The organism is Pirellulales bacterium (assembly GCA_036490175.1).
GTDB lineage: Bacteria > Planctomycetota > Planctomycetia > Pirellulales > JACPPG01 > JACPPG01.
Window position 1 is genome coordinate 1 of the sequence record DASXEJ010000008.1, and the last position, 115343, is coordinate 115343.

89 protein-coding genes (1 of these 89 running past the window's edge) are annotated in these 115343 nt (G+C 60.2%); 24 read left to right on the plus strand and 65 right to left on the minus strand.

Annotated elements, in window-relative coordinates; genetic code table 11:
• The 3 genes from VGG64_00385 to VGG64_00395 form a co-directional block, all read left to right on the plus strand.
• Positions 1-781, plus strand: a 781-nt coding sequence (locus VGG64_00385) for a hypothetical protein (GenBank protein HEY1598025.1), incomplete at its 5' end; no start/stop codon positions are given.
• Positions 782-950: 169 nt separating this feature from the next.
• The gene (gene fhcD, locus VGG64_00390; protein HEY1598026.1) at positions 951-1865 is read left to right on the plus strand and encodes a formylmethanofuran--tetrahydromethanopterin N-formyltransferase; all 915 of its coding nucleotides are present in this window, start codon (positions 951-953) and stop codon (positions 1863-1865) included.
• Positions 1866-2009: 144 nt separating this feature from the next.
• The gene (locus tag VGG64_00395; GenBank protein HEY1598027.1) at positions 2010-3302 is read left to right on the plus strand and encodes an amidohydrolase family protein; all 1293 of its coding nucleotides are present in this window, start codon (positions 2010-2012) and stop codon (positions 3300-3302) included.
• Between the two features lie 35 nt (positions 3303-3337).
• On the opposite strand, the gene VGG64_00400 is transcribed toward VGG64_00395, so the two are convergent.
• From VGG64_00400 to VGG64_00410, 3 genes are all read right to left on the minus strand, one after another.
• Positions 3338-5161: a M12 family metallo-peptidase gene (locus VGG64_00400; protein HEY1598028.1), complete on the minus strand. Its 1824-nt coding sequence runs from the start codon at positions 5159-5161 to the stop codon at positions 3338-3340.
• Positions 5162-5831: 670 nt separating this feature from the next.
• Entirely contained in the window at positions 5832-6071 is a 240-nt protein-coding gene (locus VGG64_00405; GenBank protein ID HEY1598029.1) for a BON domain-containing protein, read from the minus strand.
• Between the two features lie 369 nt (positions 6072-6440).
• A complete protein-coding gene (locus VGG64_00410) occupies positions 6441-7793 on the minus strand; it encodes a mandelate racemase/muconate lactonizing enzyme family protein (protein ID HEY1598030.1) in 1353 nt (450 codons plus the stop codon).
• Between the two features lie 198 nt (positions 7794-7991).
• On the opposite strand from VGG64_00410, the gene VGG64_00415 reads away from it, so the two are divergent.
• The gene (locus VGG64_00415) at positions 7992-9386 is read left to right on the plus strand and encodes a DUF1501 domain-containing protein (GenBank protein ID HEY1598031.1); all 1395 of its coding nucleotides are present in this window, start codon (positions 7992-7994) and stop codon (positions 9384-9386) included.
• A 43-nt stretch (positions 9387-9429) separates the two neighbouring features.
• Here VGG64_00415 and VGG64_00420 read toward each other — a convergent pair whose 3' ends face one another.
• The 3 genes from VGG64_00420 to VGG64_00430 form a co-directional block, all read right to left on the minus strand.
• Positions 9430-10260: an AAA family ATPase gene (locus VGG64_00420; GenBank protein HEY1598032.1), complete on the minus strand. Its 831-nt coding sequence runs from the start codon at positions 10258-10260 to the stop codon at positions 9430-9432.
• Between the two features lie 160 nt (positions 10261-10420).
• The gene (locus tag VGG64_00425) at positions 10421-11812 is read right to left on the minus strand and encodes a cellulose synthase operon protein YhjQ/BcsQ (GenBank protein HEY1598033.1); all 1392 of its coding nucleotides are present in this window, start codon (positions 11810-11812) and stop codon (positions 10421-10423) included.
• A gap of 6 nt (positions 11813-11818) precedes the next feature.
• Positions 11819-12427 (minus strand): hypothetical protein, encoded by a 609-nt coding sequence (locus VGG64_00430; protein HEY1598034.1) that lies wholly within the window; start codon positions 12425-12427, stop codon positions 11819-11821.
• Positions 12428-12900: 473 nt separating this feature from the next.
• Here VGG64_00430 and metH point away from each other — a divergent pair, with 473 nt between their 5' ends.
• Positions 12901-16605, plus strand: a complete 3705-nt coding sequence (gene metH, locus VGG64_00435) for a methionine synthase (protein ID HEY1598035.1) — start codon at positions 12901-12903, stop codon at positions 16603-16605.
• Between the two features lie 57 nt (positions 16606-16662).
• Here the strand turns inward: metH and VGG64_00440 are convergent, their stop codons facing one another.
• Positions 16663-17829, minus strand: a complete 1167-nt coding sequence (locus VGG64_00440; protein ID HEY1598036.1) for a DUF1207 domain-containing protein — start codon at positions 17827-17829, stop codon at positions 16663-16665.
• A gap of 711 nt (positions 17830-18540) precedes the next feature.
• On the opposite strand from VGG64_00440, the gene VGG64_00445 reads away from it, so the two are divergent.
• Together VGG64_00445 and VGG64_00450 are read left to right on the plus strand one after the other, a co-directional pair.
• On the plus strand, positions 18541-18753 hold the full coding sequence (locus VGG64_00445) for a cold shock domain-containing protein (GenBank protein HEY1598037.1): 213 nt from the start codon (positions 18541-18543) through the stop codon (positions 18751-18753).
• Between the two features lie 254 nt (positions 18754-19007).
• Positions 19008-20621, plus strand: a complete 1614-nt coding sequence (locus VGG64_00450; protein ID HEY1598038.1) for an NAD(P)-binding protein — start codon at positions 19008-19010, stop codon at positions 20619-20621.
• Between the two features lie 58 nt (positions 20622-20679).
• Here VGG64_00450 and VGG64_00455 read toward each other — a convergent pair whose 3' ends face one another.
• Positions 20680-21075 (minus strand): hypothetical protein, encoded by a 396-nt coding sequence (locus VGG64_00455; protein HEY1598039.1) that lies wholly within the window; start codon positions 21073-21075, stop codon positions 20680-20682.
• A 294-nt stretch (positions 21076-21369) separates the two neighbouring features.
• Positions 21370-22587: a sialidase family protein gene (locus VGG64_00460; GenBank protein HEY1598040.1), complete on the minus strand. Its 1218-nt coding sequence runs from the start codon at positions 22585-22587 to the stop codon at positions 21370-21372.
• A 212-nt stretch (positions 22588-22799) separates the two neighbouring features.
• Between VGG64_00460 and VGG64_00465 the strand changes: the two genes are divergently transcribed.
• From VGG64_00465 to VGG64_00475, 3 genes are all read left to right on the plus strand, one after another.
• Complete coding sequence (locus VGG64_00465; GenBank protein ID HEY1598041.1) at positions 22800-23225, plus strand: DoxX family protein; 426 nt, start codon at positions 22800-22802, stop codon at positions 23223-23225.
• Between the two features lie 124 nt (positions 23226-23349).
• A complete protein-coding gene (locus VGG64_00470) occupies positions 23350-24048 on the plus strand; it encodes a pirin family protein (GenBank protein ID HEY1598042.1) in 699 nt (232 codons plus the stop codon).
• A 174-nt stretch (positions 24049-24222) separates the two neighbouring features.
• Positions 24223-24771 (plus strand): NUDIX hydrolase, encoded by a 549-nt coding sequence (locus VGG64_00475; GenBank protein ID HEY1598043.1) that lies wholly within the window; start codon positions 24223-24225, stop codon positions 24769-24771.
• Positions 24772-24818: 47 nt separating this feature from the next.
• Here VGG64_00475 and VGG64_00480 read toward each other — a convergent pair whose 3' ends face one another.
• The 5 genes from VGG64_00480 to VGG64_00500 form a co-directional block, all read right to left on the minus strand.
• Positions 24819-25310, minus strand: a complete 492-nt coding sequence (locus VGG64_00480; GenBank protein ID HEY1598044.1) for a GNAT family N-acetyltransferase — start codon at positions 25308-25310, stop codon at positions 24819-24821.
• A 46-nt stretch (positions 25311-25356) separates the two neighbouring features.
• On the minus strand, positions 25357-26736 hold the full coding sequence (locus VGG64_00485) for a protein kinase (protein ID HEY1598045.1): 1380 nt from the start codon (positions 26734-26736) through the stop codon (positions 25357-25359).
• A 93-nt stretch (positions 26737-26829) separates the two neighbouring features.
• Entirely contained in the window at positions 26830-27585 is a 756-nt protein-coding gene (locus tag VGG64_00490) for a methyltransferase domain-containing protein (protein HEY1598046.1), read from the minus strand.
• 64 nt (positions 27586-27649) lie between these two features.
• Positions 27650-28057, minus strand: a complete 408-nt coding sequence (locus tag VGG64_00495; protein ID HEY1598047.1) for a metallopeptidase family protein — start codon at positions 28055-28057, stop codon at positions 27650-27652.
• Between the two features lie 49 nt (positions 28058-28106).
• Entirely contained in the window at positions 28107-28787 is a 681-nt protein-coding gene (locus tag VGG64_00500; protein HEY1598048.1) for a DedA family protein, read from the minus strand.
• 242 nt (positions 28788-29029) lie between these two features.
• On the opposite strand from VGG64_00500, the gene VGG64_00505 reads away from it, so the two are divergent.
• Positions 29030-30403 (plus strand): dicarboxylate/amino acid:cation symporter, encoded by a 1374-nt coding sequence (locus VGG64_00505; protein ID HEY1598049.1) that lies wholly within the window; start codon positions 29030-29032, stop codon positions 30401-30403.
• A 30-nt stretch (positions 30404-30433) separates the two neighbouring features.
• On the opposite strand, the gene VGG64_00510 is transcribed toward VGG64_00505, so the two are convergent.
• The 3 genes from VGG64_00510 to VGG64_00520 form a co-directional block, all read right to left on the minus strand.
• Positions 30434-32569: a glycoside hydrolase family 32 protein gene (locus VGG64_00510; protein HEY1598050.1), complete on the minus strand. Its 2136-nt coding sequence runs from the start codon at positions 32567-32569 to the stop codon at positions 30434-30436.
• A 259-nt stretch (positions 32570-32828) separates the two neighbouring features.
• On the minus strand, positions 32829-33944 hold the full coding sequence (locus tag VGG64_00515; GenBank protein HEY1598051.1) for a DUF1559 domain-containing protein: 1116 nt from the start codon (positions 33942-33944) through the stop codon (positions 32829-32831).
• A gap of 270 nt (positions 33945-34214) precedes the next feature.
• Complete coding sequence (locus VGG64_00520; GenBank protein HEY1598052.1) at positions 34215-35678, minus strand: DUF1501 domain-containing protein; 1464 nt, start codon at positions 35676-35678, stop codon at positions 34215-34217.
• Positions 35679-36507: 829 nt separating this feature from the next.
• Here VGG64_00520 and VGG64_00525 point away from each other — a divergent pair.
• Positions 36508-37494: a PEP-CTERM sorting domain-containing protein gene (locus tag VGG64_00525; protein ID HEY1598053.1), complete on the plus strand. Its 987-nt coding sequence runs from the start codon at positions 36508-36510 to the stop codon at positions 37492-37494.
• 120 nt (positions 37495-37614) lie between these two features.
• On the opposite strand, the gene VGG64_00530 is transcribed toward VGG64_00525, so the two are convergent.
• Positions 37615-39675: a hypothetical protein gene (locus tag VGG64_00530; GenBank protein HEY1598054.1), complete on the minus strand. Its 2061-nt coding sequence runs from the start codon at positions 39673-39675 to the stop codon at positions 37615-37617.
• A gap of 8 nt (positions 39676-39683) precedes the next feature.
• Complete coding sequence (locus tag VGG64_00535) at positions 39684-42803, minus strand: hypothetical protein (protein ID HEY1598055.1); 3120 nt, start codon at positions 42801-42803, stop codon at positions 39684-39686.
• A gap of 290 nt (positions 42804-43093) precedes the next feature.
• On the opposite strand from VGG64_00535, the gene VGG64_00540 reads away from it, so the two are divergent.
• Positions 43094-44524, plus strand: a complete 1431-nt coding sequence (locus tag VGG64_00540; protein ID HEY1598056.1) for a DUF1501 domain-containing protein — start codon at positions 43094-43096, stop codon at positions 44522-44524.
• Positions 44525-44654: 130 nt separating this feature from the next.
• Here VGG64_00540 and VGG64_00545 read toward each other — a convergent pair whose 3' ends face one another.
• The 10 genes from VGG64_00545 to VGG64_00590 form a co-directional block, all read right to left on the minus strand.
• A complete protein-coding gene (locus tag VGG64_00545) occupies positions 44655-44885 on the minus strand; it encodes a hypothetical protein (GenBank protein HEY1598057.1) in 231 nt (76 codons plus the stop codon).
• A gap of 521 nt (positions 44886-45406) precedes the next feature.
• Positions 45407-45706: a hypothetical protein gene (locus VGG64_00550; protein HEY1598058.1), complete on the minus strand. Its 300-nt coding sequence runs from the start codon at positions 45704-45706 to the stop codon at positions 45407-45409.
• A 277-nt stretch (positions 45707-45983) separates the two neighbouring features.
• Positions 45984-47081: a DUF1559 domain-containing protein gene (locus tag VGG64_00555; GenBank protein HEY1598059.1), complete on the minus strand. Its 1098-nt coding sequence runs from the start codon at positions 47079-47081 to the stop codon at positions 45984-45986.
• A 94-nt stretch (positions 47082-47175) separates the two neighbouring features.
• Complete coding sequence (locus VGG64_00560) at positions 47176-47697, minus strand: hypothetical protein (GenBank protein ID HEY1598060.1); 522 nt, start codon at positions 47695-47697, stop codon at positions 47176-47178.
• Positions 47684-48103: a BON domain-containing protein gene (locus VGG64_00565; GenBank protein HEY1598061.1), complete on the minus strand. Its 420-nt coding sequence runs from the start codon at positions 48101-48103 to the stop codon at positions 47684-47686. The genes VGG64_00560 and VGG64_00565 overlap by 14 nt, the downstream gene beginning before the upstream one ends.
• Positions 48104-48348: 245 nt before the next feature.
• Entirely contained in the window at positions 48349-48561 is a 213-nt protein-coding gene (locus tag VGG64_00570; GenBank protein ID HEY1598062.1) for a YezD family protein, read from the minus strand.
• Positions 48562-48706: 145 nt separating this feature from the next.
• Entirely contained in the window at positions 48707-49783 is a 1077-nt protein-coding gene (locus VGG64_00575) for a sulfate/molybdate ABC transporter ATP-binding protein (protein HEY1598063.1), read from the minus strand.
• Complete coding sequence (cysW, locus tag VGG64_00580) at positions 49780-50862, minus strand: sulfate ABC transporter permease subunit CysW (GenBank protein HEY1598064.1); 1083 nt, start codon at positions 50860-50862, stop codon at positions 49780-49782. Before cysW ends, VGG64_00575 begins: the two co-directional genes overlap by 4 nt.
• Positions 50855-51679 carry a sulfate ABC transporter permease subunit CysT gene (gene cysT / locus VGG64_00585; protein ID HEY1598065.1) on the minus strand — a complete coding sequence of 275 codons (825 nt, stop codon included), beginning with the start codon at positions 51677-51679 and terminating at the stop codon, positions 50855-50857. The genes cysW and cysT overlap by 8 nt, the downstream gene beginning before the upstream one ends.
• Positions 51680-51773: 94 nt before the next feature.
• Positions 51774-52808, minus strand: coding sequence for a sulfate ABC transporter substrate-binding protein (locus tag VGG64_00590; GenBank protein ID HEY1598066.1), 1035 nt, complete (start codon positions 52806-52808; stop codon positions 51774-51776).
• A 533-nt stretch (positions 52809-53341) separates the two neighbouring features.
• Here VGG64_00590 and VGG64_00595 point away from each other — a divergent pair.
• Together VGG64_00595 and VGG64_00600 are read left to right on the plus strand one after the other, a co-directional pair.
• Complete coding sequence (locus VGG64_00595; protein ID HEY1598067.1) at positions 53342-54466, plus strand: hypothetical protein; 1125 nt, start codon at positions 53342-53344, stop codon at positions 54464-54466.
• A gap of 198 nt (positions 54467-54664) precedes the next feature.
• A complete protein-coding gene (locus VGG64_00600) occupies positions 54665-55618 on the plus strand; it encodes a TIM barrel protein (protein HEY1598068.1) in 954 nt (317 codons plus the stop codon).
• Between the two features lie 36 nt (positions 55619-55654).
• Here the strand turns inward: VGG64_00600 and VGG64_00605 are convergent, their stop codons facing one another.
• From VGG64_00605 to VGG64_00615, 3 genes are all read right to left on the minus strand, one after another.
• Positions 55655-56254, minus strand: coding sequence for a LemA family protein (locus tag VGG64_00605; protein ID HEY1598069.1), 600 nt, complete (start codon positions 56252-56254; stop codon positions 55655-55657).
• Between the two features lie 182 nt (positions 56255-56436).
• Positions 56437-57930, minus strand: a complete 1494-nt coding sequence (locus VGG64_00610; GenBank protein HEY1598070.1) for a PAS domain S-box protein — start codon at positions 57928-57930, stop codon at positions 56437-56439.
• A complete protein-coding gene (locus VGG64_00615) occupies positions 57927-61238 on the minus strand; it encodes a serine/threonine-protein kinase (protein HEY1598071.1) in 3312 nt (1103 codons plus the stop codon). Before VGG64_00615 ends, VGG64_00610 begins: the two co-directional genes overlap by 4 nt.
• 715 nt (positions 61239-61953) lie before the next feature.
• Here VGG64_00615 and VGG64_00620 point away from each other — a divergent pair.
• From VGG64_00620 to VGG64_00630, 3 genes are all read left to right on the plus strand, one after another.
• On the plus strand, positions 61954-63879 hold the full coding sequence (locus VGG64_00620; GenBank protein ID HEY1598072.1) for an ABC transporter ATP-binding protein: 1926 nt from the start codon (positions 61954-61956) through the stop codon (positions 63877-63879).
• A gap of 82 nt (positions 63880-63961) precedes the next feature.
• Complete coding sequence (locus VGG64_00625; protein HEY1598073.1) at positions 63962-64795, plus strand: sulfite exporter TauE/SafE family protein; 834 nt, start codon at positions 63962-63964, stop codon at positions 64793-64795.
• Position 64796: 1 nt separating this feature from the next.
• Positions 64797-65195: a DUF1634 domain-containing protein gene (locus VGG64_00630; GenBank protein HEY1598074.1), complete on the plus strand. Its 399-nt coding sequence runs from the start codon at positions 64797-64799 to the stop codon at positions 65193-65195.
• A gap of 51 nt (positions 65196-65246) precedes the next feature.
• On the opposite strand, the gene VGG64_00635 is transcribed toward VGG64_00630, so the two are convergent.
• From VGG64_00635 to VGG64_00655, 5 genes are all read right to left on the minus strand, one after another.
• Positions 65247-65867, minus strand: coding sequence for an RluA family pseudouridine synthase (locus VGG64_00635; GenBank protein HEY1598075.1), 621 nt, complete (start codon positions 65865-65867; stop codon positions 65247-65249).
• 50 nt (positions 65868-65917) lie between these two features.
• Positions 65918-67789: a LamG-like jellyroll fold domain-containing protein gene (locus tag VGG64_00640; GenBank protein HEY1598076.1), complete on the minus strand. Its 1872-nt coding sequence runs from the start codon at positions 67787-67789 to the stop codon at positions 65918-65920.
• A 209-nt stretch (positions 67790-67998) separates the two neighbouring features.
• Entirely contained in the window at positions 67999-70101 is a 2103-nt protein-coding gene (locus VGG64_00645; GenBank protein HEY1598077.1) for a mechanosensitive ion channel domain-containing protein, read from the minus strand.
• A 478-nt stretch (positions 70102-70579) separates the two neighbouring features.
• Positions 70580-71671 (minus strand): beta-ketoacyl-ACP synthase III, encoded by a 1092-nt coding sequence (locus VGG64_00650; protein HEY1598078.1) that lies wholly within the window; start codon positions 71669-71671, stop codon positions 70580-70582.
• A gap of 415 nt (positions 71672-72086) precedes the next feature.
• On the minus strand, positions 72087-72728 hold the full coding sequence (locus VGG64_00655; protein ID HEY1598079.1) for a class I SAM-dependent methyltransferase: 642 nt from the start codon (positions 72726-72728) through the stop codon (positions 72087-72089).
• Positions 72729-73249: 521 nt separating this feature from the next.
• Between VGG64_00655 and VGG64_00660 the strand changes: the two genes are divergently transcribed.
• Positions 73250-74848, plus strand: coding sequence for a polysaccharide biosynthesis/export family protein (locus VGG64_00660; GenBank protein HEY1598080.1), 1599 nt, complete (start codon positions 73250-73252; stop codon positions 74846-74848).
• A 38-nt stretch (positions 74849-74886) separates the two neighbouring features.
• On the opposite strand, the gene VGG64_00665 is transcribed toward VGG64_00660, so the two are convergent.
• The 15 genes from VGG64_00665 to VGG64_00735 form a co-directional block, all read right to left on the minus strand.
• Positions 74887-75879, minus strand: a complete 993-nt coding sequence (locus VGG64_00665) for a GGDEF domain-containing protein (GenBank protein ID HEY1598081.1) — start codon at positions 75877-75879, stop codon at positions 74887-74889.
• An 86-nt stretch (positions 75880-75965) separates the two neighbouring features.
• Entirely contained in the window at positions 75966-76742 is a 777-nt protein-coding gene (locus tag VGG64_00670) for a WecB/TagA/CpsF family glycosyltransferase (protein HEY1598082.1), read from the minus strand.
• Positions 76743-76796: 54 nt separating this feature from the next.
• Entirely contained in the window at positions 76797-78080 is a 1284-nt protein-coding gene (locus tag VGG64_00675) for a glycosyltransferase family 4 protein (GenBank protein HEY1598083.1), read from the minus strand.
• A gap of 62 nt (positions 78081-78142) precedes the next feature.
• Positions 78143-79156, minus strand: a complete 1014-nt coding sequence (locus VGG64_00680; protein ID HEY1598084.1) for a glycosyltransferase — start codon at positions 79154-79156, stop codon at positions 78143-78145.
• Between the two features lie 4 nt (positions 79157-79160).
• Positions 79161-80561 (minus strand): O-antigen ligase family protein, encoded by a 1401-nt coding sequence (locus VGG64_00685; GenBank protein ID HEY1598085.1) that lies wholly within the window; start codon positions 80559-80561, stop codon positions 79161-79163.
• A 119-nt stretch (positions 80562-80680) separates the two neighbouring features.
• On the minus strand, positions 80681-82036 hold the full coding sequence (locus tag VGG64_00690; protein ID HEY1598086.1) for a lipopolysaccharide biosynthesis protein: 1356 nt from the start codon (positions 82034-82036) through the stop codon (positions 80681-80683).
• 53 nt (positions 82037-82089) lie between these two features.
• Entirely contained in the window at positions 82090-83031 is a 942-nt protein-coding gene (locus tag VGG64_00695; protein HEY1598087.1) for a polysaccharide deacetylase family protein, read from the minus strand.
• Positions 83032-83070: 39 nt separating this feature from the next.
• The gene (locus VGG64_00700; protein HEY1598088.1) at positions 83071-84165 is read right to left on the minus strand and encodes a sugar transferase; all 1095 of its coding nucleotides are present in this window, start codon (positions 84163-84165) and stop codon (positions 83071-83073) included.
• A 12-nt stretch (positions 84166-84177) separates the two neighbouring features.
• Positions 84178-84867, minus strand: a complete 690-nt coding sequence (locus tag VGG64_00705; protein ID HEY1598089.1) for a CpsD/CapB family tyrosine-protein kinase — start codon at positions 84865-84867, stop codon at positions 84178-84180.
• Positions 84868-84875: 8 nt separating this feature from the next.
• Positions 84876-86345, minus strand: coding sequence for a GumC family protein (locus VGG64_00710; GenBank protein ID HEY1598090.1), 1470 nt, complete (start codon positions 86343-86345; stop codon positions 84876-84878).
• Between the two features lie 222 nt (positions 86346-86567).
• Positions 86568-87425 (minus strand): C1 family peptidase, encoded by an 858-nt coding sequence (locus VGG64_00715; GenBank protein HEY1598091.1) that lies wholly within the window; start codon positions 87423-87425, stop codon positions 86568-86570.
• 165 nt (positions 87426-87590) lie between these two features.
• Positions 87591-88451 (minus strand): hypothetical protein, encoded by an 861-nt coding sequence (locus tag VGG64_00720; GenBank protein ID HEY1598092.1) that lies wholly within the window; start codon positions 88449-88451, stop codon positions 87591-87593.
• Positions 88452-88816: 365 nt separating this feature from the next.
• Positions 88817-89593: a hypothetical protein gene (locus VGG64_00725; GenBank protein ID HEY1598093.1), complete on the minus strand. Its 777-nt coding sequence runs from the start codon at positions 89591-89593 to the stop codon at positions 88817-88819.
• A 1343-nt stretch (positions 89594-90936) separates the two neighbouring features.
• Positions 90937-91584 (minus strand): hypothetical protein, encoded by a 648-nt coding sequence (locus VGG64_00730; GenBank protein ID HEY1598094.1) that lies wholly within the window; start codon positions 91582-91584, stop codon positions 90937-90939.
• 508 nt (positions 91585-92092) lie between these two features.
• Positions 92093-92932: a hypothetical protein gene (locus tag VGG64_00735; GenBank protein HEY1598095.1), complete on the minus strand. Its 840-nt coding sequence runs from the start codon at positions 92930-92932 to the stop codon at positions 92093-92095.
• Positions 92933-93126: 194 nt separating this feature from the next.
• On the opposite strand from VGG64_00735, the gene VGG64_00740 reads away from it, so the two are divergent.
• Positions 93127-93315 carry a hypothetical protein gene (locus VGG64_00740; GenBank protein ID HEY1598096.1) on the plus strand — a complete coding sequence of 63 codons (189 nt, stop codon included), beginning with the start codon at positions 93127-93129 and terminating at the stop codon, positions 93313-93315.
• A 102-nt stretch (positions 93316-93417) separates the two neighbouring features.
• Here VGG64_00740 and VGG64_00745 read toward each other — a convergent pair whose 3' ends face one another.
• The 8 genes from VGG64_00745 to VGG64_00780 all read right to left on the minus strand — a co-directional run bounded on the left by VGG64_00745 (position 93418) and on the right by VGG64_00780 (position 101934).
• Positions 93418-93639 (minus strand): DUF1653 domain-containing protein, encoded by a 222-nt coding sequence (locus VGG64_00745; protein ID HEY1598097.1) that lies wholly within the window; start codon positions 93637-93639, stop codon positions 93418-93420.
• Between the two features lie 49 nt (positions 93640-93688).
• A complete protein-coding gene (locus VGG64_00750) occupies positions 93689-94048 on the minus strand; it encodes a cupin domain-containing protein (GenBank protein ID HEY1598098.1) in 360 nt (119 codons plus the stop codon).
• A 2-nt stretch (positions 94049-94050) separates the two neighbouring features.
• Complete coding sequence (locus VGG64_00755) at positions 94051-94989, minus strand: RluA family pseudouridine synthase (GenBank protein ID HEY1598099.1); 939 nt, start codon at positions 94987-94989, stop codon at positions 94051-94053.
• Between the two features lie 58 nt (positions 94990-95047).
• Positions 95048-96223 (minus strand): DNA polymerase IV, encoded by a 1176-nt coding sequence (gene dinB / locus VGG64_00760; protein HEY1598100.1) that lies wholly within the window; start codon positions 96221-96223, stop codon positions 95048-95050.
• Between the two features lie 160 nt (positions 96224-96383).
• Positions 96384-97463 (minus strand): DUF6687 family protein, encoded by a 1080-nt coding sequence (locus tag VGG64_00765; protein ID HEY1598101.1) that lies wholly within the window; start codon positions 97461-97463, stop codon positions 96384-96386.
• 631 nt (positions 97464-98094) lie between these two features.
• On the minus strand, positions 98095-99414 hold the full coding sequence (locus VGG64_00770) for a hypothetical protein (protein HEY1598102.1): 1320 nt from the start codon (positions 99412-99414) through the stop codon (positions 98095-98097).
• Positions 99415-99425: 11 nt separating this feature from the next.
• The gene (locus VGG64_00775) at positions 99426-100562 is read right to left on the minus strand and encodes a hypothetical protein (GenBank protein HEY1598103.1); all 1137 of its coding nucleotides are present in this window, start codon (positions 100560-100562) and stop codon (positions 99426-99428) included.
• A 361-nt stretch (positions 100563-100923) separates the two neighbouring features.
• Positions 100924-101934, minus strand: a complete 1011-nt coding sequence (locus tag VGG64_00780; GenBank protein HEY1598104.1) for a hypothetical protein — start codon at positions 101932-101934, stop codon at positions 100924-100926.
• A gap of 1186 nt (positions 101935-103120) precedes the next feature.
• Here VGG64_00780 and VGG64_00785 point away from each other — a divergent pair.
• The gene (locus VGG64_00785) at positions 103121-106042 is read left to right on the plus strand and encodes a hypothetical protein (GenBank protein ID HEY1598105.1); all 2922 of its coding nucleotides are present in this window, start codon (positions 103121-103123) and stop codon (positions 106040-106042) included.
• Between the two features lie 125 nt (positions 106043-106167).
• On the opposite strand, the gene VGG64_00790 is transcribed toward VGG64_00785, so the two are convergent.
• Positions 106168-106497, minus strand: a complete 330-nt coding sequence (locus VGG64_00790; GenBank protein HEY1598106.1) for a hypothetical protein — start codon at positions 106495-106497, stop codon at positions 106168-106170.
• A gap of 310 nt (positions 106498-106807) precedes the next feature.
• A complete protein-coding gene (locus tag VGG64_00795; GenBank protein ID HEY1598107.1) occupies positions 106808-108253 on the minus strand; it encodes a DUF1501 domain-containing protein in 1446 nt (481 codons plus the stop codon).
• 386 nt (positions 108254-108639) lie between these two features.
• Between VGG64_00795 and VGG64_00800 the strand changes: the two genes are divergently transcribed.
• The gene (locus VGG64_00800) at positions 108640-109836 is read left to right on the plus strand and encodes a GAF domain-containing sensor histidine kinase (protein HEY1598108.1); all 1197 of its coding nucleotides are present in this window, start codon (positions 108640-108642) and stop codon (positions 109834-109836) included.
• A gap of 112 nt (positions 109837-109948) precedes the next feature.
• Complete coding sequence (locus VGG64_00805) at positions 109949-111328, plus strand: neutral/alkaline non-lysosomal ceramidase N-terminal domain-containing protein (GenBank protein HEY1598109.1); 1380 nt, start codon at positions 109949-109951, stop codon at positions 111326-111328.
• Positions 111329-111338: 10 nt separating this feature from the next.
• On the opposite strand, the gene VGG64_00810 is transcribed toward VGG64_00805, so the two are convergent.
• The 3 genes from VGG64_00810 to VGG64_00820 form a co-directional block, all read right to left on the minus strand.
• The gene (locus VGG64_00810) at positions 111339-111734 is read right to left on the minus strand and encodes a YciI family protein (GenBank protein HEY1598110.1); all 396 of its coding nucleotides are present in this window, start codon (positions 111732-111734) and stop codon (positions 111339-111341) included.
• A 141-nt stretch (positions 111735-111875) separates the two neighbouring features.
• Positions 111876-112292, minus strand: a complete 417-nt coding sequence (locus tag VGG64_00815) for a YciI family protein (protein ID HEY1598111.1) — start codon at positions 112290-112292, stop codon at positions 111876-111878.
• 160 nt (positions 112293-112452) lie between these two features.
• Positions 112453-113700 carry an RNA polymerase sigma factor gene (locus VGG64_00820; protein ID HEY1598112.1) on the minus strand — a complete coding sequence of 416 codons (1248 nt, stop codon included), beginning with the start codon at positions 113698-113700 and terminating at the stop codon, positions 112453-112455.
• A 563-nt stretch (positions 113701-114263) separates the two neighbouring features.
• Here VGG64_00820 and VGG64_00825 point away from each other — a divergent pair.
• Positions 114264-115343 carry the 5' portion of a PSD1 and planctomycete cytochrome C domain-containing protein gene (locus tag VGG64_00825; GenBank protein HEY1598113.1) on the plus strand. 1947 nt of this gene lie beyond the right edge of the window, so only the first 1080 of its 3027 coding nucleotides appear in the window; its start codon is at positions 114264-114266; its stop codon lies beyond the right edge, outside the window.

A 115343-nucleotide genomic window follows, 5' to 3' on the forward strand; every position in this document is an offset into this window, starting at 1 on the left:
GACCAACATCCTCCATCAATGGAACGTCGATCCGGTGGTCGAGGCCGATGATCTCGAGGTTCTGCAACTCGCCTATCGCAAGGCCATCGATCCGTTCGATGGCGATGGCTCGATCAAACGTACGGCCTATGACAAGATCTGCGAGCTTAGCTCGGGCTATCACATCGCGCTGACGCGGGGTGTGGCCACAGACATGATCGATACGATGAAGCAGGGCGCCAGTGAACATAGGCTGGAACGCCTGGACCGGATCAAGGGCGATCTCGAAGGGCTCTACAACGAGATCGACGAGATCTCTGAAAGGCCACAAAAGTACGAACCGGGCTCGTTTGCCGGCGGTGGCGCTGGCGGCCCCCCTTCAAAGCTCGAGTTCCTCAAGGAAGAGGTTATTCGCCTTACCGGCGAAGTAGGGGACGACGCCGTCGAGCCGGTGGGCGCGTATTACCGTCCGGGCCGCAATGTGGGGCTTATTGAGCAGGCCCAGGACAAGATTGAGGCATTGCTCAAGCTGGTGGAAGTACACGAAGATGGCCAGGTCAATCCGTACTCGATGCCCTGGTTGGCCAGTTGTTGCGATAAAAAGGCCGTACCGCGGTGCGCCTGTCTGGTGGGACGCTATCAGGGCTGCGGACAGGAGTGCTACTTGTGGGTCGAGCCGGGCAACGCGAAGACTTTCCGTGATTTCGTGCTGATCGTTCTCAGCCTGGCGCCGCCCGATGCGCAAGAAATGGCGCTGCCGACGCCCTCGGGAGTGGGCGCGGCCAATAGCCCGAATTTCTGACGCCGTCCGTTTGCCTTTGTCGTCACCACGGGCGACATCGCCTGACGGGCGGACTACCCGCGCAGAGGCGGCCTTGCCAGCCTACCGCCGCCGAGCCGCAGACGATAATCTGCTCTCTGAGCCGCTGCCCCAAACATCGTTCATCGTCGTAGCGGCGAATGGACCACGAATCGCCGCGAGTTCGACATTGCAAATCGACGGCACCGAGATCGAGGATACCTTCGCCGAGGCGTTTCGCATGCGCTACGCGCGGCTGCTGGTTACCGCGCACGACGAGCATTGGTTGCAGGCCGCGGTGGGTGAATTCACAGGTTACGCGGCCTCGGTGATCGCCTGCGATGCGGAAGCCGGCATCGAGCACAAGCTTGGCGAGAGCGACACTCCCGACGGTCGCCCTGGGGTGGCTGTGCTGGTATTCGGGTTTTCGATCGAGGCGCTGGCCAAGGCGGTGCCTAATCGCGCAGGCCAATGCCTGATGACCTGCCCGACGTCAGCCGTTTACGACGGCCTTCCCGGCGGCGAAGAGCGCATTGCGCTCGGAAGCCACCTCCGCTTCTTTGGCGATGGCTATCAGAAGAGCAAACTGCTGCTGGGACGCCGCTATTGGCGGGTCCCGGTCATGGATGGTGAGTTCCTGGTCGAGGATACGCTGGGTATTGGAAAGGGGGTCGCCGGGGGCAATCTGATCATTCAAGGGGAAGACTTGCCGGCTGCATTGTCTGCCGCGCGCCGCGCCGTCGAGGCATTGCGTGATATGCCGGGCATCATCACCCCGTTCCCCGGCGGCATCGCGCGGAGCGGTAGCAAAGTGGGATCGCGTTACAAAAAACTGCGGGCCTCGACGGCCGATGCCTTCTGTCCAACACTGCGTGGCCGCGTCGCGACGCAGTTGCATCCCGGTGCCAACTGCGCCTACGAAATGGTGATCGACGGGACCGACGAGCCGACGATCGCCACGGCCATGGCGGCCGGGGTTCGCGCCGCCGCGGGGCCACGCATTGTCGCCATCAGCGCCGGTAACTACGGCGGCAAGCTAGGCAAGTTTCATTTTCATTTGCACAAGGTCCTGTCGGGGGCCGAGTGAGAACGTCGGTCGCGCGCGTCTCAGCCGATATGGGTGGCTGGATGACAGCGCCTGTGCGTCCACCAAATGGCGTCCGCGGCGCGCGCGGTGTAAGGTAGAATCGGTCACGCATACGTTGCCCGCCCTTTTTTCTGCTCACTTATCATGCCCGAGAATCGCTGGGATTTGCTCGCGCGCCGCTACGATACCGGCGAGATCGTGCGCGTAGCGATGGCCGGCACGCGGATTGAAAGCGTCCAGAGTCCAGGCGTGCCGTTGTCGGGATCAACGTCGGCATCAACATTGTCCCAGGCCGTAGACAATGCTGAAGAATCGTCTCTTCCGTGGGTTTCACCGGGATTTGTCGACATCCAAATCAATGGCTACGGTGGGCAGGAATTCAGCTCGCTCGACCTGACACCGCAGCGTGTTGCCGACATCGTACGACAGCATTTTGCTTTTGGCGTGACGCGCGTTTGCCCCACACTAACGACGCAAAGCCTCGCAGTGCTCTCGCATGGCGTGACCACGATTCGTGCTGCCTGTGAAAAATACCCTGATGTGAATCAGGCAGTTGCCGGCGTTCACTTGGAAGGGCCGTATTTTTCAACCGAGGACGGACCTCGTGGCGCCCACCCGGCCGAGCACTGTCGCCGGCCGAGTTGGCCGGAGTTTGTGGCGCTGCAAGAGGCCTCCGGTGGTCGCGTGCGTCTGCTTACAATGTCTCCCGAGTTTGACGAGGCGCCCGCGTTCATCGCGCGGGTTGTCTCCTCGGGCGTGACCGTGGCGATCGGTCATACCGGGGCGAGCGGTAGGCAGATTCGCGCCGCCGTCGATGCCGGCGCCCGGCTGAGCACGCATTTGGGCAATGGTGCCCATCGCATGCTGCGGCGGCATCCGAATTATCTTTGGGATCAACTGGCCGAGGATCGACTGTGGGCCAGCTTGATTGTGGACGGGCATCATTTGCCCCCCGAGGTCGTGAAGACGTTCTTGCGCGCAAAGACAACGGCCCGGTGTTTGCTGGTTAGCGACGTTTCCGGCCTGGCTGGTTTGTCGCCCGGCCGCTACACGAGTAGCGGCTGCGAGCTCGAGATTTTGGCCGACGGCCGCCTGGTGATTGCCGGACAGGACCAACTATTGGCCGGCGCCAGCGCGCCTATTGGCGTTGGCATCGCAAACGTGATGCGTTTCGCCGGTTTGGACGTGACCGAGGCTGTCGGCATGGCCACGCACGCGCCAGCAACGCTGCTGAGCATTGCGGCAAGTCGCCTGGAAGCGGGATCTGCCGCCGATTTGGTGCTGTTCGATCTACCTGCGGATTTGAACAACGTGCGCGATTGCGCTGAAACCGGGCAGGCAGCGCCTGACCCTGCGCGGGCCGAGGCGCCAAATACGAACGAAGGCCTGACTATTCGCACCACGATTCTGGCCGGACAGATCGTCTATCAGAAGTGAAGCCTGGCGACTGAAATTCGCGTTGTGACGCTGCCCTAGCGCCTGCCACCTTGCTTACGGGCGCCATCGGCGGCAGCCGCTTTGGCGTACACCGGCAGTTGTTTCACTCGCTCGCGTATTTGGTTGACCTCTTTGAGAAACCGCGGATCGGAGCTGGTGCCGTAGGCTTCGTGGAACGCGGCGAAGCTCAGCCCTTCGCGCAGGTCCTGCAAGCTGGGCATGAACTCGGCAATGGTAAACGAATCTGCCATCTCGCGCAGGTGGGCATCCGACCCACGGATGTAATCGGCTAGCGCGATACCGGCCAGGTCGGCCGCCAGGTCTGTGAAACTGAAGCCGCTTTTCCCTTGGGAGTCTTGCATCTCTTTCAGCAGACCGGCCGATTCGGATATGGCAGAGCTGGAGAGCGTGGCGATCGCCGCCGAGAAAAAGAAATGTCGCGCCAGGTCGTTGCGTTCCAATAGCGTCGGCGCGCCAATGACGTCCAGGCGGCGTGCCCGCTCGGAGGCGTTCTCGACGCGTCCGATCAGGTCACGCGTCAGGCTGTTGGACATGAACGAATCCGTATCCACGATCGCCACGGCCAAGCCGAGCGTGAACGCCCTGTAACGATGCACTTCGGGCAACTCGAGCGCTGCCAGGGCCGCCGCGCGCACGTAACGCTCGGTCAGTGCGTCCCCCGCCAGGCGGACCTGCCCTGCATCGGCCGGTGCGATGCGCGGCAGACGGCGATTGCGATCTGCCGCGTCGACCACCGCGTCGCGTACCAGACGTGCCGCGTCCGCCAGCGATGCAATTCGGCTTTGGGCCGGGCGCGATGTGGCGGGGGGAGATTCGCCAAGCAACGCTAAATAGATCGAAGCCGCCGGGTCCTCGGGAAAGGCTTTGCCGAGTGTCAGGTAGATTGCCACCAATGTATCGCGGGTACGCGGGCTGACCTGGTAGAAGTGTTGGATGTCGTGGTCGCGGATTTCCTCAGCCACCAGGTTCATCGCCAGAGCATTGACCGGATCGAACACGATCAGAAATCCGCGCGCGACGGACTTCCGATCAGCCAGTACCGCGCGCATGACTGACATCGGCTCGGGGCTGTGCGTGGCGCCAAAGCGATGTCCCAATTCGTGGACCAACAGCTCCAACCGTTCGGGTTCCGAGGCGTGGCGCGACCATTCGCGCAACATGATGTGTTTGGCAAAAGGACCGCGCGTGCCCCCCAGGTGCGTTCGGCCGGTGACGACCGAGTATTGGCTGGCGAAGCCGATCGCCAGATCCGCGGGAGCGGCGTTGACCGTGTGTTCGAATTCGCGCAATTGACCGTCAAAGTCCTGAATCGTGTCAGTCGTCTCCCACGTTTCGCAGGCCACGACCTCGAGGGTAATGCCGGCGTATTTCTCCAAGATTTTCGAGGCGTCGGCGATCCGCTTGCGGAGCCGCTGCTCCCACAAGGATCGGACGGCCTTCTCGTCGTCGTCAACCAGGATTTTTACCGTCACCTTGGTAAGCGCGGGCCGCATGGCCGGCTCGGGTTCCGCCGACTTCGCGGACTGTTTTTCAGTCGTCTGTGTGGTCGGCTGCGCTTTGCGCGAGGGCTCGATAATAGCGATCTGTTCAATGTCCAGTCGGTTGCCTTCTTGAGGGCGATGGAAAAAGTAGATCGAATTTCCATCCAGCGTGTAATCCCGGCGGGCGCCCGCCGACATGAACGCGATGCGAAGTTTACCTCCCGTGGGACAGGTCAACGGGATCAGGTCGCCGCTGGCCAATTCGTAGGCGTGCCCTTTGGTCGCGGTGCCTGCGGCCGAGAATTTCACACTGGTCGGCGAGCGATTCGAGAGGATCACCAGGTCGGCTCGCGCCACAGACCCCCAAATCGATATGCCACAGCCGATGGCCAGCAACGATGCCGCCCAACCGCCTCCCGGATGTGACAAAGTTCTAGCGGGGACTTGCACGAGGCACCTTCACAGCCGTCACGGCGTGATCGCTGGGGGCAGCCAGGCGTGCAAGGCGTTTTGGTGCGACTCACCAACAGAGCGCGTCGCTAGCCCCCTTCCAATGTTCAAGTCTAGCCGTGGCGGCAGTTGGTGCGGAAGAGGCCGACAAACGCCTACACATTGGAATCGAGGTTACCGAGATGCCCAGAGACAGATTCAGGGCCAAGAAAAAAAGACGCCCGAAGCCGCTATGAGGGGGGGGCGAAGGGGGACTCAGGGTCTGAATCCAGCGGCTTCGGGCGCCTAGCTTTTTGTCTTCGATCGTCGGTGGTCTGCCGAATTCCTGCGGAACTCGATCAGTCATCCGAAGGACCGGCGAACTTCTTTAGCCGGCGACGAACAGGTTGTCGGTTGGCACTTAGAACATGATGGCTACTGCGAGTACCACCAATAGTCCGGCCAAGATATATGCGGGTGACACGATATTGAGTCTCTTGCGAGCGGAACTCGATTTATCCCCCCGGATAGTTGGCCCGTCGAGTTCCAGACGGACCAGCCGGCTACGAACGGCAAACATTTGCCGCTCGCGATTGCGTTACGCCACTACCACGGCGTCGACGAACTGCACCACACCTTTGACTTGCCGACAAACGTTTTGGCACAGCTGCTTTTCGTAAAAGCTTCGTACCCGGCCCCGCAGGGTTACCGTTCCCTGACTGGCGGCGACGTGCAATTGGCGTAGCGCGGGGACATGACGATCGGCGAGAAACGATGTGATTCTTCGCTCCAGGTCTCGATCGTCCTCGTCACTAAATGGCTTGACCCCAGACACCATTGCTAGACTCCCTCTCCTACAGGCGGGTAACGACTAATGGCCTTTTCCTTGACACTGCCCGGCCAGACCGCCTGTGGATCAACCATTCCCGGTGATCCGATTTGGATGGGCGACACCGCTGTACAGCAATGGGCGTGCCGATTCGTGAACGATTCTAGGCCATCAGCACGTAAACCATTACAGCATTGGATGCTAAGAGAATTTGGTCGCACCGGTTCTGTCGATCGAGGGCGTGCAATCCTAACGGCTTGCACAGCGAGCAGGCAGATGCCTGCAACGGGTGTGGGCAAAAGTCTCTACTTTTGAGACGCAGATGTTGCCATACTGCGACAGGCGGTCCGGGGAGCCTGCGCTGGGGTGGCCAAATGCCTAGAACCCGAGGCCCGGGCCGGTCAGGACAGCCGTTTCCAGTGTGCCGTCGCTCAGGCGGAACATGCCTGGGAAACGATCGGCCCATCCCTGGTTGCCTGCCGGGCAGTATTGGCGTGCATTCCCCTCGATCGCGGCGATGGTGGGGATCCGTGCCGAGAGTGTTGCCGAGTGCAGGAACGAGGCGCCCGGGCAGGTCAGATCTTGCACGCACAGGAACATGCCGAACTTCTGTGCCGCGGCCCCCATCAATAGCGCCTCGCTATGCCCCTTGCACGCCTTGAGAGCTACGCCCGAGTAACCGAGCTCTCGACACAAAAGCAAACTCTCCAGGTCGACCAGCGATTCATCGATCACCACCGGTTTGATTTTGGCCGCGGCGTGCATGCGATTATGGGGATGAGCCTTCAGGTCGCGATGCGTTGGTTGCTCGATGTATTGAGCCCGATCCAACGCCGCCGGCGAACGTTCTTGGACCTTCGCCAAAAAATCGAGCACATATTGGACGCTTGCGCAGCGCTCGTTGAAATCGAGCGAATAGTGCCATGACCGGCAGCCACGTGCCGCCTGGGCCTCGGCCGCGACACGTTCGATCGCCACGACGCGCTCGACATCCCAGGCCAAGTCGTCGCCATTGAGCTTGAGCTTTAAATGGGTCAATCCATCGGCCAAGATCCATTCCGACAAGGTTTCGGGCAGTCCATCAGCGATACGGCGGGCAATTTCGGCATCTGTCAACGGGTCGAGCGCGCCGACCAGGTGATACAGCGGCATCCGCGGTTTCGGCGTTCGTAGCGTGTAGCGATCCAGATACTCGCCGCGAAAGTCTGACGTTAGATACGCGGAAAGATCTCGGTTGGCGAAATCCGGGCCAAGTAGGTTGTACGAGTTCGTACCCAATACTTTGCCATAGGCATCGTGGATGGCCGCTTCCAGCGGGCTGGCCGATACCAATTGCGCGAGGCGTGGCATCGGCTCGCCCATCTGCAATTCGTGCTGCACACTGTCGGCCAAGGATTGCAGATCGCCAGACAGATCGTGCGTGATCTCGAGAGGATGGCCGGCGCCGCGATAGTCGCGTGCTGCCTCGACCGTGCGGTCGACCAGGCGCAGCATGGCCCGTAGCGTGTCATCGCCGCCGGTTGCTTTTGAGGGCCAAGACCAGGCGTTACCCATCGACATGGAGCCCAGGCCCGTGGCACGGCGGCCATCACGGGTCTCGACGGTCGCTTGCACGTCGTAGATCACGGCATCGGTCACCACCCGGCCGCCGAACTTGATTGGGGTGCGGTAGGCATATCGTTCGGTCTGGGTGGATAGTTCGACGAGACGAATATCGGTAGGCTTGGGCATGACGGCCGTCAAAGAGGGTACGCTGAATGATAAAAAGCGACATTCGCACGGTGCGAAGAGGCAGGCACTCCGCCATTCTAACGACTCGACCTCGGGAACGCGCTTGACGGTGCCGCAGCGAACCATCAGCATGCCGCTAGGGATCAACCACTTTTTCTGCTTCGCAGACCGCAAAACTCGCGAGCGAGGTTGCCGCAGATGGATCGTTTGCCGCGCGCGAGCACGTCGACATTTTGCAACCGTCGCCAGGCTATTGCAGCAGGTGGCCTCTCGCTCGTCGGGTTATCGTTGGCCGATTTGCTGCGCGGTCGTGCCCTGGCAACGATCGCCCCTCCGTCGCGCCCTGCATCGTTTGGGCGTGCGAAGAGCTGCATCGTGATCTGGCTCAAGGGAGGGCCATCGCACCTCGACACGTTCGACATGAAGCCCGATGCGCCGGCCGTGATTCGCGGCGAGTTCCGCCCCATCGCGACCGGGGTGCCCGGCATGTTTATCTCGGAACATTTGCCACTGCTGGCACGCCAAGCCGACAAGTTATTCGTAATCCGGTCGCTCGCACACAAGGACACGGGACATCCCAGCGGCGCGTATCAAATGACGACCGGTCGCGCGTATCCGCGCGCGTCGAATCTGGCCGACATTGGCACGCGAGACGATCATCCCCACCTGGGTTCGTCGATCGCCGCCGTGGCGGCGCGCGGTTGTCCGATGCCGCCGTTCGTGATGCTGCCGCAATATTTGGTTGTCAACGGCCAGTTCCGCTCGGGGCAAAACGCCGGCTTCCTGGGGAATCGGTTCGATCCTTTGGTGCCCGGCGGCGATCCCAATCGTGACGATTACAAGCCGGTCGACCTGGGGCTAGGGCAGGCGTTCGATGCGGCCCAGTTCTACGGTCGTCGCACGTTGCTCGAGAGTCTCAACTCTGCGCGCGTCGATTTGCAACGCGACCCCACGATTCATGACTTCGACGGTTATCACGCGAAGGCGTTCGACATGCTATCGGCGGGGCATGCGCGACAGGCGTTTGACCTGGATGCCGAATCTGCCGCGGTGCGCGATCGCTACGGCCGCACGCAGCTCGGACAATCGGCCCTCTTGGCCCGGCGCCTGATCGAGGCAGGCGTTCGCCTGGTCCACGTCAATTGCCTGTCGAGTCTCTTGGAACCGGCGAGCAATTGGGACAGCCACAAAGACAATTTTGCAATCCTCAAGAACCATCGCCTGCCGCCGGCCGACGCAGCCGTGGCCGGCTTGCTCGAAGACTTGCACGAGCGCGGGCTCCTGGACGAAACACTGGTCGTCGTGACTGGCGAATTTGGCCGCACGCCAAAGATCAACGCCGGGGCCGGGCGGGATCACTGGCCCGACGCGTTTTCTGTCCTGTTGGCCGGCGCCGGATTGCCCGGCGGCACCTACTATGGTGCGACCGATAAGCAGGGGGCCTACCCGATCGATCGGCCGATTTCACCCGCGCGACTGGCGGCGACGATATTTCACGCGCTCGGCATCGATCCGCAACGCGAGCTGTCCACCGCGGTCGGCCGCCCCTGGATGCTGGCCGACGAACCACCGGCCACAGACTTTTGGGCGTGATGCCGCGCGGCGCGAGGCGTGCTACGTGCGCGTCGGCGGCCTGCTATTCGGTGGCCACGCTGACCAGTTCCTGGCTCACGGCCTCGATCTGTTCGGCGCCGATCGACGATTGCTCTTCGGCAAAGCCAATCAAAAGTGCCAGGTCGCACAGACGATTGATTTGCCGCGGAATTCCGCACGAGAGATGGTGCAAGGCCTCGGTCGCCGACGGTTCGAAAATCGTGCGATCGCTGCCGGCCACGGCCAGCCGATGCTGCACATAGGCCATGGTTTCTTCGACAGCCAGCGGTCGCAGCATGCATTTCACGGCCAGTCGTTCTTCTAACTGCGGCATCCGCGCGAACATCGGCACGAGCGCGGTCTGGCCGACCAGCAATAACGTTAGCGCCGGGCCGGCCGCGGTCTCGAAGTTCAATAGCAGACGAATGGCCTCGAAGGCCCGGCTGCCATCCAACAGGTGGGCCTCGTCGATCGCAACGACCGCGTGCTTTCCTTGCTGGGCGTTTTCGGTCAGACGGTGTTGAATGCGGCGCACGCTGGTTTCGACCGACGCGACTCGGCCTTCGCTATGTTCCGCGGATCCGGCGCCCAGCTCGGCCGCGAGAAACGCCAGCAGATCGGCCGCCGGCATTTGAGGAAACACCAGGTGTGCCAGCGGCCGAAACTCGTCGCCAAGTTGGTCGGCAAGAAGTCGTACGAGCAGTGTCTTGCCCGAGCCGGAGGGGCCGACCAACAACGCGGCACCGCGCCGGTTTTCGACCGCATAGCGCAACTTCAGCAGCGCGCCCTGATGCGTTTCCGACGGGTAATAAGCACGCGTGTCGACGCCGGCCGTGAATGGTTTGCTCTGAAATCGCCAATAGGATTCGTACATCGTTCGTGCCTGTTGTCAGGAATGGCGGGTGGCCAGGTGTTGGCGTGGCGTCACTGTCCCATACGAGGCGTCATGGCGCCGCGCGCCGCGGCAATGCTGTAAAGCGGACATACAAGGCCCGCGAGCATGGCACCCAGGGGCAATCTGCTCCGGAATACTTTTACGCGGCGGCAAAATTCTCGACGAAGTTCCATTGTGCGATACCGCAGCCGTGTAGGCGTCGCTCGATCTCGGCCGTCTCGTCGTCGCCGGTCGTGCGCAGGTCGCGTACCACCAAGGCGCGATCGACGCGACACGGGCCGGCCCAAGAGACCAAATTCCTGCGGTCGCCATCGGCGCCAAACGGTCCGGCGTCGACCAGCACCACATCGGCGTGGCGTCGCAATTCGTCGAAGGCCGCTTTGAGCCGCGCCACGCTCAATCGCCATTCAGGATTTGCCGCTTGCTTCAGTGGCAGCACGGTTAGGCGATCTTCCAGTGATTCGACCATCGCTTCGGTCAGAGACTTTTCGCCTGTGAGCGTCTCTTCCCAGCCCACTTGGGTTGCTACGCCGAGGCTATCGGCCAGACCCGGTGCCTCGAAATGGGCGTCGACCAGGATGACACGTTGATCCAACTCGGCCAGAGCTTTGGCCAGGGCCAAAGTCACGACGGTACATCCTTCGCCACGATGGCCGGCGGTAACGGCAACCAGCTTGCGATGTCGCCGGCACGCTTCGGCCAGGTCGCCGGCGGCAGTACGGAACTGCGCGGCGGCCGCTTCGAGCAACACCTCGGTGAGTTCCGGCCAGGTGAAGCTCGTCACCTCGAAAACAGGACGCCAGATGGGAGATGGCCCAGAGATGGGCAAAATGACTGGGCGTGGATTAATCGGTGCGCTGGCGATGGAGGCGGGGCTGGACGGAATTGCCCCAGCGGCCGCTGCTACGTTCGGCGCGGCGCCACTACTCGCGCTCTCAATCGATCCGGTTTGTGTCGGCGCCGTCTCGGATGCCGCTGTCTCGTGTGGACCCACAGGGGCCTGGCTTTTTGCAGCCGGTGCAGGAGCGGCGTGCAAGGGTGGCGCGGCCGTCGGCCGGGTAGTGACGGGCTGCGGTGGATCGACGAAGTTGGCATATGGAGCGCGGACACCCGCATGCGCCGAGTCGACGATCGTAATGGGTACTGGGGGCGGAACGGGAGTCCGGCCCGCAGTCGACTTCGGCGTCGAATCTGGCGGCGCGCCTGACGCTGTCGTGCTGCGCGGGGCCGAGATCGTCGAGGCGGCTTCAGTAGCCGGCACAACGGGTGGCGCCGGTGCCACCGGGGGGGCGCGTCCGGGCAGGGTGGCCGTCAGCAGTGCGCTGCCGGCCAGCGCGCGGTGCGCCGCGTGGGGTGGCCGCGTTACGTTCGCTTCGACCACGCTCGCTGGCGGCGCGTTCGTGTCGCTGCGGGCTGTCGTCGGCTTGGCAGGCGTCGGACGAAAATGCGGGCCGCGCCCCTGCGGCTGTTGCGCAGCCGCCGCGGTGCTTTTGTCGAATGCCTTGATAAACGCTTTGTTGAGGCTACTCATCGAAACCTAATACTGGGTAGGAACCCGTTCGATTCTATGTTCGAGATGTGCCGTGGCCGACTTGCGCGGGTTGCCGACGGCTGCCGAGGTGCTTGTTGCACGCGTCTCCGGCGATTTACCGATCGCACCCGGCTGATTCGGACGGCCCTGATTCGCGTCGGCTCCTGCAAATGGCGGCGCCTCGTCGACCACATGCGCCGAAGAGTTTGCACCGGAAGAACTTTGGCGCCCCTCCACCACCGTTTCCCATTCTGGCGCCGCGTCGGCGGCGTCGTGCCGGTCGCCTTCGGCATGATCAATGCCATGTTGCCGCGTGGCCGCGAATAGGGCGACCGCGAATAGCACAAAACCGATGCTGGCAATGGCTGTAACCACGTTGCGCGGGCGCCGCCAGGGCGTGGCGATTCCTCGCAGCAGGGCGACCAACTTGCGCAGGCCCATGGCTATGGCCAACGACTCGGCGTGGACGTCTTCGGGCGCCGCGGCCAAGCGCGTTGAGCAATCAGGAATCCGTAGCAACACGTACTGATCGCGGCCGACGGCCGCCCCCAGACCCTGCCCACCATTGAGGGGGACGTAAAGACTGGGTGTCCGAGACGCAAGCGCGTTTTCCATGGCCCACCGAATCGCGCGGGAAACTGTGTGACTCTTGCCGCCTCGGGCGTCACGCGCGACGTGAGCCCGGACCCTGGCACTTGCCGCCCGTTATGGGGAGCAGGGACGCTAGTATCCCGAAGTTTCTATCGGTCCTGGATATACCGATCTTGAGCCCTGTCGCGATGTTAAGCTTTGGGTAAGCTGGGGCACGTCCCCCAGAGTGCTGGCTCACCCTGGACGGCCTTCCGCGGCCCATGCCAGCAACGGCGGAATGCCGATCGGCCGCTCTAAACATCACCGTCATGCGGGTGCCAGCGATTACAATCGGATGGGTTGCCCGAGACCTGGCGACATGGGAGATTTGAATCTAAGCGACGCGGTCTCGCGCGCCGCTTTATGATCCCTCGGGCGCTGATCGCCGAGCGCGCGTCGCCCGCTCTGACACGTCATCGCATCCCCGTTCCAGAACCCCACATTACGAAGCAGTTAGCATGGCCATTGCGAATCAGCCGCACACACGGGAAATCCTCGAACGGCTTCTGGACGAGCGGATCCTGGTGCTCGACGGCGCGATGGGAACCATCATTCAGACGCTCAAGCTGAGCGAGCAGGACTTCCGCGGCGAGCAGTTCGCAGAGCATTCGTTTCCGTCCCTGAAAGGGTGCAACGATCTGCTATCAATCACACAGCCCGAGGCCATCGAGCGGATTCACTTACAGTACCTCGAGGCGGGCTCGGATATCATCGAGACCAATACGTTCAACGCCAATTCGATCTCGATGGCCGATTACGGTCTCGAGGCCTATGTGCGTGACATCAATCTGGCCGCCGTGGCTTGCGCCCGCCGAGCCGTCGACGAAATGAACAGCCGCACGCCTGGGCGGCCTCGATTCGTGGCTGGCTCGATGGGGCCAACCAAGGCTCAGCTTTCGGTGGCAGGCAATGTCGACGACGCCGCGTATCGTCCGGCCACGTACGAGCAGATGGTCGAGATGTATTACGAGCAGGTGGGGGCGCTCGTCGAAGGGGGCGTCGATATTTTGCTGCCGGAGACGGCCTTTGACACGCTGGTCTTGAAGGCCTGCCTGTTTGCCATCGATAAGTATTTTGTCGACCACGATGTGCGGCTGCCAGTGATGGCGTCGATCACGATTTTTCAAGGTGGGCGCACGCTCTCGGCGCAAACGATCGAGGCGGCCTGGACGTCGATTTCGCACGCCGACTTGCTTTCGGTCGGAATCAACTGCGCGCTGGGCCCCGAGCACATGCGCCCTTATCTGGAAGAGCTATCGCAAATCGTGCCCGTCTACGTCAGTTGCTATCCCAATGCCGGTCTGCCGAATGCCTTTGGCGGCTTCGATGAAACACCGGAACAAATGGCGCGGACGTTGGCCGATTACGCTTCGAACGGTTGGCTGAACCTGGTGGGCGGCTGCTGTGGTTCTACGCCGGCACACATCCGCGCGATTGCCGCGGCGGTTAGCGACAAGCCTTCGCGGAAGCGACCCAAATTGCCGGCGCTGACGCGCTTGAGCGGCCTGGAGCCGCTGACGCTGCGGCCGGACAGCAATTTTACGATGATCGGCGAACGGACCAATGTAACCGGCTCCAAAAAATTCGCCCGCATGATCCTGGCGGGACAGTTCGAGGATGCTGTCGCGGTCGCGCGAGGTCAGGTCGAAGGGGGGGCCAATGTTCTGGACGTGAACATGGACGAGGCCATGCTCGACGGCGAGGCGGCGATGACGCGATTCCTGAACCTGGTGGCTGCCGATCACGACGTTTCGCGCGTGCCGATCATGGTCGATAGCTCGAAGTGGTCGGTGATCGAAGCCGGATTGCGCTGCGTGCAAGGGAAAGCCATCGTCAACTCGATCAGCCTCAAGGAGGGAGAAGAGCAGTTCCTGCATCACGCCCGGCTGGCGCATCGTTACGGTGCCGCGGTGGTCGTGATGGCCTTCGACGAGCAAGGGCAGGCCACCAGCAAGGAAGAAAAGGTTCGCATCAGCCAGCGCGCGTACAAGCTGCTGATCGACAAGGTAGGCATGTCGCCGACGGACATTATCTTCGACCCGAACATTCTTACGGTTGCCACCGGCATCGAGGAGCACAATCGCTACGCGATCAATTTCATCGAGGCTGTGAGCGAAATCAAACGAGTCTGCCCTGGCGCGAAAGTCTCGGGCGGCGTGAGCAATATCTCCTTCTCCTTCCGCGGCAACGATCCCGTGCGCGAAGCAATGCACGCGGCGTTTCTCTATCATGCCATCCGCGCTGGGTTGGACATGGGCATCGTCAACGCCGGGCAACTTGCCGTCTATGAGGATATTCCGCGTGATTTGCTGGAACGTGTCGAAGACGTCCTCTTCGACCGTCGACCGGACGCCACCGAACGATTGGTCGAGTTTGCCGAGACGGTGAAGCAGGGAGGAACGAAGCGGGCTACCGCGGATCTCTCTTGGCGCGAAGGGGATGTGAACGAACGACTGTCACACGCGCTGGTGCGTGGCATCGCGGACTATGTCGAGAAGGACGTCGAAGAGGCCCGCCAGCTGTATGCCACCTGCCTGGAAATCATCGAGGGCCCGTTGATGGCCGGCATGCAGATCGTGGGCGACCTGTTCGGCCAGGGGAAGATGTTTTTGCCACAGGTGGTGAAGAGCGCCCGCGTGATGAAGCGCGCCGTGGCGTACTTGATGCCGTTCATGGAAGAGGAAAAAGCACGCGGCGGCAAAGCCGGCCAGGCTCGCGGCAAGATTCTCATGGCCACGGTCAAGGGAGACGTCCACGATATCGGCAAGAACATCGTCGGCGTGGTTTTGGGCTGTAACAATTACGAAGTGATCGATCTGGGCGTGATGGTCCCTTGCGAGAAGATTCTGGAAACGGCCGTCAAGGAGGCGGTCGACTTGATCGGGCTCAGCGGCCTGATCACACCCAGCCTCGACGAGATGGTGCATGTCGCCCGCGAGATGCAGCGGCAAGGCTTCCAGACGCCACTATTGATCGGCGGAGCGACGACCAGTGCCAAGCACACTGCCGTGAAGATCGCTCCCAGTTATAGCCAGGCCACGGTACACGTGCTGGACGCCTCGCGCAGTGTGGGAGTTGTCGAAAAGTTATTGAATCCCAAGGCACGCGAGCAATTCGCGGAGCGAAATAAAACCGAGCAAGCGCGACTCGTTCAGTCGCACCAGGAGCGGCAACAGGTCAACCTGGTATCGTACGACGAGGCACGTCGGCTTCGCTTTGCCACCGATTGGCGGGACGTACGAATCGACGTACCGTCGTTCCAGGGCATTCGCCTGCTGGAAGATGTTTCACTGGAAGAACTGGTTCCCTTTATCGATTGGTCCCCTTTCTTTCAGGCCTGGGAGCTGCGCGGCAAGTATCCCAAGATCTTCGACGATCCTACAGTGGGCATGGCGGCGCGGGAGCTGTTTTCCGACGCCCAGCAATTGTTGAAGCGGATCATCGCCGAGAAACTGCTTACGGTGCGCGGGGTATATGGCTTCTGGCCGGCCGTGTCGTTGGGAGACGACATCGCGGTGTACTCCGACGAGCGGCGCGATCGCGAAATCGCCCGCTTCCATACGCTGCGTCAGCAATGGGAGCGCAAGGGGCAAAAGGCCTACTACGCTTTGGCGGATTTCGTGGCGCCGGTCGAAAGCCAGCGGCACGACTACATCGGCGCGTTCGCCGTCACGGCTGGCTTGGGCACTGACGAACTGGTGCGCCGCTTCGAGGCCGAGCACGATGATCACGGGGCGATCCTGGTGAAATCGTTGGCCGATCGATTTGCCGAGGCCTTTGCCGAAATGCTACATCACCGCGCCCGCCGCGACTGGGGCTACGGGCTCGAGGAAAAGCTGTCGGCCGAGGACCTGATCGACGAGCGCTATCGCGGTATTCGCCCGGCGCCAGGTTATCCGGCCTGCCCGGACCACACCGAAAAGCGAACCTTGTTCGACCTGCTATCGGCCGAGCGCAACGCACATATAACGCTCACCGAGAATTTTGCCATGTACCCGGCGGCCAGCGTGAGCGGCCTGTACTTTGCCCATCCCGAGGCGCGCTATTTTGCGGTCGATCGTCTGACGCGTGATCAGGTCGAAGATTACGCCCGTCGCAAAGGCATGACGATCACCGAGGTCGAGCGCTGGTTGGCGCCGAACTTGGGATACGACCCGGGCTGAAGCACAGATGGCGGGCAAGGCGTTTTGACAGGCAGGAGTGCCTCGCGCTAGCCAGTTCTAAAAGTCGTACCAGATGCCCCAGCCGATGCGCTGCTCGAACTGGTTGTAGAACTCGAACTGCGAGCTTTTGCCGTTGATGTATTGCAGGCCGATGCGGAACGTGCTGAGAGCCAAGCCGCCGCGCCATTGCCAGCCGGCCTGCACGACGATAAACCCGCCGTACTTCAGTTCCTGGCGCTGATCACCGTAGAGGGCAAAGAACGGAGCGCCTCCGGCTCGGGCGGGGCTGTAGTCGAGCCCCCACTGCAACTCAACCGGCTGGGCGCCGTCTTCGTGTCCGAAGGCGTAATCGAACTCGCCGAACAGCCGCAAATTATCTGTCACAAAGCAGCCTATACCCAGCATGGCTGAGTCGCGCACGTAGTTAATTCGCTGTGCCGCGAACGCCGGGTTGTTAATCATCAACTCGTCACCCATGTGTGAGCTGAGATGCGTGTAGCCGGTTTTGTATTGCCAACGTCCTTGGGCGTACGTGACCGGAATGCCGACAGTGTAATCGCACGACAACAGCGGCGTGCTCGCCCCAAAAGGATTCAGCCGTGGCTGAGCCGAGCCGGTAAGGTCGACCTGAAAGCCTTCGGGCCGATAGGCGTTGGGCGTGCCGTAGCGCAGGATGCCCACGCGTGCACCTAACGTAGAATCCCATGCCGTTCCCACGAAGGGCGTATCCAAGCGCGTATCGTGATAAGGTCCAAGTTGCGTGTCAGTCCCCCAGGTCGTGCCGAGGCGCGGTTCCTTGACGCCGGCCAGATACGAACGGTACATCAGGCCGGTGGGCATCACGTGCCACGACCACGGCAAGTCGCTGCTCGGGCCGTAGGCCAGCGCCGTCTCACCTTGACTGGGCGGTCGGACAGGAGGTTGCGCGCCAAGCGGCACGCTCGAGCCGAGCACGGTAGGCTCGTCGAGCGAGCTGGCCATGCCCGAGCCCGACAGAGGATTGATCCCTGACGAACCGTTGGCTGGTGGCGGCGGACTCGTGGGGGGCGGATATCCACTTGGTGCTGCGGCGCCTGGCAGGATTGGCTCGGGCTGCCAACCCGTCGGGCTGACAGATGGCAAGCGGAGGGCCTCCTGCGCGGCGACACTACTGGCCAACATTGCCAACAGGGTCGCCGCGAGGAGCGCAGCGGGGCGCAGACGATGTGCTTGAGATTGGGGCATGCTTCTTGAGGCGCACCGTGCCGGCGGGAATCGGCTTGGTGGCTGTGGGCGGGGTGGGTCGTAGAACAAGATCAAACGTTGCCACACGCATCATCGGCATCTACGCCACACTGACCGCACGTGCGATAACGCGATTCTTTGGCAAAGTCGTGGCCAAAAGTCACTCTGCACAAAGCGGGTCACGGTTGCGGCTGCTAACACCCTGTGGATGCTGTCCGGACCTGGGAAAATGGTCCGCGGACTCGTTTTGGAAGGGTTGGCGCGCGTGGCGTTTGGGTTGTGCTAACCGGCAAATTTTGACTAGCCGGAAACGACGTCCCACGTGGCACAGGGGGCGCCACCGGCAGGGGGCAAAGATGACCGGCGGCGAGTCGACTTTGACGAGGTTTCCGGACGTGTACCCGAGGCGGGGCCTCCCCTCACCTGGGTGCAAAGCAAAAAGTAGTATAAAAGGGTTGCGGGCACGTTTCGTTTCCCTTAGGCTACGAACTTACGCTTTCCTAATCTAAATGCACCTTGACCCGTTTTGAGACTGCATCGCCGCTGCGGTTCGCATGGGACAATTCTGCGTAGATGAGGCGTGCTTGAAAGTTTGCGTTCAACGTGGGTTACGGTCACTGTCATCATGGCCGGGGCTCACTTGTGTCGCGTCGGGGTCAAGTGTGTTCTCCGTCGCAAAGTTTTGTCGTTTTGTGTGAAGGAGTGGCGAGTATGGCGTCGGGTACGATCAAGAAATTAGTGCATGACAAAGGGTTCGGGTTCATTCAGGGCTCGGATGGCGCAGACGTGTTCTTTCATCACTCGAGCGTGGCGGATCGCCAGTTCGACAATCTGTCCGAAGGGCAGAGCGTGGAGTACACCGTCGACCAGGGCGGCGGACCGAAGGGCAAGGGCCCCCGTGCAGCCTCGGTTACACCTGTCTAATTCGACAGGTAAGTAAACGTGGCGGCCGATGGCCGTTCGGGTTTACCAGGCCAAACAAGACCTAACGGGCGGCCTCGCAACTGCGGGGCCGCCTGTTTTTTGCGCTCACGCGGCGCGGCCGTCACGACCGCTGATGGCAGAATGTGGGATAATACTCGAGCGCGCCGATTGTCCCCCGCGACGTCGGCCGCGCAGCCCCCGGAAGTTTCTCCCGGCGTTCATCATTTAGCCAATAACGTTCATCGTTTCTGTCTATGCCGATTCGCGTTTCGAATATTCGTTTGGGCATCGACGAAAGCGAGCAGGCGATCACAGAGCATGCCGCTCGGGCACTCGGCATCAAGGCCAGCGACATTCGCCGCTGGCGCATTTTGCGCAAGAGTCTCGATGCGCGCAGCAAGGCAGATCTACGATTCGTATACGCCGCGGAAGTTGTATTAGGGGCCGACGAAGATCGCCTGGTCGCTCAAGCGTCGAGTCGCGCGCGCGGCATCACTGCCGAATTGTATCGCGAGACCGCGTTTGAGCTGCCGGCGACCGGCAGCGAGCCGCTTGCCGAACGGCCGATCATCGTCGGCAGTGGCCCAGCAGGACTGGCGGCCGCCTGTTTTTTGGCCGAAACGGGCTACCGGCCGCTGGTGCTCGAACGGGGCTTTCCCGTCGCCCGAAGGGTGCGCGACGTGCAGGCGTTCGACGCGGGTGGCACGCTCGATCCGGAAAGCAACTATCTCTTCGGTGAAGGAGGAGCCGGCACGTTCAGCGACGGCAAGCTTACCTGCCGCGCGAGCGGGCCCGACGTGCAGCGCATTCTGCAACTTTTCGCCGACTGCAAAGGGAAACCGTCGATCCTCTACGAACATCGTCCGCACCTGGGGAGCAATCGACTGCCGGCGGTGGTCAAGGCCCTGCGGCAACGCATTGAGGGCGCCGGTGGCGAGTTTCAATTTGCCTGTCGCTTAGAAGATCTGGATATTGCCGACGGCCGTTTGCGCGGCGTGACGACCTCGTCGGGCTACGTGCGCTGCGCGGTACTGGTTCTGGCGATTGGCCATAGCGCTCGCGATACCTACGACATGCTGCACGCCCGCGGTGTGCCGATGGAGCAAAAGCCGTTTCAGATCGGCGTCCGCATCGAGCAGCCGCAGGAACAGGTCAATCGCGTGCAATATGGCGACTCGCGGCTGGAAGACCGTTTGGGCGCCGCCGACTATAGCCTGGTGGCGCGGGGCCGCATCAATCTCTTCAGCTTTTGCATGTGCGCCGGTGGGCAGGTGATACCCAGCGTGTCGGAGCCGGGCTTTTTTTGCACCAACGGCATGAGCCTTTCTCGCCGTTCGTCCCCCTTCGCCAACAGCGGCATGATGGTCACGCTGGAGCCTCGCGATTTCGGATCGGACCATGTTTTGGCGGGTGTTGCGTTGCAGCGGCAGTTCGAACGTCGCGCGTTCGAGTTGTCGCGCGGCGAGTACGCCTGCCCAATCCAATGGGCTGGCGATTTTCTGGCGGGCCGCACGAGCCAGGGCGCGATTCCCTCGAGCTATCCGCGGCAGACGATTTCCAGCGAGCTAGCCGCACTGATGCCCAAGAGTGCTTTAGAATCGCTGCAGGCCGGTTTGCCGCTGCTCGATCGACGCTGGCGCGGCAGGTTCCTCGCCAATGCGACACTCGTCGCGCCTGAATCCCGCGGCAGTTCGCCAGTGCGCTTTCCGCGCCACCCGGCAGGGCTCGAGAGCGTGGGCGTGGCGGGATTGTACCCCGTGGGCGAAGGGGCAGGCTATGCCGGCGGCATCATCAGCGCGGCCTTGGACGGATTGCGGGCCGCCAAGGCGATCATCGCGCGTTTTGCACCACTCGAGATGCGCGCCTGATCAGAGCGCGCCGTTTCGTGGTCCGGCGTGACCAGTTGCTCTTATGAGCCGAACGTCGCTATTGCCGCTCTGGGTCGAGCTGCGGGTTGATCGGCGGGCGATTTCCTCGCGGGGCTTGGTCCCCTTTTCCGGCTGACCAGTCGTAGATGAACTCACGGGGGTACTGCGTGTAGCCACCGTAATAGTTCGACGAGCCGTAGTACCAGGACGACGGCGGGTAGAGGCAAGGTCGGTAGCGGTAGCCCGACGTGGGAGCACAACGATAAGCCGGGTAGTACGAATAGCCGTGGTGGGGGCTCCAACCCCCGAGACCACCCCACCAGGGGCGCCAATGATCGTAATAGGGATGGTAGCCGGGCCCGAATCCGCCGTAGGCGTAGTCGGCCTGGGCCGCGGTGGTCAGGCTGGCCGAGAGCGCGGTCGTCAGCAGGACCAAGATGATGGCTCGCTTCACGGTTTGCTCTCCCTGCGAATCGAAGTGCGCAAGATTGCCGAGACCTCAAAATCCACATCGGACGTTTGGCCTATGAGAAAGCAGGAAAAAAGTATCCCACACGCGGGTCCCCGAGAGGCGCATGTGCTAGCAACCGCTTGCAATCACACGGTAGCAAAAAGCAGGCAGAACTTGCCAGGTGGTAGCACAGCGCATGACAAACGGTCGTTGCGCATCGATAAGCATTATCGCGATTTAACGCGCTGTGCGCCGTGGGGCGCATGTTCTACGACATCCGCGTTCATCGATCAGCATTCACTTCGCCGCGTCACCGGCGCGAATCCACGCTTCGTTCGTGGCGACGTGCTTCATGCTCTTGCCCCCTTTGACGAAGTAGCTGTAGATGAAGTGGATCGTACCGTCGGCCCCCTGGATAACGGCCGGGTAGTGGTACGAACCATCCTCGTGCTTTTCCAGATGTCGCGTGATGGGCCAGGTGCGTCCTTCGTCTTCCGAGATCGACGCGGCCAGGCTATTGCGCCCTTTGACCGTGTCGTTATAGACAAGCAGCCAGTGACCGTTGGCCAATCGTACACCGTCGATGCCGGCGCCTGGGTTCGGCAAGTCCATGGTGCCGACCGGGCCCCAAGTTTCGCCGCTGTCCTGAGATTCGCTGGTACGGATCTTGTTCAGCGGACCATTCTCGCGCATGTAGGCGACCAGCGTGCCGTCGTTTTTGCGGAGAACGGTCGGTTGGATATTGCCAAAGCCGCAGATGGGCTCGCTGGCGTACCACGTGCGGCCATCATCGTCTGAGATCGCCATCAACGAGACCGAATACGCGTCTGTGTACAGCGGCAACAAGATTCGCCCGCTGGGGAGCACCGTTGGCTTGCAACGCGGCTGCCAACCCAACCGGTGCGAAATCTTTTCCTTGAGGGTTTTGCGTACATGGGCATCGAAGGCCTTCTCGCGAACCAATTCGCCCTCTCGTTTCGAGCCAAGCTCGTCGAGGGTCCTGGTCATCTTCTCTTCGAATCGCGGAGGGTTGAGCGGAATGACTCCCTGCCACTCCCACTGGGGCGGGCCGTCCTTTTCGTAGTCGCTCGACACAAGATATTCGGTCAAACACGATTCCCAACTATTGGCCAGGATCAGCGGCCAGAATAGCCATAGCCGTCCCCGGGCGTCGATCATCATCGTGGTGTTGCAATCGGGGAAGCCCGGCGTGTCGACCAGCAGAAAAGTTTCGCTCCAGTCGTTCTTTCCCTTGCGTTGCCGGGCACCGAAGACTGCCACGTCGTCGGCCGTGCGCTCGCCCGAGCCCCGATACCAACTGACAAACAAGTCGCCGTTCGGGCATTCGACGATGCCAGGGGCGTGGTTATGTTGCGGATTCAAGGGAAAGACCAGCGACTCACGGTAGCTGGGCTCCTCGGCCCGAGCCGATGATGGCAAGAATGCCAAGTTGAGTAGCAAAAGAGCCCAAGGCAGGGCGTTGGTCCGAGTGTCCAGCAGGGAACAAAATCTCATGGGGTGCGATTCCGGCGGGGCTAGAAGGGCAGGGGCGGGGGTAACGACCGTAGTGTGGTTGGCACAGTCGTGACTGTCAACTTTGAACGTGCCGGTTGCCAAGCGAGGCGTATAATTCCCGCCGGAGCTGGCTGAGAGCCGCTCCGGCACTTCGCTTTCGATCGACTTTTGCTCGCATCACGAGTACGGTTTTCTCACTCGGGAGACATCCCATGAACGCTGCGCTCGAGGGACCGCTGAATCTCGCGGGTCGCATGCTGCTGGCGCTCATTTTCGTGGCCAGTGGTTTTGGCAAGATTGCCGATTGGGAGGGGACTCAAGGGTACATGGCATCGGCCGGAATGGTGGCCATTCCGGTCTTCCTTGTGGGTGCGATCGTGTTCGAGATCGTGGGGGGATTGTCGGTGGCAAGCGGCTTCAAGGCCCGTTGGGGTGCCTTGGCACTGATCGTATTCCTCATTCCAACAACGCTGATATTTCATGGCTTTTGGCGCGAAACCGAACCCGGTCCGAGCCGCGTGCAAATGATCAACTTCATGAAGAATGTGGCGATCGCGGGAGCCATGCTCACCATTGTCGCCCGCGGCGCCGGGGCGTGGAGCCTCGACGCGCTGCTGGCCGATCGACAAAAGCAGTGACACGACCTGCCGTGATGTATCGGGGATACTCATGCGGTCGGGATCATCGCAAGCCCAGCGGCCTCGTCGAAGTATTTATCCGCCAGCCGCATGTTTTTGACCTTAAGACGAAGGGAACAGAATCATGATCATGCTGCGACGCTCGGCCGAGCGCGGCCACTTCGACCACGGTTGGCTCGACACCTATCACACGTTCTCGTTTGGCGACTATTACGACCCGCGGCATATGGGCTTTCGCACTCTGCGTGTGATCAATGAAGACCGCGTGAAACCGGGCGGCGGTTTTGGCATGCACGGCCACCGAGATATGGAAATCGTGACGCTCGTGCTGGCGGGACAATTGGAGCACAAGGACAGCCTGGGGACCGGTTCGGTGATTCGTCCCGGCGATTTGCAGCGCATGTCGGCCGGTACCGATATCCGGCATAGCGAGTTCAATCCTTCGGCAACCGATTCGGTTCACCTGCTGCAAATCTGGATTACGCCCCGCAAGCCAGGGTTGACCCCTCAGTACGAGCAGCGGCAGTTTCCTGCCGACGCCCGTAGCGGACGGTGGCAGCTAGTGGCCTCGCCCGACGGGCACGACGGCAGCTTGACCATTCACCAGGACGCGCGGATTTCGTGGGCCACTCTGGGGCCGGGGCAATCGCTCGACTATACGTTCGCGGAGGGCCGCTACGGTTGGCTCCAGGTAATCTACGGTGAGATTAGCGTCGGCAACGACGCGCTTTCCGCCGGTGACGGCGCCGGACTGATCGACGAGGCGCATCTAAAAATCACGGCGCGCGAGTCGGCCGAGCTGTTGCTGTTCGATCTGGGTTGAACGCCATGAGCGCCAGTACCCTGTCGCGACATCCGGATGCGCGCAGCAGCAGATACAACGGCTGCATGGTAGCAATTCACATCCGACATTCTGTCGGCTTTTTGCTCGGCAGGAGTGTTCGCGTGTCGTACAATCACGCGCATTCAGGGGTGCACTTCGTCGAACGAGGCCCTCATGGCTGAGCAGGAAGCTGCCCATTCGCTGGTCGTTGGTGAATTCTTAGAGTTGATTCGCGAGGGGCATTGGGAATACGCGAAGCGAACCAACTCGCCAGGCGCCGTCGTGATCGTGCCGGTGACCGATGACGGCCAACTCGTGCTGATCGAACAATATCGCATTCCGGTGGCGCATCGCGTGATCGAGCTTCCCGCTGGACTGGTGGGAGATTCCAGCGACGACCAGGGAGAAACAGTAGAGACGGCCGCGCGCCGCGAACTGCTGGAAGAGACCGGCTACGAAGCGTGGGAGTTGCGCGAGTTGACCTGCGGTCCGCCGTCGGCCGGCATGAGCTCCGAGGTCGTCACCTTTCTGCTCGCTACACATCTCAAGCGCGCCGGCTCCGGCGGCGGCGTTCACACCGAGCAAATCGAGGTCCACAGCATTCCGCTGGCCGACGTGCCGCGCTGGCTCGACAAGCGTCGCGACAAAGGGGTCATGGTGGACCCCAAGGTTTACGCCGGGCTGTACTTTGCCGAGCGGGCCGTGCGCAACGGCGGCCACTAACGATTCAAGAGCAAATGCGCTTGCGAAGAGTCCCGGCGGCCCGCGCGTTATTCTTGCGGCTTGATAGCGCCGGACCAATCGCACTCATACAAATGATGTCCCGACGGCGCGAGGCCTAAGCGCCGGTACGTGGATATCGCCGCGTGGTTGTGCTCGTCGACGTACAGCCGCAATCCGCAGACGTTGGGTTCGGCGCGCGCCAAAGTGCTGATAAAGTCGTGCAGGGCGCGAAACACGCCGCTGCCGCGGTAACTTGGATGCACGTAGACGCTTTGGATCCACCAGAAGATGCCGTTGCGCCAGTCGCTCCACTCGTACGTGAGCATCGTCTGGCCCACGACTTCGGTATCCAAGGTGGCGATGAAGTAGCGACACAACTCCGGTTGCGCGAGCGCCCGTTCGACGCCCAGCGTCAGGACTGCCGGATCGAGCACTTTGCTTTCGGTCTCGATTGCCAGCTGGCGGTTGAATTCGACGATCGTCCGCACATCGTCGATCGTTGCTTCGCGGACGAGCACTTTGTGATGCGTGGCTGGCATGGGTTCCTCGTCGGTATGTAAACTCCCGAAGCAACCTCGTGGGGTATTATGTCGCCAGTGGCCCCGTCGCGCAGTTCGCCAATTCGTCGGCTATGTCTTGCATAGTGGCGTCGCGCTCGCGTGGGTCGTGCACCAGGGCCTTGCGTACGATCGCGGCGAACGGCTCTGGCAACTGGCTGGCCAGCGCTGCGGCGTCCGCGTGGCGAATGCGATTGAGGACCTGTAATACATTATCACCGTCGAAGGCCCGTTGGCCACTGAACATCTCGTATAACATTGTGCCCAACGAAAAGACGTCGCTGGCTATCGTCGCCCGCTCGCCGTTGGCTTGCTCTGGGGACATATAGCACGGAGTTCCGGCGAGACTCCCTGAGCTGATGCCCAATAGGTCGGTGGTATCGTCCGGGGTTGCGGATCGCACCTCGCGACGCGAAAGTCCGAAATCCAGCAACTTCACTACGCCGCTGTCCGTCACAAAGATGTTGGCCGGTTTCAAATCGCCGTGTACGATGCCGCGAGCATGGGCCGCGGCCATGCCGGCGGCGATTTGCTGTGCCAAGTTGGCGCACGACTCGGCGGACAGCGGGCCGTCTTCGATAACCCGGCTGAGCGGCCTGCCGGCCAGATACTCCATGGCGATCACCGGCACGCCTTCGCTGTCGTCGACGCTGTATACCGTACAGACGTTGACGTGATTCAGCGCGGCTGCGGCGCGGGCTTCCGCCAGCACGGCGCCGGCGTTGGCCGGGCTGCCGACCTTCAAGACTTTCAGCGCCACCGAACGGTGCAATGTTGTGTCCTGCGCGCGAAATACCGAGGCAAACGCGCCGCTACCGATCTGCTCTTCGATGCGGTAGTGCGACAACACGCTGCCGGGCCCCAATGATCGTGGTTTATCGAGCGTGGACTCGCCGGGGCTCCAATTCTCGGCGCACAGCCCGCCGGTCTGCAGAGCGGCCAGCACACGCAGTATTTCATCGGTCCGGCGTCCGACGCTGAGATTGTGAACCACTTGGTATTGTAAGACGCTGTTGGGGTCGATGATGAACAGCCCGCGCAGCGCCACGTGCTGCGTTTCCAGAAACACTCCGTAGTCGCGGCAGGCGGCTCCCGACACGTCGCTGGCCAGCGGATAGCCGAGCCCGCTGAGCCCTCCCTGCGCGCGGGGAGTGCCAATCCAGCGCTGGTGCGATTCCAGGGTGTCGGCACTGATGCCCAAGGCATCGCAGCCACGGCGCGTGAATTCTTCGATGCGGGCCCCGATCGCCGTCAATTCGGTGGGGCACACCAGCGAAAAATCGCGAGGGTAGAAGATCAGCACCAACCAGCGACCCCGGAAGTCGGCCAGCCGGCTGCGGCCCGCGGCGGCGGTCGAAGGGAGGTCGAAATCAGGTGCCAGGCTGCCGACCGCGGCATTTGTCGTCATAGGTACACGCCTCGAACGCTTGCGCTCCGTCGCAGTTGTCCCCACAGCGCGAACTTACCGCAACGTGCCGCGAATGGCAAGGAGGCCGAAGATCTATAGCTTTACGGCGACCACGCGGATGCGACGATAGTCAACCACCCAGTGATCTTCTTGCCAGAGCGGATCGCGCAATTGTCGTTCGACGGCTGTGAATACGGATTCCTGTCGCTCGGCGCTAAGCGGCGCCAAAAATGAACCGGCGAACATACGCAGCCAGTTGCGCAATCCTTGCTCGCCATCTTCGAGCGGCGTGGGTCGATCGAAGAGCGTGGCGAAGCGCACTTCAAACCCCTGCTGTTCCAGAAGGGGCGCGTACTGTCCCACGCTGGGAAAGAACCACTGCTGCGACAGATCGGTGTCGCCGAGCGCCTGGTTCATCGCCGTGATCACGCTGGCGACGCACCCCTTGCCGCCGAACTCGGCCACGAATCGTCCGCCGGGTCGCAGGGCACCGGCAATCGCACGCACGGCCGCTTCGGGAGGGCGGACCCAATGTAGCACGGCGTTGCTAAAGACCGCATCTTGCGGCGCTTCCACTGTAAAGTTAGTGCCATCCGCGACGCGAAAATCGAGCTGCGGAAAATTGCGCTGGGCTTGTTTGACCATCTCGGGCGAGAGATCGGCGCCAATCACTTGAGCGCCGCGGGCCGCGATTTCGGCCGTCAGCGGACCGGTGCCGCAACCCAGGTCGAAAATTCGCTCGCCCGGCTGCGGATCGAGCAAATCTAACAACCCAGCCGCTGCTTTATAGACGAACGAGTGCCGCGAATCGTACAGCGCCGGATCCCAAGTCTGCGTGGGTGTGGTCATGGTGTATCTGTAGGCGGTAGGGATGATTAATTAACCGGGGTGACACGTCGTAGCGCGTCCGGGTTCACTCGCCGTGACGATCAAAGGGGCTCTCGCGAGATTCGTACTCCTCGAGATCTTCCTCCGAGTAGCCAAAATGGTGGGCCAGCTCGTGGATCAGCGTGCGCCGTATTTCGTAGGCCAGCTCGGCGCGGCTGCGGCAGGCTTCTTCGAGCGGGCGCTTGAAGAGCAGGATCTGGTTGGGCGCGTGCTCGCCGTACGCCTGCTCGGTGACAGCGTTACCCACGAATAGCCCCAGCAGTGTTTCCTGACTGGGATCGAGCCCGGCCTCGACGAGCATCTTGCGTGTGGGTGCGAGCTCGACGTCGACCACGACGTTTTCAAGCCACGCCTTGAATGGCTCGTCCAGCTCGGCGATCACTTGCTGAGCGATGGCGACGAACTCGGGCATCGAGAGATGAGCCGATTTCATGTTCTGCAAGAATTGCCAGGAAGGGCTCGTCGGTCACGCGTTGCCGAACCTATGACTTGTCTTGGACCGCATCGGTTGATGGCGCCACGGCCAACGCATGTCGCCGTGCGCGCCAGGCTTCTACGATGGCGGGCAATATCGAAATAACGATGATCGCCAGCAACACGACTTCGAAGTTCTTTTTTACCCAGGGAATATTGCCGAAGAAATAGCCGCTGAACAGACACAGTGAAATCCACAATACGGCGCCTACGACGTTGTAGCTGGCGAACCGCCAGTAGGACATGCTCCCCACGCCAGCCAGAAACGGGGCGAAGGTGCGCACGATCGGGACGAAGCGGGCCAGTATGATCGTCTTGCCCCCGTATCGCTCGTAGAACTGATGCGTGCGGTCGAGATATTTCTTTTTCAGGAAGCGTCCGTCGTGGTTGAGCACTTTCGGACCCAGGAAATTGCCAATCGCATAGTTCACGGCATCGCCGGCGATGGCGGCCACGCCCAGTAGCAAAAAAAGCAACGCCAAGTTAAGCGAATCGGGAATCGCCGCAAAAGCCCCCGCGGCGAACAATAGCGAGTCACCCGGCAGAATCGGTGTGATGACCAGCCCCGTCTCGCAAAAAATAATCACGAAAAGGATCAGATACGTCCCGGGACCATACTCCTTGATGAATTCTTGCAAATGCACATGGAAGTGTAGCACCAGATCGATAAGGTCTTTCAACCATTCCATGTGTAGTCGTGCGCCGTGGGTGGAGGTTGCCGTTGGCAAGAGAAAACGAGAATTGTTTCCACCGTGACCATGCCGATCGGGCCATGGGCCGCCCGTGGATGCCCGTAGGTCTCAAAGTCTACTGCGCGATTCCCATTCTCGGTAGTGCGGCCGCTTGCTACGACCGCTACAATGTCGCCCGTCGCCACCCCAGCACATGAAATGCGCTTGCCACTTCTGCCCCTGGATTTTCGGATTCATTGATGACAGCAGAGGAATCTCGGTCTGGCGTCGGCTCGGCAGGCGCGACGGCCCGCAAACGGTTGCCGCTTCACACCCGGGTATTGATTGGGCTGATAATCGGCGCCGTGGCCGGCGCGGTGGCCAACTACTTCCTCGAACGCGCACGGTTGGACAGTCTCCTCACGGTGACCGACACCATCGGCCGCATTTTTCTACGGCTGGTTTTCATGGTGGTTTTGCCGCTGGTGATATCGGCCCTGGCGCTGGGTGTGCTCGAGCTGGGGGACCTGCGGCGGCTTGGCCGGGTCGGCGCGCGAACGTTGTTCTTCACGCTCATCTTATCGGCCTCATCGGTAGCCATCGGGCTGGGGCTGGTGAACCTAATTCGTCCCGGCGCGCGGCTTTCCGAAGAGCAGCGTACGGCGCTCATGCAGCAGTACGCTCCGAACGTGGCGACGGCCAAGGCCAAAGCCGAGCAGGCCAAATCGCTGAGCGATACGCTCCTGGACATCATTCCCGAAAACCCCTTGCAGGAGATGGCCGGCGCCGTCGACGGCAGTTCCAAGGGGAACGGCATGTTAGCCGTGATGTTCTTTGCGCTGATGCTGGGCGTGGCGCTGGCCATGTCACCGGAGCGCACCGGAGCGCTAGTGCGCGTGCTGGAGGGAACGTTCGACGTCAGCATGGTAATTATCGGCCTGGCGATGCGGCTGGCACCCTACTGTGTGGCGTGCCTGGTCTTTGGTATCACCGCGCGGCAAGGGCCCGATGTGCTGGTGACGTTGTTCTGGTTCGTGGCTACGGTGCTGTTGGGATTGTCGATCCAGATGTTTGTGGTTTACTCGCTGGCCGTTGCCGGGATTGCGCGACGGAGCCCGCTTCAGTTTTTTCGCGACGTGTCCGACGCGGCGCTGACGGCTTTCGGCACATCCAGCTCTAACGCCACCTTGCCCGTATCCTTGCGCGTGGCGCGCGAGAATCTGAAACTACCCCCCGAAATCTCGCGCTTTGTACTGACCGTGGGGGCGACGGGCAATCAGAACGGTACGGCGCTATACGAAGGCGTGGTGGTGCTGTTCCTCGCCCAGGTATTTGGCGTCGAGCTGACGTTTGTTCAGCAGATCCAGGTGGTGCTGATGTCGATCCTGGCTGGCGTGGGAACCGCGGGTGTCCCTGGCGGATCGATTCCGCTAATCATGATCGTGCTGACGAACGTGGGCGTACCCGCCGAGGGTATTGCGGTGATCCTGGGGGTCGATCGACTGTGCGACATGTGCCGCACCGTATTGAACGTCACTGGCGACTTGGTGCTGGCCACGTGTGTGGCTGGAGATGAAGTGGCCGATGATCCGGCCCTTTTCCAGGGCGAAGGCCTGGCCCCACCGGCCGGTTAGCGCCATAAGCGCAGCCAAAGCCTGTTTTCGTTACCAGGCTGACCGCAATTCGAAAACCGTGAGCGATCGCAGCCGTACCGGTCCGCCGCGCGTGAAGAATTCCAGCGATTTATTGTCCGCCGCCGGCGTCATGCCGGCGGAAACCGCCACGGCCCCTTGGTTTCCGAAAATCTCTAGCGACCCGCGATCGACCAGCATCCGCACGCGGATCACACCGTCGACTGCTGCTAGCGGAACCTTGTACTTGCCGCAGCTAATCTCGTGACGGCGAACATCGTAGGTCACGGGCACGCCGCGCACGACAAAGCCACATTCCTGCGCCTCGGCCAGGTCGATTTCCGCTTCGATGTCGAACAGCTCACCCGCAATATCCTCTAGTGGATTCTCGCCGGGCCTTACCCGCGCGTCTCCCCAGGTGTGTAACGTCGTGCGGAGCGACTCGACTTCTTCGACGGGCCAGGCATGCATTCGCGGCCCATCCTTCGTTGTGTGCAACGACAAGTCGACCGGCACCGTCATTTGCTGATTGAACGGCATGCCCGGGAACTCGATCCCTTGTGCCCAACCGATTTGTACGCGTCGACCGTCCGGCGCATCGTTATAGGTTTGCGAGGCGTAGAAGTTCCCATGCCATAGCTGATGTTTACCCGGCTCTCCGGTGCTCGCATCCGGAGTAAACTTCCGGCCGTCGAACTGGCCGAGCGTATATTTACCGTCGGCCGCGTACAGCACCCAGCGCGTGTTCGTGTCGTTGTTGTCGATCGGCAACTCGAAAAGATCAGGGCACTCGAAATAGCCTTCGATGCGGCTGGCCAATTGCCAGATTTTCAGATCGGGCGAAGTATAAAACGCGATCCAGCGTTTGTTATCCGTTTCGTCGTAGACCGCCATCACCCAGCGTTTGGTCGGCGCGTGCCAGAGCAGCTTGGGGTCGCGCCCCTGATGACGCACGACGGGGTTGCCCGAGTACTCGGTCCAGGTGGTCCCCTGATCGTTACTGTAGGCGATGCATTCGCCACGTCCGGTGCTGGTATAGGCCAGCACCAGCGGCGTGTCGTCTCCACGCTGAAAACCGGCCGTATTGTCCCGGTCGACAACGGCGCTACCGGAAAAGCACCAATCTCCGTAGCGGTGCGGAACGAGCGCGATCGGCAGCTCGTGCCACTCGATCAAATCTTCGCTCACCGCATGCCCCCAGTGCATGTTGCCCCAATTCCAGCCGTAGGGATTGTGTTGATAGAACAAGTGCCACCGCTGGCCGTCGTAAACCAGCCCGTTAGGATCGTTGAGCCAGCCACGTTGCGACGTGAAGTGAAACTGCGGCCGCAACCGCTCGTGATAAACAGGAACGGCCACGCGCGGCTGATCGTCGAGCGTAACGGCAGCCAGGGCCTGCGAGCCCGCGGGAAGCGCTTCGACTTCGAGCCGTAACTTGCGGCCGCGGAACTCGGCGACGTCGACCGGCACCCAAAACGAGGGGCGGCCACTTGCCACCCGCGCCTTGTCGTCGAGGCGTTGACTGCTCGCCTCTCGGTCGCTGCCTGTAGAGTCGGCCAACTCAATGTCGAACTCGCGCACGCTATTTTCATCTACGACCAGTCGCATATGCCGCTGCGGGTTGCCTGTCGTCACGGGCAGATTCAAATAGCGGGCTGTGACCGTGATCTCGCGCTGAGCCGATTCGGCGGCGAGGCGCCGATCGCTTTGCACAATCTGATCGACGTTGACATGCCCCCAGCCGCCGGAACTGCGATCGACGATTTGTAACACGGCCTCGCGACCGGCCAGATCTTGCACATCCCAGGTTTGCCAATCGAGTCGCTCGTTTCCACCGCCGGCTGCCGGACCGGTTGCGGTGCGTACGACCTTGCCGCCGACGAGCAGGTTGACGCACGTTTCGAGCGGATGATGGCCGCCGCCGATCAAGAAGTTGATATAGCGGCGATCGATCTTGATTGGCGGGGATGCGAGTGTGCCGGTGGTCCTATCTCCGCCGACATAGGAGTTGACCAGGCCATGTCCCTCGAACCCGCTGACGGCCATCTGATTGGCAAGCGTGCCGCGCGCCGGCCTTTGGCCGAACGCTTCACCTGCGACCTGCCAATTGCCGTAATCGCTCCCCTCGAAATCCGCGATGACGAGATCCGGTCGGTCGGCGGCCGTCATTACCGTTGCTCGGAATGTCAGTGCCGCTGCGCACAACATCGCGCAACGGACAAATGTCGCCAGGTTATTTCTGCGCACGTCTTCCCCGAAGAAACCGGGCCCTTGCAAATCGCCACTGGTAGCCAGTTTCCTCAGATATTGGTCCGCCCGCAAGCGGGGCGTGGCATGACTTCGCGAGCGCCTGACCCACGGGGCCGGGTCGAGAATGCCGACCGCTGGGGGGCGGTCGGTGAGAGACGGGGTTACGCGGCAGGCAGAATCAATAGTCGCCTGCGATATCGGCTCCGCTGCGGGTTCCCAGGGCGTGCCACGTCTGCGGTTGGATGGTTGAAGCGACCCCGCGCACCGAACCATCCATGAGCAAACAATTAACCACGCCCGGATGATAACTTCGCGACGTGACGGCGGCGAACGTGTATCCGCTGGTCATCGCCTTTTCTGCTAACGAGACATAGTCGACGTCGTACGTGCCCGACACGTTCGGCACCTGATTACCCCCCTGGCTCACGGGCGTACCCGTGCCCACATTCTGATTCGTGACGGTGACATACATGGGTGCATTCGGAGTAAACGCAGTCGTAAAGCCCGTCTGAGTGACAGTCGGGTTGTTGTAGTCCAAGTGCAAGTTGCTGTTGAGGGTGCTGCCATCACCGCTGAAACTGCTCGCCTGCGGATTCACTCCGAGCAACGTGAGCAGAGCAGCCGGGCTCGCCGGCAGCGTCGTGTTCGTCGGGTCCGCCATGTTGGGGAGCTTAAGGCTGCGGATATAGCCGATGCCCATCTTGATACCGCCCGATTGAAGTTGGGCTTTCACCTCTGCCGCACCCAATGTGTTGCTGAGCCCATCGGTGATTGCTTGAGGCCCCAGCGCGCTATTGATGACGAAGGGCCCGTCGCTGGCGACATTGCGCGCCCAGTCGTATAGGAACCAGGTGCCGTAGTTGAATCCGTAGTTGATGGGCCAGCGGTAGGTGAACGTGTCGGGTGATGGTCCGCCGCCGTCGACTACCGCATCTACGCTAGAATCGCTGGGGCAGTTATAGGTGGGGATCTGCTGCTGAATCGCCATGCTTTGCGACGAGACGTACGCGCTCGCCAGGTTGCCCTGTTCGATAAAGGGGAGCAGCCCGAGATGCACGGACGTCGTACCCGTCGAGGGAGCGGGATACATCTCGGCCGGGGGAAAGACGAGGTAGGTCGTCTGGTAATTGTGTAGCGCGAGTCCCACCTGCTTGAGATTATTCGAACACTGGGCCTTGCGCGCCGCTTCGCGCGCCATTTGCACGGCCGGCAACAACAGGCCGATCAAGATGCCAATGATGGCAATAACGACCAGCAATTCGACCAGAGTGAAACCACGACGCTGTTTCGGCATCGCTGCCCCTTTTGCAATTCCGGGATGGCTTTGGACATTGGGTCCCGCTAGACAGCAAAGGGAATGCCCCGGACAGGTCCTAACAGATTCGTAAGACGCGCCTTGGGCCCATGTCCAATACGCGCAGAAAAGTGCCGCAAACGGCGGCTTAAGGGGCTAGATTTCCCAATCGCGGCATTGCGTCGCGACGATGTTTTCACCAGGCGTGGCGAAAACTTCGCCGTGACATGACCGCCCTGGCGGGGACGCTCGCCTTTAGGCGAAGACCGCTTAGGTCAATCCGGGAATCGGCTCGCCGTGATAGATCTGATGCGGTCGATCTTCCTGATCGTGCCACACGGCCATGTCAGGAATACCAAGCGATTGGTAGATCGAGGCGGCCATGTTCTCGGGCTTTACGGGGGTGTTGGCCGGGTGACCGCCGTTGCGATCCGATGAGCCAATGACCGTTCCTCCGCGCACGCCGCCTCCCGCGAAGAAAACGCTTTGCACCGCGCCCCAGTGATCACGCCCTGGCAACTTCATTCCGGCCAGTGTCGAGATCCTCGGAGTGCGCCCGAACTCGCCTGCCATTACGATCAACGTGCTATCGAGGAGTCCTTCCATCTCCAAGTCGTCCAACAATGCCGATAGGGCGCGATCCGTGGGGGGAAACAATTGGTCCTTCAGTACGGGGAAGATGCTCTGGTGCGTATCCCAGGTTTCGTTGTTTCCCAGATTCACCTGCACCAAACTAACGCCGGCCTGCACCAGACGCTTGGCCATCAATAGCGACCAGCCAAACACGTTGCGGCCATACCGTTCTTGCACGGCCGGCTCGGCATGCGCGACATCGAATGCTTGATGGACGCGCGGATCAGCCAACAGAGAGATCGCATCCTGCCGGTAGCGGTCAAAGCGCTCGTCGCTGGCTAATCGCTCCAGACCCGCGCGTTGTCGGCCTACTTCGTCTAGTAGCGCCAATCGCTTTTGAAATCGATCGCCGGCCAACCCCTCGGGCAGGGACAAATTCGGTGCCTGAAAGGCAAAGCCCGCGGGATTCTCGGCACCGCGCTCGAAATGAAATCCGTACTCCGGCCAGGCGCCGTAAGAGGTGGCGTTGAACGGCGAGGCGTCGACAAACCAAGGATCACGCTGCATCCCCATCTGGCCGCCAAATTGGCCAGGAATGACACGCCCAGAGCGGTGAATGAGCCGCTCGGGCAGTACCACGGCCGGCGGGAGATTGTTTTGCCGTGGTTGCGCGACGCCAGCGATCGCAGCGATCGAAGGCCAATCGGTCGATTTCGGCCCGAGGGGATCGAACGCCGGCGGCACGGACGACACGCCCGAGAGCATAAACATGTGGCCTGCGGAATGATCGTTCGTGCCATGTGTCAGTGAACGGACCAGCGACCACAGGTGGCTTCGCTTGGCCAACTCCGGCAAATGTTCGCAGATCTCGATGCCTGGTGTCCGGGTCGAGATTGGCCGAAATTCTCCGCGGATCCCGTCCGGGGCAGCGGGTTTCAGGTCAAAACTCTCGTGCTGCGACATTCCGCCGGAGAGAAAGATGTAGATTACAGCGCGAGCGCGCCCCGTCGTGGACGCGGCACGTGCCGACGGAGCGGCGGCGCTCCGCAGCGCGGCCAGGTGATTCATACCAAGCCCCAGCAGGCTCACGGTGCCGGCTTCTAGCGCAGCCCGGCGCGTTAAGCGCGGGTGGGTCGCGGTCGACGGGCGAAAGGTGGGCATGGCGTGCCGTCGCGATCAAGGTGGGGTCCAATGAACATAACGCTAACAGACACCAGAAGATGATTCAAGCAAAGCTGGATCGTAAGCGGCGTCGTCGCTCCCGACGGCAGATCGCCTTGTCGAACTCTCAACGGCAATCCCGTTGAGGAACGATCGCATGCCGACGACGATTCCTGATCGCTGAGGGTTCGAGTTTCGACTCAGCAGCAATGGAATTTTATTGACAGTCGCGTTACAGAGATGTAATGTGACGGCGCAGTTCGGGAATCTAAAGAGTCGCACCAACATTTCTCTGCTCGTGCCACTGGGAATTCCTACGATTCTTTCCTGGCCATCGTAGGAAAACGTGTCGCACTGTTAGGGCTCGTCGGCGGTTGAGTGTGTGTAGGTGCTACGCGGCAAGAGGGCTCGCGCGATGTGGCTCAAGCGTGCGTCGCGAATGACCTGTCGCATTGTGCTTGCATTCTTAAGCGAAGATCGCTTGGCGCTGCGCATTGATTGCGCTCGTGGCATCGGGGCAGGGCTGGTTTCTCGGGTCGTTCTTAGCCCCGCGTTATGCAGTAGAGACGCCAATGAACTCGACAGTTCCGACAATCTGTCGATATCTCGCGACGAGGTAGCTTGCGCCTCACGTCTGAGCGCTCGGCGACACGCACGTCCGAATTAATGCGCGGACGTGTCTGGGCGATGCAACTGTTCTTGCACGCCCATTTTGTTGCGCGGCAGCGTCAAGAAATGGCCGCCTGCTCTCGCCGCGGCGCGCGGCGGTCTTGTCCGTTGCGCTTTTGCAGGGCCAACAAGATAAACCAATCCACCTAGGAGTAGAACCATGTCACGTCGCATGAATCGCATCGTGTCGGTCGTTGTCGTCCTGATGGCGGTCCTGGCTGCACAGGCTGCTGCGGATCCACTGCCTGGTGAAGTTCTAAAGTTCGAGCAATTCCCGTTAGTGGCGGGTCCCAATGGCGGCTATCCAGGCCACGACGAAATCAGCACCATCGCACCCGCGAATGTCGCCCCAGGTTACACGGGACAGTACATGGCCGATGATTTTGCTGACAAGTTCTCAACGCCAGTGGTCGATGTCGGTTGGTGGGGTTCGTACTTGCAAGGGAGCGGCGCCACGCAGTTTCTGATCTCTTTCGAGTCTGATGTGCCGGCCGATCCTGCTGGTGAATTCAGTCATCCCGGCCAGGTGCTCTCGGCACAGATCGTAACCCTGGGCGCGCTCACTGCGGGATCGGGCACCTTCACCGAGACTGCCGTACCGAATCCAGGCAGTCCGGACGGCAACCTGTTTCAATACAACGCTGAGTTGAGCGTGCCGTTTGCCGAGCAGCCGAACACCGTCTACTGGTTGAAGATCGTGGCCATACAACAACCAGGGCAGGGATTTGTGTGGGGCTGGCATGATCGCGATTGGTCGATTCAAAATCCGTTGGCGTCGACCGCGCCGGCGGTGTCTCCCGGCGAGCACGTGCTGGGGATAGTCGCTCCGGGCATTCCTGTGTACCACTTTCAAGACGATGCGGTATCGGGAACGATGACGCTCGACCCGACGACGCTGCCGCTGCCTGGCCCAATCTCGCCGGGTTCGGTTCACCAGGCCCTTGGCACCCCGCAGAACTACATTCTGCCGTGGGACGGACCGGCGGCCGTTCCGGGGACGACGTTTCCGGGCATCGACTCGTTCTCGAAGGACCTGGCATTTTCGCTGTACACCAGGACGCCGGAGCCCTCGACGTTTGTCCTCTTAGGACTGGGTTCCCTGGCGTGCGGGCTGAGCCAATGGCGCAAAGCACGCCGCGGCTTGTGAGATGCCCAGCGATTCTGCCCCTCTCCGCAGTGCGGAGAGGGGCAGGCGCTGGGTGCGATGTCGCACGATGAACGCTACGGGCCGCGGCTGGCTCGCTTTGGCATGCGGCCCATTATTTTCCTACGGCAATTCGTTGAGCGTGTAATAGGCGTCGGGGTGCAACAGCTTCTCCCCTTCGTCCGTAGGAACGTCTTTCAGTCGCAGGTGGTAGACACGCCGTTTGTCGCGCTCCGGCACTGTAATATGAGCGGTCAGACCGTCGCTTGCTACGCGGATCTCGGTAATTTTATTTTCGCGTCGTTCGATCTCGGGCGAGCCGTACGTATCCCAATAGTGATAGGTGTACGATTCCAGAAACCAGCGCTCTGCCTCGGCTGCCTTGGCGACGTCGATCGGCTTGGTGAATTTCAGGTCCCAACCATCGGCCGTGATATTCATGGAATGAATTTCCGGCGGGACGTTGCCTGTGTACACCACCCGCTGCACGCCGTGCGTCTGTCCTCCGAGCGAACCCCAACCGCGATTGGTTTCGCCAACGAACATGCTGCCGTCCGGCGCGAACGCAAGTCGGTTCACGCCCGACTGAAATCCAGTGCGGAAGCCGAAGCACGCACCCTGCATGCGTCCCTGAACTTCTTCCAGCGAACAGCGCATGACGAGCGAATTGGTCAGCTCGGCCACAAAGCATTGTCCGGCAAAGGGACCGAACCGCCCTGCGGTCGTATCCCACACCGGTTCGGCCGCCGAGCGCGCTACGGCAAAGGGAAACCAAATGGCCGGCTGCACGACCTCGGGCGTCTCACCCTCGGCCACGCCCGGCATCCAGGGAAGAGCCGCTTTGTGGCCGTAGAACTCACCGCGGCGGATCTCCTGCAGTTTGCAGACCGGGATGTATTCTCCTTGATTGTCGGTATAGAACAGCCGACCCGCCGGATCGAAGGCCACGCCATTGGGGCTGCGCAATCCGAATGCCCAGGGAGTGAACGTGCCGTCACGGCCGATCTTGGCACAGCAGCCGCGATACGCGACTTCAGGACGCTCTTTGCTGAATGCCAGGTTCAATGTTACGAACAAGTCGCCCAGCGCGTCACGCACGGGGCCGTAGGCGAACTCATGGTAGTCGCCCGAGATGCCAAAGCGATCGCACATGGTGTCGTATTCGTCGGCCACGTCGTCGCCGTTGGTGTCGCGCAATAACGTTAGTTCCGGCCGTTGCATGGCCCACAGCGAGTGGTTGCCATCGGCCAGCAGTCCTAAGGGCTCGTGCAGACCGATGGCGAATCGTTGCCAGTGGATCTGGTCGACATCCTCGGCCAAGGGATTCGTCACCAGCCACACATCACCGCGGCGCGTGGCCACGAACAACTTGCCGTCGGGGCGAAACGCTAGTCCGCCCACTTCGACCAACGTGTCCGGCGGCAGCGGGAGGCTCTCGATGCGGTAATGCTGCCCTTCGCCGGTAGGAGGAAAGTCGCGATCCAACAATCGATCGAGCTTCACCTGGAAACGGACGGCCACGGTCGGATTGAAATAGAAATTCCAACGCCCCTTGCGATGCGCCACTTTGATGAGCAGATCGTTCATCCCCTCGTGCAAGTCGAGAGCGACCGTATCTTGTTCAAGCGCCTGACGCGTGCCGGCCCCGGTGAACACGAGCGGTTTGCCATTGAGCCAAGCCACCACTTGATCTTCGCTGCCGATCGATACAGGCACTTGCATCGCCCGCGGGCTTTCCACCCGCCGGTACAAATAACAGGCGCAGTCATCGGAGGTCTTGAATCTGGCCAGGCTGACGCGCAGGCCGTCGCGCAGATTCACGCCGCGCCAACGAGCCGTCTCCCCTTTGCCTTCGTAGGTGGCGTTGAGTTTGATCTCTTGCTCGGGCGGGTAAGAAGTGCTGAGGCCGCGGCCGTCTGTGTTGTCGAATGGCCCAATCAAGTGCCAGGTGGCAGGCCAGCGTACGGCGCCGCTCGCCTCGAGCGATGCTATGCGTGTTGCTTCGCGTGTTTCTTTTTTTACGTAGGTCAGGTCGTCTTGCGCTAGCGTAATCGTTGCGAGCGCGAGGACGACGCACAGCGCGAGACTCGTGTGCAGCGCGTTCACCGTATGCCCACGTGCCGTGGGCATGGCACCGGCTTGCGCGGCTTGCTTTGTAAACGTCGTTTGGCGATCGGCGGACATGAGCTTTGTCACTTCAGTTCCTCTGCCAGCAACTGGCGCCATGTTTCGGGTTGCGCATCGGTTGGCCGCCACAATGTCATTTTCACGTTTCGTTCATCCCCCGCGGCCGGCGCGGCAATGCGAACCAGCACTTGCCAGCGCTCGCCCTGTCGCTGGATGTGCCAATCGGCGGTGTTTCCCGTAGGTCGAAGTCTCAACAGCAACGGCTGGCCCCCTTGGTCGATTCGCAGAAAGCAATTGGCCGCCGGGCGTTGGTCGCCGACGGGTGAAAAATCGGCGGCTACGCCTGTCGTGATCTGGGGCTCGGTCTCGGCATCGGACACGTGCAGCCACACGAGATCGTTTGCAGGGGCCGCAATGGATACTTCGCGTAACACACCCACGCCTGCCGCCGACCGCAGCGACGTGATTCGTTCCGCGAACGTTGCGTCTCCGCCCCCATCGAGCGCCAAGCGGTAGCGGAACGTCGGACCGCGATCATCAACCTGATATCCCAGTTGTGCGAGCCGCGATGGATGCAGCTTTCCATCGCGCACCATAAAGCCGAGCGCAGGGTCCGTGTCGCGCCCGGCGAAATTCGGCACCAGGGAGGTCGCGGCAGTGACCTCCCACGGGCAGCCGGCGGGTGCCGTCCAGAAAGTAGTACCGAGCACGTGTGCCGGGTGCCCGCCGCGTCCGTTCCAGACCGGTCCCATATCGAGGAATTCACCACTCCAGGCGAACGCCAGCCGGCCCATCTGAGCATCGAATGCTGCGTGTACGTCATTCGGAAAGCGCACGGCGATGCTGCGGGGTGTGGTGCCGGGCAAAAACGTTCGGATGGCTACCGGACGCGTGCCGGCCGCCAGCGTTTGCAGCTTTTGCCGCTCGAGTCCCTCGGGGGGCGGCAGGCTGCGGGCGACGGCCAGATACTGCCAGATCGCGGCGCGCTGCCGTGCGGGATCGCCGTCGAGGATGTCTTTATATGGGCTCTCTCCATTGAGAAACACCGTCGGCATCCGCGTCCCAGCCGCGATGCGTTGCGGGTCTTGCATCCAACGTTCGTACCAGCCGTTATTGATGCGTGCCGTGACGTTGGCCAGGTCGGGACCACGCGTGCCTGTCGACGGGATATCGAGCATGTCGTGACACTTGGTACAACCAAAGCCACGGCTGCCTACCAGCGTGCGCCCGGCTTCGGCCAGCGCTGTGTCCGCAGGGTTGTCGGCAGCTTTGTCGGCAGCAACGGCCGCGGCCGGCTCTGCCAGCGGCTGCGCGTCGAGCGACGCCAGCTGCGGTGGAAGCGACGAGATCGATCTCTTGTCGAAATGCGGCATCTGCAACGACATCCAGGGACGCGATCGTTCGTCCCCTTCCAGAACGCCGCGAAGTGCTTTGCCCGTGAGCTTACCTGTGACTTGTGTCAATGACGGCGGCGTGACCAATTCGCTACCCCCGTCCTGGCCCGTGCCGAGACGATTAATGAACTCCTGAGTTAGGCCGCCGTCGCCGTCGCGTTCGTGACAGGCCTGACAATTGAAGCGGACTAGCGCTTGCCGGGCCGCATCGGCTGGCGCAGCGAGAGCCGGTGCTTTTACGGCGCCCTGCAGCAGTGCGACAACCGCCTTGCGATCGAGCGCGGCACTGAATTGTGGCACAGCCTTGCCGTCTGCCTTAGTCGACGAGACGTCGTTGGCGTCTGCCCGCGCTGTCGCCAGGCATCCCCCCGCACATTGCGTCGCCACAGCGAGAAAATCGAGGCGGCTGGCCTTGGGTTGCCACGGTTGATCTTCACCTGCAGGTTTCATCTCGTGGCAGGCGGCGCAGTTGCGCGCCTGCATCACCTCGCGACCCAGCGCCGGCAGCTGTTGCTGGGACGGTAGCGCGGCAAAGGCGGTTTGATGCGCCTCGGAGAGCCCGAGCGCCGCGAAGGCGGCTTGCACGGCATCGGCGGCCGGCGCCGCGGGCAATTCCAAGGCAGGTGCCGTAGCCGCATCGTGGCCAATCAAGTACATCGCCAGTTGCCGCTTGTCGAGTTTGCCGAGCACGAAGCGGGGCATGAGTCCGGCCGGGGCAATCGCCTCGGGCTTGTGCAAAAACGCCTCGATCACCTCGGGCGTGGTTTTTTGCGATAGGTTCCGCAATGTGATACGCGCCGGCCGCTCCCCCTGTCGCTCGTGGCATACGGCGCAACCAATTTTCTGGAAGTGCTGCGCACCGGCTTCGGCCGTTTCGCGAACCACCGCATCGGGCGAGCTGGGCACGATGGCTATCGGTCCCCCCTCGGCGGCCAAAAATGTCGCCACCGCATAGCGTTCGACGTCACCAATTGCGTCAGCAGAAAACAGTCGTGGCATCACGGCTTCGGGGCGCAGCGTTGTCGGATCCGCCAGCCAGTGGTAGATCCAGCCGGTCTTGAGCCGCGCCCCGGCGGCGGTCAGGCGCGGACCGGGGCGCTTGGCAAGTTGCAACGACAAGGACACCTTTTCGTTCGGGGTGTGACAGGCGACACAGCTATGTTCTTCTGCCACGAGACGGCCGCGTTGGAACAAATCGTCAACGAGCGGATCGCCTTTTTGGTGTCCTAAAACTCGCGATGGCAGTGGCTCGGGGGCGAACGATTCTGATTGCCAGTTGAGCTTCAATCGCGCGGGCTGATTCGCTGTAGGTTCGTATTGAAGGTCGACGCGATGCAGACCGAGCGCCAATTCCACTGGCGTCGCAGCCGTGGTTGATTTCCGAGTTTCGTCCGTAAGGGGTAGTGCGACCGGTCGATCATCGATCGATAGTGCAACGCGTCCGATTGCCGTCGCCGAGAATTGATATTTGCCGGGCTGAAGAATGTCCATCACGCCGCGATAGTGGACCCGCCAGCCGGTTGCCGGCAATCGAGGGTCGGGCGACTCGCCGATGGCAAGCTCGCAGGCCGGGATCGCTTCGTAGCGGCTGAACTCGACGTGACTATCCGCGTGCGCGTAGTTGGCGACGAGTCCGGGAAGTCGCGTGGGAAGCACATCTTCGTCATCGTTATCCGCCGGAGCGGACCAGGCCGTAGCGCCGCTGATCATCAGAAATGCGACGGCGACATAAGGCATGGAGCGCAGCAGGCACGCAAACGGAGGCGTAGTGGCAGCGAAGCAAACTTTCATCGGAGACCGTGTCTACGTGGTAGGCGGGATCGGCAGGGCGGCTGCTGCAGGTATCTGCGAGGCGGCCGCGGACCGGCGGCAAACCCCCAGTTTACGCTCGGCGGATGGCGAAATAAACCGCTCTGCCTCCCTGATGGAAAAGGCGCTCGCCCCGGTTGCTTGGCGGATCGGTTGACGCAGCCTCGGAAGTTCCCGCGGCGGTTGTGGCAAAGGGCGCATTTCGCGGTTGCGCACAGGGCGGTTAGAATCCGGAGAGTGATTCCACTAGACGCGTGCGATTTGAGGCGAGAGTGTTCCGCCAAGCCTGCTCCAACTATCTGACATCGATCCGCCTCCATCGCCGGGAAGTGCTGCGCGCTGGTAGCCTGGGGCTGTTAGGGCTGTCACTGCCTGGCTTGCTGGGCGGTCGGGCGAGCGCCGCAGCCGAGGGCGTCCCCCTCACGGACGCGACCTTTGGGCGCGCCAAGAATTGCATCCTGCTCTTTATGTGGGGCGGCCCGGCGCAGCACGAAACTTGGGATCTGAAGCCCGACGCGCCGGCCGAGATTCGCGGCGAGTTTCGGCCGATTGATACCTGCGTTCCCGGCATTCAGATCAGCGAGCATTTTCCTCAACTGGCTCAGCGGACCGACAAGTTGGCGATCGTGCGCTCGATGACGCACACCAACGTCGACCATCTGACTGCCACTTCGTTCCTGCTTACCGGTCAGCCGCCTCCGCCCGACGGCAACCTGCGCAATGATTGGCCTCATATTGGGGCAGTCTTATCTCGGCTGGGGCATGGCCGGGGACCGCTGCCTCCGTTTGTCTCGCTACGGCCGAAGCTAGAGAACGACGTGCCGCGGTTTGTCGAGCAGTGCCACGGGCAATTTGCAGGCTGGCTCGGCCAGGCCTACGATCCACTAACGATTGACGCCGACCCCAGCCGCGACGGCTACCACGTGGGCGATTTCAAGCTGCCGCCCGAGATTTCCGTCGCACGCATGGACGAGCGGCGCAAGCTCCATCGCGAGTTCAACGCCTCGCTACGCAGCCGGCTGACGCAAGACGAGGGCTTAACTGCCTTCGACGGTCATTATCGTAAAGCGTTCGAACTACTCGATTCGTCGACCGGCGGCGATGCGTTTGAAATCGATAAAGAGCCGGCTCCGCTGCGCGATCAATACGGGAGAAACCCGCACGGCCAAAGCGTGCTGCAAGCCCGGAGGCTGGTCGAGCGCGGCGTGCCGCTGGTGACGGTCTATTGGCCCAACGACGGGCGCAAGAATGTGAGTGTCTATTGGGACACCCACAATCGCAATTTTGTCGATCTGCGCGAGCGGTTGATGCCGCCAGCCGATCAGGCGTTTTCCGCGCTGCTCGACGATCTGGCGACACGCGGCATGCTCGACGAGACGTTAGTGATCTGGACCGGCGAGTTCGGCCGCACCCCACGCATCGGACAGCGTAACAGCGATGCCGGGGCAGGACGCGACGGCCGCGACCATTGGCCAGGTTGTTTCTCGACCGTGCTGGCCGGCGGAGGGATTCGCGGTGGGCAGGTTTACGGTGCATCGGACAACCATGCTGCATACCCGGCAGCCGATGCCGTGCCGCCGGTCGACCTCGTGGCGACCGTTTATCATCTGCTAGGCGTCAGCCCTGACGCGGTGCTGAACGATCAACAAGGCCGCCCGCTAACGATTTGTCCGGGCACGCCCATTCGCCGCTTGCTTGCCTAGTGCTGGGCTGTGCCGGTTTCGAGGGACCGAAATTCTGCGCGCACGAACGCCGCCCTATCAATCATGTGGCGGCGTGGCGGAATCCATTGCCCTGGTCGCGGTTACGCGTCCTGAGGGGCTATGCAGAGAGTCAGTTCCAGGTCGAAAAGAACCGCTTCTCCAGGCGGGTCAGGCGGGCCTTGGCCTGGGCCTGCTCGTAGGCCTGACGATAGAGCGCCTGAATCGCGTTAACCTGCTGCACGGCATGGATTTGGACAATGAAAACCGGGCACATCACAAATCCAACCGGCACCACGTTAGGCTGAGATGCGGGCTGAACTGTATGCTCGGCGAACATTCCTGCGAGGCGATTCACGGCCATGGGAGAAGGTCCTCGAATCACGGGCGCTGTGTGGGGGTTTAGGGCGACTGGGAATTTATCACAACTTACTTGATCAACATTATGTATATCGTAAGTCTACCATGCTTTCAATAATAGCGTCGGCATTTTTTTGGGGATTTCCGGCGTTTAAGGCCCCACCCCCCTAAATCCGTTAAACCGAACGCCTCTTGCCAAACGAAATATGGTTTCGCTAGGATCACACGCGTCGTTTCAGTGCTGCCAACAGTGGCATTGAAGGCGTTTTTTCTATCGTCGCGTCGCTGACTGGAGATACCAGAGGAACGCAAATCCCTTCGGTGTGGGCCTGGTAAGCCTCGAACGGACATACGATCCGGACGCTGCAGATTGCCTGTGCATTCTGTGGCAGCGGCTGGGCCCAAGAAAAGGAGTTCATGTATGTCGAGCGCGATGTTAATAGAGCGGGCGAGTCTTGGTTTTCCGGGCATGGCCAATCCGAGCATGGGCGGCCAGACGGCCCCCCACGCCGCTTCGACCGCCAACTATTGCGTGGTCCCTCGCTGCACTCTCAAGGTGGAGAAGTGCCAGGGAGGCATGAAGATCCACTGCAAGTGCGACGACGACGTTGCTTGCGGAACGCTGCAGAACTTGTGCAATATGTTGGCCGGTGGCATGTGCAGTTGCGTCTGCACGATGAACGGCATTCCTTGCTGCACGCTGAATCTGGCCTGCGGCATCTGCAAGTGCGAAAGCACAAAAGACGGCGTGTGCATCACCTGCACCAGCGGTGACAAGACTTGCTGTGAAATGATCCAGGCCTGCTGCGATTGTTTGGCCTGCATGTGCAAGTCGGGTTGCTGCTGCTACGTCTGCTTGGGCAACACGCCAGTTTGCTGCTGCTGCTAAGCTGACGGGCGTATACGACGATTCGATTCACCCCCGTGCCGGCAATCCAGCGCGGGGGTTCTTCATGCGCCGCGTGGTGGCGAATAAAAAAGCCCGCGCCGTGGTCGGGCGATACCACGGCACGGGCCTACCACTCTCCCTTTTCCGTTCACAGGGGAGACGTTTCAACGAACGTTGCACTGTGTCGCGGCTTTGCTGCCGCAGGACGTGCAACTAGTAGTTTGGCGTTGGCTCGCCTTGGCCGCGCGTGACGAGTGCGGCGAACGTCGGCATGGTGATTGTCGAATTCAAAAAGTGGACCGAGCCGTCGCCGAACAGAGCGTTGGCCCCGCCGGGATGAAAGGCAAAAACTTCCCCGGTCCCTTCGGTTGTGTAATACGGATAGTTGGTTGCCCCGCCGTTCAATGCCACAACGTCCTGACCGTTAGTGCAGTTGATGGCGCAGGGCCCCCACGGGGGGCTGCCCGTCGAGGTGGCCGGGAACGTGCCGTCGATGTTCGACCCTTCGATCGCAAAGTCGTTGGCTGCGCGGGCCCAACCCCCGCCGTTTACGCGTGCGACCAGTTGATCCGTACTGATCTGGCCGCCGGCCTTGCGAAATACAAACGGGCGACCGGCCGATTCGGCCAGAGCAATCGTATTCGACAATCCGTCCGAAACGTCCGCTAAGCGCGGTGAGGTCTTTTGCTGGCCGTTGGTTGCCGGGAGCGTGGTCAAAGTGGGATCGACTTGCGGCATCATGCCTACTCCGGCGACCGTGATAATTCCATTGGTCACGAGCGCCGTGGCGACGCCGGTCGTGGCCCCATAGTCCGAGGTCATCACATGGACCGGATTAGGACTGCCGTTGCCGTAACCGGCCGGCAAGGTCGACGCTTGAGGATCCGAGTCCCAACGATCGAGGTCCGTTCCCGTCGAGGGGCAATTCAAATTCGGCACGATTTGGGATGCCACAAACAGGTTGCTGGCCTGATAGGTAGTGGTGCTTTGGTCGTCCCAGTTCAGCGCTTTGTTATAGGTGGCGACCAGGTTGCCACCTTCCATGTACGGGAGCACCACGGTGTATAGCGATTGTCGGGCACTCGCGGGGGGGCGAATTGCCGTGGGCAAGTAGCCCATCGTGTCGTTGAAGTTCGTGATGGCCAGGCCGAGCTGTTTGAGGTTGTTGGTGCACTGCGTGCGTCGGGCTGCCTCGCGGGCGGCCTGCACGGCCGGCAGCAACAGGCCAATCAAAATGCCGATGATGGCGATAACCACCAGCAGCTCAACCAACGTGAATCCCTTCGGTCGGTACTGTGTCGTAATACGCATCTCTATGAATCCTATGTCGAGTGGAAACTAATGAGCGGTAAAGCCGACGCAACAGCGCGTCGACACAAAGCCAATGGCGGCACTTGACGATGACTTATCGTTTGAGCGTGATGGGAGGCAACTCGTTGGGTTGCGCCGCCACGCGGACTTCGATGTTCGAGGTCTGAGGCTTGCTGTATTTGTCAGGAACGAGGTTGGGCCCGACGACGTAATCGTCGTTCTTGGGCACGGCTTTGTACCACTCGACCGTGACGACGTAGTCACCTTCGGCCGCGCCGTCGGCCGGCGCATAGGTAGTGGCCTCGAACGTGCCGTCGGGTTTGACGGCAGCGCGCGCCGATGGTTTCGAGGGATCCCCCTTCGGGTGCAGGATCACCAAGGCGCCAGCCGCCGGCTTTCCATTGACCGAGACCTTGCCTTGCACAGGAAAGACCGGCACACGCGGCGGCGCCGATTGGCCGCAGCCGGCGCTAGTCAGAACTGTCCCCAGGGTCAGCGCCCAAACGCCCAGACGCAATGCCGCCGAGCGAGGCGCCGCGGCAGACTTCTCCGATGTTGGGTTAAACATCATCATCTCAAAATCCCCTCGTAGATAAACGATGCTATGGTTTTCCATTCACGCCGATCGTCTGCCCGAATGAATCGTTGCTCGCCGGTCTTTCCACCACGACCTCGTCGATAAGTTGCCTCACGCCGGCGACGCGTTGTTGGCATTCCTGCGAAAGCTGCTTTTCGTAAAAGGTCGCCACTCGTCCGCGTAATGTGACCGTGCCGTTGCGGGCTTCGATCGCCAGGCGCCTCAGGGCGGGAAAGTTGCGCGCGCCTAGGAATTGCCTGACGCGTCCTTCCAAATCGCGATCTCGTAGTTCGTCAGTGAATCGAATCATCTCTCGCACACCCGAATTCGTGTTATGTCGTGGTCTACCGAGGGCCGTAACGGGGAGTTGCGGCGTATAGCGCTCGGCAAGCGTGGCGTGTGTGTCGGTGGTTGGCAGTTGCATAATCAAGAAAGCAGAACGCATAACAGGACCTCGCCACGAAAACGCGCCTGCGGAGGACCGTCGCGCACGCGAAGCCTGGCGGCTGTGCGCGATAAGTCTGGAGCGGCGCGATCAAATGACCACGTAAAACTCACCAAGTGAGCGGTCCGTGCGCCTCCGGTAGAATCCGGTCAGCGACACGCGGCGGGCGGGGATGCCTCCCGTAGTCGGGTCGGCAAATACTCTTTTGCGGTTTCGTTTTTTGGCGAATCTTGGCGCGGCGCTAATTACTCCGATCCGCGGCGCAATCGCACGCGCTCGATCCGTTCGATCTGAATGACGACGCCATCCTGGACCGTGATCGCGATCTGACCGTATTGCAAGCCGCTCAGTGCCTGCCGAACCTGCGACAAGGCCTGGTCGACGCGCGATTCTGGTCGCGCCGAGACCGATGCGGCGGCGGTTGCTGCGACGGGCTCGGGTCTACGTTGGTTATCCATTTCGACGACTCCTGGCGGTGTGCCTTCGCTCTGACCATCGGTTTGCCACATCGGCCGACCGTGTTGCCTGGTGCAGATAACTCACGCGGCACACAAGCAGAATCAACCTCAGGGTTTCCATACACGCCGCCTAATATCTCTCTCGCTAAATCACGTAGTCCGGCACTTCGGCACCGTCGGGCACGAAGACGCGCACCTTGCGCGGCGAAACGTACAACGAATCTCCGGGTCGCACTCGCAACTCGGCGTACCTTTCGGCGCTCAGTTCGACGTGCATACCAATGCCAAACTCTTCGCTCCGCACGAATATCTTGGCCACGCTGCCAGCCGGATTGACGCGATCAACCAGCACCCGCAAGCTGCCGGTGCCGGTGGGCGAATGCTCCAGGTCCAGCTCGTGCGGACGCACATACAACGTGGCCGGCATGGCCTCGTCATGGGGATAGTCCGGATATTCCAGTTCCAACCCGCCGACATGGGCCCGGCCGCTTTGCAGCCGGCCATGAAACACGTTGACGTTACCCAAGAAGTCCATCACGAACGCGTTGGCCGGATGCTCGAACACGTCCTGCGGCGTCCCTTCCTGCTCGATGCGCCCGCCGTGCATCACCACGACCTTGTCGGCCACTTCGAAGGCCTCTTCCTGGTCGTGCGTGACGAAGATGCTGGTGACGCGAATCTCGTCGTGCAGGCGGCGCAGCCATTGACGCAACTCTTGCCGAACCTTGGCATCCAGCGCGCCAAAGGGCTCGTCCAAGAGCAGCACCTTCGGCTCGATAGCCAAGGCTCGCACCAGTGCGACCCGCTGTCGCTGGCCGCCGGAAAGCTGCGAAGGATAACGCTTCTCCAGCGAATCGAGGCGCACCAGAGTGAGCAGCTCGCGCACCCGATCCTGTATCCGCTGTTTCGGCCAGCCCCGCACGTGCAGACCGAAGGCCACGTTGTCAAAGACGGACATATGGCGGAACAAGGCGTAGTGCTGAAACACGAAGCCAATGTTGCGTTCGCGGGCCGACTGTCCGGTGACGTCTTCTTCTTGGTAGTAGATGTTGCCGGTGTCGGCCGTCTCCAGCCCCGCGATGACACGTAGCAGCGTCGTCTTGCCTGACCCTGACGGACCCAGCAGCGCCAGCAGCGATCCCCCCTCGGCGTCGACGCTGACATCGTCCAGCGCGAGGAAGTTTCCGAATCGCTTGGTAACTTTGTCTACCTTGATGCTCATCGGTCGGCTCCCATGGCGCCACTTGTCGCGACATGATGAGGTGCCCGAACGTAACCGCGCGAGAACTCGATCATGTGGCTTTTCGTAATCTGAGTGGCGTGGCCGCTGTCCTTGGTGCTTGCTGGCGCTGTTCCAGCCGCACCCACAGTACCCACGGCGGCCGTACCGTTTGCGGATTCTGCCGCCTCGTCGCCACCGCCATGTGCTATGGCGGCTGCCTCGCGCAGCTCGGAGCGGGTCTTGCGCTCCAGCGCCACCTTGGCGGCCAGAGTTACCAACGCCAGCAACGTCAGCACCGAGGCCACGGCGAATGAGCCTGGCGTGTTGTATTCCTGAAAGAGCTTTTCCACGCGCAGCGGCATTGTGTCCGTGCGTCCGGCGATATGGCCCGAGACGACGTACACGGCGCCGAATTCTCCCATCGCGCGGGCGTTGCACAGCACCACGCCGTACAACAGCCCCCACTTGATATTGGGGAGCGTGATATACCAGAAAGTCTGCCAAGGGTTCGCCCCCAGGCTGACCGCGGCTACCTCTTCTTCGGAGCCGATCGCTTCCATTACCGGAATCAACTCTCGCGCTACGAACGGGAGCGTGACGAACGTCGTGGCGAGAATCAGTCCCGGCAGCGCGAAGATAACCTTTATGTTGTGCTCGCGCAGCCACGGGCCCAGGTAGCCTTGCAGTCCAAAGATCAGTACCAGCGACAGTCCCGCCACGACCGGTGAGACCGAAAACGGCAGGTCGATGAGCGTGGTCAGCAATGTGCGGCCCGGGAAGCGAAACCGCGAAATGGTCCAGGCGGCCGCCACACCGAACACCGTGTTCACGGCCACCGCGATCGGCGCCACGATCAGCGTCAGCAAGATGGCGTGCCGCGTGTCCCGATCAATCACCAGGCTATCCCAATAAGTTTTCCAACCTGCCGAGAGGGCCTGGGCAAAAACATTGATCACCGGCACGATCACTAGCAGTCCGACGACTGACATGGCCAGCGCGATCAACGTCCAGCGAACCACCGGGTGGTCCGACCGGGCCGAGCCTTTGTTCACATGGGTCAGCTGGCTGGGATTATGCATAGTGTCGCTTGCTCCAGCGCTCTAGCAGGTTGATCAGGATCAACAGCGAGAACGACATAGCCAGCAGCACCACCGCGATCGCGGTCGCCTCTTTGTAGGCGAATTGCTCAAGTCGCGCGACGATCAGCATCGGTGCGATCTCGGTATCGAACGGCTTGTTCGCCGACACGAACACCACCGAACCATATTCACCCAGTGCCCGGGCCAGCGATAACGAAAAGCCCGTTACCATCGCCGGCAGGACCAAAGGGATGATCACCCACGTAAAGGTTTGCCAGCGACTGGCCCCCAACAGCGCGGCCGCCTCTTCGGTTTCGGCTTCCAGGCTTTCCAGCACAGGCTGCAAGGCGCGGACGACAAACGGCAACCCAATAAACGTCAGCACCAGCACCACGGCCAAGCGCGTGTAAGCGGCTTCGATTCCCAGCGGCACCAGGAACTGACCGAGCCAACCCTGTTCGACATACAAGCTGGAATACACCAATCCCGCGACCGCCGTCGGCAAGGCAAACGGCACGTCGACCACCGAGTCGAGCAGTCGTTTGCCGGGGAACTCGTAGCGCACCAAGACCCAGGCGATCAATAATCCCAGCACGCTGTCGATCGCGGCCGAAACCACCGACGCGCCCACCGTCAACGAATACGCGGCGCGAGCCCGTGGTGTCCAAACGGCGGCCCAGAACTCGGCGGGCGTCAAAGAGCAGGCCTTGAAGGCGCAGGCGGCCAGCGGCACCAGCACCAGCACGCCCAAATAAAACATCGTGAAGCTCAGGCTGAGCCGGAAGCCAGGCAGCACGCTTCGATTGCCTTTAGCCATGGCTTGTTCCAGGTTCAGTCCGGGGAGCGTGGGAAGAAAAATGGTGCATTTTGCAGGAACGAATTAAATCATAACGTCGCAGTCAAGCCGGTTGCTATTTGCCTTGAGAAGCGGTATCGAAGATGTTGTCGAACACGGCCCCTTCGGCGAAGAACTCTTGCGCTGCGGCATCCCAATCGGTTGAAATTTTGTCGATCGTGAACAACTCGACCGTGGGAAAGGTTTGCGCGTGATTCGCCAACACGTCTTCGTTGATCGGCCGGTAGAAATTCTTGGCGACGATCTCTTGTCCCGCGGGCGTATAGAGGAAGTTCAGATAGGCCTCGGCGGCCTTGGTCGTGCCGTGACGCTTGACGTTCGAGTCGACCACGGCCACTTTCGGCTCGGCGCGGATACTTAGCGGCGGATAAACGATTTCCAGCTTGTTGCCCGATTCGCGAACCTCGAGCTGCGCCTCGTTCTCCCAGGTTAAATGCACATCCCCCTGGCCCTTCTGTGCAAAGGTCGTGGTGGCGCCGCGGGCCCCCGAGTCGAGTACGGGAACGCGACGATACAACTCGGTGACATATTTGATCGCGTCGTCCCGCGAGCCGCCGCGTAGCAACACGCTACCCCAGGCGGCCAAAAACGACAGCTTGCCGTTGCCCGAGGTCTTGGGACTGGGCGTGATCACTTTCACGTCGCCGCTGACGAGATCGGCCCAGTCCTTGATCTGTTTCGGATTCCCTTCGCGCACGACGAAAACGATCGTCGAGAAGTATGGGAGAGAATGATTGGGGAACCGCTCTTCCCAGTCGGCATCGATCAAGCCCGACTTGCGAATCGCGTCCACGTCCGACCATAGCGGCAATGAGACGATATCCGCCTCGAGACCGTCGATGACACTGCGGGCCTGGCTGGCCGATCCGCCGTGTGACTGGCGAATTGACACATGCGGCGAGTTCTGGGTGTTGTATTCGGATGCGAAGGTTGTGTTAACGGCCTCGAAAAGCTCCCGCGTCGGGTCATAAGAGACGTGCAACAGCTCGACTTCGTTGGCGCTTCCCCCAGAGCAGCCCGCAATCGTGAGCGCGGTCCCGCCCCCCAGACTTGCCAGAATTGCCAACCCCCAGATCGAACGTTTGGACATCATATTCCTTCCCATTCGTGCCCTCTGGCCGTTGTCGAATCCATCGCGGGTGAGCAGTCTGCGGCGGGCTGTTTATCGAAGTCCTTTTCGGACAGTATTTTAGGGATAACCCGGAAAATCATCTAATCATCAGTATCTTGATTATGATGATAACTATCGTCATTTGAGTGTTGTTTGTCAAGCTCGCTTTGGATCATTTTTCGGGCTTCGCCGGCGGCACATCAGTCGGGGTGCCGACCGAGCGAGCCACGGACGAAATGGACTCGATAACTCTGATTTTCCCGTGCTGGCAAGCAGCATGTGGTAGGATCGGGCCGACCTAAAAACCGAAAACCGAGGGGCCACGGCGCATGCCCGTTGGTTTTCTGGGGCGGACCCCTTGGCGGGGGATATTACGCAGAGCGGCTTCCGGCTTCTAAGGGCGCTGGCGATGTCGCTCTGGTCCGCGCTTGGTAAATGACGATCAATCCCGGTAGAGCTGACACTTTGTCGTCGGCTGGCCGCGGATCACGCGCATCAAGGGAATCAGCTAGATGGCCGGAGTCGAGATCACGCCGGTGGTTAGTGCCGCTGACTTGCGAGCTTTTATTGACCTGCCCTGGTCCCTTTACCCGCGTGACTCGAACTGGGTGCCACCGCTGAAGTCGGAAGTCCGGCATACGCTCGATACTGAGCGGCACCCCTTCTGGAAATTCTCACAACAACAGTTGTATCTCGCACGGCGTGGTGGGCGCACGGTGGGGCGCATCGCGGCGATCGTCGATGGCAACTACAACGTGCATCACAAAGAGAAGATGGGCGTGTGGGGATTCTTCGAGTGCGCAGACGATCTCGAAGCCGCGCAAGGACTGTTTGCTGCTGCCGCCGATTGGACGCGCGCTCGGGGCATGACTTTTATGCGCGGTCCGCTGAATCCGTCGACGAACTACGAAATCGGCATGTTGATCGACGGCTTCCAGCATCCGCCCGTTGTTATGATGCCTTGGAATCATCCGTACTACGTCACATTGGCCGAGCAGAGTGGATTGGCAAAAGAGAAGGACCTGTTGGCCTTCTACATTGGCCCCGACGACTTTCCGGCCGAGCGGACCGAGCGACTGGCGAAAGTGATCGTCAAACGCCACAACATGTCGCTGCGCTGTGCCGATAAGCGGCACTTCAACAAAGAAATGGCGCTGATCAAAGATATTTATCACGCGTCATGGGAGACGAGTTGGGGATTTGCCCCCATGACCAATGAAGAGATCGATGAGATGGGGCGCAGCTTGCTCCGTTTTGTTGATCTCGACCTGGTCTTTTTTCTATATCACGGTCAGGATCCCGCGGGCGTGGCCGTGGTGCTGCCCGACATCAACCCTGTGTTGAAGCTACTCAACGGACGGATCGGGCCCATTGGATTGGCGAAGATGCTGCTGTTCGGCCGGGGCAAGCGCGGCTGGCGCGGCACCGTGTTCGGCTTCAAGCCTGAATTTCGCAAGATCGGATTGCCGCTGGTGGCCTTCGACTATACGAATCGTATTCTTCGCGAGCCGCGGAAGCGGTCCTCGTTTTTGGAACTGGGTTGGAACCTGGAAGACAACCGGGATATCAACCAGTTCGCGGCCGACGTGGGGGGCAAGGTCTACAAGCGCTATCGCCTCTGGCGCAAAGAGCTATAGGGCAATCGCCGCTTGTCACGCGGACGCGACACTTCGATCCCCCAATTCGGGCCTTGCAGATTCATCGCAGCAGCCGCTTTTTCTTGCCTCGCGCGTTGGACGGCTTTATCTTAGCGTCATCGTTAACGTAGCGCCGTCGTCGCCCGCATCCGTGCCAGCACGACATGTTGTCGCGCCCCCAAAGCAGGAGTCGTTCGCATGCCTCGTTCCCGTCATCTATTCAAAATGGCTATGGGTCACGCTCGCCAGTCGCCCGCTGGTTTATCGCGGCGCAACTGGATATCGCTTTCGGCCGTCGGCGGAATGGCTGCGGCGGCATTGGCCGTGCACTCGCAGACTCCGGCTGCCGTCGCCGACGAAGAACCGCAGTGGAAGATCACAAACGGACGCATCAATCAGTCGGTCGTCCATTGGTGCTTCAATCCGATGCCGCTGGACGAGTTGGCACGCGCCGCGGCGGCACTGGGAATGAAATCAGTGGAAATTGTCGCGCCGGAGCAGTGGCCTATTCTCAAGCAGCACGGACTCGTTTGTGCCTGCACGCCCAGCCACGGTTTTGTGCGAGGCCTGAACCACAAGGAGTATCACGCCGAGTGCATCGAGAAGCTCACCACCGCGATCGAGGCTACCGCCGCCGCGGGTTTTCCCAACGTGATTACATTCTCGGGCATGCGCGAAGGGCTGACCGACGAGGAAGGGATCAAGAATACGGTCGAAGGGCTGAAGAAGGTGCTCCCGTTGGCGGAGAAAAAGGGAGTCAACCTCGTGCTCGAGCCGCTCAACACGCGCGTCGACGTCGAGATGAAGGGGCACCCCGGCTATCAGTGTGATCGTGTCGAATGGGCCGTGGAAGTGTGCGACAAAATCGGCTCGCCAAGGATGAAGATCCTCTTCGACATCTATCACACCCAAATCATGCAGGGAGATGTCATTACTCGAATCCGCCAGTTCAAAGACTACATCGGCCACTACCACACGGCGGGCGTGCCGGGCCGCAACGACTTAGATGTTGTCCAGGAAATCAACTATCCGGCCATCATGCAAGCGATCGTCGAGACCGGTTACCGCGGCTACGTAGGGCAGGAATTCATCCCGCTGGGCACTGACAAAATCGCCGCCTTGCGACGCGGCGTGCGGATCTGCGACGTGTAGCGTTAACGCGTGAAAACCCGCGGCGCGCCTGTGGCGCTAACTCTTGGTCGCCGGCTCGGCCGTGCCGAAGTCGACTTTGGGAGTTTCATGGGCCTCTTCCGATGGCTTGAAATATTCCGCCGCTTTGACTCCGGCGAGCGATGCGTAGAGGCTCGATGGGAACTTTCTGACAAAGACATCGAGCGTCTTGACAGATTCGTTGTAGCGCATGCGCTCGACGGACAGGCGATTTTCCGTACCGGCCAGTTCGTCTTGCAGCTTCAAGAACGATTCGTTCGATTTCAGCTCGGGATATTTTTCTTGCAAGAATAACAATCGCGATAATGCCTGCTCGACTCCGGTAGCTGCCTCGGCCTTTTCGGCCACGGTGCCGGACTTCTGCGTTTGGAAGTAGGCTTTCCGTGCTTCGGCAATGCCGAGGAATATCTTCTGTTCCTGGCCGGCGATTCCCTTAACCGTGTTCACGAGATTGGGAATCATGTCGTAGCGACGCTGTAGCTCGTTTTCGACCTGCGCCCAATGCTGCTTGACGTTCTCGTCCAGCGTGATGGCCTCGTTATATCCCTGATAGGCGCAGCTGCCTGCGGCCAGGGCCACGACCAAAAGTCCCACACCCGCCAGCAGAAGTGCCTTCATCCGAGATACCTCAACTTCAGAAGAGCGTGCGAGAAGAAATGCTGCTCCTGAATTCTAGTATCTTCCGGCCGTCAGGGGAGCAGTGATTTTTCACGCTGCCGAGGCCGCGGTCGAGCACTACACAAGAGTTGCCGCATTGCCCGCGACCGAACAGCCCACAGTCGCACGGCATGCTCAGGCAATTAGGTGGTGATCGCGCTCTTGTTGATCGGCAAATCAACCCAGACTTCCGTGCCTGTGCCGGGCGTGCTGTGAATTTGCGAGCGGCCGCCGAACAGGCGTGCGCGTTCGACCAAACCCCGTAAGCCGAAGCGGTCGTCCGGGACCTTCGCCCGATCGAATCCGATGCCATTGTCGCGTATCGTCAGCAACACGCGCTCGTCTTGCTGGATTAGTTCGACGTCGACCCGCGTCGCCCGGCTGTGGCGGCACGCGTTGGTCAAGGATTCTTGGACGATGCGAAACAGCGCGCCTTCAAGCAGCGGGGGCAAGCGGACGAATGTTACGTCGTAACGAAAACTCATTTCCGGCGACGTTGGACCTTGCCTCTCGTTGATCAGGTATTCGATCGCGGCCAGGATGCCCGAGTCATCGATCACGAGCGGCCGTAGGTTCGAGATCATCCGTCGCCCCTCGCCGATGGCCTTGCGCAACGAGGCTTCGATGGCGTCCATGCGCGCCAGCAGCACGGGCTGATCCGTCGGAAAGCCCGGCCGTAGCGATTCGAGCAGCATTTTGGCCCCGACCAGATCCTGGATGAAACCGTCGTGGATCTCGTACGCCAACAGGCCACGTTCCTTCTCTTGCAAATCGAGTAAACGCTTTAGCAACTTTCGTTCCGCACGCAGGTTGCCTTCGATGCTTCTCTGCTCGGTGACGTCTTCGGCGATGCCAGCCATGCGGCAGACTTTTCCGTCGGCATCACGCAGGGGATAGCCTTGATCACGAACCCAGCGAATTGACCCATCCGGTCGCATGATGCGATATTCCGCATGGAAACTGCCGCTTTCAACAGCGGCAAGAAACGCCCGCTCGACGCGGGCGCGGTCGTCCGCATGTACTGCGCTGATCCAGGACACGGCGCTCTCATATAATTGCCGCGCGGGCAGCCCCCAGATTTTCTGATAGGCATTCGTTACGTACAAAACGCGTTGTTCGTTCCAGTCCATCAGCCAGAAAACCTCACGCACGTTCTCGGCCAACTGACGGAACCGCTCTTCGCTCTCTCGCAACGATTCCTCGGTGCGCTTTCGATGGTCAATGTCCGTGGCTATGACCAGCGCCATAATGGGTGACAGGCCTGCTAGGGGCGCCACGCGGACCGATCTCCAGATCTCGTCATTCCAGCGTTGTTCGTATTGATCGGGCTGGTTAAACGCGCAGGCATTGCGCAGCGCCGCGCGACATCGCTCGTGGCTTGCCGCGGGAAGCAGCGAAAACAGGTTGGTCTGCGGCACTTTGTCGGGCGTTAGCCCGGCAGGCATTCGATTGACAAACTGAATGTTTCCTTCGGCGTCGACGAGCATGATCGTATCGGCGGTATTCTTGAGCAACGACTCTAGCACCTCGGGGGGGCAGTGCTGCGATGCTACGGCGCGCGGCGGCGCGCTTGCTTGCCCCAGGGAGGTCGGTTGCTCAGACGCGGCATGCGATTCAAACATCGTGCGTTCGATCATGTTGCAGGTGACTCGTGGGGCGCTGGACGAGACTGGAGCAACTGCGAGGCTTCTTCGAGTAGCGCTGCCCGTTCGATCTTGGCGCGTCGCACGCTGGCTGGCGTTTGTTCCGATGGCGCCGCCACGGATGAGGCCTGAGACGCCTTGTCGAGCTGATCTGCCGCCTCAGTCGTACGACCGGCTTGCGCGTAGGCCATCGACAGTAGGGCATGATCGGCCCAGACATCACCGTCTTGCAACAACTGGGGCGCTTGGCGCAGTAGCTCGATGGCTTCCTCGAAGCGACCGGCCCTGTACAAAGCGGCCGCGAGCGGTCGTTGGTAGCTGGCCGCTGTGCGATTGCGGCCGCGCGCGTCTTCGGCCAAGCCTACGAGTTGTTGAGGATTTGTCAGCGGGTTGGGCGCCAAAGCACAAGTCCAGACGAGCTCGCGCATCCGCTCCCGCGTGGGTTTCGACCAGCCAGTCGTCATCATCTTGTGGCAGACCTGTTGGTATTTGTCTGTCGCTCCGTGTGCCAGCGCCAGTCGCGCTAAGTTCATCATCATATCCGCCAACGGGAGATCGCCCGCGGCAGCCAGACTTTGTTGAATGCCAATAGCCTCTTCGAGCGCTGCCTGGGCAATGTCCCAGTGACCAAGTGCCTCTTCGGCCTGCGCGGTCTGACAGAGAACTGTTCTAAGGTAGGTAGTTCGCTCGGCACTTTCCGGTAGCGCGCGAGCGCCGCGCAACTCTTCCTGACACAGTTCGACGGCTGCCGCCTGACGATCCTGACGTTCCAGTATTCCCAGCAGGGACCGCAGGCAGTGTTCGCGATTCGAAAGGTTCGTGTCCTCGCGGCGGAAGATCGCCAGCGATTCACGGAGGACGGCCTCCGCCTGATCGAAGTCGTCCATCAATCTGAGCGGCTCGGCCATCCTGGCCTTGGTAATGCCAATCGCGCGGTGATTGGCATCACCGTAGACTTGCTCGCAGAGTTCGGCCGTCTCGCGATAGACCTGAACTGCCTGGGCGTGCTCGCCGGCGCCGATCAGCGCCTCGGCCCACATGAATCGCGGCCAAACAAGCGCCGGATGTTGGTCCCCGACCGCTTCGCGCATTTGGGCAATCGCCGACTCGACCGACGTGAGGGCTGCGCGATGGTTGCCGACACGACGTTGGGCATAACTCCGCAACATCGCAGTTAGTCCCGACGCGATCTGGGAATCGCTCTGGTCCGACAGCACGCGGTTCGCATCAGCGACGAGCATGGCGGCTTCGAACGGCTTTTTTTCGACTTCGTAACGCAGCATCGCCAGACCGAGCAAGGCGAATGCGTACCTGGTAGGCGAATCACTTTCGCGGCGATGATACTGTAGGACCTCCTCCATCAGCGGCAGGGCCAGCGCCTTCTCGGCCTCGGTTTCATGGCCGTTGGTAATGATCAGCCAGGCCAGGTTGAACTTAGTGCGGATCGTTTCCGGATCTTGTGGCCCCAACCGCTCGGTGCGAATCGCCAGTGCTCTGTGCAAGAGCTGCTTCGTGGCGCTGAAATCAAAATTGGTGAATCGCAAACTTGCCAGATCGTGCAGGCTCTCGGCGATTTCCAAACTGTCATCGCCATACAACTCCTCACGGATTTGCAGGCTTCGTTCCAACAAAGGCGTGGCCTCGCGCAGCATTCCCAACGTGACGTAAACGCTGCCGATCACCGCCATCAGCTTGGATTGAACCGCTGGCTGACCGTTGAGATCGGCGCTGACGGTGTCGCCTCCCTGGCGCAGGATCTCGACGGCCGTTAATTCGGACGCGCGACCAACCCGCGCCTGAAATCGCACTCCTTCGACGCCGACTGGATCGGCCGAGCGGAACATGGCCTCGAGGAAATGCGCCACGCGCTGCGCGGTGGCAGATTCTTGTTGGGCCTTCGCGGCGAAATCTTCGGCACGTTCTGTCTCGAAGCGGGCGGTGGCCAGGGCGTCTTGTTCGCGATCACGTGCGCGTTCGATGCGGATCGCGGCCACGGTCGAGCCGACCGCCAAAGCGGTTAACAACAACAGCACCGCGGTCGTTAACGTAGCAATACCTGGGTTGCGTCGCGCCCAACGCGCTAAGCGCTCGAAGCGGTTTACGCGGCGGGCCTGTATCGGCTCGCCCGCCAAATACCTCCGCAGGTCGTCTGCCAAGGCCTGCGCAGATACATAACGGCGTGCCGGATTCTTTTCCAAGCACTTCAGACAAATCGCCTCGATGTCGGGGCCGGAGGCGCCTGAAAAGCGACTCGGAGCCGTCGGTTCCTCAGACAGGATGCGATGCAGGCAATCTGCTTCGCACGTCCCCATGAACGGACGCTGCCCGGTGAGCAATTCGTAGAGCACCGCACCCAGGCCATACACATCGGTCGCCGGGCCGATCTCGTCGACTCGGCCCGCGACTTGCTCTGGCGCCATATAGCCGGGCGTCCCCATTGCGACGCCGCTGCGCGTCTCTGCGCCGCCGTTGCCAGACAGCTTGGCCAGGCCAAAGTCGACCAATTTGGGCACGAACGGGAATGCGTCATCCGAAACGGCCCCAAACTCGCCACCTGCGGCCTTCGGCTCAAGCAACACGTTACTCGGCTTGATATCGCGGTGCAAAACGCCCTGAGAATGTGCGTAGTGCATCGCCTCGGCAAGTTGTTTGATGAGTCGGGCCGCAGGACGCGGCGCGAGCAGCCCGATCTTTTCCTTGAGCCACGTCGCCAGGCTTGGTCCGGTGCAATACGCCGAGGCGATATAGCCGACGCGACCCGCTTCGCCCACCTCGTAGACCGAAACCAGGTTGGGGTGCGTCAGTCGTGCCGCTGCCCGAGCTTCGTTCAAGAAGCGGCGGCGCAGCTCGGCGGACATCATGTCTTCGGATCGCGGCACCTTGAGGGCCACCTGGCGCTTCAACACCGGGTCGAACGCCAAAAGGACAACGCCATGCCCCCCGATGCCCAACTCGCGCTCGATGACAAAGCGACCAAGATGCTGGATTGTCGGAAAGTTGCCACGGCCAGGCGTCAAGATCTCATCGAGATTACCGGCCGAGAGTTCCGCCTCGGCCATCGATTGTGCGGCGCCGATTTCGATGTCGTCCTGATCCCGCTGATTGCCGATCGTGGCCATCAGCTCTAGCAGGTGTTTGCCCCGCGCGAGCTGATCTGCGTATTCCGTCCCCGTCCGCAGCGGCACGTGCGTTTCGCTCGGGGCCAGCGTCCCATCGGCCAGGGCCTGGTCATACTCGACCAGCATGTCGAGCAGTCGCTCTTCGTCAGCGCTGAGATCGGGGAACTCTTCGCGTTGATTCATAGTCGAGACCAGAGTTGGCGCTACACGGCAATCGTCAAATAGGACGTTTGTACGGTCGGCAGGTCGCGCGTTGTCATCGCGACGGGCAAGTCGTTACGTGGCTTCGATGTGGGATGGTGTCTGCAATCAGGCCGCGTGATTCACGGGCTGTGCCCGACGCCGGCCGCATCCATGACATGGTGCATGCAGGCACTCTTGGCGAGGTCGGCTTGTGCAACTTGCCCATCGCGCGCGATCGAACGCCGCGCCAACTGAGCACCGTTGCCCGTGAGGGAGCGGCGAACCGTTTCCTCGCAGGACTGAATCGAACCACGAGTATCTCCCGTCCCCTGCGTTGCACTACAAAGTATCCGTGCGACCCGCAACGAACGCAAGCAATTTACAGGCAGGCCAGGAGCACCCAGAGAAGGCTTTCTCCGCCTGCCCGCTTACGTGTCTCGCTCGAACGTTACCTGGGCAACGTCCGGTTGGTTTGTCGGCAGGAGATGGGGAAAACCGGGGGTACTGCTCGCAAGAACCGCAGGGTTGGACAACTGCACGGTTTGGTCGATAGGACTCAGACTGACAGGTCAAAGGCCGGCTTTCGCGCTACAATGAAGGGAATCAAGGGTTCCCATCGCCGGGCAACTGTGTCCGTACATCTATATCTGTTACGTCAGCACCCCCGTTCAGGACCGATATGTCGTCACGCGCCCGTTCCAGCCGAAGGCGATTCTTGAGCTATCGCCGTCAATTGCGTCGCGGGCCCGAGCCCGATGGAAAGCCCGATTCCCCAGGGAACGCCGCCGCGTTAAAGCGTGTTGGGCACCGCCCGATTGGCCAACTGATCCGCCAGTTTGCCGGTATGTTGCGTGGCCATCGCCTGCCACTGGTCCTGTCGCTGCTTACCCTTACCGCTTCCACGCTACTCAAACTGGTGCCGCCGGCGGCAACCAAGTTGGTCGTTGATTACGTGTTGCCTGGCAAACCGTTGCCAGAGGGAATAACCGAGCGCTGGCACCTTCCCAGTGTCGGAATGCCAGTGCTGGTGGCGCTTGCCGCCGGTGTATTCCTCGTGTCGATGGTGGCTGTGGCTCTGAATACTTGGGGAAGATGGCTTGCCACGGTCACGGCCAAGCGACTGCAGATCGAGCTCCGCAAACGAGTCTTTGCCCATGCCGTGCGGCTACCGTTGGACCGTGTCTATGCGCTGAAGTCCGGCGGCGTGGCGAGTATTTTGCGGGAAGACGCCGGCGGCGTCGGAGAGCTCGTCTTCAGCATGCTGTACAACCCCTGGCGCGCGGTAATCCAGCTGGTGGCCAGCCTGGCGGTTCTGGCTTGGGTCGATTGGCGTCTGCTGCTAGGCTCGCTGTTGGTGATCCCGACTGTGTTTCTGACGCATCGCACCTGGATTGGCCGCATCCGCCCGCAGTATCGCGAGGTGCGGCGGCAACGGCAGGAAATCGACAGCCATGCCACCGAAGCCTTTGGCGGCATGCGCATCGTGCGGGCCTTTGGCCGCAGCCGCAGCGAAACGGCTCGGTTTACGCGCGGTGGAAATCTGATGGCGCGCCACGAGTTGCTTGCCTGGTGGTGGGCGCGCGTCGTCGAAATCGTGTGGGCCATATTGTTGCCTGCCGCTTCGGCCGGGTTGTTGATGTATGGTGGCTCGCAAGTCCTGGCCGGAGCGCTCTCAGTCGGCGATTTGATGATGTTTCTGATCTATCTGGCAATGCTACTGGAACCGCTGGCCGTGCTGGCCGAGAGCGCTACCGGCCTACAAAACAATTTGGCGGGCTGGGACCGGGTGTTGGATCTGCTGGCCGAACCGCGCGAAATGCCAACCTCGCCTGCTGCAATCATGGTCGATCCGGAGAACGTGCGGGGGAGAATGACTTTGCGTGACGTGCGGTTCCAATACCCGCAGAGTGATCAGGCTGTTCTGGAGGAGATAAATCTTGAAGTTTTGCCCGGACAGATGATCGCCCTGGTTGGACCCAGCGGCGCGGGGAAAACGACCTTCTGCAATCTGATTGCCAGGTTCTACGACCCGACGAATGGATCGATTGAATTAGACGGCGTGAACCTGCGCGATATCGACGTGGAGAGTTACCGGCGCCTGTTGGGCATCGTCGAGCAGGATATCTTCTTGTTCGATGGCACGATCGCCGAGAATATCGGCTACGCCGCGCGTCACTCGACCCAAGAGCAAATCGAAGAAGCCGCGCGGATCGCCAATGCCCATGATTTCATCATGTCGTTCGCCGATGGGTACAACACCTTGATCGGCGAGCGAGGCGTGCGACTGAGCGGAGGCCAACGCCAGCGGCTGGCGATCGCCAGGGCGGTGCTCGCAAATCCGCGGATTTTCATTCTGGACGAGGCCACGAGCAATCTCGACACCGAGAGTGAGCGGCTCATTCAAGATAGCCTCGACACGCTCCTGCGCGGCCGCACGAGCTTTGTAATCGCGCACCGTTTGAGTACGATCATGCACGCCGATCAAATCGTGCTGCTAGTCAATGGCCAGATTGTCGAGCGCGGGACGCACGAGGAATTAATGGCCACCAGCGGCCGCTACCGGACGATGGTCGAAATGCAAATGGGAGGCAGTCGAGCGCGGCGGGGCGTGAATGGCAACGCCCACATCGCGAGCGGCTGAGTTTCGGCATGTTCGACAGGATGACGGGTCGACCGAATTCTGTCGTTGTTTGATTCGCCCGCACCGGTATCTCGGTTAGTCCATGAACGAGCTGTCATTCACGGTTCTGGTTGGCCTCGGCTCGTTGGTGGCTGGGTTTTTAGGCTCCATGACTGGACTCGGCGGCGGCGTGGTCATCGTGCCATTGCTAACGATCGTGTTTGGCGTCGACTTGCGGTACGCGATTGGCGCATCGCTGGTCTCCGTGATCGCGACGTCGTCGGGGGCCGCGGCGGCCTATGTGCGCGAGGGGTATTCCAACATTCGCGTGGGAATGTTTCTCGAAGTCGCCACGACCATGGGTGCCATCGTGGGAGCCTTCCTGGCGTTTGTCACGCCGGTGAACGTGATCTCGATTGTTTTTGGCGTCATATTGCTTGCCTCGGCGGCGCTCTCCGTTCGACGAGCCGAGGATTCCCCGAGTGGAAAGTCCAGCAAGTTCGTCGAGCGGCTGCATCTCGACGCTACGTACCCCACGCCATTTGGACCGCAGGCATATTCCGTGCAGCACGTACCACTTGGATTCGGTTTGATGTTGGTGGCCGGCGTGCTGTCGGGCTTGCTTGGAATTGGCTCGGGTGCGTTCAAGGTCATCGCCATGGACCAGGTCATGCGATTGCCGTTTAAAGTGTCGACCACGACGAGCAACTTCATGATCGGAGTCACGGCCGCGGCCAGCGCCGGAGTGTATCTAAACCGTGGCTACGTCTCGCCCACCGTTGCGATGCCGGTCATGTTGGGAGTATTGGCAGGATCGATGCTTGGCGCCCGCGTCTTGATGTCGGCGCGCGTCGGTTTGCTGCGGATCGTTTTTGCAATCGTCGTCGTCGCGATGGCCTGTGAAATGATCCACAAAGGGCTGGTGGGAAATATCTGAGATGAATGGCTCATTCACGACATGGACCGACGAACAAGTTGACCGACGGATTGGGCGGCTGCTGCAATGGGGAGTCACTATTGCGGCTGTCACCGTGGCCATAGGGGGAATTTGGTTTCTGGCCAATAGCGCCCAAGCGCCGGCCGACCATCGGCACTTCGATGGCGAACCTGAGTCGCTGCGCGATGTAGGCGGCATTCTGGCCGGCCTGCAAAGCATGGATGCCCGAGCCATGATTCAATTCGGCTTGCTCCTGTTGATTCTGACGCCAATCGCGCGCGTGGCCTTTACGGTCGTAGCGTTCGTCGCGCGACGAGATTTCGTTTTTGTGGGCATCACGCTCGTCGTTTTGAGCATTCTGCTGGCGACGCTCTTGATACCGCCATTTCTCGCGAAATAACGGGCACGCTGTGCCGCTGCGCCGAGACGGCGATGCCAATCGTCGCAAATTCTAAAACGGGCAGGGAGCGGTCCATGTCATTCGCTCGCTGGTCGCAGGATGTGTGAGCGATAGTTGAACTGCATGCAGAAGCAGTCGTGGCGACATGGCCAGTGCTTCGACGTGGGCGTACAGATTATCGCCCAGAATCGGATGCCCTAGCGTCGCCAGGTGCAGGCGAATTTGATGAGAGCGTCCGGTCACAGGTCGCACGTCCAGTCGGCTGTGATCGGCACGCCGTTCGATCAATTGCCAGCAAGTGATAGCCGGGCGACCGTCGAGCGGCGCGATCTTGTGCCGTGGTGGCCGGTCGAAATCCTTCCGCATCGGTAACTCAATCGTCCCCGCCGCCGACTCTGGGCAGCCGAAGACGACGGCCGTGTATTGTTTTTCGACGGTGCGCGCCGCGAACTGCCGGCTCAACTCGCGTTGCGCGTCATTATCGAGCGCCATCACGAGCAGGCCTGAGGTATCGCGGTCGAGGCGATGCACTATCAGGGCGCCTGGTGAGGCGACTTGCACCCGCGCGCTAAGGCAGTCCTGTAGCTCGGGGCCGCGCCCGGGCACCGCGAGCATGCCCGACGGCTTGTCGAGGACCAGCAAGTGTTTGTCCTGATAAACGACCTGGAACATACTTCGCTCTTGCCAGGCATCCCTGCGCTGTCGCTAGGTAAGAATCCCGCTTACCGATCGGCCGCCTTGGTCAGTTCAAAGGTGTCGAACAGCTTGCCGTCGATGTCGTAGGCCTTGAAGACGATGGTGCGGTCGCTGATGGCGGCGTAGCAATAGTGGAACACGCTCTGAAAATGGAGGCTGAACCAGGTTCGCTGCGGCGCGGCCTGCTCGAGACTGCCGCCGCCGCCGCCGCTCGTTAAGTAGCGCACTCCTTGGCGTTGATTGATCGCCATTTCGAAGATGGGCCAGGTCCGCTCGTAGAGGTGGATATGGCCGTTGAAAGCGATATCGACGCCGTATTTCTCATACAACGGCACCACCTTGCGTGCATTGCGGTCGCCATAGAAAAACGTATGGCCGGGGGGCCCTTTTACGTGGTCGCCGTAATCATTCTCGTCCGAGCTGAAGCAGGGATGATGATGACAAGTGAACTTCCAGGCGGCCTTGGAACTGGCCAACTCCTTTTCTAGCCACTCGTATTGTGGCGATCCAGGATCGAGCGGCCGATTGCTGTCGATCATGAAGAATTGCGCATTACCGTAGCGGAACGTGTAGTAATACTCTGGCTTCGGCAGCGAGAAGTAATCGTAATACCAGTGCGAATCTTTTTCGTGATTTCCGATCACAGGAAAAGTCGGGATCTGCGCCATCAACGTCGAACACGGCTCGAACAGGTCCTTTAGCCACTGGTTCTTGGCAAATCCGTCGTCGACGACGTCGCCGCAATGCAGCAGGAAATTGGGCCGCTTCGAAAAGGCGCCCTCGGCACACTTTCTCGTTACTTCGGGATTGCGCTGCGTGTCGCCAATAACGGCGAACGCCCAAGGCATGTCCTCGTTCGGCGCAGTTTGAAACGAGTATTGCTGACCACGCACTTCCTGGCCGGTCTCGTCAACGCACACCACGCGATAAAAATAGCGGGTTGCCGGTTTAAGATCCTTGAGCGTCAGCTCGCTGATCAACTGCGCGCTCGCGGTCTCGGCTTTTAGTTCTAGGGGGCGCAGCTCGGCATATTCCACACGCATCTTGGCCGGGCGAGAGGTCTCGCACATGATCGTGATCGAATCGGTCGTAGCGAACTGCAAGTAAGGCTGCACCAAAAAGATCAGGTCATTTTCTGGTGTCGGTGCCCAGGCGATGAGATTCTCATTCTTCTTGGCGACCTTTTGGATTTCATTCCCCTCGAGCGCGCGGGCATAGCATTTAGCTTCGAACAACGCTCCTTGCATGAAGGTGCGCGAGCGCACGCCAATCGAGCCCCCCAGCAGATAGTTGCCCGCCGCCGGATATACAATGTCGCCGGCCTGGGCATTGGATTCGCCTTCGAGTTCTCCGTTGACGTAGATGCGCATGATCTGGCCGTCATACGTGGCGGCCACGTAGTACCAACGCCCTTTGACGATGGGAGTTTTGGCCGGCAGATAAGTCATGCGGTTTTGCGTAGAGACGCTATTGGCCGCGGCCAGGCCAAACACGAACGTTTGCCGATTGAAGCCCAGCATCCAGCCTTGGGGTTGCGTGCGACTTTCGTTGATGTAACTGATCAGACCGCAGCGATCCTCTGTGTCGTCCAGGCGGATCCAGGCGGTGACCGTCATGTTGCGCGTGGGCAACAGCCGCTTGGCATCCTCGTAGCTTTTTCCCAGACTCAGATATTCTTCGCCGGTAAAGACCAGCCCCTCAGTCGGACCGCAACCGACAAAACGCGGCGTGCCAAAGACTTGGGCCGTGGCCTGGTGCGACATATCTTGCCAGGCGCCATTTTGAATCGCGTGCGTACCCGCGGCGAAGTGAAACAACAAGTCCTTTTCTTCATGGTCGGCGTGCAGCAAAGTGGCGCCGTATAGCAACGCCGAGGCGGCCAAGGTGCAGGACAGCATCGCGTAACTCCCAGGGGGCGGGCAGGATGGCAGGTTCTGGTTGAGCCCGGCTTCCGCGTGACAAGTGCCCAACTGCGGAATGGCCAAGCTGCGTCGATTCTAATTCAAAGCGCGGCATGACACAAAGAGGGGGATTGCGAACTGAGTGCCGCCAACGTGCCTTGTGCCGTTTCGCGTGACTGCGGCTTTTGCCGCATACGACATCAGACTCAGGCGGCTTTCGACCGGTTGGGCAACGCCGAGGAAACGTTATCGATCGCGGGTTGGGCGTCGTGCTGCAAAAACAGGTCGTTGATCGCTTCACGCACTTCGCTTTGCGCGATCGCGGCCTGCATCTCGTCTTCCAATTGCAGCCAAAAATGCAGCTCGAAATCCATCGAAGAGGCCCCGAACTGCTTGAACAGCACGATCGGTATTGGCTTGTGCAAAACCATCGACTGCGACAAGGCAGCCGAGAGCAGCAGTTGCTTCGCCTCGCGGACGGTCATTTTCAATGGCAGTGTGACAGTGACCGTCGTTTGTATCAGCGAGTCCGACAGCGTCAGATTCGTCACTTTGTCCGACAAAAGCTTGCTGTTAGGCACGATCAATTCGTGATTCGAGTCGGTTTTGAGCCGCGTGCTGCGCGGTCCGATATGATTGACCGTGCCCTGCACGCCGTCGACCACGACGATGTCACCAACGCGGATCGGTTGTTCCGCCAGGATGATGATGCCGCTCATAAAGTTGTTGGCGATGTCCTGGCTGCCGAAGCCAATGGCGATTGCCACGGCCCCACCCAGGAAAGCAAATGCCGCCAGTGGAACATGGACCACTTGAAATGACAACACGCCGAACAAAACCGCCAGCGAGTAAAACGCAATCGCTTGGACCGCGTGCGAGGCGCCTTCGTTCAATCCCAGTCGTGGCAGCAGCCGCCGGCCCAGCAGCCTACTCAAAACTTTTGCCGATAGGATGCTGAGCACGAGGTAGACAACCAGCGAGACGATCTTGCCGACGGTGATCGGTAGATCATTGACCGTTACCACCTCGTAAGACCATATGGAAATGGCTTGCTCGTCGGCCAAGGTCCACCAGGACTGTGCGTGCTGGGGCTGAAGTTTGGCCTGCAATTCTTCACGAAAGCGGCCGGACCACCGCTTGTTGACTTTGAGCTGTACCAGGTGCGTCTCACACACTTCGCGCAGCCGCTGCCATTGGGCGCATTGGAAATCTCCCCATTGTTTCACCGCCGGGTCTTCGTTGTCCCGCATCCGTTCGACGAGCTTGGCCTGCTCGATGCGGGTCGTCTCGATGCGCTGCTCGAGCGAGCGCTCGTTGTCGCTGATCTCGTCCAACATGTCGCCGAGACTCTCGCTCCATTCCTCGATTTCGGTGGGCTTGGCCGCGCTGCTTTCGACCGCAAAACGACATTCCCAGTAGTGGTGCAGTCGCTTATTGTCGGCAAGGCGCTCGTTGAGGAGCGACAGCTCGAGCTGCAAAGCGTCGCGCGCCACGCGCCACGACTCGCCCGCCAGATCGATGGTCGCCTGGGGAGCGTTTTGATCGTGCAACAGTTTGACGGCCGTGATTTGCTCCGACTCGGACTGCCGGAAATGAGCGTGGGCCGCCTTGACCTTTGCTTCCAGGTCGGCCGCGGAGGTCGTCAAATCTTTGAGGCGGTCTTGCACGTCCTGCCGAGTGAACCGCACATTTTTGCCGATGCTGTCGATTTTTTCTACCAAATGCGTCTTGCGCACTGCGCCCACGTCGCGCCGCAGAGAGCGAACGTCGACTTCGAGTCGTCGGACGACGATCAGCTCCTTAGCGATCTGGCTTCCGCGTTGTGCCAATTGCAGCGCCGCGGTGAGCATGCTGGTGTGCTCGGTATTCTTGTTCTCAGCGAGTTCTTCCTGTACCCGGCGACGATCTTTTTCCGCCTGGTCGAAATGGCTCTGAGCCGCTTGCAAGAGCTGTCCGGCCGGCTTGATATCGGCATTGAAGGCGTCGTCATGATCTTCGGCGGCGGCAAGTTCGTCGCGCAGATCCTCGAGCAGCAGGAACGAATACGGCTTGGCTTCGGTTGGACCAAATTTGCGGAATGCTTCCAGGTCTGCCTCGGATTTCTTCAGTTCGGCCTGCAACTCTTGTTGTTGCTCTAGTCGAACCTGCTGCTGGGCATAGACACCGTCGAGCGTTTGCAGAAATTCCAACTCGTCTTCCGTGGTCGAGACTTCGACACCGTCCGCACTTGCGGCATGTTCGCCGGATTGTGCGCCCAGGGCATCGACTTGCCCGGCGATGTCCTTGCGCTTGGCAAGAACGTCTTCCAACGACGAGGTCGATGCAGAAGATTTCGCCGGCGGCGCATCCGCAGCAAGGATAGGGGCTAAAGACCCGTCGAACAGAAAGCATGCGACAAACGCGCAAGTGCATGCAGCGACGAAAAGCCGACTCTTGGTGTGCGAAAGGGGGATCAGGCGCATCGTTACTCCTTAATCGATATCTTGCGAGCACCGTCGATTTGCGGGCGACGGTGGAAAGTCTCGCGTCATCGCCAGGACAGGGCGCCGAAGCCGTGCCTCATGCGGATTGTCGTGACGCGAACAAAACCTTGCCGTTTATTCCGTCAGGGTTCGGCGTGGCAGGGCGGAAGCTTAGCCTTTCCACGCGTTGCGAGTACAGAGGACTCGACGATGTTGACGCGGGCGCTAACCGACGGCGGCAGAAATACCCGGCCAATGCGTGCTAGCTGGCGGCTGGCAGCAGCATAACGCGTCGGCTCTCGACGATGCGCGATGCTTTCTATGTTCACATTTTGGCTACCGTAGCGCCCCATGTCAGGCCCGATCCGAAGGCCAGTAGTATGGCCGTATCGCCGGGGCCCAGCCGGCCTTGCCGGCAGGCTTCGTCCAAGGCGATCGGCACACTCGCGGCAGAAGTATTGCCGTAGCGTTCGATGTTGACGAAACACTTTTCGACGGGCATTCCCAGCCGGCACATGGCCGCGTCGATGATCCGCTCGTTGACCTGGTGCGGTATGACGATAGCCACATCATCGTAGGTCAGCTCGCATGCAGCCAGCGTTTCTTCGACGAGTTGCACAAAGATGTTGGTGGCGAACTTGAACACTTGCTTTCCGGCCACGTGCAAATAGTGTTGCCGTGCGGCCACCGTCGTTGCCGATGCCGGCAGCTTGCTTCCGCCAGCAGGAATTTGCAGCAATTCGGCATGTTGCCCGTCGGCATAGACCTTCGAGTAAAGAATTCCTGTGCCGTCGCGTCGCGGGACAAACACCGCGGCCCCGGCTCCGTCGCCAAACAAGATGCATGTATTTCTATCGCTATAGTCCGTGACGCGGGACATCGTCTCCGAGCCAATCACCAGCATGCGCTCGTACATTCCCGAGGCAATCATGCCGGTGGCCACCGTCGAAGCGTACAGAAAGCCTGTACAGGCCGCTCCCAGATCGAACGCCGCGGCCCGTTTTGCCCCCAGAGCTTGTTGAACGACGCAGGACGCCGCGGGCACGAACTGATCGGGAGTTATCGTGGCCAGAATGATCAGATCAAGTTCGGCGGGATCGATCTCGGCATCGGCACAGGCAATCTTACCGGCAGCGACTGCCATCGTGGCCGTTGTTTCGTGCTCTGCTGCGATCCGTCGTTCGCGAATTCCCGTTCGCTCGATGATCCACTGATCGCTCGTGTCGACCATGCGCTCTAGTTCGGCATTGTCGAGCACTCGCTCAGGCAGATAGCTGCCGGTGCCTTCGATAGCCGCGCGAAGCTGCAAGCTCACCAGCGAATCCGGGCTAAATCCGGATCGCGGTTGGGCGAAATGCGGGGAATGCAACGTAGCCCACTTGGGGCTCTCACCATTGAAATTGAACGCGGTCGCCATGCACTGCGCCCTCCGTGGGACGCATTGAAGCTGTTGGATCAAGAGGGGACGGCCGGACGTCATGTCGAAACGACGACGACTTGTTAGACGAGGCGAGCAGTTTAGTGAGGGGCGTCAATCGTAGCCATACGAATCGCACCGCAACCCCCGGGATAAACTGTCGAAATATCCTGCATTTTATTTTTTCGGGTAGCGACAGAACCTGGAGCCCTTCGCGCAACAGGCCTGCGTTGAACGGCGCGATAGCATTCGTGCGATTCGGCACCCAGCGGGAATAACGAACGGCGGATCGCGATGCCAGCATCTCTCGAACCTCTTGCTTACTCGACAGCTTGGGGGCCGTGAGGTATTCGATATCGAACGGCGGGCAGCGCCAGGATGCATCGCACGCAGCGCGCGATGCCACGATCGAGAATCAGTTTGCTGCCGACGCCGGCTGGATAACTTGAATTACCCACCCGCATCCCAAGGCGTTGATGACCGTCGTTTGATCGACGATGTGAAAGTTCTGCGCAAACTCGTTCGACATGCGCAGCAAATGCTTGGCAACGTAGTTCGAGACGATAATGATTCCGCCCGGCTTCAGAAAACCAGAGTAACGACGCAAGACATTCACCGGGTCGTTGAGATAGTAGATCGTTTCGTTGAAGACGATCACGTCGTACTTTTCACTGGTCGAGAACGTGTTAGCGTCTGCGACGCTAAAATCAGCCACGGAAATCGCGCGCTGTTGGGCCGTCTCGACGCTGGCCGGATCGCGCTCGATGCCGTAGTAGTGACTTACATCACCCTGCAACTCGTTGGCCAGCACACCGTTGCTGGAACCAACATCCAGGACAGATCCACCAGGCCGAAGGCGACGCACGTATCCCACAATCATCGCGTAACGCGCCAGCTCGCTGAGCTCGGCTAAAAACGCCCAGCGCGAGCTGTCCCCCGCTTCCGGATCCGGGGTCCGCAGGGCGTCACGGCCACTGCGACCGACCTTGATCAAGAATGCAGATAGCCAGCGGCTTTGCATCGCGCAAAGGTAGAAGTACGTTTTCCACTTTTGCATGGTGCGAACAACTGTCTATCTAAGGACGGCGCAATTACAAAGCCAGGGCGAACATCGCTTGTCTGGTAGTAGGGAATTGAAAGTTGCCGGGCGCCCACGGAGCTCCATCTCTTGAGGCCAGGATAATTGGGGAGGCTGCGAAGCAAAAGCATCAAATTGGCCGAAAGACGTCCGCCGCCAGACCGCCGGAAATCCCGCCCCCAGGGCCATTTTCGGCCCTGATCGGGTTGCCAGTCGCGCCCGTCCGCATGAGAACTCGGGTTCGCTGCCAGCCATTTCCTGAAATGATCGGCCATCGAGGGAGGACCCTGGCTCCCCGGCGCGGTCGTCCTTCGGCTGTTAAATCGTAGCGATTGTATCGATTGTATGGCGGCACAGGTGTCTGCTGTCGTTCTATTTGGCGGCTGTCGCCGTTCGCACTGCACGAGGAGTCATTCAGGCGACGATTTCTGCGTATAACCGCCTGAACACGTGCGTTCGTCGCAGGCGACACGATGTACCCCCCTGAGTGGGCCTGGCCTATGCCTCGTTTCTTGCAGAATTGGCGGTCGATGTTGGTGCTGGCCGCCGCCGCGGGGGCGATCATCGCGTGCGTCCTGTTGATGATGCAGCCCTCGGAAAATGGCCGACCTGCGCCGTTCCGCTCGGCAAAAACCGCCGCGGTCAGGCCGCCGGTGTCCACAATTTCCAACGTCGGCATGCGGGCGACGGCCGCGCCGACACCACCGCTGCAGCCGATCGTTTGGACCAACGAGAGTCCCGATAGCGCAACCGATGTCGTCTCGGTGCCCGAATCGGCACCAGCGCCCGAGTCTCCCATTGAGGCACGTCAGGAGACGGGAGCGATCGGCATTGTCAAAACTCCCGAGGCCGCTCCGGAATCGCAATCGACGATTTCGATGCCGCCAACGGGCGAACCGGTGCCCGTACCACAGCCGCTCGGGCCACTGCCCGAGGACGACGATCTGAAAGTCCTCACCGGCGGTCCCTACGCCTACGACGCGGCTGCCGGGCAATATGGCGCGGGAGCCGCTCCGGTTGCCGCCTGGCCCGGTGAAAATGATTGCCCGCCCGTGCCGAACTTTCGTTGCGGCGTGAAGTGTCAGCCCGGGGGATCGTGCTACGAGTTGAACTGGAAGGCCATGCGGCCGATCCCGTGGCAGATCTTCGCTCAAGGCGAGTACATCGGCCCGCATCGATTGCGGCACGTGCCGGAATACCGCATGCGCGTCGACGATCAGATCCTGCTGATCTTCCGACTGACGACCGTCCCGTCGGTCGAACCGTATGTCTTGGCGGTTGGCGACGAGTTGGATGTCGAGTCGTTGACCAACGCCGACGTGGATCATCATGTCATTGTCCAGCCCGACGGTCGTATCACGTTGCGGATGCTGGGCCAGGTTCGCGTCGCAGGGCGTACGGTGGCGTCCGTCCGTCAAGATCTGGAAAAGCAATACGAGAAGTTCATCCGCGAGCCTACGATCACGGTCACTCCGACCAAGCTCAACTCGAAGGTGCTTGAGTTGCGCGCCACGATCGACGCTCGACAGGGATTCGGCGGTCAGCAGCGAGAGGTCCGAGTCACACCCGAAGGCACCATCCAACTGCCCGGTCTTGGCTCAGTGCCTGCCCAGGGTCTGACTCTTTCCGAGCTGAAGCGCGAGATCGACGTGCGCTATAAGCTGCTGGTACACGGATTTGAAGTGACGCCGATTCTGACCAACCGCGCACCGCGCTATATCTACGTGGTGGGCGAGGTGACACAGCCGGGCCGCTACGAACTGCTGGCGCCGACCACTGCCATGCAATCCATCGCCTTGGCCGGTGGTTGGAAGGTGGGCGGCAATCTGGCGCACGTGGTAGTATTTCGCCGCGACGATTGTTGGCAACTGATGGCCACGGTGCTCGAGATTCACCTGCCGCTATTCGGCAAGAGCGCTTGCCCGGCGGACGAAATCTGGCTGCGCGATTCGGATATCATCGTCGTGCCCAAACGCCCGATCAAGGTGGTCGACGACGCCATCGAACTGGTCTTCACGCGCGGTCTGTACGGCGTGATTCCGTTCCAGTTTGCCATGTATCACGGCTTGAGCGGAGTAGGCGGAACGACGGGGAACTAGCGGGTGCCTTGTTCGAGTCGTTTTACGGCACGTCGAGCTCAGGCGCTGCGGCGCTTTGCCGCCTTGGCCCGATACATGGCCTGGTCGGCCTCGTCGACGAGGTCTTGGGCGTTTGATTGCGGTCTGGCGATGGCGACGCCGACGCTGGCAGCCATCGACAGGCACATGCCGTCGAAATCGATCGAAAGATCGAGCTCGGTGCGAATCCGATTGGCGATCTGATCCACTTCGGATTCGACGCAGACATTCTCGACCAGAACCACGAATTCGTCTCCGCCGTACCGCGCGACGACGTCCGTGGGGCGGACGCATGCCCGTAGGCGGTCGGCGACAATTTGCAGCACACGGTCGCCGGCACGATGGCCGTTTTGGTCGTTGATGCCCTTGAATTGATCGACGTCGATAAACAATACGGCGTATTTCGCGCCACATTCACGGGCCTTGTACTCGGCGTGACGCAGCCGGCGATCCCACACCGCTCGGGTCGGCAGCGAGGTTAGATAATCGCATGGATTGTCGATCTGGTCAGCGCAGCGGTCATCCTTGCGGCTTCGAACGAGTGCGACGTACAGCAGGTCATCATGATTTGCGACGGCGCGCAGGAGGATTTCTACCGAGGTCGCCACGCCGCTCTGAGTCCTTAACGTTGTTGTCGCCACGGTCTGTCCTGTATTCCCATCGTGTAATCGCTCGAACGCGGCATGAAGCTGGTCCTGTTCGCTGCCAATCGCATCATCGACCAACAGATCGTCCATGCTCATGGTTTGCAGCTGATCGTGCCGGTAGCCGGTGGCGGCGATCGCGGTCGAGTTGGCCGCCACGATGCGCAAATGGGCAGTAAAAAAGAACACCGCATCGGCTGACATGTCGAGCGCCGTTTCGGCGGCGGCGCGGGTCAATTGGTCCAGAGCCGGTTTTTTATTGTGACGAAGATACCGCGGGGAGTCCGACGCAGGCCGGCCATTGTCGCGCGCAGTGCGGCGCGAACGGGGGGCCGAGGGCGTTTCGTAGGATGTCGAACTGGAACTCATGGCAGCAACGTAAAGCAAGACGTCGAGTGTAAAACGGACTCAAAGTACGATTGGACTACGAAAAGTCTCCGGCGCTGCACCGTCTCTCAGTGGCTGTCGGTGCGACGACCAATCATTTCGCGGCAGACGAGCCCCGGAAACGTCCAGGCGTCTTTCAAATAGCGGGCAAACAGTCGGCGCGGCTCTGTGCTCAGGCGGTGCAGCCATTCGAGCCCGGTACGGCGCATCCATAGTGGGGCTCTTTTTTTCTCAGCAGCCAGGAAATCAATCGTGGCGCCCACGCAAAGTGCGACCGAGGCGTCGATCTTGTGCTGATGGGCGTGAACCCACAGCTCTTGCTTCGGGGCACCAAGTCCGACGACAAGCACGTCAGGACGTGCCGCTGAGATGCGCGCGAGGATCGCTTCGTTCTCGGCGGGGTCCTTCTCAAAGCCAAAGGGAGGACTGTACGAGCCACAAATTTCCACGGCCGGCCAGCGGCTGACGATCTTGGTAGCGGCGCGATCCGCCACGCCTGGCCCGGCACCCAGCAAGTACACCTTGAGCCGACTGTCCGTTGGCGCGGCACTGAACAAGGCCGGCACGAGATCCGCTCCCGTGATGCGCTCGGGCAAAGGGCGACGCAACAGACGGCTCGCCCAGACGACCGGCATGCCATCGGCAATTACAAGCGATGCATCGTCGTAGGCGCGGCGCAATCTTTCATCGTGCTGAAGTTGCACGACGTGGTCGACGTTGGGAGTGACGACGTAGCGGCATTGGCCCGAGGCGGCCGTGATCCACTCGAACACGCGTTCGACTGCCTGTGGCATGCGCAGTGCATCGATCCGACATCCGAACATACTGACCTGCGTATTAATCATGATAAGACCTGTTGTTTCTGGACTGGCTCTTGTTTTCGGTGAGGGATGGACTGTTTACGGCTTGCCGTTCAATTGCGGCTCGCGGCGAACCGGCTCGGAATGCTGTTCGGCTTCGCGACCGTGAGACCGATAATGGGGGGGCACGTAGCGCGCTCTCTGATCCGCAGGGATCGAGAACACGGGCGTACTGGTGGGTTCGACGCGCACGGCGATTCCAGCCGTTGCCAGCAAGGCTTGCCGCATGCGGGCGGCGTGGCGGGGCCACGTATACTCGCGCTCGAATTTGCGACGCGCGGCAAGGCTCATGCGATGCCAGAGCTCGTCGTCCACCGCCAGTCTTGTCAACCGGTCAGCAACACTTTCGGAATCATGAATGTCGACCAAGAATCCCGTCTCGTCTTCATCGACAATCGAAGGAATGCCGCGCCACCGGGTGGCCACCACCGGCAACCCGAACGCCATGGCTTCCAGAAACACGATCCCGAAAGTTTCGCAATTGAAAAACGACGGCATGCAAAACACATCAGCACGGGCGTAGGCCGCGAATTTTTGATCGCCGGTCAGCACTCCCAGGAAATTCACCTGATCGCGTATCTGTAGCTCGTCAATGCGACGGCGCACAAGTGCCACGAATTCCTCGGTATGCGGCTGGCCCATCACTTCGAGCCGGAACGGCACGCCGCGGGCCGCAAGCAGGCCGCACGCCTCGACCAGCACCAATAGCCCCTTCGACTCGCGCAGGATGCCGACAAACAGGATTCGCAACGGCCGGCTTTCCGTGACTTCAATGCCCGTCAGCGGCAGACTGTGCAACGGATTGGGATCGTCGATGCCGTTAGGCACTACGAACTCGCGCTGACACTCGAGCAGTTTGCCGTCTTCGGGCGTCAGCTCCGAGATGCGGATCGCGGCGTCGGCGTCGTAGTAAGCACGCCGGAATAACCAGCGCTGCCAACGCGGCAATCGATCGTATAGCTCGGACAGGCCGCCGGCATGGAAGTGAAAGATCGTCTTGGCGAACAGCCAGCGCGTCGCCAGCAGGATCGCAAGATCGCGATACATCGGCACGCGATCGGGGCCGGCCGGCGGATAGTACAGAATGCGCACCCCATGGAAGATGCGATAAAAATAGATCTTCGCGATCAAGGTGAAGAGGTGTAGCACCTTGTAGAGCCGCACGCGGCCCACTTCATTCATGTGATTCGAGAATCCCATGCGCGCGTGCAAGAGCGTCACGTCCTGCAGTTCGGTCCGAATGAATCGTTCGATCATGATCGACTGGCCGCCGAAGGGGGGCGGTGTCTGACCCACTACAAGGACTTTTAGTTTTTGCGGCATGATGGACTCTCCCGAACGATGGTTCTGTAGCGGTGTGCAGGCGGGAATGGCAGACAGGTGATTTAGGAGGTGACAACCGGTTGGACCGAGATATCCGTGGCCTGATGATCGGCCGGGGATGGTCCGGCCTCTTGACTCAGATGCTTTCTGGTCACGCGGCGGCGTTCCAGGATCATGCGCCGCAGCATGCGCGGAGCAAGAACACTCGATAGCAGCAGCGCATGGCTCGCGGCAGACGACGGCGACTTGCGCACGGCCCGAGCAAAAAAGTGGCGTGCCACGCCTACGTGACCCAGTGCCGCTCGCTTGGCACCGTGAGAACGATAGACACGCGACTGCTCCTGCCGGCTGAGTTGGCCAAAGGCGGGCATGGCAAAGAACCGCGATTGCACCTCCAACTCGCATTCCTGCATCCGCTGGGGTTGGGCAGTAATCGTATTGGTATCGTGGATGCGGTAGCAGGCGACGGGCCTCTCCACGTAGCGAAAATGACTGCCCGCTGCCACCCGACGCCACAGGTCATAATCTTCGGCCTGGCTCAACCGTTCGTCGAAGCGATGCTCGCCTAGCGCCGTGCGCCGTATCATGGCGGGCATGAGGATGAAGCACCGCAGCGCAAGCTCTGCGAAAATGAATCCCGACGGGCGGGGGCCTGGCATGTAGTCCCTGTGTACCCCTACGCGCTGCCCTGCGGCGTTGATGATATACATGTCGCCATAGACGACGTCGACTTCGGGCGTCATCTCGAGAATCCGAGCGCGGCGCTCCAGACTATCTGCGGTAAGCAGGTCGTCCGAATCCAAAAAGACAATGAGATCGCCGCGGGCCGCACACAGCCCGGCATTGCGAGCCGCCGAGCGACCGCGGTTCGGCTGCGCGATGATCCTGACGGACGCCCTAAACCGTTTCAGTGCAGAGAGCGTATCATCGGTCGAGCCGTCGTCGACGACGATAATCTCGTCCGGCACGCGCGTCTGGAGCAATGCGCTTTCGATGGCGTCGACAACCAATTCGGCGCGGTTGTACGTAGGAATAACAACGCTGATCGTTTGTCGTGACGTGCTGCTGGCGCTCATGGAATTAGCTCTCCATCAACGCCGGTGTTAGATCGGTCACATCGCTGCCGAGAAACGACGGACGTTGCTCTGCGTCGACTTCCTCGTCGATATCGGACGGCCTCTCGCCTTCCTTTGCCGTCAGCAGGGCGATGGCGCACATGGCAAAGAAGGGCCGGGCTCCGGCAATGCCGAATGTCGTTTCCGTCAGCCCGCTAACGAGGGTACACGTCAGCAGCATGGCGATGAAGGCGTAGCCCTGACGCGGCGCCCGCGATTCGAACTGCAGCGAGCGTCCTAGCGCCACAAGGAATCCCAGCACACAGAACACGGCGCCGATGTAGCCGACGCTCAACGCCAGTTCGACATAAGACGAGTGCGCGCTAGAGATCGACCAGGTGAGCCGGTCGGATACTGCCCGAATATGGTCGGGGGTCCAAAAAGCGCCGTAGCCGTGTCCAATCCAGGGTCTTTCGGCAATGAAGGTGCCGAGCTCATCCCATAACGGGATGCGACCGGTCAAAGAGGCGACGTCGCTGTCCGCCCGCCCGATGGCCGTGGTATTTTCCAGCAGGCTCATCAGCTTGCTCTGGAATACCAAACCCATTAGAGCCACCAGCCATGTGAAGGCTACGATGCGCATGTAGCGGCGATGGGCCAGCGCCACGCTCAACCAGCCCGCGGTCAAGCAGAGAACTGTGACCGCTATGGCCGTCCGTGATCCGGTCAGGAGCAGAAAGATCGTGCCGACGCCAATGGCAGCGACGATCGCGGGTCGTTGGAACGGGCGCACCAGTGGCAGCAGGTAAACGGCGGCCATGATTAATATCGAGCACTGAACACCCATCTCGTTGGGATGAAAAATTCCCGAAAAGCGATATTCACCGTCGGTAGGGTGGAAGTTTCCCAAAGACAGTTCCGCCAGCAAACCCACGCCGAGCCAGCTCAACGTGCAAGCCAGCGTAATCGCCACCATCTGCTTGGGAGTGACATGTCGGGCAAAAGCGACGGCGGCGAGCGCTTCGCACAGCATTACGGCAATACGACGAACAGAGATGGACGGCTCGGTCGCCCATGCGACGCTCGCGCCGCACCATACGACGTAAGCGATGCAGAGGATCCCAAGCCATCCGCTAATGCGCAGGTTGGAGCGTTCCGACATCATCATGCCGACGATGCCAAGCAACCCCAGCAACAGGAACGAAGCTTGACGTGTCAGGTTGCCCGATACAGCCGCGGCCTCCATGTCGTCGACCGATGTGGCGTAGTGATCCTGAGCGGACACCATCCAGTTTTGCTGAATCGGCATGGCGTACACCCCCACAATCACCAGCGTCACCAGCGCCAGCAGAGCACGTCCCGAAATGGGCAGGGCGCGCGGTTGCGTCGACTGAGTAGAGGGGATCGTGAGGGCGATGGAATGCATGTGTTTTCCGCCTGTTGCGCCTTACCTAGATACCCGCCGTGCCAAGATATGCGCAGCGACCCGCGAATGGCTCTTTTGGGCTCGCATGACGTCGTTGATCGTGCATTTGTGTGAACATGCTAAGCAACACGGGTTTGCAATCGAAAGCCGTTCATGGCTCGTAGCAGGATTGCGGTTCTTGCGGTGGCGGCCGTCGTGGTGCCTGCCAGCATGGCGATCGCTGCGCCCAGCGCACCGTAGGGATGTACCAGCATCACGGCGCCGAGCAGTGTGACAATCAAGCCGCACAAATCGGGGATCAGATTCGCGCGCGGTAGACCCAATGCCCAGAGACCGTTTCCGGTTGTCATTCCCACGCTTGTGGCAACGACACTCAGAGCCAGCGTGGCCAGCGTCGGTCCGCTGCCGCGAAACTGTTCTCCGTACACCAGCACGGCAATTTGATCTCCGGCAAAGAGCATCGCCAAAAACGACATTCCCAAAACCGCAATCAACATGAGCGCCGTGGTAATCAAGACTCGGCGCAGTTCGTCGACCCCGCCGCGGGCAAAGGCATGTGCGGTCCGTGGGGTCAGAGCATTGGCCACGCCGAGAATGAATACATTGACGACGCCGACGAGCGCGGCGCAAGCGCCGAGCAAGCCCGTGGCGGCCGTGCCATCCATCAACGTGACAATCCAGGCCATGATCAGCGGGGTTGTGTTGCCGACCAGAAAGCTCGGCAGCGCCCATTGTGCGAACGACCAGTTGTCGCGCCAGTCGCGCAGCACTCTGGCACGATTTACGCGCACATCGGGCAACTTGAGCAGAATCCAGCCGCAACAGGCTAGGGCACAAGCTGCGGCGATCACGCCAAAGATCGCGCCGATCGACAATAGTTTTAGCCGCGCCAAAAGCAGGATGCTGGTCAACTGAACGACGGCGATCGCCCCGTCCAGCGCCATCGCCGAGGCGAACTGAAAGTGGGCGAAGGCAAATCGGCGGACCGCTTCACGCACGAGCAACAGCGGACCGACAAGCAGCAGCACCCACAAACCCGCCACGAAGTTCGACGCCCCGAGGGCCGAGAGGGTCGGAATCGCAACCAGCAGGAGTATCCAACTGATGCCGATGAACATCAGGTGGTGCAGCCACACGCTGCCCGTGTATTCGGCCAGTGCCGGTCCTTGGTGACGGGCACGATAAATCGTGTATGGAGCGGTAATAACTTGTTCTTGAATTCCAGTCAGAATCAGCACCAATGACATCGTGAGATAGTACAGACCTAGCTGCTCGGTCGTGCAGGCGCGGGCGATGATGGCTGCGGTCAAAAAGCTGGTGCCGCTCACAATGGCTTGATCTGCGACGGACAGCACTCCCCGTTGGGAAGCCAGGTTCAGCGCTCCTCGCGTAGCTGCGCGCAATGATGGGGGCCAGCCAGTAAGTGCTGCCGCCACGTCCTGTCGCTCGATGGGTTCAACAACTTCTGAGCTCATGCTTCCCTTCAGTCTTCGTGCAGTCGCCGTACGGAACGGATTCGTCCGAACGCCTAACGCGACGCACACCCCGGTCCTGACGGCCGCGAAATCCTCCCCAAACTCGTCGACATCATGCCGGCAACCGGCACGCCGCGCATGGCAACCAGCGGTCGTGCAAGGGCGTGCAACGCGCGATCGACAGGCGTGTGCCAGCCCGAGAGCTTTGCCGTGATGGTGCTCAGCGTATCGTCGTTCTCGACGCAAAAGCGGCCCCAGCACAGATGATCCAAACCGACGTGAACACGTTCATCGCATGTCGAGAGAACGCAGGCGCTTCCCTCCTGCCGTGCGGCCATGATCAGATCGAGACTGAGGTGCCCGAAGGGCGCAGCGAACGATGGATTGATAATTCCAAATCGCTGTCGCAGAGTATCGAGCGAGATTCTCAAGTCCTGACGGAAATCATCGACCCGGCCTAAGAACGATTGATGCGTATGCGTGTGTGTGCCAAAGTCAATCAGCTCGTCGGCGTGCATTTCGTGGCATTCGGCGGTCGATAGCGGCAGCCAGGAAGAAGGAGGCACATGGGACGAGCCGGCATCGCTCCAGTCATCGAAAGGAAATCGTTCCTGCGTATCGAGAAACGCTGTCGCCAGAAAAACCGTAGCCGGCGTGCGCAGTTCCTTGAGAATGGGCCACGCTTCGGAATAGTTGTTCCGATAACCATCATCAAATGTCACGACAAAGACGTTGGCCGGTATAGGGCGAGAATCTCGTTGGTAGGCGAGCACCTTGCGTAACGACCAGGCCTCGTAACCGGCCGACAACAGAGACAGCAGTTGATTGCGCAGCCGCTCCGGAGTGACGTTCCATGTGGGAGCGGTCGCTCCCAGCGGATGATCCGCGATGCGGTGATACATGAGGATCCCGAAGGCCTCGCCCGGGCGCGGGCCAAGCATCGTGTGCAGCAGGCGGGCGCTGCGACGAGCGACCCACGTACGAGCCTTGTGCATTACACTCCTCACGCCTATCCTCCAACGCCGCAAAGATGTCTAGCAAGCACCGCGACTTAAAACCACGGCGGGCACGGTCTGCGCGATCAATTTCAAGTCGTTCACCAAGGATCGCGATTGGATGTATTGAACATCCATCCGCACCCACTCGGCGAAGGATACGGCCGAGCGCCCACGGATTTGCCAGATGCACGTCAATCCGGGTGTCACATCGAGACGCCGCCGCTGCCATGCTTCGCAACGATTCGACTCGTCACAGGGAAGCGGTCGCGGACCGACGAGCGACATATCTCCCTTGAGCACATTGAACAGTTGCGGCAGCTCATCAATGCTTGTCTTGCGCAGGAACCTGCCCAATCGCGTGACCCGCGGATCGTTGGCCATCTTGAAAGCGGGGCCATCCTGTTCGCTGAATCGTCTCAGCCCGGACTTCTGTCGTTCGGCATCGACACACATCGTACGGAATTTGTAGATCGTGAACGGTCTGCCACCCATCGCGTGTCGTTGCTGACTGAAAAAGATTGGGCCGCGCGAGGTGACCTTGATCAATACGGCGGCCAGCAACAATAGCGGCGCCGCCAAGGTCAGGCCGGCGAACGAGCCAGCCACGTCGACCACACGCTTCCACAGCGGCAGCGGTTGCACGAAGAACATATTCAGCGGACGTGCAGGCCGTTCATCGACGGTCGAGTCTTTGTGTCCGGCGGCGTCCGAGTGACCGGATCCTTGCCCGGCCGAGTACGTGTATACGTCGCACTTGGGCAACTGGACGATTTCGGGTAGCAAATCGAAGATATCGTCGCACAACTTCCAGGCGCCGGCGGCCGAGGTCTCGGGCAGCACGATGCCGACGCACCGCGGCTCCAACAAGCCGGCTTCGTCCAGCACGCGCAAACGAGCCGCCAGCACTTGTGCGAATGCTGCTAATTGCGCTTCGTCAGACGTATGCGCGAATGTGAAGGTTAATAAAGAGAACTCGGCACGACCGCGCTCGGCGCGCATCCGCTCGCGTTCGAGGATTGCATTCATACGCTCGACCGAGTGCAGGACCGCGCGGGCGGACGAGCGTTTACGCGTAATGGCCCACGCCTTGAAGAGCGTGCGCACCCGTTTTCTGGAATGTACTGTTGCCATCGACGCTTTCCCTCACAGTCTCTTGTACAGCCAGTGCGGAATGTGCTCCTTGCGCTTGTTGAGGATGACCCCCAACACTTTGGCCCGCGCGTAGGCCAGACGGCGGAGCGCTCGTGTCGCTGCTTCGCAACGCGTGTGTTCCGCTTCGACGACGAACAGCACGCCCGACAAGGAGCTAGCGGTTGCCAGGCAGCCGTTGGCCTCGGACGCGGGGGGCAAATCGACAACTACCAGATCAAACTCGGTCGAGTACGCGTCGAGCAATTCGCGAACGTCGCTGAAATCGACATCCGGCGAGCGAAAGCCGTGCGTGGCGCTCGGTGCGAGCAAGGACAGATTGGCAATCGACGTCGCCTTCGGGCAATCACTGGGTGGTGCAGCTCCGGAAAGGGCGTCGTATAACCCCAGATTGCCGGCCATGCCGAAAATGCCCGCTTGCGCGGGATTGGCGACATTCAGATCGACAAGCAGCACGGGGCCGTCGCCAACCTCGGCGGCACCGATGGCCAGATTGGCAGCCATGGCGCTGACGCCGGTACCGCGCGAGCAACTTGTCACGCCCACCGTTTTAAGAACATTGCCCGACGATTCGCCCACGGCACGTAGCCGTTGCGCGAGTGCGCGAAAGGGTTCCGTTGTCGAGGTCCCGGACACGCCACGTGGAATAGGGGCGTGCGTGAGTGCTTTGGAAAGTGTGATCATGGTAGTCCTCAATTCCGCACAAAGATGTGCCGCGTGCCGCGTGGGACAGAAAGTAATACGGGGACGCCGAGTAGGTCTTCGATTTGCTCAGGAGTCTTGGTCGATCGATCAAAGTACTCAGCCACTACGGCGGCCATGACGGCGGCCAGGCCGGCCAGAATAAACCCGAGTGCCAGCGTCAGGCCGACGCGAGGGCTGGTCGGCTTGGCAGTGAACGTCGCCGGCTGAAGCACGTTGACATTCGAGATCTGGTTCGATTCCAGGGCCTGGTCGATGCGGGCCTGCTCGCGATTGTTGACGTAGTTGCGATAGCTGGAATCCAGTAGCTCGGTGCGGCGCACCAGTTCAGTGATGTGAAATTCACTGTCATTCAGCTTGCGAATCTTGCTGGTGACCTCGGCGTACTGCTGGGTCAGGGCCTCGGATTCGGCCCGTAGCGAGGCCGCTAACGATTGCTGAGTTAGCAGCGTGACTTCCAGTTCCTTGAACGTGGGGTTCGTCTTGCTCGTTGCCTGGACGCGCCCCGCATCTTGCTCTGCGAGAATGGCTTGCACTTCCTTGACCTGCCGGCGCAAAGCCTTGACCTTGGGGTGGGCTTCGGTGCCACGAGACGAGGCGTCTTTCTCGGCGATCTGCAATTTGTAGAGTTCGTGCCGCATGAAGTCGGCGGCCACGTTCGGCAATCCTTCTGTCTCTTCGGCGAGCTGCCGGTCAGGCACGCTTTCCAGGCTCTGCTGCAAAGTTGCGATCTTGGCGTCGGCGGCGCTCAGCGAGCGTTGCGTTTCCAGCATGTGGGCCTCGATCGAATCGTTTTGCGCTTGCAGATTGCCGCGTTGGCCGTCGATCGTGACCAGCCCCGTCTCATTCTTGGCCTGACGAAGCTGTTCGGTCGCTTCCTCGAGCTGCCCACGCAGCAGCTGGGATTGGTCGACGAAGAACTCGTAGGAACCCGAAGTGCGGTTGGCCTTGGCGTGCCGGGCGAGGTAGGCGTCGAGGAAGGTCGCCAAGATGCGTTGTGCCTGCTCGGGCTGTTTGGCCTTGCACTGCACGACGATCACATTGGATTTTCTTGGGACGCTGGGAAGGATCGTCTTTTTCAGTCGTTGGACGGCGTACTCCTCGCTGCTGATGTTGCCTTGCTGAAAGATCACATCCTTCAGGAAGTTCAGCGGCGTTTGGAGCATCAGCGACCACCCGGGTTCTCCGGCCGGCTTGCTCCCCAGGATATAGTCCGCGCCCAGTTCCTTTACGACGTCCTCCAGCAGGATCTGGCTGCGGAGGATTTCTACCTCCGAATTGATCTCGCTTTCGCGGGACTCATTCATCGAGACGGTGGGGCCCACGGTGGCCGTGGGATCCAGGGCGACACTCTCCTTGCCGAGGCGGACGAAGACGCGTGCGTCTGACGAGTAGGTTCTGGGCAAGAAGATCAGTCCGGCAATGACCAGGCCGAACGTCGTGCAGAACAGCAGAATCATCTTCCGCCGATGTCGGAACAGCGGGCGGCAAATGTCACGCGCGGTGGATGTCGCATGATTTGGAGTGCGGGTAACCATGCTTGACCTCATTGTGTTGCAGTGCGTGGGACCAGGGACTTTTATTTGACCGCGTCGTTGCGATGTGGCAACGGTCACTGTGTGGGAGCTTGATAGTTACTGTGGAGAACGCTTGCGTAGATAATGTTGGTCGCCCGACTGGTGTCACATCGGCAAGTCGGGCACGTCGAACTCGCCAGAGTCGAGCCAGTCAGGGCGCATCAATGTCCAGAACTCAACGGCCAACTGCTCTTCGACATAGGCGTAGGGCAACCAGCCATAGCCCGCGTCGCCCCACTCGGTGCCCCACGAGTTTCGTACGAGCAACGCCCCGCGTGAGCCGCGTAGCCAGTCATCGCTGTAGCCGACTGCCATCAGGGCCTGGCCGCCTTGTATTGAGTCGAACGTCGGCCGATAGGGAATGTCTCCGTCGCGCGGCAGTAACTTGGGCATGGCCAAGCCGAATACGGCCGGAAACCCTGCCGCAAGAAACGTTTTCACGGTCTGCAAATTTTCACTGCCGGACTCGTTGCGGTCGTCGAGTCGCACGTATGTCAATGCGCGGTACGGTTCCACGAACGAGTATAGGAAACCGTCGGGCGGCATTTCGAGTCGGCGAGAGTCGTAGGGCCAGTATTCTTCAGGTGGAATTCCACAGCATTTCATCGCTTTGAAGGCCGTGCGAAAGTCGGCTCCGCCGTGGTGACCCGTACGCGCCAGTCGCACGGCACTCTGATGCAGGAACAGTCGTGAGGGGCGTACCACGCGGGCGTGCGCGCGTCGCTCAAAATACTGCACCAGTCCCACGCAGGCGTGCGCCGTCGAGCAGCGCATCGTTTGTTGATCGTCCACGTCGGCGAAGTATTCGCGCAAATCGACATTGGCGTCCGACGCGGCCCCAGCCGCGCCGGATCGGCGCAATCGCTCGATGTGAGCGGCGATCGGCGGCGTCTTCGGGGTAAAATCCCGAAAATCCGGCAGGCTGGGAAGCCAACCCAACCCTCGCGGTTCAAAGTGAGCCATGCGTCAACCTTGCAAATGCCGCGCGTGATTGCCGGCTCGGACAAAGGCAAGCGCGCTGTTGCTAACCCTGCAACAGCTGAAAAACCCAGTCACCGGGCGAGAACGAATTCATGCCGTTGGGCAATTCCTTCGCCACGGCATTCGCAGCATAGCCGCGCCAGAATCTCAACCAAGGTTAGCCGTGTGGGAGGTCTGGTGGTGCGAAGCGGTACGCGCCATGTGGCCCTCTGCGCCTGCCGCGCGCCGCGGGATGAGTGAACCGGTCTCGCCAGAATGCGAAGGGGCCTGTGAAGTACGCAGCTCCCAGCGAATGCCCTCGCCGCTGCCGTCGCCCATGAAACGCAACAAATCTTGTCGCTGCTTGCGATTGAGAGCTTGGATCGTATCGTGCAGACGACGCCTGGGATCGAGGTCAGAAACGGGCGGAAGCGGATCATCGATGCGCGGGGGCCAGCCCTCCTCTTCGAACGCGGTCAGGATCGTCTCCTGATTGGGCGCGGGCAGCTTGAACTCTTTGACGACGCGATCGCCCACGCGAATCTGACGGCGCTGATCGTCCCATTTCGGTTGAAAGGTTGCTGTCTCGACACGCCCGCTGTCAATGCGCGGCGGATCGGGAAACGGAATCACGGGATGAGTGCCGCCGCACGTGTCTCGCGCCACGGCAATTCCCGAGGTGGTGGCAATAAAGCACGTGCGATCCACGAATGCCGGCGCGCCCGACTGACGGAAGGTGCGCGCCTCGTCTTCGACGTCCGTCGTCTCGTAAGCGTGATGGACGTAACCCACCGTGCAAAGCCAACGGATATCGCTGTTGCTGAGCTTCGCGGCGCGGAGCACTTCCAGTTCCACGGCGAAAGTCCAGGGGTCCTGACCGAGTTCCTCGGCGTACTCATGGGCCTCGAGCAGCAGGGACAAGGCCTCGCGCAGTTGGGGGCGCGACACGGGGTTGCGGCGCAGCAAGATAGCCGTTGTTGCGCCGGGATTCGTTTCAGATGGCGAAAAACTCGCCGCTTTGGATGTCATGGTTTGCCGCGGGATAGTCACCGTGGTGCGTCCTGCGCTCCGTTTGCGTCTGCATTGGTTACACCGTGTCATAGGCCGCCTGTGAAAGCTGCGGAACACCCTCACAAAGAGAGCATTCGGCCGGCTATCGGCGGCGTATTCGACGGACGTCGCGGGCATGACGACGAGGGCGGGCAACGCAAGCGGGGCTGTGCGAACCGACAAACACACCAATCGCTCGCCGAGCGATGCAATCGAGTGCGTCAGTCTCGCGGTAGTAGTCTTACTGGTTAGTCGTACTGCAATGTACAGGCAGTCTGGTGGCAGTCTGGTGGACGATGGCGACGGGCATGTCGCCAAGTGTGGGTAGAAATCGGGCGGGGGATTTAGCAGTCGCGACACTGTCGAGAATTCGGGACTAATTCCCAGCGAATTCCCTTGCCACTTCCGTCGCCAAAAAATCGCAACAGCGAGCACTTTTGGTTACGGTTCAGTGAATTAATCGTGTCGTGCAACCGGCGTTTAGGATCTTGATCCGGCTGTGGCGGCAATGGATCGTCAATGCGTGGGGGCCAGTTTTCCTCTTCGAACGCCGCCAGAATTGTTTCTTGATTGGCGGCGGGCACCTTGAACTGCTTGACGATCTGGTCGCCGACCCGCAGTTCCAGACGATCGCGATCCCAAGTGGGATGATGCGTTCCGTTGGACGAGTCGAAACGCAAGTGTTTACGAGACAATGGGACCGCCGCCGTAGGCGCAGTCAGTGGCTTCTCGCCGATCGCGGTCTCGTGGGCCAAAGCAAGACCTTGCTCGCTGAGCACGAAACAGGTCTTGTTCGACAGGACCAAGTGGTCGCTTTGGCGAAATGATCGCTGTCGGTCGCCAGGCACGGTCGTCTCACGAGCATGATCGACTAGCTGCTTGCCGACCAGCCAGCGAAAATCGCTGTTCGTCAGACCAAGGTCTCGCAGGCTATGCTGTTCGACCGCGAACTGCCAAGGGCTCTCGCCCAGGTCGCTCGCGTAATCCAACGACTCAAGCAACAAGACCAACGCCCCGCAAACCCTCGGCGGCATCCGCTTGATGGGCGTAATCGTGGTAGCTTGCCGCCTACTCGGCTCGTCCTGCGCTTCCGTGATTTTCGGCTCGCGCGGAGTTTCCATCGCTGTGCTCCGGTATGTACATCATGTTGTGCGATTCCTGTTGGGACTTGTGCATGACGATGCGAAGATCATCTGAACGTGCGATGGTCAATCTTGACCGCGAATTGGCATTCGATTTGATCGAAGATTCCCTGCCTGAAGCGCGATTCCCACTGCTTCGACTACCTCTAGGTCGCAATACAGTCGGCCGCAAAACCTCATTCGCGTGGCGGCTCCCATGACGCCGGCCGACAATCCTCCTTACGTCGAAAGTTGTCAATTCAATAGCTGCCAACACCTCCCGTAGTTGCGACGACGTGCTTTGCCAACTCTCGGACACGTTTCCTTAAAGCGGTGAGCACTGTGCAATCCCCAACAACACTTCGCACAGGCACGTTACGCTACGAACTCTGTTCCTCGCTGATCGACACTACTACGCAATATCGGTCAACCCAAGCGGCCCACGGTGATGGCCGCCTGGTCGCATCCGGAATATATGACGCAGATCGTCGGTACTCGCGACTTGCTCGAAGCTTGCCCCCGAACGTCAACGGCTCGCCGGCAAAAGAAAAACCGGTCGATGTGACAATGAGAGAGCGTCGGACAGTCGCCGCAATGACTTCAAGAACGCAATAGCTTCTCGACCCCTGTGCGGCATTCCGTCGCCCGCTATTAAAGAGGCTTTCCCAAGAAAGCCAAGAAACGCAGGTCGACGCTAACAAATTGGTAAGGTGCGGTCAAGCAATAGGTCCCGCAAATTGCCAGAACAACAAGTCTTTTTTATTCTCGCCAAATTAAGCCCCCTTCATGCGGTCGTGTCCACATGACTATGTCGCTCACAACGCCTCAACGAAGTCGTCACTCTGACATACGACGTGTCACGTGGCAGGTTTATTTCGGTCTGTTGTTCAATACCCCGTACGTGGGCAACGATGCATCGGATGTATCAAGAGTTGTATGAGGATTTGGTGTTGGACGCTTAAATCATTATCAGGCAAGGCTTACGCAACTCTGCGTACAGAGTGAGTCGTCACGGGAAGGCCGTTTGTGCGGCGGTCCGGCCGGGCCGGCGTAGGCAGGCACCCCGATCCACAATGCGCCCACAAGAAATAGATTAGGGTGAAACTGCTAGGGGCAAAACGACCCGTTTCACATGGACGAATGTCCACACGCTGGATGCCGCATGAATGCCACACAGCGAAAAAAAATCTCGCTAACTGTTTTTCAGCAGAGCACAGCCACGTGGGGGGCATAGGCCCGATCGCGCATCGGCGCCTATCGCGAGGCGCGTAGCGGGCGCGTCACCGCGCGAGTCCACTCTCGTGGGCAATCGTCGGCACAATCACTGCGCGGACCTACAACGGCTACTTGCCGAAATCTACTACCTGCCAGTTGGGGCTGGCGAAGATCTGAAAGCCGCTAAAGCTACCGTTTCCGCCGTAGACGCCCTGGCTGTTGTACCAATCGATCCCAATTTCGCAGACGGCGCTCCCCTGTACGAGCAAGCGGGCCTCGACCCACACTTTCGACGCGTGCGCAGGGATCTGTTGTGGGACGTCATTCCAGAGCTGCGTCGCATAGGTTGGATGGTTGGTGGGCTTGGTGATCAAGTAGTCCGCTGCCCAACCATCGGCGACGACTCCGGGAATCTCGTCAATCAGCGTCGTATTGTCGGCGGCGTTGTAGCGGATCGTCCAGTCGCCGGCGGCCGTGGGCTGCTTGCCTGCGCCTGTTCCGTAGTCGCTGTTGTTGACCAATACTGTCTTGCCGTTCACCAGCGCATAGACGCGCAGGTAGTCGACATACACGGTGGCCGCCGCCGGATTGTACAAGTCGTTCAGTGCATAGAACCAGCACGATGCATATCCATAACTGCGCGGCGGGGTCGAGCTGACGACCACGCCTTTTTCCGGCGGCCAGATTCCGGGTTGCAGCTTGATTGGGTAGCTCGGCTGTCCACGAGCCGCCACAAACAACGCAAGACACGCGATAAAAAGAATCGCTCGCTTCATCGTACCCTCCTTGTGTGACTGGTTCCCCGTCGATACGTCACTCAATCCGTTGGCGCGCTTTTGCTCGTTCTCCCGAGGGGTGATGCGATGGGGCGTGCGGGTCGCACGGCCGGCCATGGCGAATGAGAAAAATTTGCCAGTTTGCAGTTGTCGCGGCCGGCTGCCCCAGACTGCGCGTGGGGTGAATGCAGGACCCACGCGGCCTTTGGGCGAGATACTGGCTTCACGCCAGTGACATGCCCAGACACCTCGCCCCCAACGGTGCATCCGATCGTGTAGTGTGTCGCGTCCATGACGCAACCCAACCTAACGAACACACGCGAAAAGTCTCAAGGCCAGTTTTGGCCGGTCCGTCTACTGATTGGAAGCAAAGTCTTGGCTGGCGTGACTTTATGGGGCGAATACACGGGCGCAATGTGTTTACATCAGGCGGCTTGAAAGTGCGTGAAAAGCGCCGCCGAGAAGAAGTTCGTGGCAAGCCCATTCGAGGCGAGCGCGTGTCGTTCATTCACTTTCCGAAGGTAACGACCTGCCATGATGGTGCGGCAAAGACCTGAAAACCGCTGTACCCGCCGTTGGCGATGTACCCCTTGGGCCCGTACCAGTCGAAGCCAAGATGCGCCATGCCCGAGCCGCTCACGAGCAGCCTCACTTCGGCCCACACCTGGGTTGCTCCGGTAGGGACACGACCTGGCTTGGCGTTCCAGATTTGCGTGGCATAGTCGGGATGCAACGACGGTATGGTTGTGAAATAATCGGTTCCCCACTCATCAGCCACGACGCCCGGAATCTCGATCGTCGGATCGGTCATGTCCGAGCGCGGCGTCCAGTTGCCCGAGGCCGCCCGGCGCTTGCCAGCAGCCTGACCGTAGTCGTCGTTGTTGATCAGCACCGACCGGCCGTTGACGCGGGCGTACATACGCAGGTAATCGACCTGCACCTTGGCCGGCTCGGGATTGAAAACGTCGTTCTCAATAAACAAGTAGGCGGTTACCGACGTGGCACCCGGCGGCGGCAAGGGACGTGGAATCTCTGGCAACTCTGGAGGCCAAATTCCTGGCTGCTGACGGATGGGGTAGGGCGTCGTCGGTTGGATCGCGCGGCTCGCAACGTCAACTGCGCTTCCGTCTGAGCTTGCTACTCGATTCTCGTCTTCATTGCTGCGGACGCCCCGGGGCTCATCGTGGGGCACACGCTCGCTGCTCTCGGGCGCCGGCAGGACCGCTTGTTGAAGAGGGTCGACATGCTGTGACTGTGCGTACCACAACGACGTTGCGACAACGATTAACAGAATCGTTCCGAATCGTGATAGGAACCGGCGACCACTGTGCTTCGAGACTTCGATCATGAGCGCTATTGTACTCTGGATAAAAACGTCGCAGAATCATCGGCCGCACTTGACCGATCAATTGTCTGCGGGTGGTCCCTGGCATGGTGCAGAACAACTGTTAATCTAGGCAGCCAATTCGGCATCACCGGCAATAGTTTCGGCGACGCGGGCTAATTACGTACGTATTCGTAGATTTCAAGGAAGGTACTGCCATGGCTTTTTCTGCCAAGATCGAGGGAGACGAACTGGTGATCCGGCTGCCAATGAACGAGAAGCCCGAGCGCTCGGCCAGTGGAAAAACGCTGGTCGTGGCGTCGACCCACGGCAACAAGGAGACCGACTGCGTCGTGCAGGGCAAAAAGGTCATTTTGGGAATTAACGCCTACATTCCCATTAAGTAGCGGGCGGATCGAGTCACCGTCGCCCGATCACGGGTTCTGCAAAGGCGGCGCGCGAAAAATCGGCACAGGGTCGATGCGCCTGGTCAGGCCCAGGTCAGTTATCTAGGGCTGACTGCTGAGGAATTCAAATCGTGGCTTGAGCTGGCCATCGACTTCGATCGTTTCCAGAAACATTTGCCACGGTCGCACCCACAGACCGTGATCGCCGTACTCCTGGCGATAAACGACGAGTTCTTCCAGCGTCTCGCTGTGTCGCGCGAGGCCGAGCACCGTATACTCGCGTCCCTTGTAGTGCCGGTAGCGTCCTGGTGGAACTGCGCTCATCGGAGTGACATCTCTCAGAAATGGCTTGTTACGGTTCCGACGAGCCCAATCAAATCTTCGGGAGGTCGCGTACCGTGCGCTCGCTTTGAATATTGCCGGTGTTCAGCGTCGATGCAGGCTCGAACAGCAGGACGTGAGCTTCCACATCTGCCACGGGCCGATGTTCGACGCCACACGGCACGATCAGGAACTCACCTTCTTCGACCCACACTGCTTGGTTTCTATATTCCATGCGAAATCGTCCTTGGACAACGAGAAATAGCTCGTCTTCGTGGTCGTGATGATGCCAGACGAATTCGCCGAGCAACTTCACCAACTTGACGTGCTGCCCGTTCAGTTCTCCGACAATCTTGGGGCTCCAATGATCGGAGAACTGCGAGAGCTTTTCGTGGATATTGATTTTGTCCATGGTCAAAGGTATTCGCTGCGTCGGCTCTGGGCGTTTTTGGGCGATGCTTCCACGTGCCTCTGTGTTCTGGGAACAAGCGTGCGAATCACAGCGGGCAATGGCGACTCACAGCGCATGTGTTGGCCGCTGATCGGATGCGCGAAGGCTAGCGAAACGGCGTGCAATGCCAGCCGATCGCACGGATCGGCTGTGGCACCATAGCGTCTGTCTCCCGCGACGGGGCAACCGAGCCCCGCCATATGAACGCGAATCTGATGTTTGCGTCCGGTGGCCAAGCGGACCTCCACGAGGGAGTACGGGTCCTTGCTACGCAACAGACGATAATGGGTCCGCGCCAAGCGACTGCCAGGCGACTCGTGATCGTTGCTGAATACTTGCAGAGCGGTGGTCTCGGTCAGGTAGGTAGCAATCGTGCCCTGAGCCGGATCGGGCAATCCTATGACAACGGCCTGGTAAAGCTTCTCGACGGCCGGCCAGTCGTCCTGCAGGCGGCTGCGCACCGACTCGCTTTTGGCAAACAGCACCAGGCCCGACGTCTCTTGATCGAGTCGATGCACGACATGCGCACGGGCGGCGCCGCGAGGCCTGTGCAAATAACTGTTCAGCCGGCAGTAAAGCGTATCGGACTTTTCGCTCGCGGTGGCGACGGTTAGCAAGCCTGCCGGTTTGTCGAGCACGACGATCGCCTCGTCTTCGAAAACGATCTGTATGCGAGCCCGTTTCAGGTCGCCGGCCGCGACTGCCGATTGCAGATTGCTGACGACCACGTCGTCGCCGGGCTTCAAAGGGTGATCGAACTGGCACACCGCAGCGCCGTTGACGGCCACCGCACCCACCTTGAGCAGGTTCTTAATGTCTTTGCGCTTCATTTCCAGCGAGGAAAGCAAGCACGCAAGTAGCGGTTCTGGCTGTTGGGCGGTAAACCGGCGGAGGATTGTCACGGGTTGGCACGCACTTCTGTAAATCTTCTTGAGCGGTGTTCGTCGACTCTCTATCCGTCTACCGATCACGCCGCGGGAGTCGCGCCCCTCGTCGAATCGCTTCCCCGCCAAATCGCTCGTGAATAGCGTCGGAGACAACATCGAGTTGACCGTGCTTGCGATGTTCCTCATCGCCAAACAGTTGCTGCTGCGATTTGTTGTCGACCTGCAATCCACTAACGCCCACGCCTAGCAACCGCACCGGCAAGCAGTCGGCCAGGACCCGACCGCTGAGCAGCTCGGCGGCCGCCTGCCACAGTTCTTGGGTGACGTTCGTCGGACGCACCAGTGTACGCGCGCGGGTGATTGTGTGAAAGTCCGTCGAGCGCACCTTGATGTTTACCGTTCGGCCGCTTAATTGGTGCCGGCGCAAACGGCGCGCCACCTGTTCGGTCAGCTCCAACAGCCAGTCTCTCAACGTCTCGGGTTCTGCGATGTCCACGGCGAAGGTCGTCTCGTGCGAGATGGATTGTGCTTCTCGATCCGGGATCACCTTGCGATCGTCGATTCCGTGAGCCAGGTTCCAGAGCCTCGCGCCGACGCGACCACACAATTGCTCCAAGGCCGATTCCGAAAGCGCGCGTAGCTGGGCAATGGTCTTAATTCCCAATCGCTGAAAGGTGACACTCGTTACACGTCCGACACCCCACAATCGGCCAATCGGCAGCGGATCGAGAAACTGCTGCGCCGATTCGGCCGCCACGACGACAAAACCGTTGGGCTTTTGCAAATCGCTGGCAATCTTCGCCAGAAACTTATTGGGTGCAACGCCAACGGACGCCACCAGACGAACTTCGCCGAGAATGTCCGCTCGGATCTTGCGGCCTATTGCTTCGGCTGTGCCGAACAGATGTTCGCTCCCGGTCACGTCCAGAAATGCCTCATCCAGTGACAGCGGCTCGACCAGCGGCGTGTAACGTTCGAAGATGGCGCGGATCTGCCGCGATATCGCGGCGTAGTCGTTCATCCGCGGCGGCAAGACGACGGCCTGGGGGCATAGCCTGCGCGCCGTCGCCGAGGCCATCGCACTGTGCACGCCAAAACGCCGTGCCTCGTAGTTCGCCGCGGCCACTACGCCGCGCTGCTCGGGCGTGCCACCGACGATGACCGGGCGGCCGACCAGGCGAGGATTGTCGCGCTCCTCTACCGAAGCATAGAAAGCGTCCATGTCGACATGCAGAATCATTGGCCTCAACTCGCATTGTCGTACAGTATGCCAGGCCCGTAGTCGGACCGTCGCGCACTGTAGTTACCAGATCGGCAAACGTCGTTGCCCGGATCACGGCCCCGCACATGATACCATTCGCACGGGCATATATGCTGGCTAGAAACCGATTAGCGGGCTACGGTCGTTGTTACTCGAATGTGAACGCCGGGAGCAGTGTCTTGGCCACGACGGCGGGATCAAGTCGACTTGCCACAGCCGTGCCATCTTTGTCGAGCACTCTTGCGACCACAGGATACTGGCTTTGGATGAGTGAGTTGAACATGAACGCTCCGGCGCAGGTCGTCCAGTTCCTGGCCCCTTGTTCGGCGTCGTTGAGTTGTTGAATCGCGTGATTGAAAGCTGGCATGTCCAGGTCGTAGCTCTCCATGCCATCGCGATAGTTCATGCCCGGAATGGCCCAGCGATCGCTGATTTCGGCCCACAGGTAACCGGGAAACCACACGTCGTGGTGCCAACCACGGGCGGCCTCGACCGAAACGAGGCATACGCGCTCGCCGTCCCATTTCGCCCGTGCCTGCGGCCACAACAACGCTTTGCGAGAAATCTGCTCGTTGAACTTGGGAATATAGATCGCCCGGTCAAGCTCTTGGCCGACGACCGTGCCGGGAATCACATAGTGAGCGAATCGAGTGCCGAGCTCCATACGGCGGATGGCATGCTCCTCGACCAGACGAACACCGTCTCGTAACGGATCGAGCGAGCGTTCGATCTCGGCGCTGTCAGGATCCGCCTGAGCGATGATCGCGGGGATCCGCCGGAAGGCTTCTTCATAAATCGATTGAACCGATCGGCTTTCGCTGGTCCCTCGATTCATGAGACGCGTCAATCCTTGAAAGAGCCGTTGGGCCGGCGGTTCTCCCCACGCCCAGAAATCTCCCATCTCGGCAGCCTGGACGATCGTGCTTCGGTGGCTTAGTGCATCGCCGCTATGTACCAGCGCATAGACCGCCAACATACCGTCGACGTCGAGGTGATTGTTGACTGCCAACGTCCAGCGAACCTGCACGGGATCGTCGAGAAATCGAAAGCAGATCTCGGTCGACGTGTCTGCCCGGTAACGAGCGAGCGTGCGATTGGGTCGCCAATGGCTTAAATCCAGGTCTTTGTCTTCACGAAAGGCGCGACCACCGCTGCCGTCGCAATAAATGATGTGTTCGACGGCCGGCGGCGGAGTGTCGTGGTCCAGAATCAGGAAATTTTCGATCATAGATCGCTTCCGGCGACGAAGGTACTAAGCAGCCATTCGGAGATGTCCACAGGGCAGCAGTGTGGAATCTCTGACCGTATAATAAATCTCCTTAATTGTTTCGCATTACCAACATCATAGCGGCGCATCGTCAGTTCGATGCTAGAATCCGGCATGCCTCACTTGCGCTCTCGTATTCGACGTATCGAATTCGGCTTGCTGTTCCGGCGGCGTTGGTTTCCGGCATCCGCAGCTGGTCACCGCTGATTGTTGTATGGATTGGGCTCGCGACTCCTCTTCGCGCTCAGGACGTGATTTCCTTTTTGAACGCCTGAGGGAGCGCCGGCACAGGGAACGGCCAATTCTCAGGGCCCGATGGCATCGCTGTCGGCCCCAATGGAACTGTTTACGTGACTGCTCCGAAGGGAGGCGTCGGAAGTGGCACTAGCGTGCCAGAGCCGTCGACGCTCGCCCAGGCAATGTTGGCGAGCGCGCTGATGGCGCTGCGCCGGTCCGCAGAGCGTGCGCGGCACAAAAGCCCGACCGCGACTCAGCTCTATAGATATAGATCTAGCGCCATTTCTTGCTCGGCGGCCATTCGCGAATCATTGTATTACAAATGATGAGGCAGTCCGCTATGTCGCCCTGGAATCTAGCGGCACTCGGCGTTCAAGACCTCTTCGACGACGGCGTCTTCGCCTTCGACGATCCAACGATAGGCTCTCTGCAATTGATCGGGCCAGGTGATGCCATCGAAGGTGTGAATGGCGTTTTCGTAAAGATGCCGGTGCAGCGCGGGATCCCTGCGCAGCCGACTGTAGGCTTCGAGCACCTGATGCGGCAGGGGATCCACGAGCAGGCAGTTCTCTCCGTCCTTCAACGCCCACGCGGTGTAGCGGTCGCGTCGCGCAATAGGAATCGAACCGCACGTCATGGCTTGTAGGGGAATATACGAGGGATGTGGCGTGAACATGAAGCTGATCACGTTGCCGCATGAACGATACATCTCGCCCGTGGCGCGATAGTCCATGTAGGGCAGGAACTGTCCCCGCAGGCCCGACTTGGCATAAGACTTGGGATGGCCGGCCACAAAGGCCTCGTTGTCGGCAAAGGTTGACTGGATCATGTTCAGGCCGTGCATGCCCAGACTGAAACCGTTTCGCGGTACCTCGGGTCGGCCGTAGAAGAACGTGCGCCGCAAGTCGGGCAGTTCGCCTCCGTCGCGCGGATAGAAGACGTCATGGTCGATTCCCGGCTGAAAAGCGTAGCCGGTCATGGCGTGATTGGCCATCACGGCGTCGCGCAGCCCTGGCGTATTGAAAAGACCTAGGAAACCGAAATCGTACGTTAGGTCAGCCAACGCCGAGTCTACACTACCGGGGTAAAACTGCGGCTCGTAATCCTGAATCAGGTAGTGCTTCGACTTGGTGCGATGATATTGCAAGAGGATGTACGCCGTGTTCCAGAGCGTGGCCACTGCCATGTCACTTTCCGGGAACTCTTCCGGTCGCAGCGGCTTGGTGTAATGGTTCAGGACGACCTTCAAACGCGGCTCGGTGCCCAGGGCCTGGAAGATTTCCGTCCGGATCTGCTCCGCGGACTGATGTACGTGGCCGTTGAAGATATAGATGATGCTCTCTGCGCCGCGGCGGGCGAATTCGTGCGCAAATCGTAGAATCGTATTCGGGCCGCCGTTATGAACGCTGATGAAGTCGGGCATCACCCACAACACGCGCTTGGGCGGCTGGGGATTGCGCAACCAGGCCGCATTCATCTCCTTCGTAATGGCGATGTGCTCGGCCACGTCGGGCTTCTTCTCCATGGCCCACAAGATGTCGGTCGGAAAATACGAACTATTGACCGGCGGCGCGACACTGCTTGCCAGGTAATGGATCGACTTCTTGATCGCTTCCTTGATGCCGAATTGCTGCTGGTAGTTCTGGAACTTTCGCAGGTTTTCGATTGCCCTCATGACGCTCCCTTTCAATAGCATGCGCTTGACGCTGCCAACCGGACATCCTGTCGGTTCGGCTGATGTTTCGTACGAATTCTTTGATCGTCGTAAGCCCGCAATCTGATCTTCAAGGCGCGGCCTTGGCCGTTCAGCGATCGCCATCTTCTGGAGTTCGGGTCGAGGTCGAGGGGGCAGGTTGCCTGTGTTCGCCGGGGCTGGGGTGGGACGGCTTCTGTTGCCGCTTGCCGCAAGGCTGTGTTTTCGTTCTGCAGCAGGGCTGCTGTCTGCTGGGCTGCATCGCGCTCTTGTCGACGCAATTCTCGAGTCTTGCGGAGTATCGCCTCTCGCGCCTCGCTGTCGGCCAGCAGTCGCCGAAAATTCTCGGCGTCGTGCATTCCTGGCGGCAAATGCGCCAATGCCTCGAACGCCCATTGGGCCGGATCGTCGATCGTGGATGCTTCATGATGGCGGCACGAGGCGTCGTAAGCCTCGGCCAGTGCTGTATCCGACCACAAAAGTCCGCACAACTCGGCTGCCTGTCGTGCTTGCAGACTGTATATCTGCGGCTCAAATTGCACAACTGCCGCCGGGCCGGACCATTGGTCCAAGATGTCCTTCATGCGGCGAAAGTGTATGGCCGACACTTGCAGTGCCTGGGCGTAGTCGCGTTCTCCTTGCGAGCGGCGGAACAGGCTCATGGCAATCTCGTGCGGCCCGCGAATCAAAAAGAGCGGCACGACCCGCAACGCAGGCAGGCCTTCGAACACGCGCTGCCAGAAGGGCCACACTTGTACGGTTCGCGGATCCTTGAATCCACAGATTGTGCCCGATTGCATCAGTCGATCGACAACGCCGCGGCCGCGGGCGATTGCTTCGTCGGAAATAGAGTCTTCTGAATTCCAACGTCCGTCTCGATCACAATAACGCCGGAAAGTATCGGGATCGTCGGGCAGGTCCCCTTCGAACCCGAACTGCTTTAATTGAAATTCGCGATTCAGCAGCACAAAGGGTTGGGCTTCGAAGTGGCCATACTTGTTTGAGTCGTTGGCTTCGCCCAGTTCAAAGGGTCCCAACGACATGCCCAAATGTTGAAACAACCGAGCCGTGAGGCTCGATCCGCAACGGTGCATGCTGAGGATGACGACGAGCGTCTTTTCCTGACTCATTGTAGCCCACCCTGGCTGCGCAATCCCACGTATATTTGCCCCTCTCGAATCCTTCGTGCGCTGCGCTGGAACGTGCGAAATCGTCGCCGTCGACCGGCCGCGATTCCCGTAATCCGCGTGTCCCGCAGGGAGGAAGGATGGGCTTTCGCCCAAATGTTGTCAACATGGAATCCGCCGTTCGTCGATGGATGGAATGATCCCGCCTGATCGCCGGACGCCAGCCTTGGTGGACGAGCGTCTGCGGCTCGTCGTTCGGGCGCGCGGTCGCGGGCGCTAGCCTGGACGCCGGACGATACGGTATGCCGTCCGGGCTTAGTGGCAGTGCTAGCATCCGCTTGCGTCGGTGCTTGCGAAAAGATGTCTAACGAACGGTGCCTGGCGCGGAAATCAACCAGGGGCTTGAGGGCTGGCCGACATTCTCGGTATAAACTTGCTGGTCCATGCCCACCATCGCCACGGTGGTGACTCCGGCGCCGCTATTGATTGCAGCAAGTCCTTTGCCGGCACCAACCTGGGTCAGTGTCCAGCCATGCCAACCGTTACTCGACGATTCGGTCCACACCTGGCCATCGGCGCCGATGGCAAAGACTTGCAATGGACCTTGCGCGATGGCGACCGATGGCGTCGCGATTTGCTGCACGGTGCCTGGTTGCGTCAGCGACCAGCCGCTCCAACCGCCGCTGCTGAGGGCGTTTTCGAACCAAACCTGGTTATCCATGCCGATCGCGAAAACGTGCGAGGCGCCCGTGCTGTCCATCAGCGCGCTGATCTGCTTCACCGCCCCTTGTTGCGTCAGCGACCAGCTGTCCCAGCTATTGCCGTTGGCGGTTTCGCTCCACACCTGATTATCCGCGCCGACAATGAACACCTGAGAGGGTTCGTTGGGATAAACCGATGTCTGCGTGCTAATGCTTTGGGCGATGCCAGGCTGTGTGAAAGTCCAGGCGCTCCATGAACCATCGCTGAGCAATCGTTCAAACCAGACCTGATTGTCCATGCCCAACGCGTAGATATTTAGCTGTCCTGCGGCGTCTCGCTGTAGCGTAATCTGCTGCACGGCGCCGGCTTGCGTAGGTGTCCAGGTGGACCAGGCCGTGCCATTGTAAGTCTCGGTCCATACGCCGCCATCAGCGCCAATGGCGAAGACCTGGTGCTCGCCAGCGACCGTAAGGATGGCGACTGAGGACCTATCCGTATCCGGTGAGCCGACGAATGCTGGCGCGCCGGGATTGGCGCCTGAGGAGGTCGTGCTGGCGGTTAATAGCCGCCGGTCTTCCAACGACTCGATGCCGAGCCGACGGTGCCGTTGCGATTTTGTGGTCTTCCGCCCCTTGCTCGCAGAACCGAATGGCCAGCCTATGATCCTACGCATGGAAACATCCTATCCTAGCGTTGTACTGGATGACGATTGTCGATCGAGCCCGACCCGGCTGCGAACTGCACGGAGTGCGTCCCTGTTCGCTTTTGATGCGGGATCGATTTCTCTGTTTACTTCCAGCGGTAACCGTGCCGTGATGCGGCGTAAGAATTGAGCCGTGGCATACGCACGCACATGGCGCTCGTATACCACGGATGGAGACCATGTTCAGAATTTCAACATCAGACCGAAGTCCTGCGACCGCAGACCAGAATTGGCCTCGACCGCCAATACCCTCTCAGAACTAATTTGATCTGCTAACTATCAACGCGCGAGTCCAAGGCCCTGTCGTTGGCGCCGACCGTTGGGGGCGTGATCTTCCGCATCTTTCCCCCGCGTGGGAAGATCAATGTAATGACGACTCGGCAAGTTCCGTGCTGGCATGCATGCGCTGGCATCCTTTCTTGTGCCCCCCAGAGTGGCAAGGACGAGCCGCGCACGTCCTCGGTGCTGCCACCGAACGACGAAAGCTCTTGGTTATTGCGCGGGACGAACCCGTAGCGTCATCGCGGCGCCGGGAATTTGAGGACTATCTGGCGACCCTGGACGCGACGGCCCCGCGGCGAAACCTGTCCTGCGAAATTGCGAGTTTTCAAATATTTTGACCGCAGCCAACAGCCGCGCTGTCGTTATGCCTTGACCGCAAACAGAAGGTTCCGCAAGTCTTTGTGAAGTGCTAGAGATTCGCTTAACCGGAAGGCGCGGACCCTGCGCACCTGGCCGCTTGCGCGATACCTGATTGCGAGTTGTCCCGCGCGCGATCCCACGATTGTTCATCTGCGCGAAAGCTATGATTCAGTACGTCCGGAAATGGTTAGTTCTCACAATTGCCCGCCGCGTTCGCCGAGGACTTTCTCTTTTGGCGACAAACTCTTCTTGATGTCGTTCGCAGAAGAATGGTATGGCGCACCGCGCATTTCCCAATGACGACTTTCAGACGGTGTGGATTCTCCGGTGGGCAGCACATAGCGAAGGTCGAACTGATCGGCGGACCTGATACTTGTCTTCTTTATTGAGCTGGGCTAGAGTCGTGATTACCTGCCCAGCACGTCATTTTTTGGCGGGAAGCGCTCGGACGATGTGGGCTTAATCCGTCACGATTCGGCTCGCTCTTTCAAGATTCAGCAAGCGGAGATCTGCCATGCGCGGTGCACGTGTTTTGTGTTCCTTGGCCGTGTCACTCTGCTTGTCCATTGTCGTGCGCGTGGTCGCGGCTGACACGCAATCCGGGAAGGTTGGCGAGTCCGACACGGTGTGGATAACTGCCGCCGAGCCGGACACGACAATTCCTAACTTCGGTTGCAAGCTGCTAGTCCGAGAGGTCCTGCGTCAGGCAGTCTTGATTGCGGCACGCGACGAACCCGGTCTGTCGACGCATGACATGGCCCTGCGCGAAACCATGCCGGCCGATGGCGAGGTTGGTAAGAACGTACTCGATGTCTCGACAACGGAGTCCATCGGCCAATTCGTACGTCTCCGGGTGCGAGGTGGTCCGAGAAAAGAGACGGCACTGTTGTATGAAAAGCAAATTCCCGTGAGGCTCATCCAGCGTCAGGCGCTCGACTATTCCACGCTGATCGTCGCGGTCGAAGAACTGTCCCGCACTGAGCTCGCGGAGGCCTTGCGAAAGACTAGGTTGAAAGGACAGCCGCCTGCCCAGAAAAACAACGTGACGATTACGCCCGAGATCCGCAAACAGCTTGCGGAAATGAACTACTTCTCACAGTTTGCCGCTTTACGCGAGCTTCATGCACTGGAACGTGACCAAGGACAGTCCGCGGCAACACTCGGGGGATTGGTTTGTGCCTATGCCAACCTCGGCCAGATGTGCAGCTTCCACTGGAACGCCTCATCTAAGGCGTTACAAGCCAGATCCCTGTTATATGCCCAGCGTTTGGTGGAACTCGACTCTGCTAGTCCCGCGTCCTTACGTCATCGAGCGTATGCAAAAGCGTTTGCCGGTTTACATGCCGCCGCGATCGAAGACTTGCAGGCCGCACGCGACGCGGACAAGAAGTTCAACGCAAATCCTGCAACGATGGCGCAAACTACCTGGGAGCCATTGATAAGCGCTTTATGCAATTTCGACTACGGCGCCGCGGAAAAGCTAGCGACAGGTGACCAGGATGAATTGGCGACCATGGTGACATTCATGATCGTGCAACACTCTGCCTGCGTTCCGCTGGTCATGTCTGCCGGAGACCGAGCCTTAAACGTCATACCCGAATGCTATTGGATTTTCGACCTTTTGGACTTTCTTGGGGGCGTGAGCTTGAAGCACGTCACGACCGTGCATGGTCCTAAGGTTTTGCAAGAAACCGTATCCCAGCGGTTGCGATTGATACCGCGGTTGCCTAAGGGCATTGAAAAAGAGCTCAATGACGCAGCACCAGACAATCCCGATCAAGATATTGATCCCGCTTGGTCCGCTGGGGTCCGTCGTCCGGCGCTTGTTCGCGCCCTGGTCAAAGCAGGCATGACAGCCGAAGACAAGGGTGAACCGTCCTGGGAATTCCTGGGGCGCATGCTGGAGGACGTTTCTCTTGTGCACGTTTATCGTCGACTATCGTTCTTTCATGCCAACCTTGCATTACCTCTAGAGAATTACCAAGCTCAACTTCCATTGGCATATAAGGTGGTCACGGACCATCCCTATGCGCCCGTCTTGAAGTATGCCGTCGTGGACCCCCAATACTACGCCGCAGAAATTCAAGAGCGGTTCTCCAACCTAAGGATCGTCGACGCAGATATTTCAAGCCGCCCGCTGGCAGCTCTTTCCTGGTACGGGCTACCAGATACTGAGACCGTTGGGCACCTGCTTTGGAAGGTTATTCAACGACATGCCGATGACGTTTCTCGTGATCTTGAGTTGCTCGCAGAAGTGAATGATACGCCGGGTGTGGTGTTCTATCACCGGCTGCGCGCGGTGAGTCCCAAATCTCCGATTGGCGCAGCTTTTTTTATTAGCGAGTTGGATGATTTTGACGAAAAGCGCTATCAAAGCATCGAGCAAGAATTCGGCGACCATCCGATCGTTCTGAGGAACTTGGGAGAATCGTATACGCGATTCATGAAATATGACGAAGCCGAGCGCGTCCTCAAGGAGTACGTCAAGCGATGGCCTGACATCAAGGGAAATCGCCGTTTAGCCGACGTGTATTTGAAACAGAAAAAATACGACGAATGGAAAAATGCTCTCGATGAGTCTCTCAAATTTGATGATGCTGGCCTCGAACACGCCCAGGTTCGAGTCGAGATCGCTAAATATCTCATGGAGCATGACCGCCTTGATGATGCAATCCCATACGCCGACGACGCGGCTCGTACCGGGGCGGGTTGGGCGTTGCTTGTCGCAGCGGATGTCCACGAAGCCGCTGGCGATTTGGATCGAGCAGGTGAATTGATGCGCGCAAACTCCGAGCGCTATATGACTGATCGATACAAGTGGTTCTTTTGGTGTCGCAAAACCGGCCATGGCGATGAAAAAAAGGCGCAAGATCTAGTGATGACGCAGGTCGACGATATGAAATCGAGCACTCTGCCTGCGGATCTGGACTTACTGGGCGACATATACGTAATGCTCGGACAGCAAGACTTGGCCCGCAAAGCCTGTCAATCCGCATTGGAAGCAGGCGGCTCGGACTTTGTGCTTGACGGTATTCATGCGATTATCTTGGCGGATGCCGCCAATCATGCCGACGCGAGAGACGTCTTACTTGATACGACCGTCCAACGCATTCCTCGTAACTTTCCCACCGAACTTGGCTTCGTCATGTGGCTAAAGAAAGTGTACGGTCCGGCCCCGGATGCGAAGACCGACGATGCGGCGCTAGAGAAACTTATCGATCGCGCCGACGAAGAATCTGCCGAAAGACTCATCCTCAGCTATTATGCTGCGCGTCACTATCAGCATCGCGGCCGCAGCGATCACGCACAAAGGTACGTGCAGCGTTGCCTGAAGGAACCTTATTCCGTGAGAGGCAATACCGCATTCGCCATGGCAGGGGCGCTCGCCCGAGAGTTAGAAGCGAAGGACGTTAAAGCGAAGAATATCGCCAATTAAGAAAGCGACCGGGGCTACGGTAATCCTCTGCCGTTTTCTCGGCAATGGATCGACTACAAAACGGCATTTAATGGCCGAGCCCTTTCAGCGTAAGCGAGTCGGGTCCCGCCGCAAGCCTTCTTTGTCTATCCTGTAAATCGCCCCAATAGGACAATCGACGAGAGGGCCAGCACAATCCCAATCACCTCTTGCCAGCGCAGGGTCTCGTGCAACACGACCACACCGATCCCCGCCATCAGGATTACCATCGTCGATGCGTACACAACGCCGAGCGTCGCGAATTGCATTCTCCGCATTACCACGACCCATCCAAACGCCGTGCATGCGTACATGCTAAAGCCTAGCGCGAACCAGACAGTCAACAGCGGGGAGGAGTGGTCGCTGGCCCGCTTCAGAAAATAGTCGGCCGTCGCTGAGAAGAGACATATTCCGATCGTGATCAAAACCGCGTTCATACGTTAAAAGCCATTTCCTTAACCGGCGATGTGTCTGCTGCGCTTGGCGTTTGATCGTGAATTCGCCCAACGATCGCACGATGCTTGATCACGGTCAATTCGTATAGGGAGGCGCCGGGCGAGCGACTTCTTCCCTGGAGGAGTCTGCCTCTCAGCACGCATCCTCGACAGATCGGATCTGAGGTCGCAAGCAAGGTGGATGGGTGCGGCAATTGCTGGCGCAATGCAGCAAAGTCAGAACGGGTAGATTCTGCAGCTGGAACGGGGCCGAGACCTCCTTAGGTACGGTTGTTCGATCCCGTCTGCTCGGTCACGCAAACAACGAGCGCAGCGGTTGACCATCGGCGATGCGCCAGGGCCGGCCCGTTAGATCGTGTACTTCCGTCGCAGGATCGATGCCGAAGCGCCAATAGATCGTCGCAGCCAGATCGGCCGGAGTGACCGGATCGCGCGCCGGAAAGGCGCCGGTTTTATCGCTCGCTCCAAAAACAGCGCCCCCCGTTACACCGCCTCCTGCCATGAGCACGGTATAGCAGTCGGGCCAGTGATCGCGGCCGCCATTTTTGTTGATCGTGGGCGTTCGACCAAACTCGCCCATCGCCACGACCAATGTCGTATCGAGTAAACCGCGTTCCTCGAGATCCTCAAGCAGCGCCGCCAGCGATCGATCCGCCGCAGGCAACAGGAAATCCTTGTGTTGCGCGAAGTTTTGATGGTGCGCGTCCCAGTTCTGTCCCTGCTGTCGAAAATCAAACACATTGACAAACGGCACACCGGCTTCGACCAATCGTCGTGCCAACAATAGATTCTGGCCGCGCATGTGGCGTGCGAATCCCATTTCCGCGCCGTTTCCGCCACCGCCGCCAGACCCTACGGCGACAGCAGCGATGTCATAGCCGTACCGGTCGCGCATTTGCGTCGATTCACTTGAAAGGTCAAGCGCTGCGCGTAGAGACTCGCTGCCCAGCAGCTGATAGGCCTTCTCGCTAGCGAGCTGCCAGTGCCTCAGCGGCGAAGTTATGGCAGCGGTTCGTAGGGGTGTTTGCAGTGAGGCCAGCAACTCGCGTCGATCGGAAAGGCGTTGCTCCGACTCGCCTGCGGGAATCGCCAGCGCACCGGCGCTATAAACGCGGCGTTCAGGATCGACGGTCACTTGCAGCGGGTCGTACGCGGCGCCGAGAAATCCGCCTCCTTGGCACGGAACGTCCACCACGTTGTGGAAGACATAAGGAAGCGCGGCGTGCGGAACGTCGAGACGCAGGTGACGCCGCAAATAGCTCAGTGATGCACCGTAACAAGGAAACACTTGTTTGATCGGCGCGAATTCCTCTCGATCTCCGGTCGGCGCTTGGCGGCCGGTCAGGGCCTCGGTCGATGCCGAATCATGCAGCCGATTCTGATGGTGCATGCTGCGAACAAGCGCCACTTTGTGCATCAACCGCGCCATCTTCGGCAAATGCTCAGACACGAAAAGGCCAGGCACCGAAGTCGAAACCGGCTTGAATTCGCCGCGCACCTCGGCCGGTGCATCCGGCTTCAGGTCATACGTGTCTAAATGGCTCGGACCGCCATAATAGAACACAACGATGCAAGCCTTGAGCGGCGGAAGCCCTGCGGGCTCGATCGACCGCGCCTGGGCGCGGGATTCCAGCAACCCCGCCAAGCCTAACCCGAAGCCACCAACGCCCATTCTTAGCAATGAGCGGCGCGACAGCTCTTCGATCGGCCAGGAGTTTCTTCGCACGTAGGACGTCATGTTTCGATCACTTATCCACCTTGATAGCCGACAGCAGCGTGAAATCCGCCGCGAGCCGCGCAGCAGGCAAATCGTTTGCACAATTGTAGCAAGCAGGCCACGCCGACTCTATGCGGCAGAGCACAGACACGGACGATCGGGACCGCGTCCGACCCCAATCGACGTGGCACCAATAAGATAAATCTCTGCCGAGATGCCCCCCGCACGGTGGCTCCCGTTCCTCGTCCCGGTGCCGGATCAGGTGCGGCCCGTCTCGAAGGCGTCGCGCGCTGCCGCAGGTTGCGATAGCGAGAGCTATGAACTTGCAATCAGCGATTCGCGCGGCCAAGATCAGGGACGCTGGCGCAGTCGCGATCTGACGGCAATTCTCTTAGGTGGGGTGCCTCATGGCGGGTGCAGCGACGATGAAGCAGGAGCAGCTAGACGCCCTGTTGATTGTGCAAGCGCAGGTTCTGGAGACGCTCTCTGGCGAAGCCACTCTCAAGGAGATGCTCGAAGCGTTCGCCAAGACCATCGAACGGCAGTCGGGCGACATGCTATGTTCGATCCTGCTCTTGGAGGGCAACACGCTCCGTCATGGTGCGGCCCCCAGCCTTCCAGATGAGTACAGCCGCGCCATCGATGGCGCGATGATCGGTCCGGCGGCCGGCTCCTGCGGCACGGCCGCCTTTACCAAGAAGACGGTTATCGTAGCAGACATCGCTCAGGATCATCTTTGGGTCGACTACCGAGATTTGGCCCTCAGCCACGGGCTTCAGGCGTGCTGGTCGACCCCGATCATAGGCGATAGCGGCGACGTGCTCGGAACGTTCGCCATGTACTATCGAACTCCGCGGCAGCCGAACGAGCGTGAGCAACGGCTCATGACGATTTGGACCAACGTCGCTGCGCTAGCCATCAGACGAAAGCAGGTCGAGGACGCGCTCAGGGCTGAGCAGCGTTATTTACTGCACCTCTTCAGAGCGCAGGAGTACGAACGCAAGATCACGGCTTACGAAATCCACGACGGCATAGCGCAATATGCGGCTGCGGCCATCATGCACTTGGACAGTCATCGACACACACTCGTTCAACGGGCGCCCAAGGCGGATCTTGACATGGTCGAGCATCTATTGCGCAAAACACTTGAAGAGAGTCGTCGCCTCATCGATGGTCTCAGACCGCCGGCTCTGGACGAGTTGGGTGTGGTTGCGGCGATCGAGCATCTGGTCCAGGCTCCATCGGCGAACGGTCCGCTCTGCACGTTTGAACACGGTGCTGATTTTGAACGTCTAACGCCTGCATTGGAGGTGGCAATTTTTCGAATCGTTCAGGAAGCCGTCACGAACGCCACGAAACATAGTGGTAGCGCGAATGTAGAGATCGTTTTGCGCCGAGAAGCGGATCATGTTCACCTGCATGTGCGAGATTGGGGCACGGGCTTCAAGGCAACGTCGATCTCGGAAAGCGGGCTCGGCCTGCTAGGTATCCGCGAGCGCGTGCGGCTGTTGGGCGGCACCGTTGCCATCGACAGCGAACCCGGCAAGGGGACGACCGTTTCTGTAGATTTGCCAATCGTTCCCCTTCCGAGCGATGGGATCTGAACTGCGACGCCATCCGTGCCGCAAAGCCCGTTCAAGGCAATGCCGCCCGAGGTCCTGCTGGTCCGGATATCGATCGAGTTTTCGGCACTTCCACGCGGCTATAATGACGGACATGAACCGATTGCACTCGACACTACTTGCTCTGCCGCTCTTGCTCGTCGTTGGACCATTGCCTGGAATGGCCGAAGGGGGTAGCCCATCATGGAAGGCCGGCATCGCCAAGGCCATTATCACGCCGGACAAGCCTGTCTGGCTCGCGGGGTATGGAAGCAAACGTCCGCCCGATGGAAAATTGCACGACTTGTGGATGAAGGCCCTGGCGCTGGAGGATGATGCAGGTCGAAGAGTCGTGCTGGTGACCAGCGATTTCCAGGGAGTCCCCAAAAGCATGAGCGATCCGGTGTTCGCTCGATTGCGAGACAAATTCGGACTCGAGCGACACCAGGTACTACTTACCTTCTCGCACAATCACTGCGGCCCACGACTAGGTGATGATCTGGTCGACTACTATCCGGTTGAGGCGGAGCAAGTGGAACTCGTCAACCAGTACACCGCGCAAATGATTGACCGCATGGTGGCAATGGTCGGCGAAGCGCTGGGCAAGCTCGCACCAGCCCGTCTGCAGACTGGACAGGGCAGGGCAACCTTTGCCGTCAACCGGCGGAACAACCCCGAGGCCGAGGTGCCGGCATTGATGGCAGCGGGAAAACCCCTTGCCGGCCCGGTTGATCATTCCGTTCCCGTGATGACCGTCACGCGGCCTGACGGCCGGATCGACGCCATTCTCTTTGGCTACGCTTGTCATCCGACCACGCTCAATTTTTTCACCTGGTGCGGCGACTATCCAGGCTTTGCACAGCTGGAATTGGAAGCGTGCCACGCGGGCGCCACTGCATTGTTTGTCAACACCTGTGGCGGCGATCAGAATCCTTTACCGCGCCGCAGCGTTGAGCTGTGCCAGCGCTACGGGCACATGCTCGCCGCGGGCGTCGAAGATGTCCTGCGGCAGCCGCTCGCGCCCGTATCGCCGGGATTGCGCACCGCGTTCGCGTACGTCGAGCTTCCCTATGCGAAGGTCGCGTCGCGCGACGAGCTATTCGAGGCTCGTCAAGGCGATAACGCCATACGCGCACGTTGGGCCGCGCGGATGCTCGACAAGCTCGAGCGCGGGGAAACGTTTCCGGCATCGTATCCGTATCCTTTGCACGCCTGGCAATTGGGCAAAGAGATGCTCGTCGTCGGCATGGGTGCGGAAACGGTCGTGGACTATGCTTTGCGGTTCAAGAAGGAATTTGGTCCCGGTACATGGGTTTGCGGATATGCCGACGATATGATCGCGTACATTCCTTCGCGGCGCGTTTGGGAGGAAGGTGGTTACGAAGGCGGGTCGAACCTTTACGAATACGGTCGTCCGGCCTTGCGCTGGTCGGGCTACATCGAAGATCGCATCGCTGAGACAGTGCGCACGCTGGTGCAGCAAGTACGCGAATGAAGTCGTCCGTTCACGCCTCCTTGGCGACTGCCGCACTGCGCTCGGCAATCAGGCGATTGATCGCTTCATTGGCCGGCCGGATTTCGAAAGGCCCCATTTTCACGCCTGGATGTTTCGACATCAACGAGATCGCATGGTTCAGGTCGCGGGCTTCTAGCAGCAGAATGCCGCCGAGCGTTTCCTTGGTTTCCGCGTACGGACCATCGGTAGCTTCGATCTTGCCATACTTCATTTGCAGCGTGACCGCGTTACGGGCGGAATCGAGCGCTTCTCCTCCCAGAAAATGACCTCCTCGCCGCAGTTCATCGTCGTAGGTAAAGCATTCTTCCATCATCCTCTGCGCGTCTTGCTGGGGAATCTCTGCGAACTTCGACTCATCAATAAATCCTAAGCAGACGTATTTCACGGCGACTCCTCGTTAAATGATTGTCGTTCTTGCTCGGCCTTACCGCTGCCAAGTTTTCATCCTGTAGTCGAATGGGCCAAGCTGTAATCGACATTGCGCGCGGAATTTGGAGTTTTTGTGAGGACAAATGGGTCCGATCCATTATTTGAGCCTGGATTTGAGGCGGGCTTCCTGCTCTTGCAGTTCGGGAGTGAGCGCCTCGCCGAAGTCCTCCGCCTCAAAATACGGACGAATTTCAATGTCGGAGTTTTCCTTCATCGGGTTCGGGCATTTCTTCACCCAGTCGATCGCTTCCTGTAGCGAAGAGACCTTCCACACCCAGTACCCGGCGATCAACTCCTTTGTCTCAGCGAATGGCCCATCGATGACGGTGCGATTTGAGCCGGAGAACCGAACACGGACGCCGCGAGAACTTGGCGTCAGTCCCGCACCGTCGAGCATGATTCCCGCGTTGATCAACTCCTCGTTGAATTTGCCCATAGCCGAGAGCAATTCGGTAGTCGGCATCTCGCCCGCTTCTGACCCTTGGGACGCTTTGACCATTACCATGACTTTCATGACGTAACTCCTGGAATTAGTGTTGGAATGTGATCGACGTCGGCTATTTTCCGACTTTCACACAGTAGTCGAACGAGAATTTCGCCTATCGACAGCCGTCGCCAAGATTTCGCCAGAAACCTGTCGGTCACCAACGCGCACGGGAAATTCCGGTCAAGAATTAGAGTTCGGACAGTCGCCGAGTCAAAAACCGCCGCTCGAGGTCCTGACGCGTTAACGACAGTGCTCGCTCATACGAGCTCTTCGCGTCGGAGATTCTTCCGGATCGCCGGCACAACTCTGCTCGTGCCGCGTGGGAAAGGCGATAATCCACCAGGTCCCCGCGTTCCAAAATCGCATCGATCAGGACCAGGCCCGCTTCCGGACCGTCCCGCATCGCTATTGCGACAGCCCGATTGAGTTCGACGACCGGCGAGGGATCGATGCGCAGCAGCACGGAGTACAGCACGACAATCTGATTCCAGTCCGTATGTGCGGCAGCGGCGGCCTCGGCATGGACTGCTGAAATGGCAGCTTGCAGGGTATAAGCACCGAATCTCCGCGATCGGAGTGCTTGTTCCACCAGAGAGATGCCCTCGGAGATCATCTGACGGTTCCAATGGGAGCGGTCCTGGTCTTCGAGCAGAATAATTTCGCCCTCTAGCGAAACACGCGCTTCCCTGCGCGATTCGTGGAGCAGCATCATGGCTAACAGCCCTTTGACCTCTGGATCGGGAAGCAAATCGAGAACCAGCCGGCCCAGTCGAATCGCCTCGGCTGTCAAATCAACGCGTGTCAGCGACTCGCCCTGCGACGCCGCGTACCCTTCGTTGAACACCAGGTAGATGGCGGAAAGTACGGCGTCGAGCCGCTCGGGCAGGTCGCCTAGCGACGGTACGACGTAGGGGACGTCCGCCTCTCGAATCTTTGCCTTGCCGCGTACGATGCGCTGGGCCATTGTTGCTTTGGAAGTCAAGAATGCATGGGCGATCTCCTCGGTCGTCAGCCCGCAGACCTCGCGCAGCGTCAGGGGCACCTGCAACTGTGGATCAATCTCGGGATGACAACAGGTGAAGATCAGACGCAGCCGATCGTCTTCGATCTCCGTGGCTGCTCGGGCCGCATTCTCGCCCGCCAGATAGTCCAACCGCGAAGCAATCTCAGGCTGAAGTTCCTTCAACCGTCCTTGCCGACGAAGTGAATCGATCGCCTTGAATTTTCCGGTAGAGACCAACCAAGCCCGCGGATTTGCCGGCATCCCTTCGTGTGGCCAGGTCTCGACCGCGGTTGCAAATGCTTCGTGCATGGCGTCATCCGCCAGATCGAAATCATTCAGCAATCGGACCAGCGAAGCAAAGACCCGACGAGACTCAGAGCGGTAAAGATCGTCGATCCGGTCGCGGATCGCTGCCGTGGCATCGTATTGCATGTCGATCGTTGCGCGCCCAGTGGCCAGCGTTGTCGAGCCCCACGGTTCCGAGAAGAATTCAACGCAGTCATTCTACTCGGAACTTGGAGTCCGTCGTGGGAGCAAACACCCCTAAAGAAGTCTAGAGCCAGTTGCCAGTTGAGTTTGCATCCAACGACGCAGTATGGTAGCGATGGAAGAGCACGCAGAGGTTTCTCGGCAAAAGCATACTCGTTTCCGCCCCTTGCGTAGTTACTGGCTGACGGTGTGTGTCGCCCTCACGATGTTTCGGAAAAACGTCTGGCGGCTGGCTGGTCGCTCGCCGGCTGAGGGTCACATTCTTGAACAAAACAGGCAGTGAGCCATGGCATCCATCGCGAGCCGCATCGACGACGTGCCAGTAAAGCGAGCATCAATGCGTTCCGAAGCTCTTGTGCAGGGGCCTGCTCGCACCTGTGGCAACTGAAATCCGGTTGCCGCTGATACGGCGTTCTGACGGCAAGTCTGACCACCGCACCGGCCAGAATACCGCCTGCCAAGGCGATTGTTGCATGTCGGTGTAGGTCATTACTACAATTGACTGCATGCATAATTATCCTGCCGAGAAGCTTGCCTTGGCACTGCAAAGTTGCTTGCTGTTGACGTTGTTAATGGGTGGCGCCGTCGCGGCCGATGAAGTCCGCTTCAATCGTGACGTGCGACCGATCCTGTCGAACCGATGCTTTCGGTGCCACGGCCCCGACGAAGGCAATCGCCAGGCGGACCTGCGGCTCGATGTTCGCGAACATGCGCTTTTCGATCGTGGAGACGGGGCAGCCATTGTGCCAGGCAAGCCACAGGAAAGCTTGCTGATTCAGCGTGTGACTACCCACGATGATGGCCTGCGCATGCCTCCGCCCGATCATGCGCCGCCGCTTGCGAAATCTGAAATTGAGACCCTCCAGCGCTGGATCGATCAAGGCGCGCAATATGACGGACATTGGTCGTTCCTGCCGATTGCCAATCCGCAGCCGCCGGCGCTTGCAGCCGGGGAAACGGCGCGTAACCCGATCGATCACTTTGTTTTCGCACGATTGCGAGAGCACGGGCTTAAGCCGTCGGTGGAAGCTGACAAACGGACTTTGCTGCGACGCGTGTTTTTAGACCTGACGGGCCTGCTGCCGACGCCCGAGGAGGCTGTCCAGTTCGAGCACGACTCCCGAAGTGACGCTTATGAAGCCGTCGTCGAGCAGCTGCTCAACAGTCCGCATTACGGCGAGCGGTGGGGACGCCATTGGCTGGACCAGGCCCGCTACGCTGATTCGAACGGATACACGATCGATGCCGAGCGCGTCATGTGGCCTTATCGCGATTGGGTCATTCGTGCCTTGAATGCCGACATGCCGTTCGACCAGTTTACGATCGAGCAGCTTGCGGGAGACCTGCTACCGAATGCGACCAGGGACCAACGCATTGCCTCGGGCTTTCACCGCAACACCCTCATCAACCAGGAAGGGGGTGTAGACCCTGAACAGTTTCGTGTGGAAACGGTCATCGATCGGGTTGCCACGACGGGCGCGGTGTGGCTGGGTTTAACCGTCGGTTGCGCGCAGTGTCATTCGCACAAATATGACCCGATCAGCCACCAGGAATTCTATCGGCTGTTCGCCTTCTTTAATAACTGC

Excerpts from the sequence above, each read along its gene's own strand:
- VGG64_00395 (HEY1598027.1), top strand. The coding sequence starts at position 2,010 with ATGCCCGAGAATCGCTGGGATTTGCTCGCGCGCCGCTACGATACCGGC.
- VGG64_00405 (HEY1598029.1), bottom strand. The coding sequence starts at position 6,071 with ATGGTGTCTGGGGTCAAGCCATTTAGTGACGAGGACGATCGAGACCTG.
- VGG64_00410 (HEY1598030.1), bottom strand. The coding sequence starts at position 7,793 with ATGCCCAAGCCTACCGATATTCGTCTCGTCGAACTATCCACCCAGACC.
- VGG64_00415 (HEY1598031.1), top strand. The coding sequence starts at position 7,992 with ATGGATCGTTTGCCGCGCGCGAGCACGTCGACATTTTGCAACCGTCGC.
- VGG64_00420 (HEY1598032.1), bottom strand. The coding sequence starts at position 10,260 with ATGTACGAATCCTATTGGCGATTTCAGAGCAAACCATTCACGGCCGGC.
- VGG64_00425 (HEY1598033.1), bottom strand. The coding sequence starts at position 11,812 with ATGAGTAGCCTCAACAAAGCGTTTATCAAGGCATTCGACAAAAGCACC.
- VGG64_00430 (HEY1598034.1), bottom strand. The coding sequence starts at position 12,427 with ATGGAAAACGCGCTTGCGTCTCGGACACCCAGTCTTTACGTCCCCCTC.
- metH (HEY1598035.1), top strand. The coding sequence starts at position 12,901 with ATGGCCATTGCGAATCAGCCGCACACACGGGAAATCCTCGAACGGCTT.
- VGG64_00440 (HEY1598036.1), bottom strand. The coding sequence starts at position 17,829 with ATGCCCCAATCTCAAGCACATCGTCTGCGCCCCGCTGCGCTCCTCGCG.
- VGG64_00445 (HEY1598037.1), top strand. The coding sequence starts at position 18,541 with ATGGCGTCGGGTACGATCAAGAAATTAGTGCATGACAAAGGGTTCGGG.
- VGG64_00450 (HEY1598038.1), top strand. The coding sequence starts at position 19,008 with ATGCCGATTCGCGTTTCGAATATTCGTTTGGGCATCGACGAAAGCGAG.
- VGG64_00460 (HEY1598040.1), bottom strand. The coding sequence starts at position 22,587 with ATGAGATTTTGTTCCCTGCTGGACACTCGGACCAACGCCCTGCCTTGG.
- VGG64_00465 (HEY1598041.1), top strand. The coding sequence starts at position 22,800 with ATGAACGCTGCGCTCGAGGGACCGCTGAATCTCGCGGGTCGCATGCTG.
- VGG64_00470 (HEY1598042.1), top strand. The coding sequence starts at position 23,350 with ATGATCATGCTGCGACGCTCGGCCGAGCGCGGCCACTTCGACCACGGT.
- VGG64_00475 (HEY1598043.1), top strand. The coding sequence starts at position 24,223 with ATGGCTGAGCAGGAAGCTGCCCATTCGCTGGTCGTTGGTGAATTCTTA.
- VGG64_00480 (HEY1598044.1), bottom strand. The coding sequence starts at position 25,310 with ATGCCAGCCACGCATCACAAAGTGCTCGTCCGCGAAGCAACGATCGAC.
- VGG64_00485 (HEY1598045.1), bottom strand. The coding sequence starts at position 26,736 with ATGACGACAAATGCCGCGGTCGGCAGCCTGGCACCTGATTTCGACCTC.
- VGG64_00490 (HEY1598046.1), bottom strand. The coding sequence starts at position 27,585 with ATGACCACACCCACGCAGACTTGGGATCCGGCGCTGTACGATTCGCGG.
- VGG64_00495 (HEY1598047.1), bottom strand. The coding sequence starts at position 28,057 with ATGAAATCGGCTCATCTCTCGATGCCCGAGTTCGTCGCCATCGCTCAG.
- VGG64_00500 (HEY1598048.1), bottom strand. The coding sequence starts at position 28,787 with ATGGAATGGTTGAAAGACCTTATCGATCTGGTGCTACACTTCCATGTG.
- VGG64_00505 (HEY1598049.1), top strand. The coding sequence starts at position 29,030 with ATGACAGCAGAGGAATCTCGGTCTGGCGTCGGCTCGGCAGGCGCGACG.
- VGG64_00510 (HEY1598050.1), bottom strand. The coding sequence starts at position 32,569 with ATGACGGCCGCCGACCGACCGGATCTCGTCATCGCGGATTTCGAGGGG.
- VGG64_00515 (HEY1598051.1), bottom strand. The coding sequence starts at position 33,944 with ATGCCGAAACAGCGTCGTGGTTTCACTCTGGTCGAATTGCTGGTCGTT.
- VGG64_00520 (HEY1598052.1), bottom strand. The coding sequence starts at position 35,678 with ATGCCCACCTTTCGCCCGTCGACCGCGACCCACCCGCGCTTAACGCGC.
- VGG64_00525 (HEY1598053.1), top strand. The coding sequence starts at position 36,508 with ATGTCACGTCGCATGAATCGCATCGTGTCGGTCGTTGTCGTCCTGATG.
- VGG64_00530 (HEY1598054.1), bottom strand. The coding sequence starts at position 39,675 with ATGTCCGCCGATCGCCAAACGACGTTTACAAAGCAAGCCGCGCAAGCC.
- VGG64_00535 (HEY1598055.1), bottom strand. The coding sequence starts at position 42,803 with ATGAAAGTTTGCTTCGCTGCCACTACGCCTCCGTTTGCGTGCCTGCTG.
- VGG64_00545 (HEY1598057.1), bottom strand. The coding sequence starts at position 44,885 with ATGGCCGTGAATCGCCTCGCAGGAATGTTCGCCGAGCATACAGTTCAG.
- VGG64_00550 (HEY1598058.1), bottom strand. The coding sequence starts at position 45,706 with ATGCAGGCCAAACAATCGCAGCAGGCCTGGATCATTTCACAGCAAGTC.
- VGG64_00555 (HEY1598059.1), bottom strand. The coding sequence starts at position 47,081 with ATGCGTATTACGACACAGTACCGACCGAAGGGATTCACGTTGGTTGAG.
- VGG64_00560 (HEY1598060.1), bottom strand. The coding sequence starts at position 47,697 with ATGGAAAACCATAGCATCGTTTATCTACGAGGGGATTTTGAGATGATG.
- VGG64_00565 (HEY1598061.1), bottom strand. The coding sequence starts at position 48,103 with ATGCGTTCTGCTTTCTTGATTATGCAACTGCCAACCACCGACACACAC.
- VGG64_00570 (HEY1598062.1), bottom strand. The coding sequence starts at position 48,561 with ATGGATAACCAACGTAGACCCGAGCCCGTCGCAGCAACCGCCGCCGCA.
- VGG64_00575 (HEY1598063.1), bottom strand. The coding sequence starts at position 49,783 with ATGAGCATCAAGGTAGACAAAGTTACCAAGCGATTCGGAAACTTCCTC.
- cysW (HEY1598064.1), bottom strand. The coding sequence starts at position 50,862 with ATGCATAATCCCAGCCAGCTGACCCATGTGAACAAAGGCTCGGCCCGG.
- cysT (HEY1598065.1), bottom strand. The coding sequence starts at position 51,679 with ATGGCTAAAGGCAATCGAAGCGTGCTGCCTGGCTTCCGGCTCAGCCTG.
- VGG64_00590 (HEY1598066.1), bottom strand. The coding sequence starts at position 52,808 with ATGTCCAAACGTTCGATCTGGGGGTTGGCAATTCTGGCAAGTCTGGGG.
- VGG64_00595 (HEY1598067.1), top strand. The coding sequence starts at position 53,342 with ATGGCCGGAGTCGAGATCACGCCGGTGGTTAGTGCCGCTGACTTGCGA.
- VGG64_00600 (HEY1598068.1), top strand. The coding sequence starts at position 54,665 with ATGCCTCGTTCCCGTCATCTATTCAAAATGGCTATGGGTCACGCTCGC.
- VGG64_00605 (HEY1598069.1), bottom strand. The coding sequence starts at position 56,254 with ATGAAGGCACTTCTGCTGGCGGGTGTGGGACTTTTGGTCGTGGCCCTG.
- VGG64_00610 (HEY1598070.1), bottom strand. The coding sequence starts at position 57,930 with ATGATCGAACGCACGATGTTTGAATCGCATGCCGCGTCTGAGCAACCG.
- VGG64_00615 (HEY1598071.1), bottom strand. The coding sequence starts at position 61,238 with ATGAATCAACGCGAAGAGTTCCCCGATCTCAGCGCTGACGAAGAGCGA.
- VGG64_00625 (HEY1598073.1), top strand. The coding sequence starts at position 63,962 with ATGAACGAGCTGTCATTCACGGTTCTGGTTGGCCTCGGCTCGTTGGTG.
- VGG64_00630 (HEY1598074.1), top strand. The coding sequence starts at position 64,797 with ATGAATGGCTCATTCACGACATGGACCGACGAACAAGTTGACCGACGG.
- VGG64_00635 (HEY1598075.1), bottom strand. The coding sequence starts at position 65,867 with ATGTTCCAGGTCGTTTATCAGGACAAACACTTGCTGGTCCTCGACAAG.
- VGG64_00640 (HEY1598076.1), bottom strand. The coding sequence starts at position 67,789 with ATGCTGTCCTGCACCTTGGCCGCCTCGGCGTTGCTATACGGCGCCACT.
- VGG64_00650 (HEY1598078.1), bottom strand. The coding sequence starts at position 71,671 with ATGGCGACCGCGTTCAATTTCAATGGTGAGAGCCCCAAGTGGGCTACG.
- VGG64_00655 (HEY1598079.1), bottom strand. The coding sequence starts at position 72,728 with ATGCAAAAGTGGAAAACGTACTTCTACCTTTGCGCGATGCAAAGCCGC.
- VGG64_00660 (HEY1598080.1), top strand. The coding sequence starts at position 73,250 with ATGCCTCGTTTCTTGCAGAATTGGCGGTCGATGTTGGTGCTGGCCGCC.
- VGG64_00665 (HEY1598081.1), bottom strand. The coding sequence starts at position 75,879 with ATGAGTTCCAGTTCGACATCCTACGAAACGCCCTCGGCCCCCCGTTCG.
- VGG64_00670 (HEY1598082.1), bottom strand. The coding sequence starts at position 76,742 with ATGATTAATACGCAGGTCAGTATGTTCGGATGTCGGATCGATGCACTG.
- VGG64_00675 (HEY1598083.1), bottom strand. The coding sequence starts at position 78,080 with ATGCCGCAAAAACTAAAAGTCCTTGTAGTGGGTCAGACACCGCCCCCC.
- VGG64_00680 (HEY1598084.1), bottom strand. The coding sequence starts at position 79,156 with ATGAGCGCCAGCAGCACGTCACGACAAACGATCAGCGTTGTTATTCCT.
- VGG64_00685 (HEY1598085.1), bottom strand. The coding sequence starts at position 80,561 with ATGCATTCCATCGCCCTCACGATCCCCTCTACTCAGTCGACGCAACCG.
- VGG64_00690 (HEY1598086.1), bottom strand. The coding sequence starts at position 82,036 with ATGAGCTCAGAAGTTGTTGAACCCATCGAGCGACAGGACGTGGCGGCA.
- VGG64_00695 (HEY1598087.1), bottom strand. The coding sequence starts at position 83,031 with ATGCACAAGGCTCGTACGTGGGTCGCTCGTCGCAGCGCCCGCCTGCTG.
- VGG64_00700 (HEY1598088.1), bottom strand. The coding sequence starts at position 84,165 with ATGGCAACAGTACATTCCAGAAAACGGGTGCGCACGCTCTTCAAGGCG.
- VGG64_00705 (HEY1598089.1), bottom strand. The coding sequence starts at position 84,867 with ATGATCACACTTTCCAAAGCACTCACGCACGCCCCTATTCCACGTGGC.
- VGG64_00710 (HEY1598090.1), bottom strand. The coding sequence starts at position 86,345 with ATGATTCTGCTGTTCTGCACGACGTTCGGCCTGGTCATTGCCGGACTG.
- VGG64_00715 (HEY1598091.1), bottom strand. The coding sequence starts at position 87,425 with ATGGCTCACTTTGAACCGCGAGGGTTGGGTTGGCTTCCCAGCCTGCCG.
- VGG64_00720 (HEY1598092.1), bottom strand. The coding sequence starts at position 88,451 with ATGACATCCAAAGCGGCGAGTTTTTCGCCATCTGAAACGAATCCCGGC.
- VGG64_00725 (HEY1598093.1), bottom strand. The coding sequence starts at position 89,593 with ATGGAAACTCCGCGCGAGCCGAAAATCACGGAAGCGCAGGACGAGCCG.
- VGG64_00730 (HEY1598094.1), bottom strand. The coding sequence starts at position 91,584 with ATGAAGCGAGCGATTCTTTTTATCGCGTGTCTTGCGTTGTTTGTGGCG.
- VGG64_00735 (HEY1598095.1), bottom strand. The coding sequence starts at position 92,932 with ATGATCGAAGTCTCGAAGCACAGTGGTCGCCGGTTCCTATCACGATTC.
- VGG64_00740 (HEY1598096.1), top strand. The coding sequence starts at position 93,127 with ATGGCTTTTTCTGCCAAGATCGAGGGAGACGAACTGGTGATCCGGCTG.
- VGG64_00745 (HEY1598097.1), bottom strand. The coding sequence starts at position 93,639 with ATGAGCGCAGTTCCACCAGGACGCTACCGGCACTACAAGGGACGCGAG.
- VGG64_00750 (HEY1598098.1), bottom strand. The coding sequence starts at position 94,048 with ATGGACAAAATCAATATCCACGAAAAGCTCTCGCAGTTCTCCGATCAT.
- VGG64_00765 (HEY1598101.1), bottom strand. The coding sequence starts at position 97,463 with ATGATCGAAAATTTCCTGATTCTGGACCACGACACTCCGCCGCCGGCC.
- VGG64_00770 (HEY1598102.1), bottom strand. The coding sequence starts at position 99,414 with ATGAGGGCAATCGAAAACCTGCGAAAGTTCCAGAACTACCAGCAGCAA.
- VGG64_00775 (HEY1598103.1), bottom strand. The coding sequence starts at position 100,562 with ATGAGTCAGGAAAAGACGCTCGTCGTCATCCTCAGCATGCACCGTTGC.
- VGG64_00780 (HEY1598104.1), bottom strand. The coding sequence starts at position 101,934 with ATGCGTAGGATCATAGGCTGGCCATTCGGTTCTGCGAGCAAGGGGCGG.
- VGG64_00785 (HEY1598105.1), top strand. The coding sequence starts at position 103,121 with ATGCGCGGTGCACGTGTTTTGTGTTCCTTGGCCGTGTCACTCTGCTTG.
- VGG64_00790 (HEY1598106.1), bottom strand. The coding sequence starts at position 106,497 with ATGAACGCGGTTTTGATCACGATCGGAATATGTCTCTTCTCAGCGACG.
- VGG64_00795 (HEY1598107.1), bottom strand. The coding sequence starts at position 108,253 with ATGACGTCCTACGTGCGAAGAAACTCCTGGCCGATCGAAGAGCTGTCG.
- VGG64_00800 (HEY1598108.1), top strand. The coding sequence starts at position 108,640 with ATGGCGGGTGCAGCGACGATGAAGCAGGAGCAGCTAGACGCCCTGTTG.
- VGG64_00805 (HEY1598109.1), top strand. The coding sequence starts at position 109,949 with ATGAACCGATTGCACTCGACACTACTTGCTCTGCCGCTCTTGCTCGTC.
- VGG64_00815 (HEY1598111.1), bottom strand. The coding sequence starts at position 112,292 with ATGAAAGTCATGGTAATGGTCAAAGCGTCCCAAGGGTCAGAAGCGGGC.
- VGG64_00820 (HEY1598112.1), bottom strand. The coding sequence starts at position 113,700 with ATGCAATACGATGCCACGGCAGCGATCCGCGACCGGATCGACGATCTT.